101 protein-coding genes, 1 tRNA gene and 1 riboswitch (1 of these 103 running past the window's edge) are annotated in these 113,200 nt (G+C 67.0%); of the genes, 50 read left to right on the top strand and 52 right to left on the bottom strand.

All coding sequences use genetic code 11. The annotated features are described in order from the left end of the window. Positions 1-264: 264 nt before the first annotated feature. Both KK141_RS13855 and KK141_RS13850 read right to left on the bottom strand, forming a co-directional pair. On the bottom strand, positions 265-984 hold the full coding sequence (locus KK141_RS13855; protein ID WP_214569950.1) for an RES domain-containing protein: 720 nt from the start codon (positions 982-984) through the stop codon (positions 265-267). Further along, positions 971-2,068 (bottom strand): hypothetical protein, encoded by a 1,098-nt coding sequence (locus KK141_RS13850; protein WP_214569951.1) that lies wholly within the window; start codon positions 2,066-2,068, stop codon positions 971-973. Before KK141_RS13850 ends, KK141_RS13855 begins: the two co-directional genes overlap by 14 nt. A gap of 196 nt (positions 2,069-2,264) precedes the next feature. On the opposite strand from KK141_RS13850, the gene KK141_RS13845 reads away from it, so the two are divergent. From KK141_RS13845 to KK141_RS13835, 3 genes are read left to right on the top strand one after another with little or no spacing between them, the layout of a single operon-like run. Further along, complete coding sequence (locus tag KK141_RS13845; protein ID WP_214569952.1) at positions 2,265-2,900, top strand: TMEM175 family protein; 636 nt, start codon at positions 2,265-2,267, stop codon at positions 2,898-2,900. A 17-nt stretch (positions 2,901-2,917) separates the two neighbouring features. Continuing rightward, complete coding sequence (locus KK141_RS13840) at positions 2,918-3,577, top strand: Pr6Pr family membrane protein (protein ID WP_214569953.1); 660 nt, start codon at positions 2,918-2,920, stop codon at positions 3,575-3,577. A 58-nt stretch (positions 3,578-3,635) separates the two neighbouring features. Then, on the top strand, positions 3,636-4,178 hold the full coding sequence (locus KK141_RS13835) for a hypothetical protein (RefSeq protein WP_214569954.1): 543 nt from the start codon (positions 3,636-3,638) through the stop codon (positions 4,176-4,178). 5 nt (positions 4,179-4,183) lie between these two features. Here KK141_RS13835 and KK141_RS13830 read toward each other — a convergent pair whose 3' ends face one another. Then, positions 4,184-4,870 (bottom strand): glutathione S-transferase family protein, encoded by a 687-nt coding sequence (locus KK141_RS13830; protein WP_214569955.1) that lies wholly within the window; start codon positions 4,868-4,870, stop codon positions 4,184-4,186. Between the two features lie 198 nt (positions 4,871-5,068). On the opposite strand from KK141_RS13830, the gene KK141_RS13825 reads away from it, so the two are divergent. Both KK141_RS13825 and KK141_RS13820 read left to right on the top strand, forming a co-directional pair. Further along, entirely contained in the window at positions 5,069-5,245 is a 177-nt protein-coding gene (locus KK141_RS13825; RefSeq protein ID WP_214569956.1) for a type II toxin-antitoxin system HicA family toxin, read from the top strand. A 26-nt stretch (positions 5,246-5,271) separates the two neighbouring features. Continuing rightward, the gene (locus KK141_RS13820) at positions 5,272-5,709 is read left to right on the top strand and encodes a type II toxin-antitoxin system HicB family antitoxin (RefSeq protein ID WP_214569957.1); all 438 of its coding nucleotides are present in this window, start codon (positions 5,272-5,274) and stop codon (positions 5,707-5,709) included. Between the two features lie 39 nt (positions 5,710-5,748). Here the strand turns inward: KK141_RS13820 and KK141_RS13815 are convergent, their stop codons facing one another. Continuing rightward, positions 5,749-6,045, bottom strand: a complete 297-nt coding sequence (locus KK141_RS13815; protein WP_214569958.1) for a cupin domain-containing protein — start codon at positions 6,043-6,045, stop codon at positions 5,749-5,751. A gap of 7 nt (positions 6,046-6,052) precedes the next feature. After that, on the bottom strand, positions 6,053-6,982 hold the full coding sequence (locus KK141_RS13810) for a DMT family transporter (protein ID WP_214569959.1): 930 nt from the start codon (positions 6,980-6,982) through the stop codon (positions 6,053-6,055). 111 nt (positions 6,983-7,093) lie between these two features. Between KK141_RS13810 and KK141_RS13805 the strand changes: the two genes are divergently transcribed. The 4 genes from KK141_RS13805 (at position 7,094) to KK141_RS13790 (ending at position 9,264) form a co-directional block, all read left to right on the top strand. Next, positions 7,094-7,600, top strand: a complete 507-nt coding sequence (locus tag KK141_RS13805; RefSeq protein ID WP_214569960.1) for an Lrp/AsnC family transcriptional regulator — start codon at positions 7,094-7,096, stop codon at positions 7,598-7,600. Between the two features lie 53 nt (positions 7,601-7,653). After that, on the top strand, positions 7,654-8,610 hold the full coding sequence (gene pip / locus KK141_RS13800) for a prolyl aminopeptidase (protein WP_214569961.1): 957 nt from the start codon (positions 7,654-7,656) through the stop codon (positions 8,608-8,610). 80 nt (positions 8,611-8,690) lie between these two features. Next, positions 8,691-8,987 carry a type II toxin-antitoxin system RelB/DinJ family antitoxin gene (locus KK141_RS13795; RefSeq protein WP_168648911.1) on the top strand — a complete coding sequence of 99 codons (297 nt, stop codon included), beginning with the start codon at positions 8,691-8,693 and terminating at the stop codon, positions 8,985-8,987. Beyond that, positions 8,974-9,264, top strand: a complete 291-nt coding sequence (locus KK141_RS13790) for a type II toxin-antitoxin system RelE/ParE family toxin (RefSeq protein WP_168648912.1) — start codon at positions 8,974-8,976, stop codon at positions 9,262-9,264. The genes KK141_RS13795 and KK141_RS13790 overlap by 14 nt, the downstream gene beginning before the upstream one ends. 26 nt (positions 9,265-9,290) lie before the next feature. Here KK141_RS13790 and KK141_RS13785 read toward each other — a convergent pair whose 3' ends face one another. Continuing rightward, on the bottom strand, positions 9,291-10,052 hold the full coding sequence (locus KK141_RS13785) for a hypothetical protein (RefSeq protein ID WP_214569962.1): 762 nt from the start codon (positions 10,050-10,052) through the stop codon (positions 9,291-9,293). Positions 10,053-10,206: 154 nt separating this feature from the next. Here KK141_RS13785 and KK141_RS13780 point away from each other — a divergent pair, with 154 nt between their 5' ends. From KK141_RS13780 to KK141_RS13760, 5 genes are all read left to right on the top strand, one after another. After that, a complete protein-coding gene (locus KK141_RS13780; RefSeq protein ID WP_214569963.1) occupies positions 10,207-10,839 on the top strand; it encodes a glutathione S-transferase family protein in 633 nt (210 codons plus the stop codon). Positions 10,840-11,006: 167 nt separating this feature from the next. Then, entirely contained in the window at positions 11,007-12,878 is a 1,872-nt protein-coding gene (locus tag KK141_RS13775; protein WP_214569964.1) for a M1 family metallopeptidase, read from the top strand. An 82-nt stretch (positions 12,879-12,960) separates the two neighbouring features. Further along, positions 12,961-13,980, top strand: coding sequence for an alpha/beta fold hydrolase (locus tag KK141_RS13770; RefSeq protein ID WP_250901748.1), 1,020 nt, complete (start codon positions 12,961-12,963; stop codon positions 13,978-13,980). Between the two features lie 22 nt (positions 13,981-14,002). Continuing rightward, entirely contained in the window at positions 14,003-14,434 is a 432-nt protein-coding gene (locus KK141_RS13765; RefSeq protein ID WP_214569965.1) for a hypothetical protein, read from the top strand. A 95-nt stretch (positions 14,435-14,529) separates the two neighbouring features. Beyond that, entirely contained in the window at positions 14,530-15,726 is a 1,197-nt protein-coding gene (locus tag KK141_RS13760) for an MFS transporter (protein WP_214569966.1), read from the top strand. Positions 15,727-15,816: 90 nt separating this feature from the next. Here the strand turns inward: KK141_RS13760 and KK141_RS13755 are convergent, their stop codons facing one another. Next, positions 15,817-16,587, bottom strand: a complete 771-nt coding sequence (locus tag KK141_RS13755; RefSeq protein WP_214569967.1) for a YgjP-like metallopeptidase domain-containing protein — start codon at positions 16,585-16,587, stop codon at positions 15,817-15,819. 259 nt (positions 16,588-16,846) lie between these two features. Continuing rightward, a complete protein-coding gene (locus KK141_RS13750) occupies positions 16,847-17,764 on the bottom strand; it encodes a recombination-associated protein RdgC (RefSeq protein WP_214569968.1) in 918 nt (305 codons plus the stop codon). Between the two features lie 446 nt (positions 17,765-18,210). Here KK141_RS13750 and KK141_RS13745 point away from each other — a divergent pair, with 446 nt between their 5' ends. Further along, complete coding sequence (locus KK141_RS13745) at positions 18,211-21,261, top strand: TonB-dependent receptor (protein WP_214569969.1); 3,051 nt, start codon at positions 18,211-18,213, stop codon at positions 21,259-21,261. Here KK141_RS13745 and KK141_RS13740 read toward each other — a convergent pair. From KK141_RS13740 to ttcA, 5 genes are all read right to left on the bottom strand, one after another. After that, positions 21,238-22,140 carry a helix-turn-helix transcriptional regulator gene (locus tag KK141_RS13740; protein ID WP_214569970.1) on the bottom strand — a complete coding sequence of 301 codons (903 nt, stop codon included), beginning with the start codon at positions 22,138-22,140 and terminating at the stop codon, positions 21,238-21,240. The genes KK141_RS13745 and KK141_RS13740 overlap by 24 nt on opposite strands. Before the next feature lie 47 nt (positions 22,141-22,187). Further along, the gene (locus KK141_RS13735; RefSeq protein ID WP_214569971.1) at positions 22,188-22,745 is read right to left on the bottom strand and encodes a hypothetical protein; all 558 of its coding nucleotides are present in this window, start codon (positions 22,743-22,745) and stop codon (positions 22,188-22,190) included. A 108-nt stretch (positions 22,746-22,853) separates the two neighbouring features. Next, positions 22,854-24,215: a DUF2252 family protein gene (locus tag KK141_RS13730; protein ID WP_214569972.1), complete on the bottom strand. Its 1,362-nt coding sequence runs from the start codon at positions 24,213-24,215 to the stop codon at positions 22,854-22,856. Positions 24,216-24,324: 109 nt separating this feature from the next. Beyond that, positions 24,325-25,527 (bottom strand): amino acid aminotransferase, encoded by a 1,203-nt coding sequence (locus KK141_RS13725; protein ID WP_214569973.1) that lies wholly within the window; start codon positions 25,525-25,527, stop codon positions 24,325-24,327. A 28-nt stretch (positions 25,528-25,555) separates the two neighbouring features. After that, positions 25,556-26,428, bottom strand: coding sequence for a tRNA 2-thiocytidine(32) synthetase TtcA (ttcA, locus tag KK141_RS13720; protein ID WP_214569974.1), 873 nt, complete (start codon positions 26,426-26,428; stop codon positions 25,556-25,558). Between the two features lie 140 nt (positions 26,429-26,568). On the opposite strand from ttcA, the gene KK141_RS13715 reads away from it, so the two are divergent. Continuing rightward, positions 26,569-26,775 (top strand): DUF465 domain-containing protein, encoded by a 207-nt coding sequence (locus KK141_RS13715; RefSeq protein ID WP_214569975.1) that lies wholly within the window; start codon positions 26,569-26,571, stop codon positions 26,773-26,775. A gap of 118 nt (positions 26,776-26,893) precedes the next feature. Here the strand turns inward: KK141_RS13715 and KK141_RS13710 are convergent, their stop codons facing one another. The 6 genes from KK141_RS13710 to KK141_RS13685 are packed head-to-tail and all read right to left on the bottom strand — an operon-like array spanning position 26,894 to position 33,022. Then, on the bottom strand, positions 26,894-28,594 hold the full coding sequence (locus KK141_RS13710; protein WP_214569976.1) for a Zn-dependent hydrolase: 1,701 nt from the start codon (positions 28,592-28,594) through the stop codon (positions 26,894-26,896). Between the two features lie 43 nt (positions 28,595-28,637). Continuing rightward, positions 28,638-29,843, bottom strand: coding sequence for an ABC transporter permease (locus KK141_RS13705; protein WP_214569977.1), 1,206 nt, complete (start codon positions 29,841-29,843; stop codon positions 28,638-28,640). Next, positions 29,840-30,574: an ATP-binding cassette domain-containing protein gene (locus KK141_RS13700; protein ID WP_214569978.1), complete on the bottom strand. Its 735-nt coding sequence runs from the start codon at positions 30,572-30,574 to the stop codon at positions 29,840-29,842. The genes KK141_RS13705 and KK141_RS13700 overlap by 4 nt, the downstream gene beginning before the upstream one ends. Further along, positions 30,571-32,148 (bottom strand): alpha/beta hydrolase, encoded by a 1,578-nt coding sequence (locus tag KK141_RS13695; protein WP_214569979.1) that lies wholly within the window; start codon positions 32,146-32,148, stop codon positions 30,571-30,573. Before KK141_RS13695 ends, KK141_RS13700 begins: the two co-directional genes overlap by 4 nt. A gap of 54 nt (positions 32,149-32,202) precedes the next feature. Then, the gene (locus KK141_RS13690; RefSeq protein WP_214569980.1) at positions 32,203-32,409 is read right to left on the bottom strand and encodes a helix-turn-helix transcriptional regulator; all 207 of its coding nucleotides are present in this window, start codon (positions 32,407-32,409) and stop codon (positions 32,203-32,205) included. 4 nt (positions 32,410-32,413) lie between these two features. After that, entirely contained in the window at positions 32,414-33,022 is a 609-nt protein-coding gene (locus KK141_RS13685; RefSeq protein ID WP_214569981.1) for a hypothetical protein, read from the bottom strand. A gap of 442 nt (positions 33,023-33,464) precedes the next feature. Between KK141_RS13685 and KK141_RS13680 the strand changes: the two genes are divergently transcribed. From KK141_RS13680 to KK141_RS13660, 5 genes are all read left to right on the top strand, one after another. Then, complete coding sequence (locus KK141_RS13680) at positions 33,465-33,998, top strand: fimbrial protein (protein ID WP_167255022.1); 534 nt, start codon at positions 33,465-33,467, stop codon at positions 33,996-33,998. Positions 33,999-34,131: 133 nt separating this feature from the next. Beyond that, positions 34,132-34,869 (top strand): molecular chaperone, encoded by a 738-nt coding sequence (locus KK141_RS13675; RefSeq protein WP_214569982.1) that lies wholly within the window; start codon positions 34,132-34,134, stop codon positions 34,867-34,869. Further along, positions 34,866-37,637, top strand: a complete 2,772-nt coding sequence (locus KK141_RS13670) for a fimbria/pilus outer membrane usher protein (protein ID WP_214569983.1) — start codon at positions 34,866-34,868, stop codon at positions 37,635-37,637. Before KK141_RS13675 ends, KK141_RS13670 begins: the two co-directional genes overlap by 4 nt. Then, a complete protein-coding gene (locus KK141_RS13665; RefSeq protein WP_214569984.1) occupies positions 37,637-38,665 on the top strand; it encodes a fimbrial protein in 1,029 nt (342 codons plus the stop codon). Before KK141_RS13670 ends, KK141_RS13665 begins: the two co-directional genes overlap by 1 nt. A gap of 95 nt (positions 38,666-38,760) precedes the next feature. Further along, entirely contained in the window at positions 38,761-39,696 is a 936-nt protein-coding gene (locus KK141_RS13660; RefSeq protein ID WP_214569985.1) for a fimbrial protein, read from the top strand. Positions 39,697-39,700: 4 nt separating this feature from the next. Here the strand turns inward: KK141_RS13660 and KK141_RS13655 are convergent, their stop codons facing one another. Both KK141_RS13655 and KK141_RS13650 read right to left on the bottom strand, forming a co-directional pair. Continuing rightward, entirely contained in the window at positions 39,701-40,045 is a 345-nt protein-coding gene (locus tag KK141_RS13655; RefSeq protein WP_214569986.1) for a hypothetical protein, read from the bottom strand. 301 nt (positions 40,046-40,346) lie between these two features. Beyond that, a complete protein-coding gene (locus KK141_RS13650) occupies positions 40,347-41,093 on the bottom strand; it encodes an FAD-binding oxidoreductase (protein WP_214569987.1) in 747 nt (248 codons plus the stop codon). Positions 41,094-41,183: 90 nt separating this feature from the next. Between KK141_RS13650 and KK141_RS13645 the strand changes: the two genes are divergently transcribed. From KK141_RS13645 to KK141_RS13625, 5 genes are all read left to right on the top strand, one after another. Next, positions 41,184-42,152, top strand: a complete 969-nt coding sequence (locus KK141_RS13645) for an ABC transporter ATP-binding protein (protein WP_214569988.1) — start codon at positions 41,184-41,186, stop codon at positions 42,150-42,152. Continuing rightward, complete coding sequence (locus tag KK141_RS13640; RefSeq protein ID WP_214569989.1) at positions 42,149-42,925, top strand: ABC transporter permease; 777 nt, start codon at positions 42,149-42,151, stop codon at positions 42,923-42,925. The genes KK141_RS13645 and KK141_RS13640 overlap by 4 nt, the downstream gene beginning before the upstream one ends. 5 nt (positions 42,926-42,930) lie before the next feature. Beyond that, a complete protein-coding gene (locus KK141_RS13635; RefSeq protein ID WP_214569990.1) occupies positions 42,931-43,650 on the top strand; it encodes a pseudouridine synthase in 720 nt (239 codons plus the stop codon). Positions 43,651-43,749: 99 nt separating this feature from the next. Further along, complete coding sequence (locus tag KK141_RS13630; RefSeq protein WP_167255002.1) at positions 43,750-44,064, top strand: metalloregulator ArsR/SmtB family transcription factor; 315 nt, start codon at positions 43,750-43,752, stop codon at positions 44,062-44,064. 98 nt (positions 44,065-44,162) lie between these two features. Then, entirely contained in the window at positions 44,163-45,566 is a 1,404-nt protein-coding gene (locus KK141_RS13625) for a DUF2867 domain-containing protein (protein WP_214569991.1), read from the top strand. On the opposite strand, the gene KK141_RS13620 is transcribed toward KK141_RS13625, so the two are convergent. From KK141_RS13620 to KK141_RS13610, 3 genes are read right to left on the bottom strand one after another with little or no spacing between them, the layout of a single operon-like run. Next, a complete protein-coding gene (locus KK141_RS13620; RefSeq protein ID WP_214569992.1) occupies positions 45,561-46,265 on the bottom strand; it encodes a c-type cytochrome in 705 nt (234 codons plus the stop codon). The two genes, KK141_RS13625 and KK141_RS13620, sit on opposite strands and share 6 nt — an antisense overlap. Before the next feature lie 10 nt (positions 46,266-46,275). Then, positions 46,276-48,888, bottom strand: a complete 2,613-nt coding sequence (locus KK141_RS13615; RefSeq protein ID WP_214569993.1) for an MtrB/PioB family outer membrane beta-barrel protein — start codon at positions 48,886-48,888, stop codon at positions 46,276-46,278. Positions 48,889-48,900: 12 nt separating this feature from the next. Next, the gene (locus KK141_RS13610) at positions 48,901-50,007 is read right to left on the bottom strand and encodes a DmsE family decaheme c-type cytochrome (RefSeq protein WP_214569994.1); all 1,107 of its coding nucleotides are present in this window, start codon (positions 50,005-50,007) and stop codon (positions 48,901-48,903) included. Between the two features lie 227 nt (positions 50,008-50,234). On the opposite strand from KK141_RS13610, the gene KK141_RS13605 reads away from it, so the two are divergent. Further along, a complete protein-coding gene (locus KK141_RS13605) occupies positions 50,235-51,188 on the top strand; it encodes a LysR substrate-binding domain-containing protein (protein ID WP_214569995.1) in 954 nt (317 codons plus the stop codon). Positions 51,189-51,319: 131 nt separating this feature from the next. Then, a complete protein-coding gene (locus KK141_RS13600) occupies positions 51,320-52,246 on the top strand; it encodes a DUF2167 domain-containing protein (protein WP_214569996.1) in 927 nt (308 codons plus the stop codon). A 98-nt stretch (positions 52,247-52,344) separates the two neighbouring features. Here the strand turns inward: KK141_RS13600 and KK141_RS13595 are convergent, their stop codons facing one another. After that, complete coding sequence (locus KK141_RS13595) at positions 52,345-53,046, bottom strand: helix-turn-helix transcriptional regulator (RefSeq protein ID WP_214569997.1); 702 nt, start codon at positions 53,044-53,046, stop codon at positions 52,345-52,347. 146 nt (positions 53,047-53,192) lie between these two features. Between KK141_RS13595 and KK141_RS13590 the strand changes: the two genes are divergently transcribed. After that, positions 53,193-54,740 (top strand): serine hydrolase, encoded by a 1,548-nt coding sequence (locus KK141_RS13590; RefSeq protein ID WP_214569998.1) that lies wholly within the window; start codon positions 53,193-53,195, stop codon positions 54,738-54,740. Positions 54,741-54,900: 160 nt separating this feature from the next. On the opposite strand, the gene KK141_RS13585 is transcribed toward KK141_RS13590, so the two are convergent. Continuing rightward, complete coding sequence (locus tag KK141_RS13585; RefSeq protein WP_214569999.1) at positions 54,901-55,809, bottom strand: LysR family transcriptional regulator; 909 nt, start codon at positions 55,807-55,809, stop codon at positions 54,901-54,903. 85 nt (positions 55,810-55,894) lie between these two features. On the opposite strand from KK141_RS13585, the gene KK141_RS13580 reads away from it, so the two are divergent. Both KK141_RS13580 and KK141_RS13575 read left to right on the top strand, forming a co-directional pair. Beyond that, a complete protein-coding gene (locus KK141_RS13580; RefSeq protein WP_214570000.1) occupies positions 55,895-56,968 on the top strand; it encodes a zinc-binding dehydrogenase in 1,074 nt (357 codons plus the stop codon). A gap of 208 nt (positions 56,969-57,176) precedes the next feature. Then, positions 57,177-58,526 (top strand): Fic family protein, encoded by a 1,350-nt coding sequence (locus KK141_RS13575; RefSeq protein ID WP_214570001.1) that lies wholly within the window; start codon positions 57,177-57,179, stop codon positions 58,524-58,526. 58 nt (positions 58,527-58,584) lie between these two features. Here KK141_RS13575 and KK141_RS13570 read toward each other — a convergent pair whose 3' ends face one another. Further along, on the bottom strand, positions 58,585-60,816 hold the full coding sequence (locus KK141_RS13570) for an NADP-dependent isocitrate dehydrogenase (RefSeq protein ID WP_214570002.1): 2,232 nt from the start codon (positions 60,814-60,816) through the stop codon (positions 58,585-58,587). A gap of 259 nt (positions 60,817-61,075) precedes the next feature. On the opposite strand from KK141_RS13570, the gene KK141_RS13565 reads away from it, so the two are divergent. Next, positions 61,076-61,558 carry a cupin domain-containing protein gene (locus tag KK141_RS13565; RefSeq protein WP_214570003.1) on the top strand — a complete coding sequence of 161 codons (483 nt, stop codon included), beginning with the start codon at positions 61,076-61,078 and terminating at the stop codon, positions 61,556-61,558. Positions 61,559-61,625: 67 nt separating this feature from the next. Here KK141_RS13565 and KK141_RS13560 read toward each other — a convergent pair whose 3' ends face one another. The 5 genes from KK141_RS13560 to KK141_RS13540 form a co-directional block, all read right to left on the bottom strand. Beyond that, entirely contained in the window at positions 61,626-62,129 is a 504-nt protein-coding gene (locus KK141_RS13560) for a hypothetical protein (protein ID WP_214570004.1), read from the bottom strand. Between the two features lie 14 nt (positions 62,130-62,143). Beyond that, positions 62,144-62,437, bottom strand: coding sequence for a LysM peptidoglycan-binding domain-containing protein (locus KK141_RS13555; RefSeq protein WP_167254982.1), 294 nt, complete (start codon positions 62,435-62,437; stop codon positions 62,144-62,146). Between the two features lie 107 nt (positions 62,438-62,544). Then, positions 62,545-65,676 (bottom strand): efflux RND transporter permease subunit, encoded by a 3,132-nt coding sequence (locus KK141_RS13550; protein WP_214570005.1) that lies wholly within the window; start codon positions 65,674-65,676, stop codon positions 62,545-62,547. A gap of 217 nt (positions 65,677-65,893) precedes the next feature. Continuing rightward, positions 65,894-69,124: an efflux RND transporter permease subunit gene (locus KK141_RS13545; RefSeq protein ID WP_214570006.1), complete on the bottom strand. Its 3,231-nt coding sequence runs from the start codon at positions 69,122-69,124 to the stop codon at positions 65,894-65,896. Between the two features lie 105 nt (positions 69,125-69,229). Then, entirely contained in the window at positions 69,230-70,492 is a 1,263-nt protein-coding gene (locus KK141_RS13540; RefSeq protein ID WP_214570007.1) for an efflux RND transporter periplasmic adaptor subunit, read from the bottom strand. Positions 70,493-70,860: 368 nt separating this feature from the next. Between KK141_RS13540 and KK141_RS13535 the strand changes: the two genes are divergently transcribed. After that, the gene (locus tag KK141_RS13535; RefSeq protein WP_214570008.1) at positions 70,861-71,382 is read left to right on the top strand and encodes a c-type cytochrome; all 522 of its coding nucleotides are present in this window, start codon (positions 70,861-70,863) and stop codon (positions 71,380-71,382) included. A gap of 132 nt (positions 71,383-71,514) precedes the next feature. On the opposite strand, the gene KK141_RS13530 is transcribed toward KK141_RS13535, so the two are convergent. From KK141_RS13530 to KK141_RS13520, 3 genes are read right to left on the bottom strand one after another with little or no spacing between them, the layout of a single operon-like run. Continuing rightward, on the bottom strand, positions 71,515-71,811 hold the full coding sequence (locus KK141_RS13530) for a type II toxin-antitoxin system RelE/ParE family toxin (RefSeq protein WP_214570009.1): 297 nt from the start codon (positions 71,809-71,811) through the stop codon (positions 71,515-71,517). Further along, on the bottom strand, positions 71,808-72,083 hold the full coding sequence (locus KK141_RS13525) for a YlcI/YnfO family protein (RefSeq protein WP_214570010.1): 276 nt from the start codon (positions 72,081-72,083) through the stop codon (positions 71,808-71,810). Before KK141_RS13525 ends, KK141_RS13530 begins: the two co-directional genes overlap by 4 nt. A 49-nt stretch (positions 72,084-72,132) precedes the next feature. Continuing rightward, positions 72,133-72,738, bottom strand: a complete 606-nt coding sequence (locus KK141_RS13520; RefSeq protein ID WP_214570011.1) for an ACP phosphodiesterase — start codon at positions 72,736-72,738, stop codon at positions 72,133-72,135. Positions 72,739-72,795: 57 nt separating this feature from the next. On the opposite strand from KK141_RS13520, the gene KK141_RS13515 reads away from it, so the two are divergent. Next, positions 72,796-73,488: an alpha/beta fold hydrolase gene (locus KK141_RS13515; RefSeq protein ID WP_214570012.1), complete on the top strand. Its 693-nt coding sequence runs from the start codon at positions 72,796-72,798 to the stop codon at positions 73,486-73,488. 23 nt (positions 73,489-73,511) lie between these two features. Beyond that, on the top strand, positions 73,512-74,627 hold the full coding sequence (gene zapE / locus KK141_RS13510) for a cell division protein ZapE (protein WP_214570013.1): 1,116 nt from the start codon (positions 73,512-73,514) through the stop codon (positions 74,625-74,627). Positions 74,628-74,787: 160 nt separating this feature from the next. Here the strand turns inward: zapE and KK141_RS13505 are convergent, their stop codons facing one another. Then, positions 74,788-75,660, bottom strand: a complete 873-nt coding sequence (locus tag KK141_RS13505) for a serine protease (protein WP_214570014.1) — start codon at positions 75,658-75,660, stop codon at positions 74,788-74,790. Positions 75,661-75,925: 265 nt separating this feature from the next. Here KK141_RS13505 and KK141_RS13500 point away from each other — a divergent pair, with 265 nt between their 5' ends. Next, a complete protein-coding gene (locus tag KK141_RS13500) occupies positions 75,926-77,251 on the top strand; it encodes an amidohydrolase (RefSeq protein ID WP_214570130.1) in 1,326 nt (441 codons plus the stop codon). Positions 77,252-77,273: 22 nt separating this feature from the next. Here the strand turns inward: KK141_RS13500 and KK141_RS13495 are convergent, their stop codons facing one another. After that, the gene (locus KK141_RS13495) at positions 77,274-78,131 is read right to left on the bottom strand and encodes an alpha/beta hydrolase (RefSeq protein ID WP_214570015.1); all 858 of its coding nucleotides are present in this window, start codon (positions 78,129-78,131) and stop codon (positions 77,274-77,276) included. A 67-nt stretch (positions 78,132-78,198) separates the two neighbouring features. Here KK141_RS13495 and KK141_RS13490 point away from each other — a divergent pair, with 67 nt between their 5' ends. The 3 genes from KK141_RS13490 (at position 78,199) to KK141_RS13480 (ending at position 82,777) form a co-directional block, all read left to right on the top strand. Continuing rightward, positions 78,199-78,579, top strand: a complete 381-nt coding sequence (locus KK141_RS13490) for a peptidase C13 (protein ID WP_214570016.1) — start codon at positions 78,199-78,201, stop codon at positions 78,577-78,579. Between the two features lie 126 nt (positions 78,580-78,705). After that, positions 78,706-78,930: riboswitch (cobalamin riboswitch) on the top strand. Positions 78,931-79,082: 152 nt separating this feature from the next. Further along, on the top strand, positions 79,083-81,596 hold the full coding sequence (locus KK141_RS13485; protein ID WP_214570017.1) for a ribonucleoside-diphosphate reductase subunit alpha: 2,514 nt from the start codon (positions 79,083-79,085) through the stop codon (positions 81,594-81,596). A gap of 155 nt (positions 81,597-81,751) precedes the next feature. Continuing rightward, positions 81,752-82,777 carry a ribonucleotide-diphosphate reductase subunit beta gene (locus tag KK141_RS13480; RefSeq protein WP_214570018.1) on the top strand — a complete coding sequence of 342 codons (1,026 nt, stop codon included), beginning with the start codon at positions 81,752-81,754 and terminating at the stop codon, positions 82,775-82,777. 176 nt (positions 82,778-82,953) lie between these two features. Here KK141_RS13480 and KK141_RS13475 read toward each other — a convergent pair whose 3' ends face one another. From KK141_RS13475 to KK141_RS13465, 3 genes are all read right to left on the bottom strand, one after another. Continuing rightward, complete coding sequence (locus KK141_RS13475; RefSeq protein WP_214570019.1) at positions 82,954-83,631, bottom strand: DUF2076 family protein; 678 nt, start codon at positions 83,629-83,631, stop codon at positions 82,954-82,956. Positions 83,632-83,808: 177 nt separating this feature from the next. After that, positions 83,809-84,690, bottom strand: coding sequence for a prohibitin family protein (locus KK141_RS13470; protein WP_250901746.1), 882 nt, complete (start codon positions 84,688-84,690; stop codon positions 83,809-83,811). A 6-nt stretch (positions 84,691-84,696) separates the two neighbouring features. Further along, entirely contained in the window at positions 84,697-84,894 is a 198-nt protein-coding gene (locus tag KK141_RS13465; protein WP_214570020.1) for a hypothetical protein, read from the bottom strand. A gap of 390 nt (positions 84,895-85,284) precedes the next feature. Here KK141_RS13465 and KK141_RS13460 point away from each other — a divergent pair, with 390 nt between their 5' ends. Genes KK141_RS13460 through KK141_RS13450 form a run of 3 tightly spaced genes read left to right on the top strand, consistent with a single transcriptional unit; the run spans position 85,285 to position 88,714 of the window. Further along, on the top strand, positions 85,285-85,671 hold the full coding sequence (locus tag KK141_RS13460; RefSeq protein ID WP_167254946.1) for a BlaI/MecI/CopY family transcriptional regulator: 387 nt from the start codon (positions 85,285-85,287) through the stop codon (positions 85,669-85,671). Between the two features lies 1 nt (position 85,672). After that, the gene (locus tag KK141_RS13455) at positions 85,673-87,775 is read left to right on the top strand and encodes a M56 family metallopeptidase (RefSeq protein ID WP_214570021.1); all 2,103 of its coding nucleotides are present in this window, start codon (positions 85,673-85,675) and stop codon (positions 87,773-87,775) included. Between the two features lie 30 nt (positions 87,776-87,805). Then, the gene (locus KK141_RS13450) at positions 87,806-88,714 is read left to right on the top strand and encodes a hypothetical protein (protein ID WP_214570022.1); all 909 of its coding nucleotides are present in this window, start codon (positions 87,806-87,808) and stop codon (positions 88,712-88,714) included. Positions 88,715-88,844: 130 nt separating this feature from the next. Here KK141_RS13450 and KK141_RS13445 read toward each other — a convergent pair whose 3' ends face one another. Beyond that, positions 88,845-91,178, bottom strand: a complete 2,334-nt coding sequence (locus KK141_RS13445; protein WP_214570023.1) for a S9 family peptidase — start codon at positions 91,176-91,178, stop codon at positions 88,845-88,847. A 178-nt stretch (positions 91,179-91,356) separates the two neighbouring features. Here KK141_RS13445 and KK141_RS13440 point away from each other — a divergent pair, with 178 nt between their 5' ends. Then, complete coding sequence (locus KK141_RS13440; RefSeq protein WP_214570024.1) at positions 91,357-91,746, top strand: acyl-CoA thioesterase; 390 nt, start codon at positions 91,357-91,359, stop codon at positions 91,744-91,746. 89 nt (positions 91,747-91,835) lie between these two features. Here KK141_RS13440 and KK141_RS13435 read toward each other — a convergent pair whose 3' ends face one another. Then, positions 91,836-92,735, bottom strand: coding sequence for a LysR family transcriptional regulator (locus KK141_RS13435; protein WP_214570025.1), 900 nt, complete (start codon positions 92,733-92,735; stop codon positions 91,836-91,838). A gap of 122 nt (positions 92,736-92,857) precedes the next feature. Here KK141_RS13435 and KK141_RS13430 point away from each other — a divergent pair, with 122 nt between their 5' ends. The 3 genes from KK141_RS13430 (at position 92,858) to KK141_RS13420 (ending at position 95,449) form a co-directional block, all read left to right on the top strand. After that, positions 92,858-93,850, top strand: coding sequence for an aldo/keto reductase (locus tag KK141_RS13430; RefSeq protein WP_214570026.1), 993 nt, complete (start codon positions 92,858-92,860; stop codon positions 93,848-93,850). Positions 93,851-93,891: 41 nt separating this feature from the next. Continuing rightward, positions 93,892-94,713, top strand: a complete 822-nt coding sequence (queF, locus tag KK141_RS13425; protein ID WP_214570027.1) for an NADPH-dependent 7-cyano-7-deazaguanine reductase QueF — start codon at positions 93,892-93,894, stop codon at positions 94,711-94,713. A 160-nt stretch (positions 94,714-94,873) separates the two neighbouring features. Then, entirely contained in the window at positions 94,874-95,449 is a 576-nt protein-coding gene (locus KK141_RS13420) for a hypothetical protein (RefSeq protein ID WP_214570028.1), read from the top strand. A gap of 112 nt (positions 95,450-95,561) precedes the next feature. Here the strand turns inward: KK141_RS13420 and KK141_RS13415 are convergent, their stop codons facing one another. Then, positions 95,562-96,572 carry an NAD-dependent epimerase gene (locus KK141_RS13415; protein ID WP_214570029.1) on the bottom strand — a complete coding sequence of 337 codons (1,011 nt, stop codon included), beginning with the start codon at positions 96,570-96,572 and terminating at the stop codon, positions 95,562-95,564. Beyond that, positions 96,572-97,849 carry a Vi polysaccharide biosynthesis UDP-N-acetylglucosamine C-6 dehydrogenase TviB gene (tviB, locus tag KK141_RS13410; protein ID WP_214570030.1) on the bottom strand — a complete coding sequence of 426 codons (1,278 nt, stop codon included), beginning with the start codon at positions 97,847-97,849 and terminating at the stop codon, positions 96,572-96,574. Before tviB ends, KK141_RS13415 begins: the two co-directional genes overlap by 1 nt. A 442-nt stretch (positions 97,850-98,291) precedes the next feature. Between tviB and KK141_RS13405 the strand changes: the two genes are divergently transcribed. From KK141_RS13405 to KK141_RS13395, 3 genes are all read left to right on the top strand, one after another. Then, complete coding sequence (locus tag KK141_RS13405) at positions 98,292-98,537, top strand: hypothetical protein (RefSeq protein WP_214570031.1); 246 nt, start codon at positions 98,292-98,294, stop codon at positions 98,535-98,537. Between the two features lie 323 nt (positions 98,538-98,860). Continuing rightward, on the top strand, positions 98,861-99,151 hold the full coding sequence (locus KK141_RS13400) for a hypothetical protein (RefSeq protein WP_214570032.1): 291 nt from the start codon (positions 98,861-98,863) through the stop codon (positions 99,149-99,151). Positions 99,152-99,165: 14 nt separating this feature from the next. Beyond that, positions 99,166-100,947 (top strand): GGDEF domain-containing protein, encoded by a 1,782-nt coding sequence (locus KK141_RS13395; protein WP_214570033.1) that lies wholly within the window; start codon positions 99,166-99,168, stop codon positions 100,945-100,947. Between the two features lie 43 nt (positions 100,948-100,990). On the opposite strand, the gene KK141_RS13390 is transcribed toward KK141_RS13395, so the two are convergent. From KK141_RS13390 to KK141_RS13380, 3 genes are all read right to left on the bottom strand, one after another. Then, positions 100,991-102,118, bottom strand: a complete 1,128-nt coding sequence (locus KK141_RS13390; RefSeq protein WP_214570034.1) for a Fic family protein — start codon at positions 102,116-102,118, stop codon at positions 100,991-100,993. Between the two features lie 154 nt (positions 102,119-102,272). Next, a tRNA-Arg gene (locus KK141_RS13385) sits at positions 102,273-102,349 on the bottom strand. A 147-nt stretch (positions 102,350-102,496) separates the two neighbouring features. Beyond that, positions 102,497-104,395 carry a M61 family peptidase gene (locus KK141_RS13380; RefSeq protein WP_214570035.1) on the bottom strand — a complete coding sequence of 633 codons (1,899 nt, stop codon included), beginning with the start codon at positions 104,393-104,395 and terminating at the stop codon, positions 102,497-102,499. A gap of 270 nt (positions 104,396-104,665) precedes the next feature. Between KK141_RS13380 and KK141_RS13375 the strand changes: the two genes are divergently transcribed. Then, positions 104,666-105,262, top strand: a complete 597-nt coding sequence (locus tag KK141_RS13375; protein WP_214570036.1) for an outer membrane beta-barrel protein — start codon at positions 104,666-104,668, stop codon at positions 105,260-105,262. A gap of 75 nt (positions 105,263-105,337) precedes the next feature. Here KK141_RS13375 and KK141_RS13370 read toward each other — a convergent pair whose 3' ends face one another. The 5 genes from KK141_RS13370 to KK141_RS13350 form a co-directional block, all read right to left on the bottom strand. Beyond that, positions 105,338-107,242: a M61 family peptidase gene (locus KK141_RS13370; protein ID WP_214570037.1), complete on the bottom strand. Its 1,905-nt coding sequence runs from the start codon at positions 107,240-107,242 to the stop codon at positions 105,338-105,340. 496 nt (positions 107,243-107,738) lie between these two features. After that, the gene (locus KK141_RS13365; protein WP_214570038.1) at positions 107,739-109,172 is read right to left on the bottom strand and encodes an amino acid permease; all 1,434 of its coding nucleotides are present in this window, start codon (positions 109,170-109,172) and stop codon (positions 107,739-107,741) included. A gap of 76 nt (positions 109,173-109,248) precedes the next feature. Continuing rightward, on the bottom strand, positions 109,249-110,493 hold the full coding sequence (locus tag KK141_RS13360; RefSeq protein WP_214570039.1) for a sterol desaturase family protein: 1,245 nt from the start codon (positions 110,491-110,493) through the stop codon (positions 109,249-109,251). Continuing rightward, entirely contained in the window at positions 110,490-111,182 is a 693-nt protein-coding gene (locus tag KK141_RS13355) for a lysoplasmalogenase (protein WP_250901745.1), read from the bottom strand. The genes KK141_RS13360 and KK141_RS13355 overlap by 4 nt, the downstream gene beginning before the upstream one ends. A 293-nt stretch (positions 111,183-111,475) precedes the next feature. Beyond that, on the bottom strand, positions 111,476-113,200 hold the 3' portion of the coding sequence (locus tag KK141_RS13350) for a TonB-dependent receptor (RefSeq protein ID WP_214570041.1). The gene runs 555 nt beyond the window's last position; the window shows 1,725 of its 2,280 coding nt (coding positions 556-2,280); its start codon lies off the right edge, out of view — the gene reads right to left on this strand; its stop codon occupies positions 111,476-111,478.

Below are 113,200 nucleotides of genomic sequence, written 5' to 3'. Positions count from 1 at the left end.
GCAGTGGCGGTGGATCTGAAGATTTCCCCTTGGCTCTCCGGCCCTGCCAGCGATAGCGCTACAGCCGGGTGGAGACATGCAACTTCACCATGCGCCGTGACGGCCTACAAGAGAAGCCTGGTGCCTTGCGCGAAGCATTCGCTTCAGGCCGTCCGCCGCATCGGTGATGGTGCGTATCTCATCATGCCGGCACGAAGCTCACCAATCGCCGGCGTCATCGCGGCGATATGACAGGCGTCAGGACGCAGGATCGTGCGCGCGGTTTCAGATCGCACCGGGTTCCGGTTCGTAGTCGCCGCCGGCCGGATCGGCCAGCCACGCGTATCCCGCCTTGGCCAGTGCATCGGCAATGAACGCCTCGCCTTGCTGCGTATCGAGTTCGACGGTCTGGATAAGCGACCAGTCGTCGCGCTGGAACGGCGGCTGGTAAAGCAGATAGACCACGGCATGCGGTGCCTGGATCGATGGCCAGCTCAAGCCGTGATGCTCGAAACCCGCTGCCTGCACCTGTTCGTAGACGGCCAGCGCCGCCGCGTGGGTGTCGCGATGGTCGGCGGTGCTGATCAGCTCGCGCCAGCGCGCCTCGCGCCACGAGTTCTCATCTGGCACCACGATGCGCCGGTCCGGCAGCCCAAGCGGAATGATGTCCAGCGGACGGCGCAGCTCCACCAGCGCCAGGCGCTGCCCCTTCAGCGTGTGCCGCGGGAGATAGACCTGGCGCTTCGGATAGATGCTCGCATTGCGCAGCAGCGCCTCGAACAGCGCGCCCGCCGACGTCGTCGCCGCGTAGAACATGCCCAGCGCCGGGGCCCTGGCCACCAGCGCCGGTTGAATGGCCATGCGCGCGGTGGAGCGCGGATTCGCGCTCAGCGGATCGACCGGACTGCCATCCTGCAGCCGCGCGGGATGCACGCGAGCGTAGATCGTCGCGGGCATCGCGTCGAAAGCGATCCGCTCGAGCAGTGCGTCCTCACCATGCGTCATGCGTGTCCGCCTCCGTCATGGCGCGGGCGGCCTCGATCACCGCGGCCGGCTCGGTGGCGAAGACGTCCGCCGGCGCACGCGCCGCGCCATTCGCGCCGGCGAGCGCCAGCGTCGGGCCGTGCAGCCAGAAGGCGCGCCGCCAGCCGCCCTTGTCCGTTTCGGGCGTGAAGTCCGGATTCTGCGACAAGGCCAACATCAGCTCCTTGACGAGGGGCCGGATGGCGCCGGTCTCGTCGAACTGGAAGGCCGGGTGGCGGAAGGTGCGCTCGTTGGCGGACCAGACGCCGAACAGCTCGCCGCGGTCGCGCCGGTCCTTCGCCCACTGGCCCTTGTTGCCGGCCTTGCTGCCATGGCTCTCGCCGACCTCGGCCGAGGTCGGCCAGCCCAGGCCGAGCAGTTCATCGCGCAGTGCGGCCGAAGCCTGCGCCGGTGTCCGCGCCGGTGCAGCGATCACGACGGGCCCGATGTCGACTTCGGTGGCTATCGCCGCACGGAAGCTTCGGCTGAAACCTTCGAACAGCGAATCCAGCGTGGCGCCGGGGTCGTACTGCTCGATCTCGAACAGCACGCCGGATGACGAGCCGGCCTGATCCGCGCGCTTCAGCATGCGGCTCGCCCGCTCCGCGAGCTCCGTGGCGCGCACCTCCTGCACGGCATGGTCCGCGAACAGCTCGAAGTAGCGGACGGCCTGCGGGCTCTTGTCCTGGCGAAGCCTGGGCAACGTGCGTGCAGGCGCCAGCTGATCGAACGCGCCCATGCGGCGGGTCGCTTCCAGCAGCTTTCTGGCCAGGCTCTCCAGCTCGGCGATCTCGGTCCTGGTCAGCCAGTCGGCATCGCTGTCGGGACGGAACACGCGGAGCACGCCCTTGTAGCCAAGCTTGGCGATGCCGGCCGACGCGACACCCGGAGAGCGGATGAAAGAAGTCAGCGGCCGGCTACCGAAACGAACGTCGCCGTCAGCGGGAATTTCCATGATCGCCACGTGGCCATGGATGCTCATGTCGCCTCTCCTTCCAGCCACGGGGTACATGGCCGCATAGGCATGGTGCCCCATCTTATCCTCCTTATCAAGCTTATCCTGCATGAATCCCTCGATGCCCATCTTAGGGCGGCCGGGGATGGTGAGGAACCGCGAACGCTCCTAAATATCGATAAAATTCATTGAGATAGATCGCGCCGATTCGTGCACCTCTGAGCCATGGCGGCGCGAAGCCCCGCTTCGCTAGACAACGCCCTCGCTCTCCCGCAGCATCCCGGCCGATCCAGGGGAACCGCATCGCATGAGCAACAACACCTCGCAGCTCGAACGCCTCACTTTCTTTTCCGACGCCGTCTTCGCCATCGCCATCACCCTGCTGATCATCGAGGTGCACGTGCCGCACGTCAGTGCCATCGACGATGCGTCGTACTGGCAGGCGCTGGGCGAACTGCGCGGGAGCCTGCTGGGTTTCATGCTGAGCTTTCTGGTGATCGGCGCCTTGTGGATGTCGCATCACCGCGTATTCGGCTTGCTGCACGATTACAGCCCCAGGCTGATGTGGCCGAACCTGCTGTTGCTCATGTCCGTGGCCTTCATGCCGTTCGCCACTGCATTGATGAGCTCCAACCCGCGGGCGCGCGTGCCGGAGCTGGTCTATTCCGGCACCTTGCTGCTGGCCGGCCTGTTGCAGAACCGGCTTTTCAACATGGCGCTGCAGGCGCCGTACGTCCGCGCCGATGCGCCGGCCGAGGAAGTCGAAGCCGCGCGCTGGCGCTCCTGGGGCCTGCCGACGACCGCCGCCCTGTCGCTGATCGCCGCGTGGTTCGCACCGGGCTGGAACAATTTCCTGCTGCTCGGGATTCCTGTCATGGTGCGGCTGTATGCTGCCGCTGGCCGGCGCCGCGCACTGCGCCAAGAGGCGGTGGCCGGCGCCTGATCGTTTCCGGAGCCGGCATGTCCACACGTTTTCGCCTGTTCGCCGCCGCGGCCGCCGCGCTGGGGTGGTTCGCGCTGATCCTGCAGTGGCTGTTGTCGATCCAGTTGACGATGGCGAACGGACAGGGCGCGCTGGCCGGCACGTGGATCTACTTCGGCTTCTACACGATCCTGACCAATATCCTGGTGGCGCTGGCCTTCACCGCCGGCGCGCTCGGACCGCGCGGAACGTTCACCCGCTTCTTCCATCGCCCCGGCACCTGCACGGCGGTGGCGATGAGCATCGTGGTGGTGAGCGCGGTCTACAACGTGATGCTGCGGCAGCTGTGGCATCCGCAGGGTTGGCAGCTGTTCGCCGACGCCACGCTGCACGACGCCATGCCGCTGGCCTTCCTTGCGTATTGGTGGTTCGCGGTGCCGAAGGCCTCGCTGGCCTGGCGGCAGATCGTCACGTGGCAGGGTTATCCGGTCGCCTATTTCGCCTATGCATTGGCACGTGGCGCCATCAACGGCTGGTATCCCTACCCGTTCCTCGACGTGACCCGCCTGGGCTACGGGCAAGTCGTCGTGAATGCGCTGCTGGTGCTGCTGTTCTTCATCGCCGTGGCGCTGCTGTTGGTGGCATTGGCTCGCTGGCAGGCACGCCGCACGGCACAGACGGCCACCCAGCCCGCCTGACGCTTCCGTCACGCGCTTGCGGCAGAATGCGCGCACGCGCCAACCACCCCGGACCGCCATGCGCATCCTGTCGATCGGTTTCGCCCTACTGCTCGTTACCGCGCCCGCGCTCGCCCAGGACGGTGATGCGGCGGCTTTTTTCGTCAAGCTCTACGCGGAAAAGTGCATGAAGCACTACAGCAAGCCCGACACGCTGAAGGCGGAATTCGAGGCCGCCAAGACGCCGGAACTGCCCGCCTCCACCGCAGGGTTCTTCCTCGGCGGCATGCCTGGCAAGGCCTGGCCGCAACGCGGACCGGGCCAGGGGCGTTTTGTGGTGTCGCTGCGTGATGACGGCATCTGTGCGGTGTTCGCGCAGCACGCGGACGACGTGGCCGTGGAAAAGGGCTTCAGGAATCTGGTATCGACGAGCCCGCCGCCACTCACCGCCGCCGCGGACAAGGACGAACACGAGATGTCGCCAACCGGTCCGATCCACACGCTGAGCTATACGTGGTCGCGCCCCGGCGACAGCAGCGAGTTGCTGTTCACTCTGACTACGGCCGTCTCGCCGGATGCCCCGGTGCAGGCCATGGCCTCGCTTGGGCTCACCAGGAAATAAGCGAATCAACTACGGGTTCGAAGGTCTTCCAGCCACTCGCCGGCGAGATGGGTGTGGTCTTCGTGATCGGTATCGCGCCATGGCTCGCGCAGCGCTTCTTCGTACCAGCGGCGGCAGGAAGGCAGCGCGCGCAAACGTTCCGCATAAGCGGCTGTTGCTGCGGACACCGGCAGGTCGTAGGTCTGGATGCGATATGCCACCGGCGCGTAGAACGCATCGACAGCGCTGAAGCGCGCACCGGCAAGGAACGGCCCGCCGAAACGCTGCAACCCTTCCGCCCATAGCTCATCCAGCCGCGCCAGATCCGCCTTCAGCGCGTCCGGCTGATGGAACAGCCGCACACGGATACCGCAGCTCATCGAGGCGTTCTCGCGCAGCGCGCCGAAACCGGCATGCATCTCCGCCGCCCCACAGCGCGCCCAGGCGCGCGCGGCGGGATCCTCCGGCCACACGCCCGGATGCCGCTCGGCCAGGTATTCGGCGATGCCCATCGAATCCCACAGCACCGTGTCGTCATCGTGCAGGCATGGCACCTTGCCGTTCGGCGCGAAGCGGCGGAAGTTCGCCCAGTTATGGTTGCCTTCGAAGCGCACCAGCTGCTCCTCGAAAGGAATACCCAGCTCGTGCAGCAGCACCCAGGGGCGCATCGACCAGGACGAGTAGTTCTTGTTGGCGATGTAGAGGGTGTACATGCCGGCCTCTCCCCATGCGGCGTGGGCTTGAGCGCCAAGCCTAAGCCGGAAGGCTGGGGAATGGCAGCTGCAAGGGTCGGAAAGCGCCTACATGCCGCGCAGCAACTCTCGGCACGCACTTTCGGAATCGTTCGATTTCCCCTCTGGCGAAAAACAACAAAAATGTTGTAACTTGATCCAGACACGGCGGGCAAGCCGATGAAGTACAGCGAGTTCATTCGCTGGCTCAAAGCCAAGGGAGTGCTGTTCGAACGCCAGCGGGGCAGCCACGTCTTCGTAAGGCATGGCGGAAAATCATCCGTCGTCCCTGATCACGGCGCCAAGGAGATTCCGGAGCCGCTGCGAAGGAAAATCCTGAAAGACCTTGGCCTTTGATCTGCCGGCGAGTACGGGAGCCAGTCATGCAATACCCGATCAAACTCAAGCTCGCGGACGGCGCTTATGTCGCCTCATGCCGCGATCTCCCGGCGTTCAACAGTGTCGGCGATACTCAAGCCGAGGCATTGCGCGAATCCGTGGATGCCCTGGCGCTTGCGCTGCAGGGATATATCGACGATCGCCGTCCGATCCCGCAGCCCTCGGAGAAAAAAAGGGGCGAGCACTGGGTAGCTCTTCCCGCGCTGGACGTCGCGAAAATCGGTCTTTACGAAGCCATGCGCGCCAAAGGCATGCGCAAGTCCGACCTCACTCGCCTTCTCCACGTACATGCCCCTCAGGTAGACCGCCTGCTGAGCCTTGCCCATCAATCCAAACTCGAACAGGTCGAGGACGCGCTGGCGTGCCTGGGCTATCGAGTGGATGTGCTCGTGACGCCGATGGACAGCCGCCGGATGGCCTAAGGGCTCTGAGTCAGATCGGTCCGATCATCGGCCGCCAACTCAGGTATCGAGGATCACCAAGGTGCCATGGCTCCCCGCCGCCACCGCATGCGGCACGCCCGCCGGCACCACGTACAGCTCGCCGGCGCCGACGCGCACGACGGCGCCATCGATCTCCAGCAGCATCTGCCCGTCGAGCACCAGCAGGCCTTCCGGATAGTCGTGGCATTCGTCCGGATACGCCGACGCGTCCATCCGCAGCACTTTCAGATGGGCGCCGCCGAAGCGCGCCAGCACCTGCGACGTCCATGCCTGCGGCAGGCTGGCGGCGGCTTCGGCCAGGGCGATCCGTGTCATGCGCGCCTCAGCACTGCTTGGCCGGCGTGGCCGCGATCGACGCGGTGGACGCCGGCGCTGCGGGGCGCTTGCGCGCATTGGCCAGGATCACGCCGCCGACGGTGATCGCACCGCCCACCACGGTGAGCAGTGCCGGGCGCTCGCCCAGCCAGACCCAGCCGATCAGCACCGCGATCGGCGGCGAGAAGTAGATGAAGCTGCTCACCTGCGAAGCGGAAGCGCGTTGCAGCGCCGCGTTCCACGCGATATAGCCGATGAAGGTGGGCGCGATGCCCAGCCACAGCAGCGAGCCGATATGCGCCATCGGCGCATGCGCCAGCGCGTGCGGCAGGCCCAGGCCCAGCGGCAGCGCGGCCAGCGCGCCGGCGAAGAAAGTGAAGCCGGTGACGCCGAGCATGCTGTTGCGCGCGAACAGCGGCTTCTGGCCCACGAACAGCACCGCCGAACAGACCACGCTGACCAGCACCAGCGCCGCCATCGGCTCGAACTTCACGCCCTTGCCGCTGGCCAGCACCACCACCACCACGCCGACCAGGGCTATCCCCAAGCCGGTGAGCGTGCGCGCCGACAGCCGCTCGCGCAGCCATACCGCGGACAGCGCCGCCGTGGCGGCCGGGATCAGCGAGATGATGATCGCCGCCGTACCGCTGGCGACGCGGGTTTCGGCGGTGTTGAGGCAGAAGTGGTAGGCCGTCAGGCCCAGCACGCCGAGCGCCGCCAGCTGCGGCCAGTCCTTGCGGGCCGGCAGCGGCACGCGCTTGAACAGCAGCAACACGGCGAAGCACAGCGCGCCGATGCCTAGGCGCGCGAAAGCCACTTCGCCCGGGGTGAACGAGCCCAGCGCGTGGGCGATCGCGGCATAGGCCGAGGACCAGGTAAGCAGGGCGATGCCGATATAGGTCAGGGCGCGCCCGTCGAGGCGTTCCGGGGTGCTCATGGGGATGGTTCCTGGGGCGGAAACAAGGGGAAATCGTAGATCGGCGCCGGCCGCCCCGGAATGATGAATCAGCGTAGGATGGGCATGTTTCGCCAACGATCGAACCATTCCATGAACGCTCTTACCTTCGAATCGAAACCCACCTGGGACACCAAGGATTGGCAGATCCTGGAAGCCCTGCAGCAGGACGCCCGCCTGGGCTACGCCGAGCTGGGCCGCAAGGTGCGGCTCTCCGCGCCGGCCGTGGCCGAGCGGGTCAAGCGCCTGGAGGAAGCCGGCGTGATCACCGGCTATCGCGCCCAGGTCGATCCGCGCCGGCTCGGCTACGACATGGAGGCGATGATCCGCCTGCGCTGCGACGGCGGCACCTGCGCACGCGTCGGCGCCCTGGTCGCCGGCATCCCCGAGGTACTCGACTGCCGCCGCCTGGCCGGCGAGGACTCCGCGCTGCTGCGCGTGGTGGCGATGTCGGTGCCGCACCTGGAAAACGTGCTGGACCGGTTGCTGAAGATCCATCCGAGCATCAACACCACCACCCTGGTAGTGCTGCAGACCTCCCATGCCAACCGGCCGATCACGCAGGCCATGCGCAACGCGGCCAACGCCACGCTGGGTTGAATGCCCGGCGATCGCGCGGGTTATGCTCGCGCGGTTGCCAAGGAGCCAAGCGCATGCGCGAGCTGTATCCCCAGATCGAGCCGTACAAGACCCAGCGCATCGCGGTGGACGGCCTGCACACCTTGTTCGTGGAGGAATGCGGCAACCCCGACGGCTTGCCGGTGATCTTCCTGCACGGCGGCCCGGGCGCCGGCGTGTCGCCGTATCACCGCCGCTTCTTCGATCCGCGGCGCTACCGCATCGTGCTGTTCGACCAGCGCGGCGCCGGCCGCTCCACGCCGTTCGCGGAGCTGCGCGACAACACCACCTGGCACCTGGTGGCCGACATCGAAACCATCCGCGAGGCGCTGGGCATCGAGCGCTGGGTGGTGTTCGGCGGCTCCTGGGGTTCGACGCTGGCGCTGGCCTATGCGCAGGCGCATCCGGAACGCGCGCTGGGCCTGGTGCTGCGCGGCATCTGGCTGGTGCGCGACGAGGAAATCCGCTGGTTCAACGAACTGGGCGGCGGCGCGGCCTTCGTGCGTCCGGTGGAGTGGAACCGCTATCTCGCCCACATCCCCGAAGCCGAACGCGGCGACATGGTGGAAGCGTACTGGCGCCGCCTGGACGACGCCGATCCGCAGGTGCGCCTCAGCGCCGCGCTGGCCTGGGATGCCTGGGAAAGCAGCTGCATCGCGCTGGCCGACACGCCCTACGATCCGGCCGACGCGGGCACACAGGAATCGGCGATCAGCAAGGCGCGCGCCGAAGTGCATTACTTCCGCCACCGCGCGTTCCTGGAGCCGGGGCAATTGCTGCGCGACGTGGACAAGATCCGCCGCATTCCGTCGACCATCGTGCATGGCCGCTACGACCTGATCTGCCCGGTGAAGAACGCATACGACCTGGCCGAAGCATGGCCGGAGGCGGATTTCCACGTGGTGACCGCGGGGCATGCGGCGTATGAGACGGAGATCGTGGATGTGCTGGTGCGAGCTACCGACGGATTGGCGGATCGGTACGCTGCGTAAGCGCATCGAAGCGAGAGGGGCTTGTTCGTATCTCAAATGAGATACAAAATGGACCTACCCGGTCCCTCAAAGCTAATCCCATGGCTCACACTTCGATGCTCCACGTCCGCGTTGATGACGAACTCAAGGCCATCGCCACGGAGAAGCTCGCCGACATCGGGCTCACCGTTTCCGACGCCGTACGCATCCTGCTGACTCGTATCGTCAAGGAAGGTGGCCTCCCGGCTGCCCTAACAGTCGACTCGAATGCCTATGACGCATGGTTCCGCGCCAAGGTGCACGAAGCTCTCGAAGACAAGCGACCACCCTCGTCGCACCAGCAAGTCATGGATGATGCTCAAGCGCTGATCGAGAGGAAAAGGCGTGCCCGACGTTGAATGGCGACAGACAGCGCGAGCCGATTTGCTCGCCATCATTGACTACATCTCCGACGACAACCCAGATGCCGCGCAACGGCTCAAGGATGATATCGAGACCCGGGTAGCCGGGCTCCCTGCGCAACCGAGGCTCTATCGCACGGGCCGTGTGCCAGGCACGCGAGAGATGGTCGTACACCCGAACTACGTTGTGGTTTATGCGGAGCTCGGCAAAGTCATCGCGATCCTTCGCGTCTTGCATGCTGCGCAACAATGGCCGCCGGCTGGCTTGCCATGACGTCAGCACGCCTGGGTTGATACGCGCTAAGGCAAGCCAACGTAGCTCCGCTTGAAATTCACCGCCTGCGCCATCCCCGGCACCCTCCACTCGCCCAGCACGGTGAGCTGCTTGCCGTCCGGCGCGAGCTGCCAGCGTTGTTCGAGCTGAGAGCCGTCGGCGTACTGAATCGACACACGCAGGCCGCCGGCTTCGCGGAAGCCGGCGACCATCGCGTTGCCGGACAGCGATTGGCGGCGTTGCCCATCGAGGCGTACGTCCATGTTCTGGCCGTTGGCGAAACGGACCTGCACCGATTGCGCGTCCTGCTGCACCAGCAGCACGTTGTCCTGTTCGAGCGTGGGCGGCAGCGCGTAGTCGCCGCGGAAATCCTGGGCCTTGTCGTCCTTGCTGCTGTCGCTGGAAGCGCTCTTGCCGCCGCGGCCGCCATGGCCGCCACCCATATGGCCGCCTCCGCCCATGCCGCCGCCCCCCATACCTCCACCGCCCATGCCGCGCCCCATGCCACCACCACGGCGGCCACCGCCGCTGCGCGCGCCTTGCGCCGGCGCGCCGCTCGACGAAGCCGCCGCGGGCGCGGCCGTGGCACGGGCCGCTTCGCGCAGCAGGCCTTGCACGGTGTCGGGGGTATCGCTGTTGCGGTCATCGAGGCGCCAGGCGCCGGCGTAGCTGGCGGTCTGCGTCTGGTCGGCATGCAGGTCGCTGGCAATCAGCGCGACCGCGCCGAGAATCGTGAGCTGCAAAAGCAGCAAGAGAAAGCCGTGGCGGCGGCGAAAGCTCCGGGCCATACATGCAACCGTCAGTCACCCCTGGATGGGCATACGGATGGATGACGCGCGAATCGGGCTGCGGTTGACATGGCGCTGACACATCGCAAGAAACGGAGGGGCCGGACTTCGCGTTCGCGCCATAGTGCGCGCAACCCAAACGTGGAATGCCCCGATGCTCACCCTGTACGACTACCTGCCCTCGCAGAACGGCTGGAAAGTGCGCCAGCTGCTGCAGCATCTAGACCTGCCCTATCGCACCGTGCCGGTGAGCATCTTCGAAGGCGAAGGCCGCCAGCCCGACTTCCTGCGCATCAACCCCACCGGCACCGTGCCGGCGCTGCAGCTGGACGACGGCCGCAGCCTGGCCGAGTCGAACGCCATCCTCGCCTACCTCGCCGAAGGCACGCCCTATCTGCCAGGCGACGCCTATGGCCGCGCCAAGGTGCTGCAGTGGCTCAACTTCGAGCAGGAACGGGTGGAGTCGGTGATCGGCTCGCTGCGCTACTGGACGCTGACGGGGCAGCTGGCCAAGCGTGGGCCGGCTCTGGTGGCCTTGAAGCGCGAAGCCGGGCTGCGCGCACTGGCCATCCTCGATGCCGAGCTGGCCGCCCGCCCCTTCATCACGGGCGAGCGCTACACCATCGCCGATATCTCGCTCTTCGCGTATACCAGGCTGGCAGGCGATGCGGGATTCGAGCTCCAGCCTTATGCGCATCTGCGCGCATGGATGGCGCGCGTGGAAGCGCAGCCCGCGCACCTGAGCGAGCGGTTCCCGTACACGGTCGATCCGCACGCACCGGCTTGAGCGCAAGCCGCCCTCCCTCCGTCGACCCGTGGGCAGAAGGATCTCAAGGCGCGGGTCTGTACGAGGCTGCTGCCCCGGTTTATACCCGGCGTCTCTCAGTACCCCCGGTACGGGCCGCCCCGCCGAGGCAATGGCATACTCGGCGCTCCCGTTGACCGGAGCATCCCATGCGCCTTCTTAGCGCCCTTGCCATCGGCGCCTTCAGCCTGCCGCTGGCCGCCTACGCCGCCGATCCTCATTCCTACGCCCAGCCCGACCAGGTGCGCGTCACCCACCTGGACCTGGACCTGAAGATCGACTTCCCGCACAAGCAGCTCGACGGCGTGGCCACGCTGAAGCTGGACTGGAAAGACGCCAAGGCGCAGGCGCTGGTGCTGGATACGCGTGACCTGAAGATCGCCAAGGTGGAAGCGGTGGATGCCGCCGGCAAGGCCAGCGCGCTGAAGTACGCGCTGGCGCCGGCCGACAAGCAGCTCGGCAGCAAGCTCACCATCCAGGCGCCGCAGCATCCGGCGCAAGTGCGCATCGCCTACGTCACCGCGCCCACCGCCTCGGGCCTGCAGTGGCTGACGCCGGAGCAGACGGCCGACAAGAAAGCGCCCTTCATGTTCTCGCAGTCCGAGTCCATCCACGCGCGCTCGTGGGTGCCGCTGCAGGATTCGCCGGCGATCCGCTTCACCTACAGCGCGCATGTCAGCGCGCCGAAGAACGTGCGCGTGGCAATGAGCGCGCTCAACGACGCCAGGCACGCGCTGGACGGCGATTTCCGCTTCGACCAGCCGCATCCGATCCCGTCCTACCTGCTGGCCGTCGCCGCCGGCGATATCGACGTGAAGGAAACCGGCCCGCGCTCGGCCGTGTATGCCGAACCCAGCGTGGTCGGCAAGGCCGCGAAGGAATTCGAGGACACCGAAAAACTGATCAAGGCCACCGAGCAGCTCTACGGCCCCTACGCGTGGGGCCGCTACGACCTGCTGGTGCTGCCGCCGTCCTTCCCGTTCGGCGGCATGGAAAACCCGAACATGACCTTCGCCACGCCGACCGTGCTGGTGGGCGACAAGAGCCTGGTCTCGCTGGTCTCGCATGAGCTGGCGCATTCCTGGTCGGGCAACCTGGTGACCAGCGCCGCGTGGCGCGACATCTGGCTCAACGAAGGTTTCACCACCTACGTGCAGGGCCGCATCACCGAAGCGGTGTACGGCAAGACGCTGGCCGACGAGGAAGCGCTGCTGTCCGCGCGCGACCTGCAGAAGCATATCGGCGAGATGCCGGAGAACTCGCAGAAGCTGGCGCCGGAACCGCACGGCGTCGACGCGGACGACACGCTGTCCGACGTGGCCTACACCAAGGGTTCGTGGTTCCTGCGCACGCTGGAACAGCGCTTCGGCCGCAGCACCTTCGATGCGTACCTCAAGGGCTATTTCGCCCACTTCGCGTTCCAGAGCATCGACACCGAACAGATGCTGGAGTACCTGAAAGCCAATCTGTTCGACAAGAACCCGGGCAAGATGGACTGGGCCGAAGTGAAGGAGTGGGTGTACGAGCCGGGCATTCCGAAGAACGCGCCGCTGCCCGTTTCGCCGCGCTTCGACGCGATCGACAAGGAACGCGCCGGCTTCCTCGCCGGCTCGCTGGCGGCCGACAAGCTCGACGCCAAGGGCTGGAACACGCAGGAATGGATGTACTTCCTCGACGGCCTGCCGGACGTCGCGCCGCTGGACAAGCTGCAGCAGCTCGATGCCGCCTGGCATCTCACCGGCACGCCGAACGCCGAGATCGGCATGCGCTGGTACAGCCACGCCATCGCCGCAGGCGACAAGGCCGTGTGGAGCGCCGCCGCCGAGCACATGACGCGCATCGGCCGCCTGTACCTGACCACGCCGCTGTACCGCGCCTTCGTCAAGACGCCCGAAGGCCTGGCCTATGCCGAGCAGGTGTATGCGAAGGCCAAGTCCGGCTATCACCCGATGACCCAGGACGCCGTCCAGCGGATCATCGACAAGGCCAGGCACCCGGCGGCGAAGAAGCCGGCCAAGTGATCGACGCCGCACGGCGCGCCGGGCTTGATCGGCGCGCCGTGCGACCCGACATGCTCTCCTTTCTCCTGCGCGGATCGTCACGATGACCAAGTCCACCCTTCCCGCCGCCGGCCAGGGCAGCCAGCGCCCCTTGTGGCAGCGGCTGCTGATCCGCCGCCTGAAATTCCTCGCCATCGTGGCGCTCGTGCTGGGCCTGGGCCTGGGCGGCTGCTATCTGTTCGCGCCGCAATGGCTGCTGCGCGCGGAAGTGGCGCGCAAGGCGATGGCCGCGCACGTGGAAACACACTCGGTGCAGGTGGGCGACACCAAGTGGGTCTATTACGAAGGCGGCAAGGGTCCGACCCTGCTGCTGCTGCACGGCTTCGGCGCCGACAAGAACGTGTGGCTGGAACAGCTGCGCCTGCTCACCCCGAATTTCCATGTGATCGCGCCGGACCTGCCGGGCTGGGGCGATTCCACCCGCGTCGACGGCGCCAGCTACAACATCGACGCGCAAGCCGCGCGCCTGCAGGGCTTCGTCGCGGCGCTGCGGCTGCAGCAGGTGATCCTGGTCGGCCATTCGATGGGCGGCGCCATCGCCGGCACCTACGCGGCCGATCATCCGGAGCACGTGGCCGCGCTGGCGCTGATCGACGCGTTCGGCCTGAAGACCAAGGAGAACGAGTTCGAGCGCCAGTCGCTGGCCGGCAAGAACCTGTTCAACTACGACGACCGCGCCGGCTTCGAACGCGCCACCTTGCTGGCGTTCGAGAAGATGCCCAGCATCCCCGGCCGCTTCGTCGACGTGCTGATCGAGAAGAATCAGCGCGAGCGTCCCTTTGTCGACCGCACCTTCCACGAGCTGCTCGATCCTTCGCAGTACCTGTCGGTGCAGAACCGCCTGGACCGCCTGACCATGCCGGTGCTGGGGCTGTGGTGCCACGACGACAAGATCATCGACATCTCCGGGCTCGACAGCCTGCGCAACGGCCTGACGCATTCCAGCGCGATCAGCTCCTCGGTGCTCAGCGGCTGCAATCACATGCCGGTGCTGGAGAAGCCGGAGGAGACCGCGCGGATCCTCGGCGCCTTTGCCGTGCAGCACATGCCGCTGGGCGGCTGATGTTCAACGAAGGGAGTCCGGCATGCTGATCGAAGGACGCTGCCACTGCGGCAATATCGCGTTCGTGCTGGACTGGCAGCCCGACCCCGAGAGCATCCCTGCGCGCGCGTGCACCTGCACTTTCTGCACGCGCCATGGCGGCGTGTGGACCTCGAACCCCGATGGCAAATTGCAGGTGCGCGTGGCCGATCCCGCGCGCGTCTCGCGCTACGCCTTCGGTACCGAAACCGCCGCGTTCCAGATCTGCATGACTTGCGGCGTACCGACGGTGGTCACCAGCCGCATCGACGGGCGGCTGTATGCAGTGGTCAACGTCAACTGCTTCGAGAACGTCGACCCGGCGCTGCTCAAGCACAGTTCCGGCTCGCTGGACGGCGAAAGCGTCGGCGACCGCCTGGCGCGCCGCCAGCGCAACTGGATCGGCCAGGTGGATTTCCCCGCGGCCGACGGCTGAATTTAAAACTTTCTTTAGTCGCCGCAGCCATGCTGCTCTGCGACAATAGGCGACGCCGCGCCCCGCCTGCTTCGCGGCCTGCCTGAAAGAAATCCATGACTACCGCTATCCACGACGAGCCCCAGGGCTTGCGGCTGACCTGGCGCATCGTCCAGATCGTCAGCTTCACCTTCCTGGCCTATCTGGTGATCGGCCTGCAGCTGGCCGTGCTGCCTCCGTTCGTGCACAACGACCTGGGCTACGGCGCGGTGCTCGCCGGCCTGGTGGTGAGCACGCAGTACATCGCTACCTTCCTTAGCCGCGGCTTCGCCGGGCGCACTTCCGACACCGCAGGTCCGAAGCGCGCCGCGATGATCGGCATGGCCGCCTGCGGCGTCAGCGCCGTGCTGATGATCGTCGCCGCCCTGCTGCGGCCCTGGCCGCTGGCCTCGTTCGCGCTGCTGCTGGCGGGACGCCTCGCGCTGGGCGTGGGCGAGAGCTGCGTGGGCACGGGCTGCATCATGTGGGGCATCGGGCGCGTGGGGCCCGCGCATACGGCCAAGGTGATTTCGTGGAATGGCGTGGCGACGTACGGCGCGCTCGCCGCGGGCGCGCCGCTGGGCGTGCAGCTCACCAGCGCCTTCGGTTTTATCGGCATCGGCATTGCGGGTGCACTGCTGATGGTGCTCGGCCTGCTGCTGGGATGGCGCCGGCCGGCGGCGAAAGTGGAATCCGGCGAACGGCTGCCGATGCATCACGTGTTCGGCCGCGTGTTCCCCTACGGCATGGGCCTGGCCCTGGGCGCGGTCGGTTTCGGCGCGCTCGCCACCTTCGTCACCCTGTACTACGCGGCGATGGGCTGGAGCGGCGCGGCGGCCACGCTGAGCGTGTTCGGTGCGTGCTTCGTCGGCGTGCGGCTGGTGCTGGGCGGGGCGATCTCGCGCTTCGGCGGCTATCGCGTGGCGCTGGTGTCGTTCACGGTGGAATGCGCGGGGCTGATCGTGCTCGCGTCGGCGGGCAGCGCGGCGATGGCGATGTTCGGCGGCGCGCTGACGGGCCTGGGTTTCTCGCTGATTTTCCCGGCGCTGGGCGTCGAAGCGGTGCAGCGGGTGACGCTGAGCAATCGCGGTTCCGCCCTGGGCGCGTACTCGGTGTTTACCGACCTGGCGCTGGGCGTGGCCGGACCGCTGGGCGGATGGCTGGTGTCGGGCGGGCGCTATGGGCCGCTGTTCGCCACCGCGGCGGTGTTCTCGGTGGTCGCGATCGCGCTCACCGCATGGCTCTATCTGCGCTACGGCCGCCGCATTGCGTAGGTTGGGGTGAGCGCAGCGAACCCCAACGGTGCAAGCCTCGTGCGCACCGCACTGTTGGGGTTCGCTGCGCTCACCCCAACCTACCGCGGGTCAATCCGCGACGTCGGCCACCAGCCGGTCGAGCTCCGCCTTCAGGATCGCCCCGTTCTGCCGCAGCCAGTCGCGCTGCTCACGCCATTCGGGGAAGAGGTGCTCCACCTGCGCCCAGAAGCGCGGCGAATGGCTGCGCACTTTCAGATGGCACAGCTCGTGCGCCAGCACGTAGCGCAAGGCCGCGGGCGGCGCGAGCGCCAACGCGAGATCGAGGTTGATGCGATCGCGCGTGTCGAGGCTGCCCCACAGGCTTTTCATCGCACGGATGCGCAGCGCGGTGGGCGCCAGCCCCAGCTGCGGCACGTAGCCGGCCATCCAGCGCGCGACGTCGCGGCGCATCAGCGTTTCGAAATACGAGGCGAGCAGGCCACGCGCCACCGGCAGCGCGCGCGTATGCGGACGCGGCAGCACCAGGGTAAGGCCGCCTTCGTAGGGTTCGACTTTCGGATACGGGCCTTCGGCCCAGTCCAGCAAGGTGATTTCGCCGCGCAGCGGGAATTCGGTGGCATAGCCCAGGCGCAACGGCGGCAGCGGCTTGGTCACCAGGTTCAATTCGTCGAGCTTCTTCTCCAGCCAGTCGACATGGCTGCGCAGGAAGGCGCTGACCTGGGCCGGATGCGTGCCGTGCGGATAGGAAACGCGTGCGCCTTTCGGCGTGACGGTGAGACGCAGGCGACGCGCGCGCGGATGCGCGGACTTGAGCACGCGGATGGTCCCGCCGCTCGTCGTCGACAATTCCAGCCAATCGCCTTCCAGATGCTGCGTCATCGGTACTACCCCGTCGTGCCTTCTATGCTGCTCCCGGCCGCCCTGTCCCGCCATTGTCCGCCCGCCACTGTGGGGAGAGCATGCAGGCTATGCAAGACGGCTGGGTGACGCCCGGCGCGGGGGCGCCGGGAACGAGCTTAGATGGGGTTTGGCGGGAAAAATTCCAGCCGTGACGGGGGTTTCGGAGCATGGGCCGCATAACCGCGCGGCCTGGCGGGCGGCAGCTCGACGCTTTCGAGCTGCCGTTCAGCCTGGGGGCTCAGCTGTCGGCCGGGCGGGGCAGGCCGAACCACTCCTCCAGCTTGCCCAACAGGCGCTCCAGCTCCAGGGTCAACAGGGCGAAGCTGGCGTCCATCTCGGCCGCGGCGTCCTGGTGGCTGTCGCCCATCTCATCCATGACGACGTCCAGGAACTTGAGCTTGCGCACCACCAGGTCCTCGCCCAGCACGAAGCTCATGCGGTCGTCGAACACCAGGCCCAGCTGGAACACCTGCTTGCCGTTGCGCAGGTGCTCCTTCATCTCCTCGCTGTCCAGCTCCTGGCGGCGGCAGCGGGCGATGGCGCCGGTGGCGGTGGCCGGGTCGCGCAGCTCGCATTCGTCGCCCAGGGCCAGGCCGGCCGGCAGGTTGCCGGTGGCCAGCCAGTCGGTCATCAGCACGCGCGGGCCTTCCTCCGGCGCCAGCGGCACCGCGGGGAAGCTGCCCAGGGCCTCGCGCATCTGGGTCAGCGCGTTTTCGGCGGACTTGCGGCTGGAGGTGTCCAGCACCAGCCAGCCGTTGCGCTTGTCCACATAGGCCGACAGGCGCGAGCTGCGCACGAAGGCGCGCGGCAGCAGTTCGGTGAGCAGGTCTTCCTTGAGGCGCTTGCGCTCGCGGCCGCCGACCTTGCGGCCTTCTTCCTCGGCGATCTTCTGCACCTTGCGCTGCAGCTCGTCGTTGACCACGGCGGCCGGCAGCAGCTTGTCCTCGCTGCCTACGGTGACCAGCGTGCAGGCCTTCACCGCATGGGTGAGCGCCGCCTCCTCGCCCCGCCCCACCGGCGGCACGAAGCCCTTGGTGCCCATTTCCAGTGGCCCGCAGGGGCGCAGGCGGTGCTCGGCCAGGACTTCGTCGAGTCGGTTGAGGTCTTCGGCCACGGCGGGGGAAAAGCGGAACAGCGTGAGATTGCGGAAGAACATGACTGGGCTGGGTATCCGGGCGGTCTGGCGGCCCCGGACCGGGGCGCACGAAACGACCATCATACCGGATGAGGCCGCCCCGGCCCTCGCTCATGCCGTCCGGGGCATGTCGATATGCCCACCCTGGATGGATCGCCGCGGCCTCGGATATGCGGCCTAGGAAAAAGTACGAAGCCGCGCACGGATTCGTTTAGCCATCTATACATCCAAAAAACTTTTCGCTATAACGGACTCGCATGCCGCATCGCAACATTCTGGGAGAAGTTGCGCGGTCATGTCTCGAGCGAAAAGCGTCGGCCGCGTCAGCGGCTTCCGACAGCGTCGCTTTCGACCATCCATCGGATTGAACAGCACCATCCAGGCACTGCGGGCACCGCAGGCTTAGCCGCGGCATGCCATGTCCGCGGGGAGCTTGCGCGCCCGCTCAATGGGGAGAGCACGACGCAATGACGAACTCGGCGACGAACGGCAACTCGGGCGGCAAACGATTCCTGGCGCTGGCCATCGGCCTGTGCATCAGCGGCGGCGCGCTCGCGCAGGCCACCACCGGCGGCATCTTCGGCCAGGTCGCGGCGGGCCAGGGCGACAGCGTCTTGATCAAGAGCGGCACGGGCCTGAGCCGCGAGGTGCCGCTGGACGACAAGGGCCGCTACAGCGTCGCGCAGCTGCCGCTGGGCACGTATACGGTGACCTTGCAGCGGCAAGGCCAGGCGGTGGAAACGCGCGACAACATCGCGATCCGCGTGGGCGCGGGCACCGAGGTCTCGTTCGCCGGCGCGGTGTCGGCGCAGAACCTCGGCGGCGTCAGCGTCACCGCGAATGCCTTGCCGGCGATCGACGTGTCCAGCGTCGACTCGCGCACCGTGGTCACGTCCGACCAGCTCGCCAAGGTGCCGCTGGGCCGCAGCTCCGAAGCCATCGCCTTGCTGGCGCCCGGCGTGGTGAACAACGGCGGCAGCTTCAGCGGGCCCACCGGGCAGTCGCTGGTGAGCTTCGGCGGTTCCTCGGCCAGCGAGAACGCGTACTACGTCAACGGCTTCAACACCACCGACCCGCTGCGCGGCTTCGGCGGACTCACCCTGCCCTACGGCGCGATCGACCAGCAGGAGGTCTACACCGGCGGCTACAGCGCAATGTACGGCCGCTCCGACGGCGGCGTCATCAACGTGGTGGGCAAGCGCGGTACCAACCAATGGCACTTCGGCACGCAGGTGCTGTGGGAGCCGGCGTTTGCACGCGCGCGCCAGCGCGACCGCTTCTACGAAAGCGGCCTGCCGGCCACGCCGGTCGCCGGCGATCTCTACGCACCGGACAGCGCCGACCGCAGCTGGACCACCACGGTCAGCGCTTACGCCGGCGGCCCGCTGGTGAAGGACAAGCTGTTCCTGTTCGTCGCCGGCGAATACGAGCGGCAGGAAGGCAACACGGTGAACCCGGTCAGCGGTTTTCTCTCCGGCAAGCCCTATGTGGACTATCGCCAGAACGACCCGCGCTGGTACGCCAAGCTGGACTGGAACATCACCGACAACCACATCCTCGAAGTCACCGGCGCCTCCGACAAGTACGACAGCTCGGGCACCATCTACCGCTACGACTACGTCAACCGCGTGCAGGGCGCGCGCATCGGCGCGGACGACAACATCAAGAGCGGCGGCGACGTGTACACGGCCAAGTACACCGGCTATCTCACCGACGCGCTCACGCTCACCGCGCAGTACGGCCGCATGAAAACCTCCGACTACGACGTGCCGGGCGGCTACGACCCGTCGCTCACTTACGTCGACGGCGTGACCAACCAGAACCCCGCGCTCAACGGCGGCGTCGGCCGCGGCAACAGCCAGACCATCGTCTCGCTGTTCGATCCGGGCCGCGGCAATCGCACCACCAATACGCGCATCGACCTGACCTACAAGCTCGGCGACCATACTTTAAGCGCGGGCATCGACAACCAGACCGCGAAGGCGCTCAACCAGGGCTCCAACACCTCCGGCCCCGGCTATTACTGGGCCTACGACCAGGCCGATCCGAACACGCCGCTGTCCACCGGCCTGGGCGTGCCGGCCACGGGCGGCTTCCCGAACGGCGCGCAGGGCTACTACGTGGTCAAGACCGTGGCCAACAGCCTGGCCACCGTGCGCTCCAGCCAGCGCGCGCAATACATCGAAGACAAATGGCAGCTCACCGAGCGCTGGCTGCTCTCCATCGGCGTGCGCAACGACCAGTTCCGCAACTACAACGCCGACGGCCAGGCCTATATCACCCAGCACAAGCCGCAGTGGGCGCCGCGCCTGGGCTTCGCCTGGGACGTCTACGGCGATTCCAGCTTCAAGATCTACGGCAATGCGGGCCGCTACTACCTCGGCCTGCCGCTGAATCCTTCGCTCAATGCCGCGGGCGCCTACGTCAGCACCTCGCAGTACTACACCTACAGCGGCATCGCCGCCGACGGCACGCCCACCGGGCTGACCGCGATGTCGGGTCCGGTGTCGGCCAACAATGCGTTCGGCATCCTGCCCGACCCGAAGACGGTGAGCACGCAGGATCTGAGGCCCGAGTACCAGGACGAGTTCATCCTCGGCTTCACCAAGACCGCCGGCACCGACTGGGTCTACGGCGCCAAGCTCACCCAGCGCGTGCTGCGCAGCGCGATCGACGACTACTGCGATATCGACCGCGTGCTGGCCAAGGCGCAGTCGCTGGGCTACGACGTCACCACGTCCAGCAATCCGGTGAGCTGCTGGCTGTTCAATCCCGGCAAGGCCAATACCTTCACCCTGGTCGACACGTCCGGGCGCTATGTCAGCGTGCCGCTCAGCAATGCGGAATTCGGCTTCCCCACGCTCAAGCGCAAGTACTACGGGCTGGAAACCTTCCTGGAACATCCGTTCGACGGACGCTGGTACGGCAAGCTCACCTACGTGTTCTCGCGCAGCTACGGCAATACCGAGGGCCAGCTGCGCTCGGACCTGTACCGCGAATCGCGCGGCACCGGCCAGACCGCGGTGTCGACCACGCAGGACTGGGATAACTCCTGGATCATGGCCTACAGCAACGGCGCGCAGAACAACGATCACAAGCACCAGCTGAAGTTCTTCGGCTACTACCAGCTCACGCCGGAATGGCTGGTCTCGGCCAACCTCAGCCTGATCGCCGGCGCGCCCAAGCCCTGCCTGGGCTATTACGGTCCGGATCGCGCCGACCCGGCCGGCTATGGCAACAGCTATCACTTCTGCTTCGGCGAAGCCTCGCCGCCCGGCAGCCAGGGCCGGCTGCCGTGGATCCGCCAGCTGGATCTGGGCGTGAGCTACCGGCCTGCCTTCGCGGCCAGCCGGCTGGCTTTCAGCGCCAACGTGTTCAACGCGCTGAACGAGCAGCGCGTGCTGGCGATCTTCCCGAACGGGGAGTCCTCGCCGAACAAGGCCAATCCGCTGTACGGCACACCGACGTCGCGGCAGCTGCCGCGCTATGTGCGCTTAAGCGTGAGCTACGACTACTGAGGTCGCGGGCGCCGGCTCCGCGGTGGCTCGGCTACCGCGGGCCGGCGTGATCGCAGGAAACGCGCTGGCATGGAACGCCTCCGTTTCCTCGTCCGCGGGAAACATCGATTCGATGCGCAACTCCTGCGCGGCTACGCTTTGCGGCGTACCCACCGTGGTGACCATCGAAAAGTAGTGCAGCACCTTGCCGTCCTTCGCGAAGCCCATCGGAATCATCGGCAGATCCGGGGCGGAGGCGAGCGATCCGCGCAACCGCCACGACGCATCGACCCCGGGATAAGCAAACAGCGCGTCCAGCAAGGCCTCGCTCCGCTCGTCCAGCACGCCGCCGATGGCTTCGCGGTAGACGCGCTGGATCAGGCTGCCGGCCACCGTTTCCCAGTTCACCACGAAGGGCCGCATGCCGGCGGGGTCGAACAGCAGGTGCAGCATATTGCGCGGCCCCGTGCGCGCCGCCATGTCGACAAACGAACCGAAGAAGCGCGGCGACGACGCATTGGCGGTGAGCACGTTCCAATAGCGGTCCATCACTACCGCCGGATAAGGATCGTGCTGGCGAAGCATGCGGTCGAGCGCGCGCGTAATGCCCTGCATCTCCGCGGCATCCCAGGACGCCTCCGAATAGACCGGCGCATAGCCGGCCGCGAGGAATACCGCGTTGCGCTCGCGCAACGGCACATCCAGCGCCTGGACGATGCTGGTCAAGGCCTGCCGGCTCGGCATGCTGCGGCCGCTTTCGATAAAGCTCACATGCCGCTGTGACATGCCGGCATCGAGCGCCAGCTGCAGCTGGCTGGCGCCGCGCACGTCGCGCCAGTGGCGGAGCAGACGCCCAAGATCGTGGGATGAACCGGCCTGATCGGTGCGAACCGTAGCCATGTCGCTCTCCGCAGCACGCATGCCGGCGATAGTAGCGACAGTCGCCATCAGGCAGGCGAGCCGTCCCAGCGCCAGGCCTCGAAAGCGTGCTCCAGCGGCGGCCGCGTGACATTGCCGGTGTAGTTGGTGATGGCCGACGCGGCCACGATGGCGATCACTTCCAGCAGATGGTCCCTGCCAAAGCCCGCCTGCAGGAACGCGGACATGTCGTGATCGTCCAGATGGCCTCGCTTTTCGATAAGCGTGCCGGCCAGAACGGAAAGCGCGGCATGGCCCGGATCCCGCGGCATCCGGCGCGCGCGGATGGCATCGACCTCGGCCACGTCGATGCCTTCTGTCACCGCCAGGAAGGAATGGAAGGCTACGGCCCAGGAGCAGGCATTGGCCACCGCATTGGTAAGCAGCACCACTTGAATCTGCCGCTCGGAAAAGCTTCCACCGTGCACCTTGCCGAACAGCCCCACCAGGCTGCCGATCAGTACGGGCGAGGTGGACATCGCAGCGGCGATATTCGGAATCATGCCGAAGGTGTCTTGCAACGCTTCCAGCGACGGCCTGGACGGCTCCGGTGCGGAGGCGATCGTATGGATGGGAAAGGCTGGCATAGCGGGTCCTCTTCAAGACACCCCGCCGGAGCTGACGGGGTGGAGGCTCAATCTATGCGCGCAGCCGCGGCGCGCCAATTACTTCGCAGGTAATCGGCGCGCCTGCCATCAGTACAGCGGCGTGCCGGCGTTGTACGCGCCGACGAAGGACTGCCAGTCCAGATTTACCTGGTCGGCATAGCCGAACGCGAAGGTGGCGATTTCCGACTCCAGGCCGCTCTTGCTGCTCACCGCGTTGGTGACCTGCTTGTCGATGCTGTACGGCACGATGCTGCTGTCGTAGTCCTGGTCGGAGATGGCGTGCGCGGAGGCCAGCGCCTGGCCCAGATAGGTGGCGGCCGTGTTCAACTTGCCGGCGCTGCTCAGCTTGGTCGGATCGAAGTCTTCCGCGTAGGGCGACTTCTCGTGCACGTAGAAGGTCATGCCGTTGATCGTCGCGTAGCCCACCAGCACGTCGGCGTTCAAGGTCTGCGCCTTGGCGGTCATCGCCACGCGGTCGCCTTCGTGGTGGTTGTAGTCGGCGGCCGGCAGCTGGCCGTTGTCGACTTCGGCGACGGCGCTGGACACTTCCTGCTTCACTTCCAGGATCACGTCGTCCGAGCTGGACGTGGACGGCCCTTCGACCAGCACGTAATAGCGCAACCGGCCCAGGCTGCCGATGCCGGAGCCGAGCTTCTGGCGGATGTCCTTCACCTGGTAGTAGCTGGCGGCGTAGCGCTTGGACGAGGCGATGGTGCTGACGTAGCCGCCGACCGCCGCGGCGATGTTGCTGTAAGTGGTGCTGTCGACGGTGGCCAGCGTGCCGGCGATCGTCTGGAACTGGCGCGTGCTTCCGCTCACCTGTGTGTACTTCGCCAGCAGATCGGAACGCGCATCGCCCTTGGACTTGGCGATGGTGTCGTTCACCGCGCCGGAGGTATTGCCGTTCTTGAGCTGGAAGCTCAACTCGGCGCTGCTGCCCATGAAGTCGTCCATCTTGTCGGCGTAGGCGCCAACCATGGTGTTGATCGCGGTCTTGATGTCGCTGTCGGCCAGGCCGTTGGCGCGGCCGGCCAGCACCATGCTGGTGGCGAGGCGGCGCAGGTCCCACACGTACTGGCCGAGATACCCCTCGTCGAAATCGTCCACCGAGAACACGGTGTTGCCGCCGCTGTCCTGCCAGGCGCCGAAGTTGCCGATGTGCGCGTCGCCGCCGATCCAGGTGTAGCCGGTCTGCGTGGTGGCGTAGCTGGACGCCGGCAGGGTCTGCATGTCCTGGTAGAAGATATGCGCGGTACCGCGATAGAAATTGAACGCGCTGGCCGCCATGGTCGACATCTTGGTGCCGAGCTCCGCGCTGTCGGTGGCGGCGAACGGATGGTTGTAGCCATACACCTGCGACACCACCCAGCTGGTGCGCGTACTGGCGGCATGCGCGGCCGAAGCGCACAGCAGGGCGGCGGTGGACAGGACGATCCATGCTCTCTTCATCGCGACTTTCCTCCAGGCAAGAAAAAGGCGCGGCCGTAAAGCCGCGCCTCGGGTCGAAGCGGAATTGAAACTGTCGCCAGTGACGCCGATGTGACGTGCGTTCTTGCGCTTAAGTTTTGCTGACCGCCGCCACCGCCGCGGCCACCGTGTCCAGGTTGGAACGGTTCAGCGCCGCCACGCAGATGCGGCCGGTGCCGATCGCATAGATGGCGTACTCGTCGCGCAGGCGATCCACCTGGGCCTTGCTCAGGCCCGAGTAGGAGAACATGCCGGCCTGCTGCTGGATAAAGCCGAACTGCGGTGCGCCGTGCGCCGCCAGCTTCTCCACCATGCCGGCACGCATCGCGTGGATGCGCTCGCGCATCTCGCCCAGCTCCTGCTCCCACATCGCCCGCAGCTCGGGGCTGTTGAGCACGCCGGCCACCAGGGCGCCGCCGTGGGTGGACGGGCTGGAATAGATCGAGCGGATGGTGCGCTTGACCAGCGACTGCACGCGCAGGGCTTCGTCGCGGTCCGCGGCGACGAAGGTGAGCGCGCCGGCGCGTTCGCCGTACAGCGAGAACGACTTGGCATACGAGCTGGTGACCACGAAGGACTCCAGGCCCGATGCGGCGAACAGGCGCACCGCGGTGGCGTCGGCGTCGATGCCCTGGTCGAAGCCCTGGTAGGCCATGTCGATGAAGGGCAGCAGCTGGCGCTCCTTCACCACCTCGACCACCTGCTGCCATTGTTCGGCGTTGAGGTCCACGCCGGTGGGGTTGTGGCAGCAGGCGTGCAGCAGCACCACGGTGCCCGGTTCCAGCTTGCCGAGGTCCGCCAGCATGCCGGCGAAATTCAGGCCGTGGGTCTGCGGGTCGTAGTAGGTGTATTCGACCACCTCGAAGCCGGCGGCGAGGAACACCACGCGATGGTTTTCCCAGCTCGGGTTGCTGATGGCGATCTTGGCCTTCGGCAGCGCCTTCTTCAGCACGTCCGCGCCCACGCGCAACGCGCCGCTGCCGCCGATGGTCTGCGAGGTGGCAACGCGGCCGGCGGCCAGCAGCGGCGATTCGGCGCCGAACACCAGCTTCTGCGTGCCCTGGGTGTAGGCCGGCAGGCCGTCGATCGGCAGGTAGCCGCGCGGCTTCGCTTCCTGCGCCAGGCGCTGTTCCACTTGGTGCACCGCACGCAGCAGCGGGATCCGTCCCTGTTCGTCGTAGTAGATGCCCACGCCAAGGTTGACCTTGCCCGGGCGCGCATCGGCCAGGTAGGCCTCGGTGAGTCCCAGGATCGGATCGCCCGGAGTCATTTCAACGGATGCAAAGTGCGACACGGCGTTACTCGCAAGTGAGGGGGAGGGATCAGGCTTCGGCTGGTTCTTCGGGCGCACCGGCCAGCCACCGGTGCGCGTCCGCGCGGGACGCGCCTTCGCGCGCGCCGAGCGAGGCGAAATCGAACAGGTTGCGGTCGGCCAGCTGCGAGGGAACGACCGCGCCCAGCGCGCGGAACATGGTCTCGCTGCGGCCGGGGTATTGCTTCTCCCAATCCTCCAGCATGCGCCTGACCACCTTGCGCTGCAGGTTCTCCTGCGAGCCGCACAGGTTGCACGGGATGATCGGAAACTGCTGCAGCTGCGCGTACTCGGCGATGTCGCTTTCCTTGCAGTACGCCAGCGGGCGGATCACCACGTGGCGGCCGTCGTCCGAGCGCAGCTTCGGCGGCATCGCCTTGAGGCTGGCCTGGTGAAAAAGATTTAGGAAAAACGTGCCGAGGATGTCGTCGCGATGGTGGCCCAGCGCGATCTTGGTGATGCCGTTGGCCGCGGCCCAGGCGTACAGCGCGCCGCGCCGCAGGCGCGAGCACAGGCTGCACATGGTCTTGCCCTGCGGGATCACGCGGGTCACCGTGCTGTAGGTGTCCTGCTCGATGATGTGGAACGGCACGCCGCGCGCGGTGAGGTAGTCCGGCAGCACGTGCTCGGGAAAGTCCGGCTGCTTCTGGTCGAGGTTCACCGCGATCAACTCGAAGCGCACCGGCGCCTTGGCCTGCAGGGACAGCAGGATGTCCAGCAAGGTGTAGGAGTCCTTGCCGCCGGACAGGCACACCATCACCTTGTCGCCGTCCTCGATCATGTTGAAGTCGGCGACGGCCTGGCCAACCTGGTGGCGCAGGCGCTTGGCCAGCTTGGCGGCCTCGTACTGCTGCTTGCGGGTGGCTTCGGGCGGGGCGGACATGGAATGGCATCGGCGAGCGAGTGGCCGCCCATTGTAGCGGCCCTGCCCCGCCCCCGCCCTGCCTTCCGGCAACTCCACCGGCCCCGGCCCGGCGGAGTACACTCGGGTTTCGTCCTTTCGCCAGCCGCCAGCCGCCGCCCATGCAGGTCCAGGATCCCGCCGAGATTGCCCATCTGCTGGCCGAGCTGCGCGTCGAGCACCGCGATCTGGATATCGCCATCGACGCCCTGGCCGTGGCCATGGGCCGCGACGAACTGCAGCTGACGCGGATGAAGAAGCGGAAATTGCTGCTTAAGGATGCGATCGCCAGGCTGGAAAGCCGGCTGATTCCCGATCTCGACGCCTGACGCCCCCTGCCAGCTGGCGCAGGTTGGGGTGAGCCGCAGGCGAACCCCAACGTTACGGTCCCTGCCGTGCCGCGATGCTGGGGTTCGCCTGCGGCTCACCCCAACCTACGGCGATGCTTCAACGCAGGCCCAGCACGTCCAGGCCCTGCTCGAACACGATATCCACCGGGATCTTCGCCCCGTCCAGCTTCTTCAGGTCGCCGGCCAGCTCGGCATCGACATTGCCCATGCTGTCGGTGAGCTTCTTGGCGGTGTCGTAGTCGCCGTCGCCCTGGATGGTCAGCAGCTTCGCCGACAGCGCGTTCATCGCCGCGGTCATCTTGTCGAAGTCCACGTGGTAGCGGCCTGTCGCCGGATCGCGGCTGAAGGCGCCCTGCTGCTTGAAGAAGTTGAAGCGCACCATGTTCGCCTTCGCATGCGCGTCGCTGGCGCCGAAGCGCACCGAGCGCAGGATGCCGGCCAGGAAGGTGACGTAGTTGTCCATCAGCTTGGCTTTGTCCAGCTCGCCCTTCTCGGCCAGCTTGCTGATCATGTACAGGCCCAGGATATCGGCCTTGCCTTCCTCGAAGCTCGAGGCCTGATCCTTCAGCGCGGCACGCACCAGGCCCTTGTCGGTCAAGGTGTTCTTGATGCCGAGGCCGTGCGCCACCTCGTGGAACATGGTGTTCTCGAAGAACGCGTCGAAGGTGAGGTGCGACTGCTGGTCGTCGGCGATCAGCTCCCTGGCGATCGGCAGCATGATCTTGTCGAACTTCGCCTGCATCACGTTTTCCAGCTGCAGGCGGCGCGTGCCCTTCTTCAGCTGCACTTCCTCGTCGTTGGGCAGGTTGATCGCGATGGTCTTGGCGCCGACGTTGGCGTCGCCGGCGTAGTACACGGCGAAGTAGGCGTTGAGGTCGGCGTCGGAGCCGGGCTTTTCGGCCTTGTATTTCGCCTCCACCGGCAGCTCGCGCTGCAGTTCCGGCAGGTATTTGACGAAGCGCGAAAGCTTCTCGCTCCAGGCCTGGTCCTTCACCAGCACATAGCTTTCGTAGCTGGCCTTGTAGCCGAACAGCTGGTCTTCGTAGGTTTCGATCGGGCCGATCACGATGTCGACCGGGTTCTTCTTCATCGCCATCCAGGCGAAGTCGCTCTTGCGGTATTCGTCGCTGAGCAGCGCGTCGGCGCGCAGCTTGAGGTAATTGGCGAAGTCCTTGTCGGCCGAAAGCTCCGCCGCCTGGCGCAGCAGGCCGGCGGCCTTTTCCAGGTCCGCCTTGTAGGCTTCGTGGAAGGGCACGGTCATCAGCTTGCCCTGCGCATCGCGGCGCAGCAGGGTGTAGAGCGAGGCCTTGTCCTTCAGGTCCGCCTTTTCGAATTCGTCCTTGCCCATGTCGGCGGGATAGAACTGCACGCCGGCCGGGCGCGGGCCGATGCCGGCGACGAAGGGCTGGTCGTCATGCAGGCGGTCCCAGGGGCCATAGTTGATTTCGGCATAGCGGCGCGTGTCCTCGTCGGGAATGCGCTGCATCAGCGCCGCCTTGTCGCCCCAGGACTGCTGCCAGTACAGGCTGTTGGTGACGTCGGCCGCCTGCACCAGCAGGGCCAGCATCTGCTTCTGCTTGTCGTCGAAGCCGGAGAGATCGGCGCTCAGCTTCACCGTGGCGTAGTCGCCCATGCGCTGCTTGGCCAGGTCCGCGTCGGTGGACGGCGGCGCCGGCTGGGCCGGGGCGGTGGCGGCCGGGGCGGGCTTGGGTTCCGCCGGAGCGGCGGCGTCCTGGTGGGACGAGCTGCAGCCGGCCAGGGCGGCGGCGAGGCTCACGGCGAGCAGGCGGTAACGCATGGGGGCTTCCTCAAGTCCGGGAAACCCCCATGGTACCCGCAGCTCAGGAGGAGATCGCCAGGCGCTCCGAGCGGTACAGCTGCATCGTCACCAGCAACAGCAGCAGCGCCGCGGCCAGGGTGCCCAGCACGCAGGTGGCCAGCTGCTGCATGTCGACCGCGTCGCCGCGCAGCAGGCGCATCACGCCCAGGTGCTGGCCCAGCACCGGCACCGCGTACATCCAGCTCTGCGCCTTGATCGGCATGAAGGTCAGCAGCAGGCTCGGCAGCGCCGGCACGAACATCAGCAGCGACACGTAGGTCTGCGCCTCGCGGTAGCTCTTGGCGAAGGCGGCCACCAGCGACTGCAGCACCGCCAGCAGCAACAGCAGCGGCAGCATCAGCAGGAACACGTGCGAGCCGAAATGCACGCCCAGGTCCAGCTCCATGCCCAGCTTCTCGGTCGGCACCAGCCGGCCGACCAGGGCGAACGCCACCAGGCTGATCACCAGGCTCACGCCGGAGAACGCGCAGATCGCCGCCAGCTTGCCGGTGAGGATCTTCCAGCGCGCCACCGGATTGGCGAACAGCGGCTCCAGCGACTGCCGCTCGCGCTCGCCCGCGGTGAGGTCGATCGCCAGATACATGCCGCCCATGAACATGGTGATGATGAAGAAGTACGGCAGCATGCCGAACATCAGCACGCCGCGCGCCTGCGCCGTGGCCTGGTCGCGCTTCGCCACGGCGATCGGCCAGGCGGTGCCGGGCGACAGGCCGCGCGCCACCAGCCGCATCGCGCCCTGCTGCCGCGCATAACCTTCCACCAGCTTGCTGACGCGCTCCACCGGCGTATTGGTGTCGCTGCGCGAGGAGTCGAACAGCACTTCCACCTGCACCGGCTCGCCCTTGCGCCACGCCGCGGGGTAATCCGGACTGATGCGCACCACCACGTCGGCATCCTGCTTGCGCACGGCCTGCTCGGGGTTGCCGATGCCCGGCTGCGGCACGACGCCGCCGGCCTTCAGCGCATTGACCAGGTTGGGCGCGTACTCGGCGCCGATCACCGGCACCTTCAGCGGCTGCTCGGCTTTCTCCAGCTCGCGGTTGAGCGAGGCCTTCACCAGCATCACGAAGATTAGCGGCCCCAGCAGCGGACCGGTCAGCAAGGCGCTGATCAGGGTGCGGCGGTCGCGCAGGTTTTCGCGCACTTCTTTCAGGAACACGGTAAGGAAAGCGTTGGCGCGGCGCGCCTTGTAGGCAACGGTGTTCATGCGGCGAGGCCCTCCTCGCTGCCGATGATCTTCACGAAGGCATCCTCCAGGTTCGCCGCGCCGGTCTGCTCGCGCAGCGCCTGCGGGGATTCGTCAGCCACCACGCGGCCGTGCGCGATCACCACGATGCGATCGCACAGCGCACCCACCTCCTGCATGATGTGGCTGGAAAACAGCACACAGCGGCCTTCCGCCTTCAGTTTCTGCATGAACTGGCGCAGCGCGCGGGTAGCCATCACGTCCAGGCCGTTGGTCGGTTCGTCCAGGATCACGTTGCGCGGGTCGTGGATCAGCGCGCGGGCGATCGCGGTCTTCACACGCTGGCCCTGCGAGAAGCCCTCGGTGCGGCGGTCCGCGATCTCTTCCATCTCCAGCGCCTTGATCAGCGCCTCGCGGCGCGTGGCCAGTTCGTCTTCGGGCAGGCCTTGCAGGCGCGCGAAGTAGTCGATGTTCTCGCGCACGGTCAGGCGCTTGTACAGGCCGCGCGCGTCGGGCAGCACGCCGAGCTGGCGGCGCACCGCCAGCGGATCGGCGGTGGCGTCGATGCCGTCGACCAGGATCTGGCCGCGGTCCGGCTTCATCAGCGTGTACAGCATGCGCAGCGTGGTGGTCTTGCCGGCGCCGTTGGGGCCGAGCAGGCCGGTGATCTCGCCGTCGCGCGCGGTGAAGCCCACGCCGTCGACGGCTTTGACCGTGCCGAATGCCTTGTGCAGGTCCTTCACCTCGATCATGGCGCGGCTCCGTTGAAATCGATGAATTGCGGGGTGGCTTGCAGGCGCTCCAGGCACTTCGCATCCAGCTTGGCCGGCGCCAGGTCTTCCACGAAATGCTTGAGCAGTTCCGGCGCGCAGCCGGCCGTCACCACGTTGTGGCCCTGCCCCTTCAGCACGAAATGGCGGCCATTGGCGAAACCCTTCAGCACGGTGTCGCCATAGGCCGGCGGCGTCACCGGGTCGTATTCGCCGGAGAACAGCAGGGCGGGCTTGTCGCTCTTCACCGGCTGGTGGAAGTCGGCCGGGCGCGTGCCCTTGGGCCATACCGAGCACACCGCCTGCAAGGTGTCGAGCACGCGGGTGCCGAGCATGGAGTGCGCGTCCTGCGGGCGCGGCGTGAACAGGTCGGCGTCCTCGCTGCAGATCACCGAGGACTGCATGCCGCCGTTCATGGTGTCCGACAGATCGCCCGACAGGAGCTTGGCCTGGCCCAGCAGCGGGCCGACGTCGCCGTGCGCGGCGGCGTCGATCGACACCGGCAGCAGCGCGGCAGTGATCGGCGAGTAGGCGAACATGCGCACCACGCTGGCCAGCGAGTATTCGCTCAGCACGCGCTGCACGCTCTGGTAGTTCTGCGGATCGCGGAAGCTGACCTGGTGCGGATTGGCGCGCAGCGCGTCGCGCAGCTGGTACAGCGTCTGGTAGGGGTCGCCGAAGCGCTCGTGGCAGGCCTTGTCCGCCGTGCAGCGCGCGAACTGCGCCTTGAGCGCGCTTTCCAGGTTCTGCGCGAAGTCTTCGCCCAGCACCAGTTCGTTCGGCACCACGCCGTCGAGCACCACTGCGCGCACCGCATCCGGATGGCGCATCAGGTACTGCTGGGCCATGCGGGTGCCGTAGGAGACGCCGACCAGGTCGAAGCGCGGCGAACCCAGCGCATGGCGCAGGTCTTCCAGATCCTGCGTGGCCACCGTGGTGGTGTAGTAGCGCGGGTCGGCCTTGCCTTCGAGCTGCTTGAGGCAGGCCGCGGTTTCGGCGCGCAGCTTGGCGGGGTCGAAGGCGAGCTCTTCGTCGCTGCCCGGCTTCGCTTCCGCTGGCTTGCAGGTCAGCGGATTGGAACCGCCGGTGCCGCGCTGGTCGAGCAGCAGCACGTGGCGGTGCGCCAGCAGCGGCCGCAGCGCGGGCGCCACGCCGGGCCAGGTTTCGGTGGCCGCCTGGCCGGGGCCGCCGGCCAGCAGCACCACCATGTCGTCGGTGGCGATCTGGGCGCTGCTGCGGATCACGCCGAACTTCAGCTTGATCTTGCGGCTATGCGGGTCGTCGCGGTTCTCCGGCACCTCGAACGGCGCGCACCACGCCGCGGTGGTCATGCCGCTGTTGGGCTGGCCCAGCTCGCACGGCGTCAGCGTGAGCGAACCGAGCTGCCAGGTTTCCGGCTTGGCCGGCGCCGCAGATGCCGCGGCAGCCGGCGTGCTGTCGTCCGCGGCGGCAGCGTCGTTGCCGCCGCCGCGCGCATGGAACTGGTTCCAGGCCAGCGCGCCCAACCCCAGCGCGACGGCGGCGATGCGCACCATGGTGCGTCCCTTGATGGCCATTGCTTGTCTTCCCCTCGCTCATGCGGCCGTGCGGCCGCTGTCATCCCCAATGATTCAGTGCCCCGCCTCGCCGCCCGGCTGGAAGATCGCTTCGATCGGCTGCTCGAACAGCCGCGCGATCTTGAACGCCAGCGGCAGGCTGGGGTCGTACTTGCCGGTTTCCACGGCGTTGACGGTCTGCCGCGACACGTCCAGCCGCGTGGCCAGGTCGGCCTGCGACCAGCCGCGCTCGGCGCGCAGTTCGCGTACCCGGTTCTCCATCGCGTCAGTCGCGGTAGCGGCGCTTGGCCCAGGCCAAGGTCGGGCCGTAGACCAGCATCAGCCCGGGGAACACCAGCAGCAGCACGCCGCCGTCCAGGTTCACCACCTTGGCCGCGGCAAGAAAACCGACCGCGACGCTGACCACCGCCACCACGCCGGCGGCAATCGCCAGCGCCTGCACATGCAGGCGCTGCATGAATTCGTCGCTGCCGGTGACGTAGCGAAACAGCGACAGCGCCATGGCCGCCACCGGCAGGGCCGGCGACACCGCCACCAGCGCCTTCAGCCAGATGGTGTCGATGGTCTTGTGCTGCGGCCAGACGAACAGCATCAGCGCGAAGTACACCGCCATGGCGGGCATGAATTCGGCGAAGTAGCGGCGGTCTTCGCGGCGCATGTCGCCGCCCGCTTCCGCACAGTGGGTGGCGCGCGATACGTAGACCACCAGCCAGGTCAGGCCCACCAGCAGGGCCAGCACCAGCAATCGCTCGCCGGTGCCGTGCAGCCACTTCATCAGCGCCACCACGCCGAAATACCCGGCGAAAAGCACCCCGTGCAGGAGACGCCGGCTCCATGCCGGCCACGCTGCCATGCGCTTGGTCAGACCTTCCATCGTCCCCTCCATAAGCCCCGTTCCCCTGCGTATTGAACGCCAGTCATGTCAAGCAAGCTTGACAAGATGCTAGGCAAGGTCCGAATCCATGTCAAGCACGCTTGACACGAGAACTGTAAACACGCGGGTTTGTACGATTTTTTGCGTATGGGCAAGGACTTGGCCCACTGAGGTCACTTTTTGACCTTCAATGACCTCGACAAAATTTTGACGTTCCTTAATAAGAGGTAGGAAAATTCTGAGAGACTGTTCTCAGAATTAAGTGTCAACTAGGTCACGTTTTTTTGGCATGGCTTCTGCATAGGCCCATCGCCAACGAGGGAAGCGCCGGCAGCGCCCGCCCCTCGGAGAAAGACGCAGGGGGACGAGAAACCAAGCCCGCGTCCGGAGCGCAATCACTGCCGTACTCAACCAAAAACCCGTTAAGGACAAAGGCATACCCATGAAGAACGTTCTCGCCACCGCCCTGATCGCCGCCCTGGGCTTTGCCGCCCTGGCCCCGAACCAGGCCTCGGCCGCCGACGGCACCATCAACATCACCGGCTCCGTCAACGCCTCCACCTGCAAGATCAACGGCGCCAACAGCCCGGCCACGGTCAACGTGACCCTGCCGACCGTGTCGACCACCTCGCTGAGCGCCGCCGGCACGACCGCCGGCCGCACCGCCTTCGCGCTGGCCCTGAGCAACTGCGGCTCGCTGACCAAGGCCCAGACCTTCTTCGAGCCGGGTCCGACCATCATGGCCGACGGCAACCTGAAGAACGGCGGCAGCGCCACCGGCGTGGAAGTGCAGCTGCTCAACAGCGACTTCAGCGCGATCAACCTGGCCGGCACGGCCTCGACCCAGAACTCGCAGCAGGTCGCCCTGACCAGCGGCGCCGGCAACCTGAACTACTACGCGCAGTACTTCGCGACCGCCGCCGCTGGCGCCGGCAACGTGACGACCTCCGTGCAGTTCACGATGCTTTACCAGTAAGTCCCGCCCGGCTAGGCGGTTAGTTGCAAGAGGCAAGTCCGCGCCGGAACCCATGGGGTTCGACCCCATGCGGTTCCGGCGCCCACTCCGCCGCCACCGGCGGAGCATCTCAAGTTCGCAGCGAGGGAAATCCATGAGGAAGTTTGTCTGCGCCCTGGGCGCGGGCCTGCTGGCCCTGTGTCTCGGCGCTCCGGCCGCGCACGCCAATGTATTGATCGGCGGCACCCGCGTGGTCTTCCCCGCGAAGGATGGCGAAGTGACCGTGCGCCTGACCAACGACAACGACCACCCCGTGCTGGTCGAGTCGTGGATCGACCGCGGCGATGTGCATTCCACCCCCGAATCCGTCGATGTGCCGTTCCTGATCACTCCTCCGCTGTTCCGCATGGAGCAGAAGAAGGAGCAGAGCCTGCGCATCGTCTACACGCACGAGCAGCTGCCGGCCGACCGCGAGTCGCTGTTCTGGCTCAACGTGCTGGAAGTGCCGCCCAAGCCCACCGGCCCGCAGGCCGAGGGCCAGAACATGCTGCAGCTGGCGCTGCGTTCGCGCCTGAAGCTGTTCTACCGCCCGGCCGGCCTGCAGGGCGATCCGCTGAAGGCGCCGTCGCAGCTGACCTGGAAGGTCGACGCCGACGGCAAGGCGCTGGTGGCGCACAACCCCACGCCATTCCACGTCACCATTTCCGAGCTCAGCGTGAGCGTCGGCGGCAAGGCCGTCGCCGCGGAGCTGGGCATGGTCGCGCCGCTGTCGGACCTGCGCCTGCTGCTGCATGACGGCGCGCCGAAGCCCGCTGCCGGCAGCGTGGTGAAGTTCACCGCGATCAACGATTTCGGCGCCGCCGACAGCTACACGGGCGCCGTCGCCCCGTGAGCTTCCTGCGCGCCAGCCACGGCAGCGACCGCAGCGGCGGCCACTGTGGCCGGCGCGCGCTGCTGTGCCTGGCGATCGCTGGCGCGCTGGGCGGCTGGAGCCTGGGCGCGCTCGCCGCGGCACCGGCGGCGGCGAATGGCGCGGCCGCTTCCGGCGCCGACGCCTCGGCGCCGGTGGAAGCGAGCTTCGACCGCAACTTGCTTTCGGGCGCCGGACGCAACACCGGCGACCTCTCGCGCTTCGAGCGCGGCACCATCGTGGTGCCCGGCGTCTACCGCACCGACATCTTTCTCAACGGCGCCTGGGTGGCGCGCGGCGACGTGCGCTTCGCCTCGCCCAAGCCCGATGCCAACGCCATCCCCTGCCTGTCGAAGGAACTGTTCGACCGCCTCGGCCTGCCGCTGCAGAAGCTGTCCGCCGAGCAGCAGGCGAAGCTCAACGACGCGCAGGGCTGCGTCGACATCGGCAGCCTGATCGACGCGGCCAGCATGAACTTCGACCAGCCGAACCTGCGCCTGGACGTGAGCGTGCCGCAGGCCTGGCTGGGCACCCGCGCGCGCGGCTACGTGAGCCCGGAGAACTGGGACCGCGGCGTCAACGCCGCCCTGCTCAACTACAGCTTCAACAGCTACCGCACGCGCAACGGCGGCGTCAGCCAGACTTCGTCGTTCCTCGGCCTCAACACCGGCATCAACCTCGGCGGCTGGCAGCTTCGCCACGATTCGACGCTGATGATGCAGTCCGGCGCCGCCGGCGCACCGTCGCGCCGCCATTGGGAAAACATCGACACTTATCTGCGCCGCGACCTGCCTTCGCTGCGCGCGCAGATGACCATCGGCGATTCGTACACCGGCGGCGAGCTGTTCGACAGCGTCAGCATCCGCGGCGTGCAGATCGCCACCGACGACCGCATGCTGCCCGATTCGCTGCGCGGCTACGCGCCGACCGTGCGCGGCGTGGCCGAGTCCAACGCCAAGGTGACGGTGCGCCAGAACGGCATCGTGCTGTACGAAACCACGGTGGCGCCGGGCCCGTTCGTGATCTCGGATCTTTATTCCACCGGCTACGGCGGCGACCTCAATGTCACCGTTACCGAAGCCGACGGCCGCATCCGCAACTTCACCGTGCCGTATGCCTCGGTGCCGCAGCTGCTGCGCCCGGGCGTCACGCGCTTCTCGGTGGTGGCCGGCGAGCTGCACGACACCTCGATCCACGCCAAGCCGGCGATCGCGCAGGCCACCGTGCAGCACGGTTTCAGCAATCTGCTCACCGGCTATGCCGGCATCGTCGGCACCTCCGGCTACGGCGCGGTGCAGGTGGGCGGCGCGTTCAACACGCACTACGGCGCGATCGCGCTGGACGTCACCGCGGCGCGCACCGAGATCCCCGGCCAGTCCAGCCAGGACGGCCAGAGCGTGCGGCTGAGCTACAGCAAGATCATCCCGGAGAGCAACACGTCCTTCAGCGTGGCCACCTACCGCTATTCCACCAGCGGCTACCTGGGCCTGCGCGACGCGCTGCTGACCCGCGACATCGCGCGCGGCTACCGCTACGTCGACCCGACCACGCTCACCACCATCAACGGCGTGAGCACGCCGGACCTGCTCACGCCGGAGCAGCGCCAGGCGCTGCAGGGCGCGTCCAACAGCTTCACCAGCTTCACCCGCCAGCTCGACCGCCAGCGCAGCCGCTTCGACATCAACGTCAACCAGCGCCTGGGCCAGAGCGGCGGCACCGTCTACGTCACCGGCTCCGCGGTGGACTACTGGAGCCGCAGCGGCACCGACGTGCAGTTCCAGGTGGGCTACAACAACGTGTTCCGCCGCCTGAGCTACAACCTGTCGGCGACCCGCGTGCGCGACGTCAACGGCCGCTTCAGCAACCAGTTCTTCGCCAGCATCTCGCTGCCGCTGGGCGACAGCGTGCACGCGCCGACCTTCGGCGCCACGGTCAGCCACGACAGTAGCGGCCATTCGCTGGCCCAGGGCACCTTGAGCGGCACCGCCGGCGTCGACAACGAATACAGCTACGGCGCCACCGCCACGCACGACAACGGCGGCAACGGCACGGATTCCAGCAACGCCGGCACCGTGTACGGCGGCTACCGCAGCCCGTTCGCGCAGTTCAACGCCAGCTACGGCAAGGGCAGCGGCTACTCGCAGGCCTCGGTCACCGTGGCCGGCTCCGTGGTGGCGCATCCGGGCGGCGTGACCTTCGGCCAGCCGATGGGCGACACCGTGGCGATCGTCTCCGCGCCGGACGCCAAGGGCGCGCGCGTGCTCAATGCCGCCGGCGTGCGCATCAACGGCGCCGGCTACGCGCTGGTGCCCTATCTCACGCCGTACAACCGCAACACCGTGCAGATCGACCCGAAGGGCCTGCCGCTGTCGGTGCAGATGGAAAGCACCAGCGCCGAAACGGCGCCGCATGCCGGCGCAGTGGTGATGCTGCGCTACAAGACCGAAAGCGGCCGCTCGATGATCGTGCGCGTGAAGCAGGCCGACGGCCGCGTGGTGCCGTTCGGCGCCGAAGTGGTGGACGAGAACGGCAAGAACGTGGGCGTGGTCGGCCAGGCCGGGCGTATCCTGGCCCGCGTCGCGGGCGACCGCGGCGTGCTGAGCGTGCAGTGGCAGGATGCCGACGAAAACGCGCTGCGCTGCCAGTTCCCCTATCAATTGCCCGCTGCCGCCAAGGGCGCGGCGGACAGCTACCAGAAGTTCGACGCCACCTGCACCGCGGCGGTGTCGGGCAACGGGAGTCACCAGTGATGCGTGCCTTGCGCCTTTCGCGCCGCATCGGCGGCCTGTGCCTGCTGGCGCTGCTGCTGTGCCTGCTGCCGCTGGGCGCCAGCGCGGCGGTGAACTGCAGCATCAGCAACAACACGTTGACCATCGGCGACGTCAGCGTGTCGCCAAGCGCGCCGCTGGGCACGGTGCTGGGCACGTCCGGCAATGCCGGCATCACCATCAGCTGCACCGGCATGCCCTACGACAACACCACGCAGGGCAAGGTGGTGACGATGCAGGCGGGCAACCTCGCGCCGCGCGACGCGTCGGATTCGACCACCAGCGCCGGCATCTCCTTCGCCACCAACGTGCCTGGCGTGGCACTGGTGGTCACCGCGTCGCCGGTGCAGGCCGACGCCCAGTCCTGCCTGCGCTGCGGCCCCGGCAGCACCGCCGGCTTCGAGCCGGTGACGGTCAACTATCCGCCCAGCAGCAACAGCGCGACCTCGACCTTCACCGCCAAGCTGGTCAAGACCGGCCCGATCACACCCGGTGCGCTGGGTTCGATCCAGCTCATGCAGTTCTACTGGTACATCTACGGCAAGACCTCCAGCGTCGGCCCGCTGTCCAGCCTCACCTTCAGCGGCGGCAATGTCAGCGTGATCGCCTGCTCGGTAAATACCGATTCGCAGACGCTCAACGTGGCCCTGCCGCCAGTGAGCACCAGCGCGCTGACGGCCGTCGGCGCCACCGCCGCGACCACGGCGTTCAAGATCAACCTCAGCTGCCAGTCCGGCTCGAACGTGTCCATCACGCTGACCACGTCCACGCCGGGCACCGGCGCCGGCGTGATCGCGCCGGCCACCGGCACCGGCAAGGCGGCGAACGTGGGCGTGCGCCTGCTCGATGGCAGCCGCAATCCGGTGACGTTCAACACGGCCAAGTCGCTGGGCGCCACGCCCAACGGCACGCTGAGCATTCCGTACTACGCGCAGTACTACCTGACCGCCACGCCGGCCGGCAGCGGCCAGGTGACGGCGACGGCTACTTACACGCTGACCTACCAGTAGCGCCGCGGGCGCCAGTCAGCACGGCCAGCCGCGGCTGGCCGCCATCCGTCGCCGCTGCCGGGGAAGGCACGGCGGCATGCAGGGGGAACAACGTGATGCGTCGGATTCTGCTGCTGCTCGCGGCAACCATGCTCTTGCTGCCGCTGGGCGCACAGGCCAGCTGCAATTTCACTAGCGGCAATACCGCCAACGTCAACATCTCGTTCGGCAGCACCACCATCACCATCGACCCGAACCTGCCGGTGGGCGCGACGCTGGCCACGTCGGGCCAGTTCTCGCCGACGCCGATCTCGCAGATCTCCTGCAACAGCACCACCACCGTGGGCGTGGTGAACGTGGCCGGCAGCCAGCCCGCCTCGGGCGCCACCATCTTTCCCACCGGCGTGGCCGGCATCGGTTACCGCGTGACGCATCCGGATACGTCCAGCTATCTGCGCGCCTATCCCGGCGATTCGATCGGCAGCGGCAGCTATGAGATGTCGGTGACGTCCGGCCTGGAGTTCGTCAAGACCGGCACCATAGCCAACGGCGCCACGGTGGGCAGCGGCACGATGGGCTACTGGCGCTACGACAACAACCGGCGCATGGAGAACTTCAACCTCAGCACCACGCTGACCTTCGTCTATCCCTCGTGCTCGGTGAATACCACCACGATCAGTATCGTGCTGCCCACGGTATCGAACACCGCCTTCAACGGCGTGGGCACGGTGGCGGGCGCGACGGTGGTGCCGATCGCGCTGCAGTGCGCGGCGGGCAGCCAGCTGTACATCCAGTTCGATACGGCCAACGCGGCCAGCGGCGCCACTGGCGTGATCGCGCCGGCAACCGGCACCGGGCGGGCGAAGAATGTCGGCGTGCAGCTGATCGACAAGACCTTCGTGCCGATCACCTTCGGCACGGCTGCGCTCGTCGGCGCCACGCCGAACGGGCCGCTGACCCTCACTTACTACGCGCGCTACTACCAGACCGCCACGCCGGTCGCGGCGGGCTCGGTGAGCGCGACGGCGACCTTTACCCTGTCGTACCAGTGACGCTTCAGTCGTAGGTCTGCGTGACCAATTTCGGCTGCGCGCTCAAGTATTGGCCGAAATAGACGATTAAGGGGTCTGAGGCGAGCGGCGTACCGACAGTGTCGCTCACCGACAGCGCATAGGACTGCGCCAGCTGCCCGGGCGTGGGGTTCGCCCCCTCCGAACAGCGATAGCGATGTGGCGCCTGCGCGACTTGCGCATCGCCGATGCGCTGAGAGCTCGCCGAACAGGTCGGTTCGACGATCCTTCCCGAGAAGACGATCGTCCCGCCATCGGCCATCGCCGCCGCTGGCGCGAAGGCCATCGCGACCAGACCAGCCACCAGCGTCTTGCGTATCCAGATCCGCATCCCGACCTCCCTGCGCCCCTCAATCGGATGAGCGCTTTTCCGGTCTGTCGGCTGCCCGGGACCGGGCTTTAATCCGAAAACTGTTGCGAATTCGGATTTGTGATGTGCATCACAATGCGTCGGCGTATGTCGAACGGCCTATGGCCGAAAGCTCGATGTAAATCAAAGCTTTGTGATTAATTCGTTCGGGCCGGATGCGGAATTGCGGCTAGCTTGCGGCGGGCGCAGGAGATTTTCAGGGCGGGTATTCGAGCCCACCCGATCGGGTACCAGGAGGATGTCGGCCCGCCGGCCGGAAACTTCAGCGCGAGGAGACGTATTTCTCGCGGCGGATCTGCGGCACCGGCAGGCCGTATTCCTTCAGCGCATTGAAGGCGCCATCGACCATGTTCGGATTACCGCACAGGTAGGCGATATCGCGGTCGGCGCTGGGCGAGAGCTCGGCCAGCACGCCCTGCACGTGGCCGCTGCGGTCGTTCGGACGCGGCTCGGCGCGGGCCTGGCGGCTCAGGCAGGCGTGGAAGGAGAAACCCGGGTTCTCGCGCTCGAAGGCTTCGAACTCGGCGCCGTACAGCAGCTCGGTCTCGTTGCGCGCGCCATACAGCAGGGCCACTTCGCGCCCGCCCTGGGCCAGCAGCTCGCGCAGCAGCGGCAGCATGGCGCGGTACGGAGTGACGCCGGTGCCGGTGGCCAGCAGCAGATAGCGCGGATGCGCGTCGCCCGGCTGCAGGCAGAAACGGCCGTAGGGGCCGCTGGCTTCGACGGTCTGGCCCGCTTCCAGGCTGCCCAGCAGCTTGGTGGCGGCACCGCCTTCCACGTAGCTCACGGCGATTTCGATGCGCTGCGCCGGCGAGCGGCCGTCGCCGACGGTGGCCACGGAATAGCTGCGCTTGGTCGGCGTGCCGTCGTCGTACTGGAAGTGCACCTGCAGGAACTGCCCGGGCACAAACGCGAGCACCTGCCCGTCGGCGCGCTCGAACACCAGGTGGCGCACGGTGGGGGCCAGCATGTAGCTGTCGACGAGGCGGAGGGTGAAATGATCGGCCATGGGAATCCGGAAACAGTGAGTGCGCCCCGCGGAACCGGCCGGCGGGAACCAGCCCGCTATAATAGGAGGCTGGCCCCTTCGGTGCAGCCCATGCCCACCCCGCCATCCTCATCCGCCCCCGCCCTCGTCGTCGACAACCTGCGCAAGACCTACGCCAACGGGGTGGAAGCCCTCAAGGGCGTCAGCCTGACCGTGGAACCCGGCGACTTCTTTGCCCTGCTCGGCCCCAACGGCGCCGGCAAGTCCACCCTGATCGGCATCCTGTCCTCCCTGGTCAACGCCAGCGGCGGCGACGCCCGCGTGTTCGGCGTGTCGGTCAACCAGCAGCGCGGCAAGGCCATGCAGCTGATCGGCCTGGTGCCGCAGGAAATCAACTTCAACGTCTTCGAGAAGCCGTTCGACATCTGCGTGAACGAGGCCGGCTTCTACGGCATTCCCCGGCGCATCGCCACCGAGCGCGCGGAGAAATACCTGCGCGAGCTGCGCCTGTGGGACAAGAACCAGGAACCGGCGCGCACGCTCTCCGGCGGCATGAAGCGCCGCCTGATGATCGCCCGCGCCATGATGAACGAGCCCAAGCTGCTGATCCTCGACGAGCCCACCGCCGGCGTCGACATCGAGATCCGCCGCTCGATGTGGCAGTTCGTCAGCGGCATCAATGCGGCCGGCACCACGGTGATCCTCACCACGCATTACCTGGAGGAAGCCGAGCAGCTGTGCCGCAACATCGCCATCATCGACCGCGGCACCATCGTGGAGAACACCACCATGAAACGCCTGCTGTCGACGCTGGACTCGGAAACCTTCGTGCTCGACGTGTCCGGCGTGCCGGGCGAACTGCCCGCCCTGCCCGGCGTCAACCTGCGCCGCCTGGACGACCACACGCTGGAAGCGGAAATGTCCCGCGCCCACGATCTCAATTCCATGTTCACCGCGCTGTCCTCGCACGGCGTCACCGTCACTTCGATGCGCAACAAGACCAACCGCCTGGAAGAACTGTTCGTGCGCCTGGTGGAACAGGGCCGCAACGCCAAGTCCGCGCAGGAGCAGGCCGCATGAATGCCACCGGCAACCTCGTCGCGCTGGGCACCATTGTCCGCCGCGAAATCGTGCGCATCCTGCGCATCTGGACGCAGACGCTGATCCCGCCGGCCATCACGATGACGCTGTACTTCGTCATCTTCGGCAAGCTGATCGGCAGCCGCATCGGCACCATCGAAGGCGGCTTCAGCTACATGCAGTACATCGTGCCGGGCCTGGTGATGATGAGCATCATCACCAACAGCTACGGCAACATCTCCAGCTCCTTCTTCGGCGCCAAGTTCAGCCGCGCGGTGGAGGAGATGCTGGTGTCGCCGATGCCGAACTGGGTGATCCTGCTGGGCTACGTCACCGGCGCGGTCACGCGCGGCATGATCGTCGGCGCGCTGGTGCTGGTGATCGCGCTGTTCTTCACCCACCTGCAGGTGGTGCATCCGCTGATCACCTTCGTCTCGGTGCTGCTGGGCGCGACCATCTTCTCGCTGGCCGGCTTCGTCAATGCGGTGTACGCGAAGAAGTTCGACGACATCGCCCTGGTGCCGACCTTCGTGCTCACGCCGCTTACGTATCTGGGCGGCGTGTTCTATTCGGTCAACATGCTGTCCGAGCCGTGGCAGAGCATCTCGCGCGTCAATCCCATCCTGTACATGGTCAACGCCTTCCGCTTCGGCGTGCTGGGCGTGAGCGACGTGAACATCGGCGTGGCCCTGGTGGTGATGCTGCTGTTCGTCGGCGGCCTCTCGGCGCTGGCGCTGTACCTGCTCAAGCGCGGCGTGGGCCTGCGTTCGTAACCGGCATGCGCGTCAACAAGTACATCAGCGAGGCCGGCATCTGCTCCCGCCGCGAGGCGGACGAGCTGCTGCTGGCCGGGCGCGTCACCATCAACGGCGAAGTCGTGAGCACCGGCGCCAAGGCGCTGGAAGGCGACGAGGTGCGCGTGGACGGCGAGATCGTCAAGGCGCGCATCCTGGCGGCGACGCCGGCGGCGAAGCGTGCGGTCTACATCGCCTTGAACAAGCCGGTGGGCGTCACCTGCACCACCGACCAGGGCGTGTCCGGCAATATCGTCGACTTCGTCGACCACCAGCAGCGCGTGTTTCCGATCGGCCGCCTGGACAAGGATTCGGAAGGCCTGATCCTGCTCACCAGCAACGGCGACATCGTCAACGAGATCCTGCGTTCGGAAAACAACCACGAGAAGGAATACCTGGTGGCGGTGAACAAGCCCGTCACCGACGCTTTCCTCGCCGGCATGGCCAAGGGCGTGCGCATCCACGGCCAGCTGACCAAGCCCTGCCGCACGCGCAAGATCGCCAAGTTCGGCTTCGCCATCGTGCTGACCCAGGGCCTGAACCGGCAGATCCGCCTGATGGCCGCCGAGTTCGGCTACCGCGTCACCCAGCTGCGCCGCGTGCGTATCGTCAACGTGAAGCTGGGGCACCTGAAGCCGGGCCAGTGGCGCAACCTCACCGAGGCGGAACTGAAAGGGCTGCTGCCCCACCGCACGCAGTGGTGAGTTTTCTTTTTTGCACTCGACCTTCTTGAACCGGGCCGCTTGACGCGGCCGGACTCCGCGGCTATATATTTAGCAACTTCGTTAATTGCTTAAGAGCTGATGGCCGTCGACCTGTTCTTCGAAGCCCTGGCATCCCGCCCCCGCCGCGAAATCCTGGCCTATCTGTCGGCCCAGGAACTGACCGCGGGCGAGATCGCCAGCCGTTTCTCGATGAGCGCGCCGGCCATTTCGCGCCACCTGTCCGTGCTGGAAGGCGCGGGGCTGGTGAGCAGCGAGCGGCGCGGCCAGTACGTGGTGTACCGGCTCAACAAGGACAACCTGGTCAATACGCTGACCGGATTCGCCTTCGAGATCTGTCCCAAGGCCGGGCCGCTCAAGCGCGAATCGCGCCGGCTGGCGCGCAAAGAAAGCTGACAGGACAAAGCTGACGCGGCGAACGCGCCAGCCCAAGGGGATTCAATCCAGCTGTTCGTAGCGGTGGTGCCAGCGGCGCCGCCACGGAGAAGTGCGTCATGGCGATACAGACACGCAGCACCGGCAGTTTTCCCACGGCGACGATCGCCTCCCCGCACGGCGGGCTGCCGGTGGAAGTCACGCTGATCGCGCAGCTCGGGCATGGCGTGGGCGACCAGATGCACGCCGGCGCCTCGGCGCTGCAGCGCGCGCATCCGGCCTTTGTCGACGAGCTGGACGAGCCTTCGACCAAGCTGGGCGGCACCGATTTCGCCAAGGGCGATGCCACCGCGCTGTACACGTTCGCGGTGGGCACGAAGGGGCATCCGTTCCATCGCCATGCGGGGCACCGCGTGTTTACCGCCGTCTCCGGCAGCGGCGGCGCGCAGTTGCGCTTCTCCACGGCGACCAGCGCGGAACTGGCCGAAGATCCCGCGCACTTCGCGCGCACCCTTCACCACATCGATATTCCGCCGGACTGCATGTTCACCGTGCGCTTCAACGGTGCGACCTGGCACCAGTTCGCTCCGCTGGACGCCGCGCACCCCGCGCTGTTCGCCATCTCCTGCCACACCAACGAACTGGGCGGCGAGCTGAGCGAAGCCGCGCGCCAGCAGGTGCTTGCGGGCGCCGCTTCGATTCCCTCGCTCACCGAAACCCTGCCCGAAGCGGTGATGCACTGGCTCGCCGCCAACCCGCCGGCACCCGAAGACATTCCCACCATCGCACTCGCGCTGGAGGCCGCGCCGGGTTCGCTGCAGAGCCGCCTGTGCGGCGTCGCGCGCGGCATGCTCGGCCGCCTGCGCGGCCTGTGCGCCACCTGCCGCAAGGCCGGCGGTTTCCTGTGGGAGTCGCAGGGGCGCCTGCCGGTGCAGGCCATCGAGCCGCCGAAGGATTCGCTGCTGCGCGGACAGCTCGAACACTGCCACCAGCACGAGGACATGGTGCGCATCCGCCTGCACGATCCGGCGCTGGCACGCGCCGGCGCACCGCGCCTGCTGGCCGAACTGCTGGACGGCTTCCTGCGCAATCCGCCCTCGAGCGTGTCGCGCATGATGGCGGTGCGCAACACGCTGGTGCGTCCGCTCGGCCTGCGCACTTCGCCCCTGGGCTGCCCGGTGTCCTCGCTGCTCTCGCGCCAGGCCGGCGAGACCTTCGACGGTCGCTTCCCGGTGCTCGCGCAAGCCGTGGATGCGCGGCATGCGCAGGTCATCCTGGGCGCGGACGACAAGCACCTGCGCTTCCGCTCCTGCGTGGCGGTGCGCATCGTCGACGACACGCACGTCGACCTCACGCTCGGCACGCGCGTGCACTGCAAGAACCTGTTCGGCGATATCTATATCGGGCTGATCGAACGCGTGCACCGCCACCACGTCAGCCCGGCGATGCTGCGGCTGGCCGCCGAGCATGCCTTCATGCGCAAGGCCGTGCGCAGCTCGCCGCTGCGCGTGCTGCCGCTATAGGGACTGGATGTAAGCGGCCAGCGCCTGGATATCTTCATCGTCCAGATGTTGCGCTACGCCTTCCATGATCCTGCCGTTGCTGACGCCGACGCGCTTGCCGTGGCGGTAATCGCCCAGCTCCTGCCCGACATAGAACGCCGACTGCCCCGCCAGGCGCGGGAAGGTATGCCACGCAGTATTCGGCGCGCCTGACCACGGACTGGCCGGCCCCTGCCCCGCCGGACCATGGCAAGCCTGGCATGGCGGTACGCCTTTGGCCGGATCGCCCGCAAGGAACAGCTGCGCGCCGCGCGACGCGGCATCGGGCTTGCCCGCCGGCTTGGCCGGCAGCGCGGCAAAGTGCGCCGCGAGATTGCGCATGTCCTGGTCGCTGAGCGTCGCGGCCTGGCCGGTCATGATCGGATCGCTGCGTTGGCCGCCCTTGAACGCCTTCAGCTGCAGATAGAGATACGTCGCCGACTGGCCGGCCAGGTTCGGGAAGTTCGGCGCTATGGCGACGCCTTGCGGACCGTGGCAGGCGCCGCAGACGGCCGCCTTGGCCGCGCCCGCATTCGCATCGCCATGGATCGGCGGCTGCGCACGCACGTCGAGCATCGCCACCGGCTTCGCGGCTGCGCTGGCCGCGGGTGCCGGCGCGTCCTGCGCAGCCGCGCACGACGCCACCACCATCAGGACCGCGAGCGAAAGTTGGCGGATCATCGCGGCCTCCTCACAGCTTCACGTTGAACAGGGCGCCCAACATGGTCACGCCGTAATGATGCTGCGGTCCCTTGTCGGTATAGATGCGCTGGCCATAGCTCAGCGTCTGGTCGAAACCCAGGTAATGCCAGTCGGTGAAGCTGCCGGTCTCGCGGCGGCCGAACAGGCGCATGCCGAAGCGGCGGGTGAAGTCGAAGTTGAAGCCCAGGTCCAGCGTATTGCTGCGGTACTTGTTATCCGGGAAGGCATTGCCCGCTGCCGTAGCCGCATCCGGCGCGCGGTAGGCGAGCGCGCCGATGGTGGCGTAGCTGTAGCCGACATGGCCGAACGAGCCGCTGTAGTTGTAGCTGAGGTCGGCGCGCACGCGGCCGAAATCGTGGGTGAGAGTGAAGCCGGCATTGCTGTTGCGCTCGCGATCGAATTCCCACCATTGGTTGCCGTACGGATACAGCGGCCCGCCGAGATTCGGGTTGGTCTGCCCCGGCGTGCCCAGCGCCGCGCCGGCCGCGCCGCCGTCGGAGTCGCCTACATTGGCGATGCCCATATGCGAAGTCTCGATGCCCAGATACGCACTGGCGGTGGTGCGCGCGCTGGGCTGCCAATCCCACTGCAAGGTGGCGCCGGTGCTGCGCGTGTCCTGGCGGCCGATCGGCGTGGCGTACTGGTCGCGGTTGCCGTAGAAGGTGGCGGATACCGTGGTGGCGTCGCCGAACGGATAGGTGACGATCAGCCGTGCCTTGCTTTCGTTGCGGTCGGAGAGATCGTACTTGCGCATGTCGGCGACCGTATGCGCGGGCAGGCCGTTGGCGGGATCGACGAAGCCCGGCAGCGATTCGGAGAAGAACTGCGCATAGGGATCGTAGTTGTACGGCCCGCCGCGCCGGCGTGCGTATTCGTAACTGGCACGCAAGGTGGCATCGCCGAACGAGCGCGACATCCATGAGATCTTGATGCGGTGCTCGTCCACCCGCTTGCGTTCGCGATACTTCGGCTCGTTGTGGTCGAAGGTATAGACCACGCCCAGGCTGTTGCGCCGCCCGAACTGCCAGTCGCCGCCCAGCTCGAACAGCGTGTCGTCGTAGCCATACGGCACGTTGCGCACCGTGACATTCGACGACCAGTACAGCGGATTGCGCGGATCGAAAATGCCCACTTCGCCCGGCACGATGCTGCCCTGCGAGCCGTTCTCCGAGATATAGCCGTACTGCCCCGTCTGCGGGTTGTAGGCGAGATAGCGCGTCTTGTTGTCTTCGCGATACCAGCGCAAGCCGGCATGCCAGCCGAAGCTGGACGACGGATGGAAATTCACCCGCGCGTCGAACAGGCCGGTATCGATCCGCGCATTGGCATTGCGCTGCGACAGCGCGGCCGGCGTGTTCCAGTCGGCGCAGGGCAAGGTGTAGTTGGGGCCGCCGATCGGCGTCATGTCGACACCCAGCACGCCGGTGCAGGTCGCCGGTGGCCGCAACGCTGCGTTCTGGCGCATGGTGCCCCACGCGGCGGCAACGCTGAATTGACCATTGCCCTTCAGCTCGCGCGACAGGTCCAGGCGCAGGTTGTGGTAGTCGTTGTCCGGCTCCAGCGAGAACTCGCCCTGGTAGATATTCGCCACCTGCGGCACGCCCACCACGTTCTGCAACTGGAACGGACTTTGGTAGTCCAGATAATCCTTGTGATTGCGGAAGAACGAGCCGGTATACGTGCCGACGAAGCGCCACACCTTGCCCACCTTGCGCAGCGACAGGTTGACGTCGGTGGTGGAGAAGTCGACCGGCCGCACGGTCTCGTTGATGCCGCCCTGCAGATCGTTGAAGGCGAAGAACATCGGCCCGCCCCACAGGCGCGTGCCCTTGCGCTCCTCGTTGCTGATCGCCGCCGTACCGATCCAGCCGCGGTACAACTCGCCTTCCAGCGACAGGCCGCTGCGGGTGCGGGTCAGTCCGATGGTGCGCCTTGGCGCCGCCGCCGAAGCCGCGGCGATCTGTGCAGGCGTGCTGCCGCCGGGCGTGAGCGAAGCGGGCAAGGTGAGGTTGCTGCTGCCGATGCCGTTCCAGATCGGGAAGGCGTTGGTCGATACCGTATGCGGCATATCGCGGTAGAACGCTTCGATCCGGTAGCTGCCGTATTTGCCGGCGCGCAAGCGGTAGTACTGGTCGTCGGCGCCCAATCGGCTTGCGCGGAACTCCACGTACTCGCCAGTGCGCCGGTTGTCGAACATCAATCCCAGATAACCCAGCGCGAAGCCGTTCTTCCAATCGCTGTACTGGCGAAAGAATTCCGCGTTGCGGTCGCCGTTGAGGTGGATGTAGCCGAGTTGCAGCAGCCCGCGATAGGTCCAGTCGCTGCCCGGCGCGATAGGCGTTCCGTCATCGGTCTGCGGCGGATACGGGTATGGCACACCGGTGGGCGTGCGCTTCATGCCCGCATGCAACCACGACATGCCGTTTGAGAGCAGTCCATCCTGGATCCCCGCCATCATCGGCGTCCACCCGCGCGGATCCAGCGCATTGCCGTACTGCATGTCGCCCACGCGCATGGTGTCGCTGCCGTCCGCCACCTGCGCGGAAGCGGCGCCCACCGCCAGGCCCGGCAGCGCGAGGAGAAGGAGCTGGAGCTTGCGCATCGTCCGCCTCCCTCACTTGTGGAACTTCGGTCCGGACGGGTTGTTGGACCCGTGGATATTGGTGTGGCAGGTCAGGCAGCCGCGGCCCATGATCCGCTCGTCCGGCGACACGCCATTGCCCAGGCCTGCGGCGCTCTGCAGGTCGTTCGGATGCTGCGTCATGGTGTGGCATTGCTGGCACAGCATCGGGATCGGCGCCACCAGCAGGGTCTGCTGGTTGGAGCCATGCACGTCGTGGCAGTTGAGGCAGTTCTGCCGCACCGGCGCGTGCTCGAACAGGAAGGGGCCGCGCTTCTCGGCGTGGCAGCTGTAGCAGGTCTCGTTGACCGTGTCGGTCTTCAGCAGCGGCTTGGTGATGGTGCCGTGCGGGTTGTGGCAATCGGTGCAGGCAATCTGCCCTTCCGGCAGCGGCATGTGCGAGCGGCGGTTGAACTTGGCGCGGATGTCCTGGTGGCAGCCGCTGCACACTTCGTTGATCGACGGCTTGGCCAGCACGCCTTCGGGCGACAGCCGCGCCATCGGGTTGTGGCAATCGCTGCAGGAAAGGCCGCGGTTCTCGTGCACCGACCCCAGCCAGTGCTGCCGCGCGCCGCCGGCATGGCAACCGAGGCAGACCTGCGTCTGCGCCTGCACCGGCATGCCGCCGTCGTGGGTGAAAGCGATGATCGAGCCTTTCGCCGCGGGGTTCTTCGCATGCAGCGAGCCCGGCCCGTGGCAGGTTTCGCAGGCCGCCTGCGGTCCGCTGTGGGCAGCGCCGACGCGGAACGAAGCGACATGCAGCGAATGCGAGGCCTGCACGTTTTCCAGCGCATGGCAGGCAATGCAGGTCTTGGCGCCGACGGCATCGGCGTCGGGTGCCAGGGGGTTCTTCGGGATAGGCGCCGCATCGAAGGGCGTGGCGGGTGAGTCGCTGACGGGGCGCAGATGCGGGTCGCGGTTGCGCGCATCGTTGGCGCCCATATCGGTGGCCGGCAACATCCGCGCGATATCGCTCTGGCTGAGGCCGGACGACCCGGCCGGGGCCGCCTGCTGCGCCCGCGCACCCGGTGCCGGCAGCGCGGCCAGCAGTCCGATGGCCGCGCAAAGCAACGTCCCTGGCAGAAACGGGAACACACGCATGGCGTAACCCCATTGGCTAGCGTGATGCGCCGACGGCTCGTCCCCGAAGCGGGCCTTGGCCGGCGCGGAGCAGTATTCACCGTCGCCAGAACGGGAATAAGCCCTCGCGTCGAAAATGATTGTCCAAGGCGCGAGAACAATCGCAGCTTGTGGCGACGCAACATCGCGCCGCCAAAGCTTGCGGTAGCCTGAAAAGCGGGGGCTCATCCCGCGACGGGAGCCGGGACATGCAGGATCTCAACGACATCCTCTATTTCGTGCAGGTCGTCGAACACGGCAGCTTCACCGCCGCGAGCCGCGCGATGGGCATGGCCAAATCGCAACTGAGCTTCCGCATCGCGCGGCTCGAGGAACATCTCGGCGTGCGCCTGATCCAGCGCACCACGCGGCGTTCGCACGTCACCGATATCGGCCGGCGCTACTACGACCAGTGCTGCCTGATGCTGGCCGCCGCCGAACGCGCGCAGGAAGTGATTGACGATGCACAGGCCATCCCGCGCGGACGCCTGCGCGTGGCCTGCCCCGTAATGTTCGCGCAACTGCTGCTGGCACCGGTGCTGGTGGGCTTCCTGCGCAGGCACCCGGATGTGCAGGTGGATCTGGATATCTGCCATCACCAGGTCGACGTGGTGGCGAACGGCTACGACATCGCTTTCCGCGTGCGTGCGTCGGTGCAGGATTCCAGCCTGGTGGTACGCAGCTTCGGCATGGATCCGCAGATCCTGGTGGCCAGCCCCGAACTGCTGCAGCGCGCCGAGCCGCCGCAGCAGCCTGCCGACCTGCGCCATCTGCCGAGCGTCAGCGTGCTGTCCTGCGAAGGCCGCCATTTCTGGACCCTGCTCGATGCCGCCGGCCACGCGCAGCGCGTCGAGCATCACCCTGCTCTGGTGAGCGACGACCTGCAGGTGCTGTATCAGGCGGTGACCGGCGGGCTCGGCATCGCGCAGCTGCCGCGCTTCATCTGCCGCGAACCGATCGCACGCGGACAACTGGTGCCGGTGCTGCCGGCATGGAGCCTGCCGCCGGGCAACGTGCATGCGGTATACCCGTCACGCCACGGTCATACGCCGGCGATGCGCTGCTTTATCGATTACATCGCCGAGCACCTGCCGGATGCGCTGGCGCGCGTGCAGCGCGGCGTGCCGGGCGGCGACGTGAAACCGCTGCTCGCGGTGGCCTGAGCCGGCCCAGGGCTGGCAAAGTCCCGCCCCTCCCTGCAAGAATTCACGAACCGTCGCGCCACAGGGGGAGCGATGGACGCGCGCCGGCACCGGACGCACCTACATCAACGGACGATATCCAGGGACTACACATGCAAAGCAAATTCCTGCCGGCACTCGGCCTGCTGGCCGCCTTCGCTTGGACCTCGCCGCTGCTCGCCGCGCCGGCCGACACGCCGGCCGCCGAAGACAGCGTGCCTGCCCAGACGCAGGGCTTCCTCAACTCGCTGCATCCGGCCACCGGCGACGTGGTGGTGCCGGGCGCGCAGGCCACGCTGAAACTGGACAAGGGCTACAGCTTCCTGCAGGCCAAAGAAGCGCAGGACGTACTCACCCGGCTGTGGAACAACCCGCCGGACCAGGACGTGCTGGGCATGATCCTGCCCAGCGAGAACATGAACGTGCTGCTCGACGACAAGGCCTGGGCGGTGGTGGTGACCTTCGTCGACGAAGGCTATGTGTCCGACGAGGACGCGGCCAAGCTCGACTACAACCAGATGCTCAAGGACATGCAGGAGGCCAGCAAGGACGAGAACACCGAGCGCCTCAAGCAGGGTTATCCGGCGATCGAGCTGGTCGGCTGGGCCGAACAGCCGCATTACGACGCGGCTTCGCACAAGCTGTACTGGGCGCGCAATCTCAAGTTCAAGAAGGCCGACGGCTCTTCCGACGGCGCCTCGCTGAACTACGCGATCCGCGTGCTCGGCCGCCGCGGCTATCTCTCGCTCAATGCGGTGGCGCCGATCGACCAGCTGGCTCAGGTGCGCGCGGACATGCCCAAGGTGCTGGAGATGACCGAGTTCAACGACGGCGAGCGCTACACCGACTACAACTCCAAGACCGACAAGGTCGCCGCCTACGGCATCGGCGCGCTGGTGGCCGGCGGCATCGCGGCGAAGGCCGGTTTGTTCGCCAAGCTTGGCGTGATCCTGCTGGGCTTCAAGAAGTTGATCATGGTGGGCGTGGTGGCGATCGGCGGTTTCTTCGCCAGGCTGTTCGGGCGCAAGAAGGCGCAGTAAACCGCGGCATGTAGGTTGGGGCGAGCCATAGGCGAACCCCAACACCGCCAGCTCCAAGCGCAGCGCAACGTTGGGGTTCGCCTGCGGCTCACCCCAACCTACAACGGGGTGTCCAGCCGCACGCCCAGCCTGGCCAGGCGATGCAGGCCATCGACGCTGGGCACCAATGCACGGCCCTGCGCCGCGCGGCGCAGCCAGCCCGCATCGAGCATGGCCGAAGTCATCGCCACGCCGAGCGGGCCCCCCACGTGCAGGCGGCGCTCGGTCCAGTCCAGACAGCCGCGGCCGTGCAGGCGCAGCAGCTGGCCGGTCGCTTCGAGTTCAAGACCGGCTTCCGCCAGCGCCTGCGCACCGGCAGGCAGCAGGCGCAGGCCTTCGCTGGCCGCTTCCAGGTAATCGCGCGCCAGCAGGCTTTCGCACAGCGCCACGCCGAGCTGGCCGGCGAGATGGCGATAGCAGGTGCGCGCGCGGCGCACCGCCGCATCAGCGGACGTCTTCGGCAGCGCGCTGCGCGTGCGCGGCATGGCGAGTGCTTCGAGCATCGCCGAGACTTCGTCGTCGGCAAGGCGGTAATAGCGATGACGGCCCTGCACGTGCAGCGCCAGCAGGCCGCCGTCGAGCAGACGCTTCAGATGTGCGCTCGCAGTGGCCGCGCCCACGCCAGCCACGCGCGCCAGTTCGCCCGCCGGGCGTGCGGTGCCATCGGACAGCGCCAGCAGCATCGCCGCGCGCGCGGGCTCGGCCAGCAGTGCGCCGACTTCGGCGAGCTGGTAGCGGTTCATGGCGGGAGCGTCGGTCATGCCATGCAGTCTAGTCGGCGGCGGCGCGGCGATGGTTCGTGCGGCATCGAAGCATGCACGGCATGGCCTCTGGCCCATTTCCGCCGCGGTAGCGCTCGCTAGACTCGGGCGGTCATCTGGCTGGTTTCCTTACGGAGTTAGGCCGCATGCGTCCCACCGCCCCCCTGCTTCTGGTCGCCCTTCTCGCGCTGCAACTGGCCGGCGCGCACGCCGCTTCCGCGCCGGACCGCACCGCCGCCGCCGAGCTCACGCCCGACACGGTGATCCTCGAACTCCCGCTCGCCGACGGCCAGCCGCCGCTGCGCGCCACGCTGCGGCAGACCATGGCCGCGTTGAAGGTGCCCGGCTTCAGCGTTGCGCTGATCGACGACTACAAGATCGCCTGGGCGCGCGGCTACGGCGTCACCGCTCCCGGCGGCGAGCGCCCGGTGACGCCAGCCACGCTGTTCCAGGCCGCTTCGATCAGCAAGCCCGTTACGGCGGCCGGCGGGTTGTGGCTGGTCGGGCAAGGCAAGTTGAGCCTGGACGCTGACGTCAACGCCAGGCTCACCAACTGGAAAGTGCCGGAGAACGAATTCACGCGCAGCGAGAAGGTCACGCTGCGCCGCCTGATGAGCCACAACGCTGGCCTGAATATCCATGGCTTCGCCGGCTACGAGAAAGGCACACCGATTCCCACCCTGGTGCAGTCGCTCGACGGCGTGAGGCCGGCCAACCATCCGCCGATCCGCGTCGACACCGTGCCCGGTACGCGCTGCATGTATTCCGGCGGCGGCGTCACCATCGAAGGCCTGCTGATCCAGGACGTCGCCGGCGAGCCGTTCGAGGATTTCATGCGCGACCGCGTGCTGCTTCCTTCCGGCATGCGCGACAGCACCTTCCGCCAGGACCTGCCGCCGGCGCAGGCCGCACGCGCGGCGACCGGCGCCGGTATCGACGGCAAGGCCGTGCCCGGCGGCTGGCATATCTATCCGGAACTGGCGCCCGACGGCTTGTGGACCACGCCCAGCGACCTGGCGAAATTCGCCATCGAGATCGCACTGTCCGAGCAGGGCAAGGCCAACCATGTGCTGTCGCGCGCGCTGACCCGCGAAATGCTCGCGGTGCAATGCGAGGACGACAACGACCGCGTGGGCCTGGGCTTCGGCGTGGGCTATCCCGGCTATCCGGACCTGTTCCGGCACACCGGCGGCAACGAAGGCTTCGGCTCGATCCTGCTGATGTTCGCCGACCACGGCTATGGACTGGCCGCCACCGGCAATTCCGATGCCTTCATGACCGTGGCGAACCTGGCCATCGGCAAGCTCGCCAAAGACCACGGCTGGAACTACGAGCCGCCCATGGACCTGGAGGACATGCTGGTCCTGGTGCGCACGCTGAAGGACACCCGCACCGCGCTGGATACCTATGCACGCATCAAGGCCTCCGGCTTCGCCGGCTACCACCACGGCAGCGGCAGCCTGAATACCTTCGGCTACAGCCTGCTGCGCGACAGGCGCTATGCGGAAGCGATCCAGGTGATGCAGCTGAACGTGACCGAGTACCCGCAGGACTTCAACACCTACGACAGCCTCGCCGAGGCCTACCGGGACGCGGGCGAGAAGGCGCTGGCGATCCGCAATTACGAGACTTCGCTGCGGATGAATCCGCAGAACGCCAATGCCAAGGAGCAGCTGAAGAAGCTGCGGGAGTAGGTCGTCTGTCCAAGATTTTATCTGTCCACGCGGCATGGACGGATAAAATGTATGGACAACAACATTCGACGCCGATCGCGCGTTGCGCCTGCTCGACGCCTTCTACGCCGGGCTTTCCGGCGAACGCTCGCCTTTCGCCCATCGCTAGCCCGGCGACTACTCAGCTCACGACAGCGCTCAGCCGATCGAGCAGCCAGCGCAAGCCTGGGTCGGCGTGATTGCGTGGATGCCACGCGGCGGACAAGGTGAAACCGCCCGCCTTGAACGGCAGCCGGAAGCTGTCCAGGCGGTCTGCGTGAAGTGCGGCGAGGCGGCTGGGCAAGGTGGAGACGTCATCGGTCGCGCACAGCAGCTCCACCGCCATGGCGAAGCTCTGCACCGAAGCGACCACGTCGCGCCGGCGGCCCAGCGCTTCCAGATGCTCGTCCATGAAACCGTGGAAGCTGCCGCCGCTGGTCGATACCAGCACGTGGCGCAGTGCGCAGTAACCCGCGAGCGTGGGCGGGCGCGTGCCGCGCGGATGGCCCTTGCGCTGTGCCAGCACGAAGCGTTCCTCGTACAGCTTCCGTGCCTTCATCGATGCGGGGACCATGCGCTCGGAACCGAGCAATAGATCGACTTCGCCGCTTTCCAGCTGCGCGGCGATGCGCGGCAGATCCGGCACCACGAAGGCCACGCCAACACCGGGACCGGCTTCGTGCGACAGCAGCGCCAGCAGACGCAGGCCGAGTACCGACGTGGCGTTGTCATTGGCGGCGATGACGAAACGGCGTTTCGCCCCGCGCGGCTCGAACGCGGCGCGGTAGCGCAGCACCGACTCGAGGTCTTTCAGCGCGGCGCGCAAAGGTTCGGCCAGGGCCAGGGCATGCGCGCTCGGCACCATGCCGCGGCCGGTTTCGGCGGGAATCAGCAGCGGGTCGTCGAACACGCGGCGCAGGCGCGACAGCTGGGTGGACACCGCCGGCTGGGTCAGGTGCAGGCGCTCGGCGGCGCGGGTGACGTTGCGTTCGGCCAGCAGCACGTCGAGGGTGAGCAGCAGGTTGAGATCCAGGCCACGCAGATCAATCACGTTGATGGGTCCTATCCCGACTATTCATTTCAAAGATAGGTCGGCGCTCCCTAAGGTGGCAAGCCATCACCCACGGAGATCCACCATGAAAGCCTGGTTCCTCGATCAGCCCGGACAGCCGCTTGCCCTGCGCGGAACCGCCACGCCCGCGGTGCGCACCAACGCGGTACTGGTGAAAATGGAAGCCGTGCCCCTGCTGAGCTACACCCGCGCCTACGTGCGCGGCGAGCTGCCTTACGCTTATCCGCAAGGTCCGTTCACGCCGGGCACCAACGGCATCGGCACGGTGCTGGCGGTGGGCGATGGCGTGCAGCACCTGCGCGTCGGTCAGCGTGTGGCGCTCAATCCTTATTGGATCGCCGACGAGGCGGCCGCCGAGCCCGCGCAGGTCTTGCTGGGGCTGACCGGCATCAGCGCGGACAGCGCCGGCATGCTGGCCGTCTTCCCGCACGGCACGCTGCGCGAAGAAGCCGAGATGCCGGCGTCGACGGCGATTCCGCTGGATGGCCTCGATCATCTGCCGGCCGAGCGGCTGGCCGTACTCGCGAAGTTCGCCGTGCCATTCGGCGGCCTGCGCCGCGGGCGCCTCGCCGCCGGCGAGACCGTGGCGGTGAACGGCGCCGGCGGCTACTTCGGTTCCGGCGCCGTGCTGGCCGCACTGGCGATGGGCGCCGCGAAGGTGATCGCGATGGCGCGCCGCGCCGAAGCCCTGCAGGCGCTGGTCGAACTCGGCCACGGGCGGGTGTTGCCGGTGGTATTGACCGGCGACGCCGCCACGGATGCGGCCGCGATCCGCGCTGCGGCAGAGGGCGGCGTCGACCTCGCGTTCGACATGGTCGGCCAGGCCCGCGATCCCCACAGCACTTTGGCCGCTCTGCACAGCCTTCGCCGCGGCGGCCGCCTGGTGCTGATGGGCAGCATGCAGGACGAACTGCCGCTGCCGTACGGGCAGATGCTGCTCAACAACTGGGAGCTGATCGGGCATTTCATGTACACCCGCGCGGACTACCTCGCGCTGGTGTCGCTGGCGCGCTCCGGCCTGCTGGCGCTGGATGCAGTGGAAATCCGCCGCTTCGGCTTCGGCGAACTGGAAGCGGCCATCGACGATGCACAGACGTTGCAGGGCTTGCAGTCGACGGTGGTGGAATTTCCGGCTTAGCCAACGGCATGGCCGTGCCTGGAGCTGATCGCGTCATCGTGACGGGATTTACCGAAATCCCATCAAATCCAGTCAAATTGGAGTTTGTATGACGCGATTATCTTGAATCACATCATATTGACGGAATTTGATCTAGAATTTCGTCAATCTGACGGGATTAGCCCCTCGGATTCCATCACAAGCCTCACCACCTGAGGAATCCCGGCAAATGGCAACCAGTGGAGTCCTTGTCCTTCAAGCTATGCATGCCCTGGCGGCCACAGGCCACGCCTGGGCATCTGTCGCCGAGGTCGCAACGCTAGCGAACGTTTCCGAATCCACGGCGCTACGCCAGCTCAGCCGGCTGGTGGACGATGGAGAAGTCATCGTCGAAGGCCGGGCACGCGCCACTCGCTACTCGCTCGCCGTCGCACCACCTCTTGCCCCTCCTGGCCAGGTCAAAGATCAACCGGATGCTGGCGATATTCCGTGGTCACCGGCTGCCATCGCCTTGCTGCAAAAGCTGGCGGCGCCCATGACAGCGCGCGATCCAGTGTCCTATCGGCGCCACCTGCTCGACGACTACATACCCGGCGTCAGCTCGCTGCTGCCGCACAAGCTCGCCGCCGAGCTCCTCGCCGAGGGCCGCTGGCCCGATCAGCAACCCGCCGGAACGTATGCCCGAAAGGTGCTCGAGCAACTGCTCGTGGAACTCTCGTGGTCGTCGTCCAGGCTGGAGGGAAACACCTATTCGCTGCTCGATACGGAGCGCTTGTTCCAGCAAGGAGCGCATGGCACCGACCAGGACGCCGTCATGCTCCTGAACCACAAGCGCGCCATCGAGTTTCTCGTCGACGATGGCCCGATGCGCGGACTTACGACGTCCATGGTGCGCAACATCCACGCGCTCCTGATGGACGGCCTCATGCCGGAAGCGCAGCTCGGAGCGATCCGCACGACACCCGTGTACATCACGGGAACCACCTTTATTCCTCTGCAGGTGCCACAGGCGCTTGGCGAGTTGCTTGAGCACATCCTGGCGACATCGCGTGCGATCCCCAACCCGATCGAAGCGGCTTATTTCCTGTGGGTGCAGATCGCCTATCTGCAGCCCTTCATCGATGGCAACAAGCGCACGAGCCGCATTGCCGCGAACATTCCCCTGACGCTCTACAACTGCTCGCCGCTGGCCTTCATGGATATCAATCGCCATGACTACGCACAGGCCATGCTGGGCATTTACGAGTTCAACGACTTCAGCGCGGCTACCGATCTGTTCACCTGGACCTATCGCCGCTCCATCAAGCGATACCGCACCGTCATCGAATCCATGGGTTCGCCGGACCAGCTCGCCGTGCGATACCGGATGGCATTGACGTCCGCCGTGGGCATGATCGTCGGCGAAGGCGCAATGATGGAACGCGCCATCGAGGCTCAGCACCTGGGCCATGAAGACACGGCTGCGTTCCGCGCATTGCTCGAACAGCGACTGGATGCCATGCAGCCGTACAACAGCGCAAGGTATCGGATCTCCGAGGAACGGACGAAGCAGTGGATCGACGCGGGCCGGCCCAGGTAATCGCCAAACAAAAAAAGGGCGCCATCAAGGCGCCCTTTTTCATCCACACGACTGGCGCTTACTTCGCCAACCCATCCACCGCCGCATTGAACGTCGCGCTCGGGCGCATCGCCTTGCCGAGCAGCGCGATGTCCGGGTGGTAGTAGCCGTGGATGTCCACCGCCTTGCCCTGCGCGCCATTGAGTTCGCCGATGATCTTGTCTTCGTTCTCGGTCAGCGCCTTGGCCACCGGCGCGAACTTCGCCTTCAGCTCCGCGTCGTCGTTCTGCTCGGCCAGGGCCTGCGCCCAGTACATGGCCAGGTAGAAGTGGCTGCCGCGGTTGTCCAGTTCGCCGACCTTGCGCGCGGGCGACTTGTTGTTGTCGAGGATCTTGCCGTTGGCCTGGTCCAGCGCCTTGGCCAGCACGCCGGCCTTGGCGTTGTTATAGCGGTTGCCCAGGTGCTCGAACGAGGCGGCCAGGGCCAGGAATTCGCCCAGCGAATCCCAGCGCAGGTAGTCCTCTTCCAGGAACTGCTGCACGTGCTTGGGCGCCGAGCCGCCGGCGCCGGTCTCGAACAGGCCGCCACCGGCCATCAGCGGCACGATCGACAACATCTTGGCGCTGGTGCCCAGTTCCATGATCGGGAACAGGTCGGTGAGGTAGTCGCGCAGCACGTTGCCGGTGACCGAGATGGTGTCCTGGCCCTTGCGGATGCGCTCCAGCGAGAAGCGGGTGGCGTCGACCGGCGACAGCAGGCGGATGTCCAGGCCGCTGGTGTCGTGGTCCTTGAGGTAACGCTCGACCTTGGCGATCAGCTGCGCATCGTGCGCGCGCTGCGGATCCAGCCAGAACACGGCCGGCGTATGGCTGAGGCGCGCGCGCGTGACGGCCAGCTTGACCCAGTCCTGGATCGGCGCGTCCTTGGTCTGGCACATGCGCCAGATGTCGCCGGCTTCCACCGCGTGCTCCAGCAGCACCTTGCCGGCGTCGTCGATCACGCGCACCACGCCGTCGGCGGCGATCTGGAAGGTCTTGTTGTGCGAGCCGTATTCCTCGGCCGCCTGCGCCATCAGGCCCACGTTCGGCACGCTGCCCATGGTGGCGGGGTCGAAGGCGCCGTGCGCCTTGCAGTCCTCGATCACCACCTGGTACACGCCGGCGTAGCTGCGGTCGGGGATCACCGCCTTGGTGTCCTGCAGCTTGCCTTCGGTGTTCCACATCTTGCCGGAGTCGCGGATCATCGCCGGCATCGAAGCGTCGACGATCACGTCGCTGGGCACGTGCAGGTTGGTGATGCCCTTGTCGGAATTGACCATCGCCAGCGCCGGGCGGCGCGCGTACTCGGCCTTGATGTCGGCGGTGATTTCCGCCTGCTTGTCGGTCGGCAGCGCGTTGAGGCGCGCGTAAAGATCGCCGATGCCGTTATTCGGATCGAAGCCGATCTGCTTGAGCGTGTCGGCGTGCTTGGCCAGCACGTCCTTGTAGAACTCGCCGACCACGATGCCGAACATGATCGGGTCGGAGACCTTCATCATGGTCGCCTTCAGATGCAGCGAGAACAGCACGCCCTGCTGCTTGGCGTCGGCCACCTGGGCGTCGACGAAGGCGGCCAGCGCCTTGCGGCTCATCACGGCGGCGTCGATGATCTCGCCCGCGCTGATCGCGGTCTTGTCCTTCAGCACCGTGCTCTTGCCGTCCTTGCCGGTCCACTCGATCTTCACCGAGGTGGCCTGGGCGACGGTGGTGGACTTCTCGCTGCCGTAGAAATCGCCGCCGTCCATGTGCGCGACGTGCGACTGCGAATCCTTGCTCCACGCGCCCATCTTGTGCGGATGCTTGCGCGCGTAGTTCTTCACCGAGAGCGGCGCGCGGCGGTCGGAATTGCCTTCGCGCAGCACCGGATTCACCGCGCTGCCCTTGGTGCGGTCGTAGCGCGCCTTGGCGTCCTTCTCCTGCTCGTTCTTCGGCTCATCCGGGTAGTCCGGCAGCGCGTAGCCCTGCTGCTGCAGTTCCTTGATCGCGGCTTTGAGCTGCGGCACCGAGGCGCTGATGTTCGGCAGCTTGATGATGTTGGCTTCCGGCGTGGTGGCCAGCTGGCCCAGCTCGGCGAGATCGTCGGCAATCTTCTGCTCGGGCTTCAGCAGGTCGGGGAACTGCGCCAGGATGCGGCCGGCCAGCGAGATGTCGCGCGTTTCCACGGCGATGCCGGCGGAACCGGCGAAGGCTTTGACGATCGGCAGCAGCGACTGCGTTGCAAGGAACGGCGCTTCGTCCGTGAGGGTGTAGATGATCTTCGGGGTGTTGGACATGTCTGGCCTCTTGCAACGACGTTGACAGGAAGGGGGCGCCACTGGACGGCGGGCGGAACCGGTCACATGGCGACGGCATCCGCGAAAGCCAAGCATTGTCGCGTTTTCGCCGGGGGGACGGAACCGCTGCGGCGCGCGTTTGCCCAATACTCCGAACAGGACGTACGGCGCGGTATGGGATCGGGCAAGCGACCGGCGCATGGATACGCCCTGTGAAACATCGGACCATGGCCCGACCCCCGACCCGCAAGGACACGCCATGCCCCGCCTCGCCCAGGCCCTCCTCGCCCTGCTCGCGCTGACGGCCGCCACCAGCCCGGCCCTGGCCGCCGAAAGCACCACCCTGCTCAAGACCACGCGCTCCTGGGATGGCACGCCCTATCCGGCCTACGCGTCCGGGCAGCCGCAGATCACCGTGCTGCGCATCGTGATTCCCGCGCACAGCACGCTGGCCTGGCATCACCATCCGGTCATCAATGCGGCGTATGTGCTCAAGGGCGCGCTCACGGTGGAGAAGCGCGCCGAAGGCGCGAACGCCACCTGTTCGCTCGCCGAGGGCGAGGTCTTGCCCGAGCTGGTCGGCCAGGTGCATCGCGGCTACACCGGCGAGCAAGCGGCGACACTGATCGTCTTCTATGCCGGCACCGAAGGCGCGGACATCACGGTGCCGGATGTGCTGCCCGCGCGGGACACGCCCGCGCGCCCCGCGCCAGCCTGCCATGAGCTGGCCATCCGCGGCTGAGACCCGTCTGAAACGACGAAGGGCGCGGTCTCCCGCGCCCTTCGTGACGATTGCATGGCGAGCTCGGTTACTTCACCGAGAAATCCTTGGTCCCCGCCGGCTGCCCGTTCAAGGTGACATCCACCTTGTAGTTGCCGGCCGGCCAGCCGTCCGGCTTGCTGATCTCGAACGAAGTGGTGGCCGGGCCGGTGGGAGCGATGGTCTTGCTGTCTTCCTTCACCGTCTGGCCGTCCTGGTAGGTCCACTTCACCGCGATGGTGGCATTGCCGCTGCCGCTGGTGCTCACGGCGGCGTAGATGCTGTCCTTCGGCGTGAAGGTGGTAGTGGCGGTGGTGACCTTCTGGTCGGCGCCGACGGCGCTGCCCAGGTCGATCGAGGCCAGGCTCACGGCCGGCGCGGGCGCCGGGGCGGCCGCGGGCGGCGTGGCCGGCTGCGCGGCGGTGGCCGCGGCTGCGGCGGTCGGCGTGGCAGCGTCTTCTTTCTTGCCGCAGGCGGCCAGGCTCAGGGTGGCGGCGAGCGCGAAGGCGATCAGGTATGGGGTCTTGCTGATCTTATTGGCGGTGATCTTCATGCGTGTCTCCTCTCTCAGTCCTTGGCGGGGATCTTCAGCACCTGGCCCGGCTTGATCAGGTCAGGATTGCTCAGCTGGTCGCGGTTGGCGTCGAAGATGCGTTTCCAGTCGGCGTTGCCGTAGAAATGCTTGGCGATCTTCGAAAGGTTGTCGCCGGCGACGACCGTATAGGTCTGGTCTCCATCCGGCGCGGTCGAAACGACCTTGCTCTCCACGTTGCTGAAGTCCGCCTTGGGCGCGTCGGGCGCCGTCGACTGGACATCGCTTTGCACGTTGGAGAAATCGGGTTTTCCTGTTTCATTGCCCATCGAACACTCCTCCTTCCCGAAAGGAGCGGGCAGTGTTCCGAGTTGGGGGTTAACGCGCCGTTATTGTCGAGCCGGCTTGATTCAGCTCACCGGCAAGGGCGCGGGCCTCAGGAGGCCCGCACCACGGCCTGCCGCGAGCGCTCCCGCCGACGTGCGCGCGCCGCCTTCCAGCGATCGGCCAGGCAGGTGAAGATCACATACAGCGCAGGCGTGCTGAGCAGGGTCAGGCTCTGCGAAATGATCAGGCCGCCGATCAGCGCGATACCCAGCGGCCGGCGCAGCTCCGAGCCTTCGCCCAGGCCGATGGCGATCGGCAGCGCGGCGAGGATCGCCACCATGGTGGTCATCATGATCGGGCGGAAACGCACCACGCAGGCTTCGCGCGCCGCTTCCAGCGGCGACTTGCCGTGCTCGCGCTGCGCCACCAGGGCGAAGTCGATCATCATGATCGCGTTCTTTTTCACGATGCCGATCAAGAGCACCAGGGCGATCTGCGCGACGATCGACAGCTCCGTATCGGTCAGCCACAGCGCCAGCAGCGCACCCATGCCCGCCGCCGGCAGCGTGGAGAGAATGGTCACCGGATGGATCAGGCTCTCGTAGAGCATGCCCAGCACGATGTACACGGTGACTACCGCCGCCAGCAGCAACAGCAGCATGCCGCCCTGCGACTGCTGGAAGCGGCGGAAATCGCCGCCCACGTTGAGGCGGATGTCGCCCGGCATGCGCATATTGGTGACGGTGGCCTGCACGATCTGCATCGCCTCGCCCATGCTTACGCCGGGGGCGAGGTTGAAGCTCAGGTCCATCGTTGAATACTGGTTCTCGTGCGAGATGGTGGACGGCGCCACGCCCGGCTGCTGCCGCGCGAAGGCGGTGAGCGGCACCATCTCGCCCTTGGTATTGGCCACGTACAGGCGATTGATCGCTTCCGGCGTGGCCGTCTCGTTCGGCAGCGCGTTGAGCACCACCTTGTACTGGTTGATGTCCGAGTAGATGGTGGAGATCTGGCGCTGGCCGAAAGCGTTATACAGCGCGCTGTCGATGGTGCCGATGCCCACGCCCAGGCGCGCGGCCTTGTCGCGGTCGACCACGATGTTCTGGCGCAGGCCGGCATCGTCGATATCCGAGCCCACGTCCTTCAGCTTGGGATTCTTCTTCAGCTCATTGACCAGCTTGGGCAGCCACTCCTGCAGCTCGTCGATATCGTTGCCCTGCAGCGAAATCTGATACTGCGCGCCCTGCCCGCTGCCGCCGAAGCCGCCGCTGGGCAAGTCCTGCAGCGGGCGCAGGCGCAGGTTGAGGTCGGGGAACTTGGCCGCCTTCGCGCTGAGGCGGTCCAGCACCTGGAAGGTGGTTTCACGGCGGCCTTCGGCGCGGGTCTTCAGCTCGATGCTGAAGGAGCCGCTGGTGCCGGTACGGCTGGTGCCCAGGCGCGAACTCACCGACTTCACCGCCGGGTCGCCTTGCAGCATCGCGGTGATGCGCTCCTGCCGCTTGATGGTCTCGCCGAAGGACACCGTGGCACTGGACGTGGAACGGCCCCAGATCAGGCCGGTGTCCTGCTGCGGGAACAAGCCAGTGCGCACCGAGCCGGCCAGGAACACGGTGGCGACGATCAGCGCCAGCGGCGTCAGCGCGAACAGCAAGGTGTGGCGCAGCGAGAAATTCAGCGCCGTGGTGTAGATCGCCAGCATGCCTTCGTGGAACTTGTCCAGGGCGCGGTCGAGGCGCGATGGCTCCTTGCGCTTCTTGTCGTCGTGCGCACGCAGGAAGCGGCCGCACAGCGAGGGCGTCAAGGTCAGCGACACCAGCATCGACATCACGATGGCCGCCACCAGGGTCAGCGTGAACTCGTGCATGAACAGGCCGGTGAACCCGCTGGCGAACAGCAGCGGAATGAACACGGCCACCAGCGAGGCGGTGATCGAGACGATGGTGAAGCCGATCTCGCGCGCACCCAGCAAGGTGGCCTCGAAGCGCGACAGGCCTTCGTCCATGTGCCGGATGATGTTCTCGATCACCACGATCGCGTCGTCCACCACGAAGCCGATCGCGATCACCAGCGCCAGCAAGGTGAGGTTGTTGAGCGTGTAGCCCATCAAATACATGCACACGAAGGCGCCAGCCAGCGACAGCGGCACCGCCACCGCGGCGATCAGGGTGGGCGCGAGGCGGCGCAGGAACAGCGCCATGGTCAGCACCACCATGGCCAGGCTGATCAGCAGGGTCGCCTGCACCTCGTGCAGCGAGGCGCGGATGGTCGGCGTGCCGTCGAAGTACGGCATCAGCTTGGTGCCGGGCGACAGGAACGAGCGCAGGGTCGGGATCAGCGCACGCACCGCGTCGACGGTGGCGATCACGTTGGCATCCGACTTCTTGTACACGTACATCAGCACCGCCGGCTTGCCCTGGTACCAGGCGGCCTGGAAGGCGTCCTGCTGGCCGGAATAGACCTTGGCCACGTCCGACAGCCGCACCGGCGTGCCGTTGCGCGTGGCGATCACCAGGTCGGCGAATTCCTCGGCCGTGTGCAGGTTGTCGTTGGCGGTGATCGCCATCAGGGTCTGGCCGTTGTCCAGGAAGCCCTGCGGCGAGGTGACGTTGGCGGCGATCAGCGCATTGCGGATCTGGTCGGGCGACAGGCCCATCGCATTGACCGCGCGCAGGTTGAGGTCGACGCGGATGGCCGGCGTCGCCGCGCCGGCGATATCCACCGAGGACACGCCTTCGAGCTGGCGCAGGCGCTGGGCCAGCAGCGAGTCGGCCACGTTGTAGAGCGCGGCGGCCGATTGCGTGTCCGAGGTGAGCGCGAAGGCGATGATCGGATCGTCGTTCGGGTTGGCCTTCTGGTAGCTCGGCTGGCTGGTGAGGCCGGTGGGCAGGTCCGGCTGGGCGGCATTGATCGCCGCCTGCACGTCGCGCGCGGCCGAATCCAGGTTGCGCCCGCTCTGGAACATCAGGAACACCGAAGCGCTGCCTTCGGAGCTGCGCGAACGCATGGTGTCGATGCCCGGCACCTGGCCGAGATGGCGCTCCAGCGGCGCGGCCACGGTGGAGGCCATATTGCTGGCGTCCGCGCCGGACTGCGCGGCCTGCACGAAGATCACCGGGAACTGGATATCCGGCAGGGCGGCTACGCCCAGCAGCGAATAACAGATCACGCCGAGCACGAACACGCCGATGGCGAGCAGCGAAGTGCCGATGGGACGGCGGATGAACGGGCCGGAGATGTTCATGCGGTAAGCGTAGCGGGGGAATGGCCGGCGCGGCGTGGGCGTCGGGCGAAGCGGGGTTTCATGAACTGAACGCACCGGCCGGGTATCGGTTGAACATGCGGGCCGGGGCCTTCTGGCACTGGTGCGGATCGCCGGGCCCAGGACGCCGAAAGGGGCGGAGCCTTCCGGCTCCACCCCTTGGTCGCGTCACCGCGTCGTTTATCCGGCCCTGGCGGCCTCACGCCGCCGCGCTTCCGCCGGTGGCCGCGCGTTCGAGCGCGCGGCGTTCGCGGCGCACCCGGAGCCAGTCGGAGAAACGCTCCATGTACAGGTAGATCACCGGCGTGGTGTACAGCGTGACCAGCTGCGACAGCAGCAGGCCGCCGACGATCGACACGCCCAGCGGGCGGCGCAGTTCCGCGCCGATGCCGTTGCCCAGCGCCAGCGGCAGGGCGCCGAGCATGGCCGCCGCGGTGGTCATCATGATCGGACGGAAGCGCAGCAGGCAGGCGCGGCGGATCGCTTCGGGCGGACTCATGCCGGTGCGCTGCGCCTCGATGGCGAAGTCGATCATCATGATCGCGTTCTTCTTCACGATGCCGATCAGCAGCACGATGCCAACGATGCCGTCCACCGACAGGCTCATGCCGCACAGGATCAGCGCCAGCAGCGCGCCCACGCCGGCCGGCGGCAGGGTGGAGATGATGGTCAGCGGGTGGATGTAGCTCTCGTACAGCACGCCCAGCACGATGTAGATGACCACGATCGCGGCGAGCAGCAGCAGCACTTCGTCGCCCAGCGAGGAGGAGAACTCCGCCGCCTTGCCGATGAACTGGCCGCGCACCTGCGGCGGGAAATTCTGCTGCTGTTCGATCTCGTGGATCGCCTTGACCGCGTCGGACAGCGAATAGCCCTGCGCCACGTTGAACGACAGCGTCACCGCCGGCAGCTGCTGCTGGTGGCTGACCACCAGCGGCGCGCTGGTCACTTGGGCATTGGCCAGCGAAGCGATCGGAATGGTGCCGCCGGCGCCGACCTGGAAGCCGACGTTGCCGGTATTGCCGATACCCGCCGGCGTGGCCGAGTTGCTCGACGCCACCTGGCCGAAGGTGGTGGCGTTGCTGCCGGTGAGCGCGCCGTTGCCGTTGCCGCGCACGGTGAGCTTGTTGAGCAGGTCCTGGCTGGTGCGGAATTCCGGCGCGACTTCCATCACCACGCGGTACTGGTTGAGCTGGGTGAAGATGGTCGAGATCTGGCGCTGGCCGAACGAGTCGTACAGCGTGTCGTCGATGGTCTGCACCGGCACGCCCAGGCGGCTGGCCTTTTCGCGGTCGATGGTGAGCTTGAGCGCGTTGCCGCTGTCGGCCAGGTTGTTGTCCACGTCCGAGAGTTCCGGACGCTGGCGCATGGCCTGGGTCATCTGGTTGGCATAGCCGGCCAGTTCCGCCGAGTTCACCGCAGACATCGAGTACTGGTACTCGGTGGCGGCCACGCGGCTGTCCAGGGTCACGTCCTGTACGGGCTTCAGGTACAGCGCCACGCCGGGGATACCGGCCACGGTCTTCTGCAGGCGCGGCAGGATGTCGTCCAGGCCGCCGCGGTCGCCGCGGTCCTTCAGCACGATGCTGAGCTGGCCCTGGTTGAGCGTGGGGTTGATCGAGCCGGCACCGATAAAGGCCGCCACGCCGCTCACGGCCGGGTCCTTGCGCAGCGCCTCGGCCACGGCCTGGGTGCGCTGCTCCATCTGCGGGAAGGCCACGTTCTGGTCGGCCTGCACCACGCCGGTGATCAGGCCGGTGTCCTGCTCGGGCAGCAGGCCCTTCGGAATCACCACGTACAGGAACACGGTGACCACCACGGTGACCAGCGCCACGAACATGGTGAAGCGCTGGTGGTCCAGCACCCAGCCCAGGGTGCGGTCGTACAGGTCGACCGTGCGCTTGCCGGCGGCGGCATGGCGCTCGTGCGCGTCGTCGCCTTCCGGCAGCGCGTCGGGCTTGAGCAGGTAGGCGCACATCATCGGCGTCAGGGTCAGCGACACCAGCATCGAGATGGCGACCGCGATGGTCAGCACCCAGGCGAATTCGTGGAACAGGCGGCCGGTGACGCCGGGCATCAGCAGCAGCGGCAGGAACACCGCGATCAGCGACACGGTCAGCGACAGCACGGTGAAGCCGATTTCCTTGGCGCCGATCTCGGCCGCCTCCTTGCCGCTCTTGCCCTGCTCGATGTAGCGGACGATGTTCTCGATCATCACGATCGCGTCGTCCACCACGAAGCCGGTGGCCACGGTGAGCGCCATCAGCGAGAGGTTGTCCAGCGACATGCCGGCGAAGGCCATCACGCCGAAGGTGCCCATCAGCGACAGCGGCACCGCCACCGACGGGATGATGGTGGCCCACAGGCGGCGCAGGAACACGAAGATCACCGCCACCACCAGGAACACGGTGAGGATCAGCGTGAACTGCACGTCCTCCACCGAGGCGCGGATGGTCACGGTACGGTCGGCGAACACGTCCAGGTGCACGTCGGCCGGCAGCACGCTGCGCAGCTCCGGCATGATCCCGCGGATGTGCTCCACCGTCTGCACGATGTTGGCGCCGGGCTGGCGGCGCACGTCCAGCAGCACCGCCGGCTTGCCGTTGGCCCAGGCCGCGAGCTGGTCGTTCTCGACGCCGTCGATCACGCGCGCCACGTCGGACAGGCGCACCGGTGCGCCGTTCTTGTAGCTGATGATGGTGTTCTTGTATTCGGCCGCGTCGATCAGCTGGTCGTTGGTGCCGATGCTGTAGCTCTGCGTCTTGCCGTTGAGCGTGCCCTTGGGCGCATTCACGTTGGCCTGGGTGAGCGCGCTGCGCACGTCCTCCATCGTCAGGCCGAGGTTGGACAGCTGCGCCGGGTTGACCTGGATGCGCACGGCCGGACGCACGTTGCCGGCGATCGAGACCAGGCCCACGCCCTGCACCTGCGACAGCTTCTGCGCCAGGATCGAGTCGGCGATGTCGTTGATATTGCGCAGCGGCAGCGTGTCGGAGGTGAGCTTCAGCGTGAGGATCGGCGCATCGGCCGGATTCACGCGGTTGTACACCGGCGGATACGGCAGGTTGTTCGGCAGCGTGCCCTTGGCCTGGTTGATCGCGGCCTGCACATCCTGCGCGGCGATGTCGATGTCGCGGTCCATGGCGAACTGCAGCACGATGGTCGACAGGCCCGCGGAGGAGTCCGAAGTCATCATCGCCAGGCCGGAGATCTGGCCAAAGTTGCGTTCCAGCGGCGTGGTGATCAGCGCCGCCATGGTGGACGCGCTGGCGCCCGGATACTGGGTGGTGACCACCAGGCTGGGCGCGTCGATTTCAGGCAGCGCGGAGACCGGCAGCTGGCGATAGCCCAGGATGCCGAGCAGCATCACCGCCACCATCAGCAGCGAGGTGGCGATCGGCCGGCGGATGAAGAGCGTCGAGAATCCCATGGTTACCTGGATGGCCGTCCGTTGTGGACTTCAAGGCGCGGCGCGTCTATACGCCGCGCGTGGCGCCGGGCGTCGCGCTGCAAGCGCGCGCCCGGCCGGTGTGGCTTAGCCGCCGCGGCGGCCGCCGCCGTTGCGCTGACCCTTCTTGCCCTGCTGCTGCAGCTCTTCGGCGGTGGGCGCGGCCGGCACTTCGCCCGGCTTGAGCCCCTTCACCTTGCTGCCCGGCTTCAGGCGGAACTGGCCTTCGGTGACCACCTGGTCGCCTTCCTTCAGGCCCGTGCCGATCATCACGTGGCTGTCGCCGACTTCACCGGCAACCTTCACCGGCTGCATCTTGACCGTGTTGTCGGCCTGCATCTGATAGACGTAATCGCCGTCCGGACCGCGCTGCACCGCCTGCGAGGGGATCACCAGGCCGCCGGCCACGGTGCGCACCTGCAGCCGCACGTTGACGAACTGGCCGGGCCACAAGTCGTTCTTCTCGTTGGCGAACTGCGAGCGCAGGCGGAAGGTGCCGGTGGTGGTGTCGATCTGGTTGTCGATCACCTTCAGCTCGCCGCCTTCGGCGATCGGATGCGCGTCGACGCGGTCCAGCGCGGTCACCGCGAGCGGCGCGCTGCTGTCGCGCACGGCGTTGCGCACCATCTCCAGGTTCTGCTCCGGCAGCGTGAACATCACGTAGATCGGATGCAGCTGGGTGATGGTGACGATGGTGCTGGTGGTGGTGACCAGGTTGCCCGGGTCGACACCGCGGATGCCGGTGACGCCGTCGATCGGCGAGATCACCTTGGTGAAGCCCAGCTGCACCTGCGCGCTGGCGATCGCCGCCACGTCGGCCTCGACCGCGGCCTGGTACTGCGATACCTGGTTGCGCTGGGTGTCCAGGTCCTGCTTGGAGATATAGCCCTGCGGCGCCAGGTTCTGGCTGCGCGCCAGGTTGGCGCGCGCGGTGGCGAGCAGCGCCTCGTCCTGCGCCTTCTTGCCCACGGCCTGCTGGTAATTGGCCTGGAAGGTGCGCGGGTCGATCTCGGCGAGCACGTCGCCCTGCTTCACTTCCTGGCCTTCCTTGAACTTCAGGCTCATCAGCTGGCCGGACACCTGCGGATTGATCGTCACGGTGTTGAGCGCCTGCACGGTGCCCAGCGCGGTCAGGTAAACCGGCACGTCACGCTTGACCACCGGCTCGACCGTCACCGGCACCGGGGCTTCCTTGTCCTTGCCTTCGCCGCCCTTGCCCGGGCCGCCCTGGCCGTTGCCGGCCGCCTGTCCACCCTGGCCTTCGCCCGGCTTGTGCAGCAGACGGAAACCGACTCCTCCGACGATGATCACGGCGATCACGATCAGCGCGATCTTCCAAAAACGCGACATGAAAAAAGCTCCTGGATGATAGGCGGGCCCCTACCCGACCCCGCCGCGCGCGGCTGCGCGCCTGTTTTGATACGACGGCGAAAGGATAGGGGCAGTTCAACGAAAAGGGACAATGCCAGTTGACAGGGGGGGCGCATGACCGATGGCAGGGATGAGCCGCGCCACTATGCGGTCCGACGATGTCCGTCCGGTGTCGGCATGAGGGACCGGACCGGCCCGCATCCGGTTCCCTCGCCGCCCATGGTGCCATGGCTGGAAGACAGGCCGGTCCGTTCGTCTATAATCCGGGACTTCATTGCCTGAACCCGCGGTCCGGCCAGGCCCGATGGTTCGCCCACCGAAAACGGGAGTATTGCGTGAGCGGTTCCATGACCAAATCCGACCAGAGCTTCATGCGCAGCTTCTCGTTGCTGATCGCTGGCCTGGGTGTGCTGACGCTGCTGCTGATCGGCGGCGCGTGGATGATCTACGACGCCGAACCCAAGGAAATCAATCCGGACGCGGCCAAGAAGGTCGCCGAGCGCATCGCTCCGGCGGGCGCCGTCTACGCCGGCGACACCGGCCGCGCCGCCATGCAGGCCGCGGCGGATGCCGCCGCCAAGGCCGCCGCCTCGCAGGTCGCCTACGGCGGCAGCACCGACGGCAAGACCATCTACGACAACCTCTGCCACAGCTGCCACACCGCTGGCGTGGCCGGTGCGCCGAAGCTGGGCGACAAGGGCGCCTGGGGTCCGCGCATCGCCGAAGGCCTGGACACCCTGGTCAAGCACGCCATCGAGGGCTACCACGGCCCGGACGGCAACTTCATGCCGGCCAAGGGCGGCAACCCGGCGCTCACCGACGAACAGGTGAAGAACGCCGTGCATTGGATTGTGGATCAGGCGAAGTAAGCCAGCTTCAATCCGATCAAAGCAAAACGCCGCCCATAGGGCGGCGTTTTTCGTTCGCCCCTTCTCCCCGCCGGGGAGAAGGTTGGGATGCGGGGCCGGGGCTCGCGGCGACGCCACATCAGCTCTTTCGTCTCAATAATAGTCATCCTCATGCTGATGCCTCACCGCGAGCACGTGCACCTCGCTCCCGTGGATCTCGAACAGCGCCACATAGCCCGCCTCGCCGAAGCCGATCAGCAGCTCGCGCAGGAACGGGTCGGATTCATCCGCCTTGCGGCAGGCGTAGGGAAAATCCTTGAGCAGCTCGGTCGCCTTGGCGACAGCGGCAAGCGCGCGCTCGGCCGCGCTGCGGTCGCGGCCGAGCAGGGCGTCGAAGCAGCGCAGCAGGTCTTCGCGGGCTTCTTCCGTGAAGCGGACGCGATAAGTCACTCATCGCCCTCGCGCCGCGGCGCTGCCCCGAGCCGGGCAGCGAGCTGGCCCAGCATGTCGTCGGCCTCGACATAACGGCCACTGCGCTGCGCCTTCTCCGCGGACGCCCGCCCGCGCTCGATGAACTCGCGCTGCGCCGTGCGCCGGTGGATCTCGGCACGCAGGGAAGCTTCGGTGAAGGCCGACAGGCTTTCGCCCTGGCGGAGCACGCCCAGCACCTGTTCGCGGAATTCGGGGTCGACGCGCAAGGGAGGAATGACCGCAGTCTTCATGGAAGGAGCGCCATGTATAGCAATTGCTATGCAGCTTAGCACAGCCTTTTCAGCGCAATTCGGAGACTTCCCCATCGGCGATCCAGTCCGCCGCAAAGGCCCGCAGCTGCGGGAAGAAGGCCTCGAAGCGCTCGCGGAGCTGCGGTTCCAGCTCCACCAGTACGGGCATCGCCTCGCCCACCGGGTTGGCCCGGCTCAGGCGTGCGGACACACCGTGCAGCGCGCGCTCGATCTCGGCGCGTTCGGCATAGCCGGCGGGGAGATCGTGGGCTTCCATGTAAATAAGGAAGCGCTTCAGTCCGTCTGGCAGCAGGCTGTGGTGCCGGTGCAGCAGGGCGCGCAGCCCTGCGGAATACGCATCCAGCGGCTGGTCGCTCCAGCGCGCGAAATCCCGCGCCAGCTCATGGTCGAACCACATGTCCAGCAGGATCCCGCCGAAGCGGCGGTACGGCGAGGGCAGCAGGCGCCGTGCGTCCGCCACTTCCGGATGGGCATCGGTATACACGTCGATGGCGCGGTGCAGGCGGATGCCGTCGATCACCCGCGCCGGAAACCGTTGCGGGTCGGGCGTCCCATGCACGAAGTCGCCCAGCATGCCGCCCAGGCGCAGCTGGTCGTCATCGCCCGCCAGCAGGGCATGCGCAAGATGGTTCATGCCCGAGCTTTCCGCACGAGCGGGCGGCGGACCGGCCCGGCGGTTATCATTCTGCGCATGACTCCCATCGCCTTCCCCAACGATCCGGATCAGTTCCCCGGTGAAGAAGCCAGCTTCGCGCTGAGCGGCCCGGCCGGCAAGCTCGAAACGATCAGCAATGTTGCCGAGCCCGCGGACGCACGCCGCGGCGTGGCCGTGATCTGCCACCCCAACCCCGTAGAAGGGGGCACCATGCACAACAAGGTGGTGACCATGGTGGAGCGCAGCCTGCGCGAGCGCGGGCTGGACACGGTGCGCTTCAACTTCCGCGGCACCGGCGAATCCGAAGGGCAGCACGACTACGGCAACGGCGAACGCGACGACCTGGCCGCCGTGGTGCGCTGGGTGCGCACGCGGCGCCCCGGCGACGCGCTGTGGCTGGCCGGTTTCTCGTTCGGCAGCTACGTGACCCTGCGCAGCGCGGTCGAGCTGGATGCCGACGCGCTCATCAGCATCGCGCCGCCGGTCGCGCGCCGCCATTACGAGTTCGACGCCATTCCGCTGCCGTCCTGTCCCTGGCTGGTGGTGATGGGCGAGACCGATGAAGTGGTCGACCCGCAGGCCGTGTTCGACTGGATCGACAGCCTGCACAAGAAGCCCGAGCTGGTGCGCATGCCCGACACCGGGCATTTCTTCCACCGCCGCCTGATGGACCTGCGCGGTGCGATCAAGCACGTGGTGCAGGACTGGCTGCCGCCCCCGCGCGGCTGACGCGCCCTTCCGCGATTTCTCCCATGAGCGAAACACCCTCGATCGCGCCGAGCGCGCGCTACCAAGAAGGCGTCGCCGCGCACCGCTGGGAAAGCGACCCGGCCCAGCTCGCGGTGCTGCCCGAGTTCGACCGCATGCATGCGGTGCTCACCGCCGCGCGCGAAGAGAACGGCGGCCTGTTCGGACGGCTGAAGTCGCTGCTCGGCGGCGAGCCGCGCGAAGCCGTGCCGGGCCTGTATCTGTGGGGCAGCGTGGGCCGCGGCAAGACCTTTCTGATGGACCTGTTCGTGGCCAGCCTGCCGCAAGGCATTGCGCTGCGCCGGCACTACCACCGCTTCATGGGCGAAGTGCACGAGCGCCTGCGCGAGCTGGGCAACCGCCAGGATCCGCTGCCGGAAGTGGCCGAGGGCATTGCCGCGCGTTGCCGCGTGCTGTGCCTGGATGAGTTCCTGGTCAACGACATCGGCGACGCGATGATACTGGGCACCCTGCTGGAGGCGCTGTTCGCCCGCGGCGTGAGCCTCATCACCACCTCCAACACCCAGCCGAAGAATCTCTACAAGGACGGCCTGCAGCGTGCACGCTTCCTGCCCGCGATCGCCCTGCTGGAACAGCAGTGCCACGTGGTGGAGATGATCTCCTCGCGCGACTGGCGCCTGCGCGCGCTGACCCAGGCGCCGGTGTACTTCACCCCGCCCAGTGCCGAGGCGGAGCGCTCGCTGGCGCGCATCTTCAGCACCCAGGCGCAGGGCGAGGCGACGGAAGGCGGCGACATCGTCGTCAACGACCGCGCCATCCCTGTGCGCAAGCGTGCCGAAAACATCCTGTGGTTCGACTTCGACGCGCTGTGCGAAGGCCCGCGTGCCGTGGCCGACTACATCGCCATCGCCAAGGCGGGACCTGCGGTGATCGTTTCCAACGTGCCGCAGTTCAGCATCTACAGCGAGGACGCCGCGCGGCGCTTCGTGCTGCTGGTGGATGAGTTCTACGACCGCCATGTGAAGCTGATCCTTTCTGCTGCAGCGCCGATCACCGAGCTGTACGACGGCGAGCGGCTGCGTGCGGAGTTCGGGCGCACGGAGTCGAGGTTGATCGAGATGCAGAGCGAGGAGTACCTGGCGTCGCCGCATCTGCCCTGACCGGCCGATGGCGGCTCTGCGGCATGACTGTTCGCTCTGGCGGCCATGCTTCCTCAGGCCGATGGCCTTGCTCGCGTCTACCGCCGCACCATCGGTCCACATGGCCGCCAGAGCCATGGCTTTATCGTCATTCCGCCACGAACAGCATGGCAAACGAGGCTCAGCGTCGGTTTGATCCGGCGACATGTCGCCGTTCGTCACCGGTCGACTGGATCCAGGTAAACCGCAGGCTGCTCCACAAATCGCCCGAGCTGAGATTGACGTACACCCCGGGCGCCCCCTGCTCCGCACATCCTTCGCCGAACGAGACGACACCGATCTGGTAAACGCGGCCACCGATGCTGCGAATGACCGGGCCGCCGCTATCTCCCTGGCACGAATCCTTGCCTCGGACGCCTGCGCAAAAATAAGTGCTCAGCTTGCCTTCCTCATAGCTGGCTGCGCACTCCTCCGATGCAAGGACGGGCACATCCACTTCCCGAAGCCGGTTCGGGAAGAACGGCAGGTCCGCGTCGGTGTTGCCCCACCCCATGACCGTTGCCATCTGGCCAGGCCGATACAAGGCGTCGCTGCCCAGCGTGGGCAAGCTGACCGGAACGACGCCGCTGACAGCCCTGTCGAGAAATACCAGGGCCAGATCGGAGTCTGGAATCGTACTGATCGCCACCGCCCGGATGCCTCGCCGCTGTGCCCCGATGTCGTCCGAAAGCAGGGTTTGCCCGATGGTAACCGTGTGCTCTTCCGCGTTGTCGTCGGTTACATCGTCGACACAGTGGGCAGCGGTAATCACCACATTCCGACGATAAAGCGATCCCCCGCAGAAATGCTGTCCGTCGAATTGCAACGAAGCCATGAACGGGTACTTTCCCCTGGACACTTCATTGCCGCCGATGATGCGCGCATCGATGCGTGGGTCGTTTTCCACGGATGCCCGCGGCGTGGCGAAAGCGAAACTCGCGGCGGTGACTGCGAGCATGCCCGCCATCCACGCCACGATCCTGGCGACCGTCTTCTTTCTCGAACGCATTTGCATGGAACTTCTCCGGTTCATGGAAGAGGATTAGCAACTGCATGGCGATAAGCGTGCAGGGCGCCGGCGCTTACGCGACTACGAGTAGACGCTCAGTCGCGCTTTTCAGATATCGCAGAAATACGAAAGTTGTCCCCGACATGTCAGCTTCGCGGCGCGCAACACACCGCATATCCGGAATACTCCCAATTGCTTCCCTCAAAGCCTCCACCGATGCAGCGCTGCGCATACGCTACGCAGCGGACATCCACGCCGGAGAATGCTCATGATGCGCAGCGCCTTGCTCATGCTGTCCCTTGCCGTCGCATCGACCGTACCTGTCCATGCCACCGATGTGGCGCAAAACATTCAGGGCGAACTGCCCCAGGTCGTCGCATGGCGCCACGACATCCACCAGCATCCCGAACTGAGCAACCGCGAGACGCGCACTGCCGCACTGGTTGCCGCGCAGCTGAAGAAGCTCGGCCTGGACGTGCATACCGGCATCGCGCACCACGGCGTGGTGGGCATTCTCAAAGGCAGCAAGCCCGGGCCGAGGCTGGCGATCCGCGCCGACATGGACGCGCTGCCGGTCACCGAAGAAACCGGTCTGCCGTTTGCCTCAAAAGCGCTGGGCGAATACCGCGGCAAGTCCACCGGCGTAATGCACGCCTGCGGCCACGACGCACATACCGCCATGCTGCTTGGCGTGGCCACCGTGCTCGCCGGCATGAAGCAGGAGCTGCCGGGCGAGGTGATGTTCGTCTTCCAGCCGGCCGAGGAAGGGGCGCCGGCAGGCGAACAGGGCGGCGCCGCGCTCATGCTGAAAGAAGGCGTCTTCCGCGACTTCGCACCGGATGCCGTATTCGCCATGCATGTGATCAGCACGCTCAACGTCGGCACGGTGGCGCTGCGGCCGGGGCCGGCGCTGTCCGGGGCGGATGGCTTCAAGCTGGTGGTCCATGGACGCCAGACGCACGGCGCCATGCCGTGGAACGGCGTCGACCCCATCGTCACCGCGGCGCAGATCGTCGAGCAGGCGCAGACCATCGTCAGCCGCCGGCTGGATATCGGCATGCTGCCGGCCGTGCTCAGTTTCGGCATCGTCGAGGGCGGCGCGCGCCACAACATCGTGCCGGACAAAGTGGAACTGCAGGGAACCCTGCGCAGCTTCGATCCCGCCATGCGCCAGCAGGCCATCGACGGCCTGCGCGGCATCGCCCAGCACGTGGCCGCCGCGAACGGCGCCACGGTGCAGACGCAGATTCCGATGGGCGACAGCGTACCGGTGACGGTCAACGACGCAGCGCTGACGGCTCGCGTGCGCGCCAGCCTCGGCAAGGCGATCGGCAGCGAACATGTGATCGAGGCGCCGCCCGCCATGCCTTCGGAAGATTTCGCCTACTTCGCCAAAGAGGTGCCGGGCGTGTACTTCTTCGTCGGCGCCACGCCAGCCGGCCAGGATGCGGCGAAGGCGCCAGCCAATCACTCCCCGCGGTTCTTCATGGACGAGGGCGCACTGAAGGTAGGCATGACCTCGATGCTGCAGGCGACGCTGGACTATCTGCAGGCCCCGGCCACCGAAGCGGCGCACTCGGAGCAAGCCGCAGGCTGAGCAGGCCGCAACGGGAAACCCGCTACTCGTCCGGCTTCTGGCGAACCGACACGCCCGCCAAGGCCGGTGGCGTACCGCAGCGGCCGGAGCGCAACGCATCCAGATAAGCCGACACCAGCGTCGTCGTACTCTTCTGGGCCCCTGCGGCGAACTGTCCGCCACCGAAGTTCATATGGGTGGCACCATCCACCACGGCCAGCCAGCGGCAGCCCGGCCCGAGTCCATCGAAAGCCTGCATGCGCCAGCGGTAGTCGCCGCCCAGCCCCTGGTCCCGCGTGCCGGTGACCAGCAGCGTGGGTGCAGCGATCGGTGCCCATGCGCCTTCGGGAAACACCGGTCCCGGCCCTTCCGGCGACAAGGCCACATAGGCGTCGAAGACACCCTTCGGCGCCAGTCCCAGCTTGTTGTGCGCGCCGGCTTCCAGCATCACCGTGATCGCGCCCATCGAATGGCCGAGCAGCGCCTTGAATGGCGCATGGCAGCGCTGTTCGGACCACGCCAGCGCCGCATCGATGTCGAGAAAGCGCGCGCGATAAGCCGGCGCATCGGTGACCAGGGCGGTGATGCCGCCCTTGAAGCCATCGCTGCGCAAGTCCTGCTTCAGCACCGGCAGGCCGCTTTCGCGATGCCCCATCACCACCACGCGCCAACCGTCGGCGCTCAAGGCCTCGCCCACATAGCGCAGGCCCTGCTCGCTGCCGCCTGCGCCGTGCGACACCAGCAGCAGGGGCGGGCAGGTCTTCGCCGAGGCCGGTTCGTACACCATCAGCGGCGTGCTCGCTCCATCGGAACGTGGCACTTCGATGCGTTCCGCGGCCCAGGCCTGCGCGGTGACGGCCAGCGCCAGCAGCGCGGCCACGATCTTCGGCGACGTCGACATGCTTCCCCTCCCCTTCGATGGCTTGCACTGCGGTAACGTGGTGGCCTTTCCTGCACGGAGCCCCGCCATGACCAGCCTGCTCTTCCTCGCCCTGCTGTCCGCACCCGGCATGCCGGCGGACGATTTCTCAACGCGGGTGCAGCAGGCCAAGTTGACCGAGGGCGCCAAGGACGGGCCGGACTACCAGAAGAAGATGTGGGCCGCGATCGGCGACCGCACCACCGACGTGCTCAAGAGCTGCATCGCCTCCCTGCCCAAGCCCGACAAGTCCCCTTTCGTGCTGGTCGCCGACGTGCACGCCGACGGCAGCCTGGGCCGGGTCGAAGTCCGCGCCCCCACCGACGTAGCCACCTGCCTGCTCAGCCGCTTCGCCAGCTGGAAGCTGCCGGCCCCGCCGGCCAGCCCGGCGCCGTATCCGATCGAAGTGGATTTCAGCATCGCGCCCTGAGCGCCCGGGCAGAACCGATCGCCAAGTTTTTTCGCATGGCCGCCAGGCCGCGCCAGGCCTTGAATTACCCCACTTATCCACCGATATATGCACAACGGATTGGGTTGACCCGCCCCACCCCACCCCTATATGTTGTGCCCCGTCGGTGCCTTTCTCAGACCCACGGTCGGATTGGCTTAATAGGGAATCCGGTGCAAATCCGGAACTGCCCCGCAGCGGTAAGCGGAAACGAAAGCTCCCATCGCACTGGTCCTCGAGGGCTGGGAAGCGGGGGCGAGTAGGTCGGATCGGTCGCCAGCGAACGATCCATGTCTGCGAGTCCGAAGACCTGCCGGCACATCGTGGCCTTCAGGGCCGCGGTGAGTGATGGCGGCTTCCGCGGGGAAGCGCGTCGTGGCGCGGAGCCCCGGGCTCCGCCGCACGGCCGTCCCCGCCTACACCGCCTTCGTCTCAGCCCTGCGCGCGGGAGCAGGTCGTTGAAGCCTTTGGCCTGGAGCGATGCCATGCAACCTATCGACACCGACTCGCGCGAGCGCACCGACGACCGCGCGGACGCATCCGCCTTCCCTGCCGCCGACGCAGCTGCCGCCGCGCCGGAGCCCGTTCGCATGGAAGCCGTGGCGGAGACCCCCTTCGCCCTCACCCCGCCGCACAACCCCGGCCAGATGCGCGTGACCAAGCGCAACGGCAGCCAGGAGATCGTCGACGTCAACAAGATCGTGCGCGCGGTGACCCGCAGCGGCGAAGGCCTGCATGCGGTCGATCCGCTGCGCGTGGCGCTGAAGACGATCGGCGGCCTGTACGACGGCGCCACCACGCGCGAGCTGGACGAGCTGTCGATCCGCACCGCCGCGGCGCTCACCGCCGAGGAACCGGAATACGGCCAACTCGCCGCGCGCCTGCTCGGCGCCTACGTCGACAAGGAAGTGAGCGGCCAGGAAATCCAGAGCTTCTCCCAGTCGATCGCGCGCGGCGCGGAGCTGGGCATCCTCAACGCGCGCCTGCGCGACTTCGTCGCCGCCAATGCGCGCAAGCTCAACGACGCCATCGATCCGCTGGCCACGCGCCGCTTCGAATACTTCGGCCTGCGCACCGTGTACGACCGCTACCTGCTGCGCCACCCGCAGCTGCGCAAGGTGATCGAGACGCCGCAGTACTTCTTCATGCGCATCGCCTGCGCGCTGGGCGGCAGCGAGATCGGCGAGACGCTGGAGTTGTACCGCCTGCTGTCCTCGCTGGAATACATGGCCAGCTCGCCCACCCTGTTCAACGCCGGCACCGCGCACGAGCAGCTCAGCTCCTGCTTCCTGCTCGACTCGCCGACCGACTCGCTGGAGTCGATCTACGAGAAATACGGCGACGTCGCGAAGCTCAGCAAGTTCGCCGGCGGCATCGGCCTGGCCTACTCGCGCGTGCGTTCGCGCGGTTCGCTGATCCGCGGCACCAACGGCCATTCCAACGGCCTGGTGCCGTGGCTGAAGACGCTGGACGCCTCGGTCGCCGCGGTGAACCAGGGCGGCAAGCGCAAGGGCGCGGCCTGCGTGTACCTGGAGCCGTGGCACGCCGACATCGAGGAATTCCTCGAGCTGCGCGACAACACCGGCGACGAGGCGCGCCGCACGCACAACCTCAACCTGGCCAACTGGATTCCCGACGAATTCATGCGCCGCGTGGAGAGCGACGGCGACTGGTCGCTGTTCGATCCGAAGATCGTGCCGCACTTCGTCGACAGCTGGGGCGAGACCTTCGAGCGCGCCTACCGCGAAGCGGAAGCCGCCGGCATCGCGGTGAAGAAGGTGAAGGCGCGCGAGCTGTACGCGCGCATGCTGCGCACCCTGGCCCAGACCGGCAACGGCTGGATGACCTTCAAGGACCGCAGCAACGCCACCAGCAACCAGACGGCCAAGGCCGAGAACGTCATCCACCTGTCCAACCTGTGCACTGAGATCCTCGAGGTGACCAACGCGGGCGAGACCGCGGTGTGCAACCTGGGTTCGGTGAACCTGGCGCGCCACGTGGTCGATGGCGTGTTCGACTTCGACAAGCTCGCCGCCACCGTGCGCACCGCGGTGCGCCAGCTGGACCGCGTGATCGACCTGAACTTCTATCCGATCGACACCGCGCGCACCGCCAACCAGAAGTGGCGCCCGGTGGGCCTGGGCGTGATGGGCCTGCAGGACGTGTTCTTCAAGCTGCGCCTGCCGTTCGATTCGGCCGACGCGCTGGCGCTGTCCACGCGCATCGCCGAGGAGATCTACTTCCACGCGCTGACCATGTCCAACGAGCTGGCGCGCGAGCACGGCGCACATCCGGGCTTCGCCGAAAGCCGCGCCGCCAACGGCGAGCTGCAGTTCGACTACTGGCCGCAGGCCAGGCCAAACGATGCCCCGCGCTGGGAATCGCTGCGTGCGAGCGTGCAGGAACATGGCCTGCGCAACTCGCTGCTGATCGCGATCGCGCCGACCGCCACCATCGCCTCGATCTCCGGCTGCTACGAGTGCATCGAGCCGCAGGTGAGCAACCTGTTCAAGCGCGAGACGCTGTCCGGCGACTTCCTGGTGGTGAACCGCTACCTGGTCGAAGAGCTCAAGACGCTGGGCCTGTGGACGCCGGAAGTCCGCGACGCCATCAAGCTGGCCGAAGGCTCGATCCAGGGCATCGCCAACATCCCCGAGCGCCTGCGCCAGATCTACCGCACGGTATGGGAGCTGCCGCAGAAGGCCCTGATCGACCTGGGCGCCGCGCGCGGTGCGTACATCGACCAGAGCCAGTCGCTGAACCTGTTCATGGAGAACCCGAACATCGGGCAGCTGAGCTCCATGTACATGTACGCGTGGAAGTCCGGCATCAAGACCACGTATTACCTGCGTTCGAGGCCGGCGACCAAGATCGCCAAGACCACGGTATCCGCCACCGCACCGGCAGCGAAGCCGGCGCCGGAAGCCGAGCAGGAACAGGCGAACGCCGCGGTGTTCTGCTCGCTGGAAAACCCCGAGTACTGCGAGGCCTGCCAGTAAGTACATGCGTAGCCCCTCTCGCATCGAGAGAGGGGCTGGGATGAGGGTGCGGGCGCAGTGATGCTCATCACTGCGCCCGCACCCTCATCCGCCTGCCGGCACCTTCTCCCGACGGGAGAAGGGTTGCTCGCCCCACGTTGTCGCAAGGATCAACCATGTCCACCGAAACCACCCGCCGCCAGCACATCCTCGACCCCGGCTTCGAACTCACCCTGCGCCCGATGCGCTATCCCGAGTTCTACGAGATGTACCGCAACGCCATCAAGAACACCTGGACGGTGGAGGAAGTGGACTTCTCGCTGGACGTGACGGACCTCAAGTCCAAGATGAGCGACGCGGACCGTCATCTGATCCATCGCCTGGTGGCCTTCTTCGCCACCGGCGACACCATCGTGGCGAACAACCTGGTGCTGAACCTGTACCAGCACATCAATGCGCCGGAAGCGCGCATGTACCTGTCGCGCCAGCTGTACGAGGAAGCGCTGCACGTGCAGTTCTACCTCACCCTGCTGGACACCTATATTCCCGACCCGGCCGAGCGCAACAAGGCCTTCGGCGCGATCCAGAACATCCCTTCGATCCGCCAGAAGGGCGAGTTCTGCTTCAAGTGGATCGACTCGATCCAGAACCTGCAGCGCCTGGAGACGCGCGAACAGCGCCGCCAGTTCCTGCTCAACCTGATCTGCTTCGCCGCCTGCATCGAAGGCCTGTTCTTCTTCGCGGCGTTCGCCTACGTGTACTTCCTGCGTTCGCGCGGCCTGCTGCACGGCCTGGCCTCCGGCACCAACTGGGTGTTCCGCGACGAATCCGGCCACATGGGCTTCGCCTTCGAAGTGGTGCGCACGGTGCGCGCGGAAGAGCCGGACCTGTTCGACGAAGCCATGCGCACGCAAGTGGAAGAGATGCTGGAAGACGCCATCGCCTGCGAAACGCAGTTCGCCGAGGACGTGCTGTCCGGCGGCGTGGCCGGCCTGTCGGTGAAGGATATGCGCCAGTACCTGGAGTACTGCGCCGACCAGCGCCTGGTGCAGCTGGACCTGCCGAAGAAGTACGGCGCGAAGAACCCGTTCGACTTCATGGACCTGCAGGACGTGCAGGAAGTGACCAACTTCTTCGAACGCCGCGTGTCGGCGTATCAGGTCGGCGTCGAGGGTGAAGTGGCGTTCGACATGGCGTTCTGAGCACCGCGCTCCCTCTCCCCTGCGGGGAGAGGGTTGGGGTGAGGGGGGCCTACGGAGCTTAGAAGCGGGAGCACAGAACGAGCGACGCTTCGTTTACCCTCGGTCGCGAGCACCCGCCCCTCATCCGGCTGCCGCCACCTTCTCCCCGGCGGGGAGAAGGATTCCACTTCTAGGCGTTACACCCAGCTGTTGTCGTTGTCGCTGTCGTCGAAGCCCACGTCGCCGACGTCGCTCAGGTCGCCGTTGAAATCGTTGTTGTCCTGCGCGAACGCGTGATCGTTCTGCAACGCGTTGCCGCTGTTGTTGTCGTCGTAGAAATTGTTCTGCGTGATGTTCTCCACCACGGTCTCCTGCCCACCGCCGCCGAAGAAACCGCCGCTGTGGTGTCCGCCCAGCAGGCTTTCGATGCCGTTGAACAGGAACATGCCGCCGGCCACGCCCGCGGCCGTGGTCGCGGCGCTGGCGAGAAAGCTCGGCGCGGCTGCGGGCTGCTGAGGCGCCGGTGCGGCGCCGCCGAACAGGCGCTCGCGCCAGCCCGGCGCAGCCTGCTGCTGCGGCATCGGCGGAGGCGTCGAGGGCTGCTGCGGCTGGCTCCAGCCGCCGGCCTGGCCGCCGAGGAAGCTGCCGCCGCCCTGCCCGCTCACCTGCGCCTGCAACTGCGCGATCTGCGCCTTGGCATTCTCCAGCGCCTGCTGCTGCAGCAGGCTGCGCTGCACCAGCAGATAGAGCGCGTCGGGGTGGCCGGCCAGGCGCTGCTGGATCAGCGCGTCGGCTTGCATGTCCTTGGCCACGCCGCCGGCGGCGGCCAGGCGCTGCAGGAAATCGTCGAGAAGTTGCTGTTCCTGGGGAGTCATGGGGTGCTACCTCGTGGTGGTGGGCGACGGCTTGGTCCGCGCGCGTAAGTGCCGAAGTATGCGTGCGGCGGATGACATCAAGGCCACCCTGCCATCGGTTGGGCTGCGCGCGTTCAGCTCGACAAGAACTTGCGCCCGTTGAAACGAAGGCGGAGCCCGCAGGCTCCGCCGTTTGCCTTACTTCGACGCCTCGCGCGCCTGCAGGTTCACGAAGGGCAGCATGCCGCCGCCGTTGTAGGTGGGCAGGTGGCCGTCCCATTTCTCGATGGCCGACATCTGCACCACGTTCGGGTTCTGCCGCAGCGCGTCGCCCTTCAGCGCGATCGCCTTGGCCTCCGCTTCGGCGATGGTCACCGCTGCCTTGGCCCGGCCCTCGGCTTCCGCTTCCACCTTCTGCGCCTCGGCCTGCGCCTGCGCCACTTCGTTCTGGCGCTGCTCGGCCATCTGGGTGGCCTGGATCTTGGCGTTGATCGACTGCACCACGTTGTCCGGCAGGCGCAGTTCGCCGATCCAGTAGATCTTCTCGATCACGATGCCCACCGGCGCCACATCCGCGGCCACGTCGTTCTGCACCGCGTCGATCAGATGCGCCTTACCCTTGCCGTAGACCGATTCGATATCCAGGTTCGCGGCCTCCTTCACCAGCGCGTCGCGCACCATGTTGCGCAGGTAGACGTCGGTGATCTCGTCGATGCCCTTGCGGTATTTCTGGAAGATCAAGGTCACCTTGGTCGGATCGATGTGATAGGTCATGCCCACGTCGGCGTTGACGATCAGGCCTTGCGCGGTCTGGAAGCTCAGCGACTCGTCGATCGGGCGGCCTTCGTTCGAGGAACGGCTGAACGTGTAGGTCTGCGTAAACGTGGGGAAGGTGTACAGCTCATAGCCCCAGCCCACCCAGTAGCGGCCCGGCGGCAATTCCTGCAGCGCGCCCTTGCCGTCGCCATAGAGCTGGAACTTCACGCCCACGTTGCCGGCCGGCACCTTGTCGCAGGCCGCCAGCAGCAGCGCGCACAGCGCGACGGCAGCCATCGAGAGACGTTTGATCGTGCGATTCATAAACAGTCATTCCTTGTGACGAAGAAGGCGGCTGAGCAGGCAATAGCTCCAGGCCGCAAGCAGACCCAGCAGGACCAGGCCAGCGATCACGGCGAACGTGCTCGTGGCGGAGATCAGCTGCGGGCCGACGAAACCCACGTACAGCAGCAGGCACAGCGCAAGCAGCCAGGGGCTGGCCAGCACCTGCGCGAACAGCGCTTTCATGGCGGCGACTCCTTGATGGAAGTTCATGGCGGATGCGAAGCGATCCGCGCATCGCCACCCGGCGCGTGCGCGCACGCGGGCAGCAGGCGATGCGCCGATGGTTTCGGCGTGGGCCTTAAGGGAGGGTTGGCGGTCTCAGGTCCGGCGGACGGAGATGGCGGCGCGATGGGGAGAGGAAGCCAGGCGACGAGCGTCGAAAGTCTTCATATGCGCACTCCAGTGCGCGGGGTCGGGTGGTGATGGCGGCGCATCTTACTCCTGCTTTTTCGCGCCGGAGCGAAAACGCTACATCGTTACAGCGGGGGCGATCCGGGCGTTCCGGCCTATTGACTACACCTGTAGTCAAGGGGTAGCGTGCCTACATCTGTAGTCAACCCCGGATGACCTGCCATGTCCAAGCCTTCGATCGGCGACCAGGAACTCGCCCTGCTGCATTACCTGGCCGAACACGAGCCGGCCTCGGTCGGCGAAGTGGCCACCGGCTTCGGCGAGGCGCGCGGCCTGGCGCGCTCCACCGTGCTGACCATGATGGAACGCCTGCGCGGCAAGGGTTATCTGCGCCGCCGCCAGGGCGGCGGCGTGTACCGCTACAGCACCGCCACCGGTCCCGGCGAAGCGATGCGGCAGGCGGTGGATCAGTTCGTGGAGAAGACCCTGGCCGGTTCGGTGTCGCCGTTCGTGGCGTGGATGTCCGAGAAGGCCGAAGTCAGCGACAACGAGCTGGCGGAACTCGAAGCCCTGGTCAATCAACTGCAGTCGCGGCGCAAGGAGAAATGATATGGACGGCTATTTCCGTTTCGCCGACCTGCTGCTCGACCGCCTCGTCTGGACGTCCATTCAAGCTGGCGCGCTGATCGGCGCGGTCTGGCTGCTGTGCCGCTGGCTGCCGCGCTGGTCGCCGGCCATGCGCTGCCTGCTGTGGTGGCTGGTGGGCCTGCAGCTGATGCTTGGCCTCATGCTGGGCCGTCCGCTGGAACTGCCACTGCTGACGCCGTCGGTGGAAACCACCGCGCTGTCCGGCGAGCAGGCGCAGGAACATGGCATTGCCATCCATACCGCGGTCACCGGCGACCCGCTGGCCTCGATCCCCGTGCCGCTCGCCGCGGCGGCTAAAGCGGCCGACGCGCCGCCGGCCAAGCCCTGGCCGTGGCGCGAAACGCTGGCCAGCCTGTGGCTGATCGCGATGGCGCTGCAGCTGGTCGCCGCGCTGCGCGAATGGCGCGAGACGCGCGCGGTGATGCGCAGCGCCGAACCGGTGCGCGATACCCGGCTGCTCGCGCAGTGCGCCGAACAGGCCCGCGCGCTCGGCCTGCGCCATTGCCCGGAACTGCGCCGCTCTGACGTGATCGTGTCGCCCCAGGTCGCCGGCCTGTGGCGCCCGGTGGTGCTGCTGCCGACCGAGCACACGCTGGATGCGGATGACTGCGCCATGGCGCTGGCGCACGAACTGGCGCACCTGCGCCGCGGCGATCTGTGGCTGGGCTGGATTCCGGCGCTCGCGCAGCGTGCGTTCTTCTTCCATCCGCTGGCCCGCTGGGCGATGCGCGAGTACGCGTTCCACCGCGAGGCCGCCTGCGACGCGCAGGTGCTGGACCGCTCCAGCGCCGAGCCGCAGGACTACGGCCGCCTGCTGCTGCGCCTGGGCGTGGCTTTCCCGGTGTCTTCCGGCCTGGCGGGCGCCTCGCCCACCTTCCAGAACCTCAAGCGCCGCCTCACCCTGCTGCAGCAGACCGACCGCGTGCCGCCGCGCCTGGGTGCCTGGCTGCTGGTGGCGCTGGTGGCACTGGCCGGTGCGCTGCCTTATCGCGTCACCGCGCGCGGCATGGACATGACCGTGCATGCCGGCGGCGGCGCGACCATGGACGAACAGCAGGCAACATCGCCCGCGCCGGCAGCGGATGCCGTGCCTGCGGTCGCACCGCAAGCCGCACCCGCGGCGCTGGTTTCGCCCACGGGTGTCGTCGCCGCGCATCCGCTGCCCGCGGTCGCCGCGGCACCTGCGCCGGTCGCGCCCATGGCGACGACGGCAACGCCCGCTCCCGCCGCGAAGCCCGCCGCGCGCGCCATGGTCGCTCTCGGCCCGATCCCCACGCCGCCGCCCGCGCCAATGGCCCCGATGGCTCCGATGGAGCCAATGAGCGCGCTGCCGCCACCGCCGGTGGCGCCGGTGCCGCCGCCCCCTCCGCCGGCACCGCCGTCGCCGGTGCGCGTGGGCAAGGCTTCGCATGTCGACATCGACCTCGATAACGGCGCGCCCCGCGGCTTCGCCATCGTCGAGCCGGATTTCCTCACCGTGCAGGGCAGCGAGAACGATCTGGCCAATGCGCGCGCCCTGCAGAACGGCAACGCGCCGGTGCTGTGGATCCGCCGCGGCGACAAGGCCTACGTGGTGCGCGACCGCGCGCTGCTGCAGCAGGCCAAGGACGCTTATGCGCCGATGCGCGATCTCGCACGCCAGCAAGGCGAGTTCGCCGGCAAGCAGGGCGAGCTGGCCGGCCGCCAGGGCGGCCTGGCCGCGGAAGTGGGGGCGCTGTCGGTGCGCCGCTCCGAGCTGGACAGCGAACGCGTCGCCCTGACGCGGGAACTCCAGCAGCAACGCATGCAAACCCAGGCCAACAGCGCGGAGGCCGAAGGCCTCGCCGCCTCGTTCGAAGGACGCCTCAGCGGCATCGAGGCGCAGCGCGCCGACCTGCAGCGCCAGCAGGCCGATATCGACCGGCGGCAGGCCGACTTCAGCCGCAACCAGGCCGAGCTCTCGCGCCAGCAGGCAGAACTGTCCAAACGCGAGCGCGAAGTCTCGCGGCAGGTCTACAGCCAGCTCGACCGCTTGATGGACCAGGCCGTCGCCGACGGTCTGGCCCAACCCAGCACGCGCCTTTGATCGCCCCTTCTCTCTGACGAGGCCTTATCGATGAAGCTGCATCCGCCCGCTCTCCGACTGCCGCGCCGCGCCGAATGGCGGGTGGCGATCTTCTCCGCACTGCTGTTCGCCGCCCCGCTCACCTTGCTGGCCGCGCAGTACACGCCGCCGCCAACGCCGCCGGCCGCGCCGCCACCGCCCCCGCCGCCCTCTCCTCCGCCCCCGCCGCCGGTACCACCTGTTCCGCCGTCGCCGCCCCCGCCGCCGCCGCCCGACCTGGGTGGCTTCGGCGCCCGCCACGTATCCATCCACACGCGTGGCGAGGCCGCCGAAGGGCTGGCGCTGATCGATGGCGACTCGGTGATGTTCGACGGCACCGACCGCGACGTGGAAGCGGTGCGCCGCCTGCAGGACGGCAAGGGTTCGCTGCTGTGGTTCCGCCGCGGCGGGCAGGCCTGGGTGATCCGCGACCAGGCGTATCTGGATCGCGCCAAGGCCGCTTACGCCGAGGTGGAAGCGATCGGCAAGGAACAAGGCAAGCTCGGCGGCGAACAAGGCAAGCTCGGCGCGCAGCAGGGCAGCCTGGGCCAGCGTCAGGGCATGCTCGGTTCGCGCCAGGGCAGCCTGGCCAGCAAGGACGCGGAGCTGTCCGGCCGCGAAGCGCAACTCGCGGGGATGGAAGCGCAGGGCAAACCCGCCGCCGATCTCGCCGCCGGGCGCCAGAAGATCGCCGCCGCGCGCGCCGACCTGGAGACGCAGCAGAAAGCGCTGGAACGCGAGCAGGAAGCGCTGGCGGACGACCAGGATGCGCTCGGCAAGCAGCAGGAAGCCCTGGGCGAGAAGCAGGGTGCGCTGGGCAAGCGGCAGGAACTCGCCAACCAGAAGGCGCATGCGCAGCTCGATGCCTTGATCAAGGAAGCGCTGGCGAAGGGTGTGGCCAAGCCGGTGGAAGCGCTCTGAGCAGAGACGTAGGTTGGGGTGAGCACAGCGAACCCCAACGTTGCGATGCGCTGCAAGGTTTGTTGGGGTTCGCCTGCGGCTCACCCCAACCTACGCAGAAAAAAACGGGCCCTGATGGGCCCGTTTTTTTTCAATCCTTCGGCATCTTCAACTCATATTCCTTCGGCGGCGTCGCTTCCATCAGGTACCGCACGAAGTAATCCCAGCGCTTGCGCGTCATGTACAGGCTAGCCGCGCCATAGCCATGGTGCGCGTTCGGGATCAGCAGCAGATCGAAGTCCTTGTTGGCCTTGATCAGCGCATCCACCACCAGCAGCGTCTGGTACGGCGGCACGTTGTCGTCCATGGTGCCGTGCGCCAGCAGCAGATGGCCCTTGAGCTTGTCGGCATAGACCTGGTTGGCCTGCTTGTCGTAGTTGCTCTTGCCGTCCTTGTCCTTCACCAGCAGGCCCTGCCACTTCTCCGCCCAGTCGTCTTCGTAGTTGCGGTTGTCGTGGTTGCCGCTCTCGGCGATGCCGACCTTGAAGAAGTCCGGATACATGAACATCGCGCCCACGGTGGCGTTGCCGCCGCCGGAATGGCCCCACATGCCGATGCGGTCCATGTCGATCCACGCGTAGCGCTTGCCCAGCTCCTTCAGGCCCGCCACCTGGTCCGGCAAGGTGTTGTCGATGATGTTGCCGAAGTAGGCGTCGTGGAACGCCTTGGAGCGCCACGGCGTACCCATGCCGTCGATCGCCACCACGATGAAGCCCAGCTCCGCCAGCGACTGGTGATCGCGGCCGACGGTGAAGCTGCGCGTGCCGACCGAACCGGTCTGCGGGCCGGGGTAGACGTAGTCGATGATCGGGTACTTCTTGTTCGGGTCGAAGTTCGTCGGCTTGTACATCAGGCCGTACAGGTCGGTCTTGCCGTCGCGGCCCTTCACGGTGAACGGCTCCGGCGCCTTCCAGCCGCTGGCGAGCAGGCGGCTGATATCGGCCTTGGCCACCTGGGCCACGGTGCGGCCGTCGTCGCTGGAACGCAACACCGTCACCGGCGGCGTGGTGCTGGTGGAATAGGCGTCGACGAACAGCTTGCCGTCGGGCGACGGCGCGACGGTGTGGTCGGCGGCTTCCGGCGTGAGCAGGGTCGGCTTGCCGCCGTCGATGCTCACCTTCCAGTACTGCTGGTAATACGGATCGACGCCGGCGGTGCGGCCCACGCCGCGGAACCACAGCGTGCGCGACTTCGCGTCCACCCGCAGCACCTGGGTGACGTTGCCCTCGCCGGTGGTGATGGCGCGCTTGAGCTTGCCGGTGTTGAGGTCGTACAGGTACAGGTTGCCCCAGTTGTTGCGCTCGCTGAACCAGATCGCCTCGTGCGTTTCCGGCAGGTAGCTCCAGTTGACCTTGTCGTTGCCGCTCTCGTAGTAGGTCTTCACCTTTTCGTCGAACACCGTGCGCACTTCGCCGCTCTTGGTGTCGGCGATGCGGAACCAGGACTGCTTGTGGTCGCGCGAGGTGGACACGAAGGCCAGCGTCTTGCCGTCCGCCGCCCACTGCACGTCGTCCCAGCCGCCGTCGCGGCCGCAGCTGATGTCGTCGCACAGGGTGGAGCGGTGCTGGTCCGGCTGCATCTTCAGGCGCAGCACCTTTTTGGCCGGCACGTCGATGATCACGCGCTCGATCATGGTGATGTGCTCGTCGCCGACCAGCGGGTACTTCCACTTCTCCAGCTTCGGATGGCCCACATTGGTGGTGACCAGGTACATGTCGCCGGTCTTGCGCTGGTCCTGCTGGAACGTGGCGATCTGCTTCGAATCCGGCGACCACACCAGGATGGCGCTGTCGGTGTGCTTCCAGCCGGCGTTGTCGGTGGCGTAGCCGTAGTCTTCGACGCCGTCGGTGGTGAGCTGGGTTTCCTTGCCCGTGGCGACGTCGCGCAGCCACAGGTTCCAGTGGCGGATAAAGGCTTCGGTCTTCTTGTCGGGCGAGAGCACGCCCGGCTCCTCGCCGGCGTCGCCGTGCTTGGGCTGCGCGCATACGCCTTCGCCCTTGAGGTCGCACAGGTAGTGCTTGCCGCGCAGGCTGACGTCGAGCTGGCCGTCGGCGGCCACGTCGAATTCGGTGATGCCGAGCTTGTTGGCATCCACCGGCTTGCCGGCGGCCTTGGTCAGCGCGGCGGCGAGTTTGGCCTGGTCGAAGGCCGGTTCGGCCTTGCCGGTGGCGGCGTCCATGCGCAGGTAGTGGTCGCCCTGGGCGTCGTGGTCGCGGTACCAGAAATGGCCGTCGTCCAGCCAGCTGGCGCTGGTCACCGCGTGGTCGATCAGCGGCCCGGCACGGTAGTACATGAAGCTTTCGGCGCGGGCGTAATCGTCCGCCGTCAGCGTCCTGGCCGGTGCCGCCTGTGCGGCCACGCCGGACGACAGCGCGCTCACTACCAGCGCGCCGAGCAGGCGCGAACCATCCATCTTCAAACCCATTGTCGACTCCCCTTGAGGATTGGCGTGATACGAAGCCCGCCATGGCTTGCCGGAAGCTGTAGCCGGCGATCCAAAGTCATGGATCGTAGTCCGGAGGTCATGCCCCGACCCCTGCCAGAAGTCCCTGGGGGGAAACATGCGTCAAAATACGCGTTCCCCCCGCCCAAGACCGCACGCCATGACCAAGCACGCCGCCGCCCTGCCCGAAGCCACCTTGCTGGAGATGGTGTTTCCCGACCACACCAATCATCTCGGCACCCTGTTCGGCGGCCAGGCGCTGGCGTGGATGGACAAGGCCGCATTTATCGTCGCCTCGCGCCATGCGCGCCGTATCGTGGTCACCGCGCGCTCGGAAGAAGTGAGCTTCCGCGTGCCGGTGCGCAAGGGCCAGCTGGTGGAACTGCTGGCGCGCATCGTGGAGGTGGGCAAAAGCTCCATGCACGTGGAAGTGACCATGACCGCCGAGGATCCGCTCACCGGCGACCGCCGCGTCTGCACCACCGGCCGCTTCGTGATGGTGGCGCTGGATTCCAACGGCACGCCGACGGATGTGCCGCCGCTGGCCTGAGCGCCCGGCGTAGGTTGGGGTGAGCGCAAGCGAACCCCAACATCCACGGTCGCCCCGCAGCGTTGGGGTTCGCTGGCGCTCACCCCAACCTAGGCCAGCGTCGACACCAACCCCGCCACCCAATCGATGAACACCCGCAGCCGCAGTGGCAACTGCCGCTGGCGCAGATACGCCACGTGCAGCGGCATCGGCGGTGGCGGCGTATCGGTCAGCAGGGCCACCAGCTGGCCGCTGGCCAGCGCGTCGCCGAAGCGGTAGCGCGGGAACTGCGCGATGCCCAGGCCGGCTTCGCAGCAGGCGGCGTAGGCGTCGGAGCCGTTGACGGTGATCATCGAAGGCAGGGTCACCTCGCGCAGGCTGCGCCCCACCATGAATTCCAGCGGCACCGCGCGGCGCGTGTTCGGCGAGGCCCAGTTCACCGCCAGGTGGCCCTTGTGCAGGTCGGCCAGGCTGGCCGGCATGCCGTGGCGCCGCACGTAGTCGGCGCTGGCCATGGTCACCTGCTGCATCGTGGCGATGCGGCGCGCCACCAGTTCGGAATCGGGCAGCTCGCCCGAACGCACCACGCAATCCACGCCTTCGCGCACCAGGTCGACGTAGCGGTCGCTGGTGCCCATCTCCAGTTCCACCTGCGGATAGCGCTTGAAGAAATCCGGCAGCGCCGGCGCGATCAGGTGCCGCGCCAGCGTGGCCGGCATGTCCACGCGCAGCCGCCCCTTGGGCTGAGTGGCGGCGTCGCGGAAGCCGGCTTCCACTTCGTCCACGTCGGCCAGCAGGCGCACGCAATGGCCGTAGTAGGTCTCGCCGTCGCGGGTGGGGCTGACGCTGCGCGTGGTCCGCTGCAGCAGGTGCGCGCCCAGCCGCGCCTCCAGCCGCTTGATGGTGTGGGTGAGCGTGGCGCGCGGCAGGTTCAGGTCGTCGGCGGCGCGGGTGAAGCTGCCCAGCTCGACGATGCGGGCGAACACGCGCATGGCTTGCAGCTGGTCCATGGCCGGGGCGTCCTATTGTTGATATGAATGAAACAGACCTGGCGATTATTGAGCATTTATCCATCAACGATGCAAGCGCAGCATGTGCCCACCTTTTCTCCCACCTGAAAGAGAGCGCTGCGATGCAAACACGACTGCTTGGCCGCAATGGCCCCAAGGTTTCCGCCCTCGGCCTGGGCTGCATGGGCATGAGCGAGTTCTACGGCGCGCGCGACGACGCCGAGTCCATCGCCACCATCCACCACGCGCTGGACCGCGGCCTCACCCTGCTCGACACCGCCGACGTCTATGGCCCGCATACCAACGAGGAACTGGTCGGCAAGGCCATCCGCAGCCGCCGCGAAAAGGTGTTCCTGGCCACCAAGTTCGGCATCGTGCGCGACCCGGCCAATCCGCAGATGCGTGGCGTCAACGGCCGGCCGGAATACGTGCGCGAGTCCGTCGACGGCAGCCTCAAGCGCCTGGGCGTCGAACAGATCGACCTGTACTACCAGCACCGGCTGGATCCGCGCACGCCGATCGAGGACACCGTCGGCGCCATGGCCGAGCTGGTGCAGGCCGGCAAGGTGCGCTACCTGGGCCTGAGCGAGGTTTCGGCCGAAACGCTGGAACGCGCGCACAAGGTGCACCCCATCGCGGCGGTGCAGAGTGAGTTCTCGCTGTGGACGCGCGACCCGCAGGAAAACGGCGTGCTGGCCATGTGCCGCCAGCTCGGCGTGGCCCTGGTGGCTTACTCGCCGCTGGGCCGCGGCTTCCTCACCGGCGCCTACAAGAGCCCCGAGGACTTCGACGCCGACGACTACCGCCGCAGCAGCCCGCGCTTCCTGGGCGAGAACTTCACCCGCAACCTGCAGCTGGTGGACAAGGTGCAGGAGCTGGCGAAGGACAAGGGCTGCACGCCCGCGCAGCTGGCCCTGGCCTGGGTGCTGGCCCAGGGCGAGGACGTGATCGGCATCCCCGGCACCAAGCGCCGCGACCGCCTGGACGAGAACCTGGGCGCGCTGGATGTGACCCTCAGCGCCGCCGAGCTTGCGGCTATCGACGCGGTCTTCCCGCCCGATGCCGTCGCCGGCCCGCGCTACACGGAAGCGATGCTGAAGTTCCTCAACGCCTGACCGGCACGGCAACACGGCTCATGGCGGGTAAAATGCCCGCCATGAGCACTCCCGAACATTCCCCCCTCGGCAAGACCACCGTCTACGCCGACCGCTACGACCCCTCCCTGCTGTTCCCCATCCCCCGCCAGGCCAAGCGCGACGAGATCGGCGTGAGCGCGCCGCTGCCGTTCCATGGCGTGGATATCTGGAACGCTTACGAACTCTCCTGGCTGGATGCGCGCGGCAAGCCGCGCGTGGCGCTGGCCGAATTCCGCGTGCCGGCGGCCTCGCCGAACATCATCGAATCGAAGTCGTTCAAGCTGTACCTCAACGGCTTTGCGCAGGAACGCATCGATGATGCGCAAGCCCTTGCGGCGACCTTGCGCCGCGACCTGTCCGCCGCGGCCGGCGCCGAGGTGGAAGTACATCTGAGCGAGCCCAGCGCGAGAGCGCATGCGGTGGTGGATCTGGAAGGCGCCTCGATCGATGCGCTGGACCTCGACATCGACGACTACGGCCCTCCCAAGTCCGACTACCTGCATGCCGATGCGGGCGAGGTGGTGGAAGAAGCCCTGGTCTCCGACCTGCTGCGCTCCAACTGCCCCGTCACCGGCCAGCCCGACTGGGGCAGCGTGCAGATCCGCTACCGCGGGCCGCGCATCGACCGCGCGGGCCTGCTGCGCTACCTGGTCTCGTTCCGCAACCACAACGAGTTCCACGAGCAGTGCGTGGAGCGCATCTTCGTGGACGTGAGCCGGCATTGCGCGCCGCAAAGCCTGAGCGTCTATGCGCGCTATACGCGGCGCGGTGGCCTGGACATCAATCCGTTCCGTGCCAGCGTCGCGTCAACGCCCGGCAATCCGCGCGGCGCGCGCCAATAGCATGGCGTGCGGAGGCGGCGCGAAACGTTCGTAAAAAACCTGTCGCGCCGCGTTCGCCGCTAATGGCGGCTTCATCGCGGCGGGCCTAGCTTGGCGCTGCGGGAACGCCATGCGTTTACTCCGTTCATCCATGGATCGACGACCGGAAAGGGGGATTGCCATGCATCGCTTTCAACGCCACGCCGCCGGCGGCTGTTGCCTGATCGCCGCGCTCGCGCTGGGCGCCTGCGGCAAGCACGAAGCAGCACCGCCCGCCGCCGCGCCGGCAGCGGCGGCCAGCGTACCGGCCAAGGCACCCGCCACGGCACCGGCCGCCGTTCCGGACATCACGCTGCCGAAGGCGTCCTCCGCATCCACCGCCAAGGCCGCCGTCCCGGCGGCGCCGGTGGACCGGACCTTCCGCGTGGCCAGCGTCACCATCGGCGACGATGTCTCGCCGGACCATCGCGTCACCGAAGCGAAGACGCGTTTTGCGCCGGGCGCGAAGACCATCTATGCCGCGGTGGAAACGCAAGGGCTGACCGACAGCGCCACGCTGAGCGCGACGTGGAGCTATCTGGAAGGAAGCTCGCGGCAGATCGTCAGCACCAGCCAGTCGATCGCCACCGACGGGCCGGCGGTAACCACGTTCGAGGTGCGCAATCCGAACCAGTGGCCGCTGGGGAAGTACCAGGTGGTGATTGCGGTGGATGGGAAGGTGGTGTCGACGCAGGATTTCGAAGTCGCAAAAACCTGAGCCTTGAAGCCGGCGTAGGTTGGGGTGAGCCGCAGGCGAACCCCAACATCGCGGCCCCGGACGCTGCGCACCGTTGGGGTTCGCCTGCGGCTCACCCCAACCTACGAGGTCGTCAGACCTTGTAGTACTCGCGATACCACGCCACAAACGCCGCGATGCCCTGCTCCACCGAGACCTTCGGCCGATAACCCACGGCCTCCACCAGGCTCGATACATCTGCCTCGGTCTCCGGCACGTCGCCGGCCTGCAGTGGCAGCATTTCCATCGTGGCCTTGCGCCCCAGGCACTCCTCCAGCACCTCGATATAGCGCAGCAGCTCCACCGGATGCTCGTTGCCGATGTTGTAGAGGCGGTACGGCGCCACGCCGCTGGTCGCCGGGTCCGGATGCATGGCATCCCAGGCCGGATCCTTGCCCGGCACCGTATCCAGCGCGCGCACCACGCCTTCGACGATGTCGTCGATGTAGGTGAAGCTGCGCTTGTGCCGGCCTTCGTTGAACACGCGGATCGGCTCGCCCGCGAGGATGGCCTTGGTAAACAGGAACAGCGCCATGTCCGGCCGGCCCCACGGGCCGTACACGGTGAAGAAGCGCAAGCCGGTGGCGGGCACGCCGTACAGATGCGCATAACTGTGTGCCATCTGCTCGTTCGCCTTCTTCGTCGCCGCGTACAGCGTCAACGGATGCTCGGCCGGGCGATGCTCGGAAAACGGCAGGTCGCGATTGGCGCCATACACCGAACTGGTGGAAGCAAACACCAGATGCTGCACGCCATGCTGGCGGCAACCCTCCAGCACGTGCAGGAAACCGGTGACGTTGCTGCTCACGTACACATGCGGATTGGTCGCCGCATACCGCACGCCGGCCTGCGCTGCCAGATTCACCACGCGCTCGGGCTTGTGCGTTGCGAACGCCTTCTCGATCGCCGCGCGGTCGGCCAGGTCCGCATGCACATGCGTGTAGCCCGGATAGGCCTGCACCCGCGCCAGCCGCGCCCGCTTCAAACCCACGTCGTAGTAATCGTTGAGGTTGTCCACACCAATCACTTCATCGCCGCGCGCCAGCAGCTTGCGCGCCACGTGCGAACCGACGAAACCGGCCGTGCCGGTCACCAGCACTTTCATCACAACCTCCCGTCCACCGCTTCGCGCGGCAGCACGTATTTCACGTCGTAGACCACCGACTCCGGCTTGCCGAACGCACGGATGCCCGCGGCGCCCAGCGCCTTGAACTGGCGATGGCCCACGGCAACGATCACTGCATCGTAGTGGCCTTGCACCGGCTCGCCGATCGTCGCCAGGCCGTATTCGTGTTCGCATTCGGCTGCATCTACCCACGGATCGTGCACGTCGACCTGCGCGTTGTAGCTGCGCAGCGCCTGCACGATGTCGATCACGCGGGTATTGCGCAGGTCCGGGCAGTTCTCCTTGAAGGCCAGGCCCAGCACCAGCACCTTGGCGCGCACCGGGTTGATGCCCTTGCGCACCATCAGGCGCACCACCTCGCCGGCCACGTAAGGACCCATGCCGTCGTTGGTGCGGCGGCCCGCGAGAATCACGTCGGGGTGATGGCCGACCTCCTGCGCCTTGTGCGTCAGGTAGTACGGATCGACGCTGATGCAGTGGCCACCGACCAGGCCGGGACGGAACGGCAGGAAATTCCACTTCGTCCCCGCCGCTTCGAGCACTTCCAGCGTGTCGATCCCGAGCTTGTTGAACAACATCGCCAGATCGTTCACCAGTGCGATATTGAGGTCGCGCTGGGTGTTCTCGATCACCTTCGCCGCCTCGGCCACCTTGATGCTGCTGGCCTTGTGCGTGCCGGCGGTGATGATGCTGGAGTACAGCGCATCGACGTAGCCGGCTGCTTCCGGCGTGGAGCCGGAGGTCACTTTCAGAATGCTGGTGACGCGATGCTGCTTGTCGCCCGGATTGATGCGCTCGGGGCTATAGCCGGCGAAGAAGTCCTGGTTGAACTTCAGGCCCGAGCCGGCTTCCAGCAGCGGCACGCACACTTCTTCGGTGCAGCCTGGGTAGACCGTGGACTCGTACACCACCACATCGCCGCGCTTGAGCACCGTCGCCAGCATCTGGCTGGCCCGGGTCAGCGGGCCCAGGTCCGGCCGCTTGGCGGCGTCGATCGGCGTGGGCACCGTCACGATGTAGACGTTGCGGTCGCGCAGATCCTCCAGCGCATCGCTGTAGCGCAGGCGCGTTGACGAACCCAGCTCCTGTGCATCGACTTCCAGCGTCGAATCCTTGCCGGCGCGCAGTTCCTCCACCCGCGCCGCGCGGATATCGAAGCCCACCGTGTCGTACGTCTTGCCGAATTCCACGGCCAGCGGCAGGCCGACATAGCCCAGGCCGACGATGGCGATCCGGGCCTCTTCCAGGTTCCGCATGCAGGGCGCCTTCCACAAAGAACGGCCTTGGCGGCCGCAACGACACAGGCTAACAGGAGCGGAGCGTATCGCGGCTGTGACGGCCGGCCGGCGGGTCGCTTTCGGCCGAGCCGCGGCCCGCCTTAAGTGACATCGACACGCCCCCGGGCCGCGCCTAACCTGCGTTTCCGCCTACGCTTTCCAGGAGCGAAAGGCGAGTAACGAGGGCACAAGCCTGTGCGCGTACGTCCCCTGTCACGCGCGGCTAGGCTCTGTCGGTGAACCGGCCGGGCGTGTACGTGACGGCGCCCTCGCTACTCGCCTTTCGCTCCTGGCTTGGCTATCGGTGGAAAGCCATAGGCCAGGCATAGCCGGCACGAGGTAGAGGATTTCCCCGCGCGCCCGCGCAGAATCGGCGCCGAAGCTCACGCGAAGGTCCATCACGCAAGGGGAGGTGGACATCATGCGCACCACGCCGGTAGCACTTATCGAATTCCTCGGCCTGGCGCCCGCCGGCCGCGAAGCCGCCGCGCCGAAACGCCGCCCGCCGGGCGCCCTCGATTACCAGCTGCCGGGCCGCGACTGGGCCGCGCTGTTCGACGGCATCGCCTGCCTGGGCGCCCTGCGGCCCATCGTGTTCCTGCACCTGGCTGCCGTAGCCGACGCCGAGCCCGAAGCCGAAGCGGTCATCTGGCACCGCATCCACTGAAGCCTCCGCGCCCTGCCGGAAGCCACCCCGACCCCTGGCATACAAGCTGCTTTAGCGGTTTTTCCATCACACGCCGCGCAAAAAGCCGGGCTATGATGCCGGGGACCGTCCGCGTGGAGGCTCCATCGGTGCCGCACGGACCCAGGGTCGGGGGACATCGCAACGCTCCATGTTTCGCGCCGGCGCCGCGCGGCGGCTTTCCCGTTCCCTGCGCCCAGGTCGTGTCAGTTGTTCGCTCAAGCCGATAAAAAGCGGTCTCCATAAATGATGGCGCCGTACGCGGGCCATCGCACAAGCTGAAGAACGGATCACAGGGGGAGTACATGTCCGACATCATCGAGTTCCTGGAGCGCATGGGCGAAGACGCCCGCCTGCGCGATGCGCCCGCCGCCGAGCTGGAACTGGCCCTGGCCGGGGCGCGCCTGGAACCTGCGCACCAAGCGGTTCTGCTGGCCCGCGACAGCGCCGGCCTGCAGGCCCTGCTGGGCCTGGGTGCGCTGATGGCCGTGCAGTTGCCGGCCGAAGAGGAAGAAGAAGAACAGGAAGACGAAGGCGAGGGCGACGAACCGTCGCCGGCCGAAGACAGCCTGCGGCGCGAGGCCGCCGTCGCGTGAACGGGCGCTCCGGCATGCGGCGCCTTTACGGGTTCCTCCTTGCCGGGGCTTGCCTGCTGTGCCCACTGGCCGCGTCCGCCGCGGAAGCCGGCGCGGCCGACGCTCCGCCCGCCCTGCTGGACGTGGCCGACAGCATCAAGACGTCCGACCACGGCACCTTCGCCAAGCTGCTGCTGCAGATGGAGCCGGAGGCTTCGAAGCTGTCGCCGCAGCAGCAATGGCATCTGCGCTACCTGAAAGCCTGGGACGTGGCCTACTACGGCGACTACGAGCGCGCCGGCCCGCTGCTGGACGAAGTGATCGCGCAGGATGTCGACCCCACCCTGCGCTTCCGCGCCACCGCCACCTCGATCAACATCCTCGGCATCGGCCACCGCTACGAAGAAGCCTTCACCCGGCTGGACAAGCTCACCAGCCAGCTGCCGCAGATCACCGACAAGCGCGCCCGCCTGCAAGGCCTGGGCGAAGCTGCGCAATTGCTGGTCGCGGCCGGCCAGTACGATCTCGCCGCGCAGTACGCGGACGAGATGCTGAAGAACCTGCCGCCCGGCGAAGGCCCCTGCAAAGGCCTGTTCTTCAAGGCCGAGTCGGCCTACCGCAGCGAGAAGCCGAACGCGCGCGAGCAGCTGGACCAGGCCATCGACCGCTGCGTCTCCGTCGGCGAAACCGTCTACGCCAACACGCTGCGCGCCGAACTGGCCGTGGCCGACCTCGAACGCGGCGAAGCCACCCAGGCCATCGCCGTGCTCACGCGCAACTACGCCGACGTGCAGCACGACGGCTACCAGACCCTGATCGCGCAGTTCGACGCGGCCCTGGCCAAGGCGCACCTGAGCCTGGGCAACCTGGCCGAAGCGCGCAAGCACGCGCTGGCCGCGGTGCAGAACAGCATCAAGGGCGAATACACCGCGCCGCTGGGCATGGCCTACCAGGTGCTGTACCGGGTGGCGCGCAAGCAGGGCGACCTTGCTGCGGCGCTGGCCTATCTCGAGCAGTACATGGCAGCCGACAAGGGCTATCTCGACGACGTCTCCGCCAAGGCGCTGGCCTACCAGGTGGTGAAGCAGCAGGTGCTGTCTGGCCGGCTGCAGCTGGACACGCTCAACAAGCAGAACCAGATCCTGCAGCTGCAGCAGGCGCTGGACCGCAAGGCGGTGGAAGCCAGCCGCCTGTACATCGTGCTGCTGCTGATGGCGCTGGGCTTCATCACGCTGTGGATCTACCGCCTCAAGCGCTCGCAGCTGCGCTTCATGTGGCTGTCTCGGCTGGACAGCCTCACCGGCATCTGCAACCGCAAGCATTTCATCGAAGAAGCCGAAATGGCCCTGCAGGCGGCGGCGAAGACGCGCCAGCCGGCCGCGCTGTTGATCCTGGACCTGGATCATTTCAAGTCGATCAACGACACCTTCGGCCACGCCGTGGGCGACCACACGCTCAAGCACATCGTGGAAGCCTGCCGCCCGCTGCTCAGCTCGCGCGAAGTGTTCGGCCGCCTGGGCGGCGAGGAATTCGCCGTGCTGCTGCCGGACTGCACGCCCGAGCAGGCCCTGGCCCGCGCCGAACAAGTGCGCGCGGCGATCGGCGCGCTGTCGCCGCTGGAAAGCGGCGAACTCTCCGTCTCCGCCAGCCTGGGCGTGGCCGACACGCACAGCGCCGGCTACGACGTCAGCGAACTGCTGGTGCGCGCCGACCATGCGCTGTACCGCGCCAAGAGCGAAGGACGCAACCGGGTGGTGGCCACGTGGATGGGTGCGGCGGCAACGCGTGTGGTGGCGGGTGCGTCGGCGAGCGTTTAGCACGCTGCGTTGAGAGGCTCCCGCCGACGCTTGCCGGCGAAGCTCAGTGCTTCACGTGATAGCGCGTACTGCGGCCGCCGCCCGGCAGGCGCTCCAGGTAGCCCTTCTCGACCAGGTCGGCCAGATGGCGCGTGGCGGTGGCCTTGGACACCTTGGCTACGGCCTGGTACTTCGATGCGCTGATGCCCTGCTCGAAGCCGCGCTCGCCGCCATCGAGCAGGCGATTGAGCACCTTGATCTGTTCCGGCAACAGGCCCTGGTACGAGTGCTGCAGCCAGAAGCGCGCCTTGTCCAGCACACGGTCGATGCGCTGCAGAGCCTCGTTCAAGCTGTGCTGCAAGGTGGCGAGAAACCATCGCAGCCACGGCGTGACGTCCAGCGTGGCCTTCTGGCTGGTTTCGAGCACGTGGTAGTAGCCGGCGCGGTCGGCCAGGATGCTGGCCGACATAGTGTAGAAGCGGATCGCCTGATGTTCGGCCTGCGCCAGGGCCAGGTCGGTGATGGCACGGGTCAGGCGGCCGTTGCCGTCGTCGAACGGATGCAGGGTGACGAACCAGAAGTGCGCCAGCCCGGCGCGCAGCAGGGGATCGAGCGCGGCGTCGCCGTGGCTGCTGTTGAACCAGGCCAGGAAGGCATCGAGTTGCACCTCCAGACCGGCGCGAGGCGGCGCTTCGAAATGCACGGTGGGGCGGTCGAGGCGGCCGGACACCACCTGCATCGGCTCGTTGCCGCGCAGACTGCCGACGCGGATGGGCCGTGCGAGCAGCGAATCCTGCTGCGCGAACAGCCAGGCATGCCAGTCGAACAGGCGCTGCGCGGTCAATGGCTCTCCGTAGCGCTGCGTCGCGTCGAGCATCAGTTCGGCCAGGCCTTCGCTGCGCGGGTTGGTGGCCGCCCTCTCGTCCTGCGCCACGCCCAGCCGCCGCGCCAGCGAGGAGCGAACGGAGGCCACGTTGAGGCGCTCACCCTCGATCGCCGAGGACGTGATGATGTTCTGCAGCAGGGTGTCGAGCTCCCCTTCGACCTGTTCGTCACCCGCGATCGCACCGGCCATGCCGAGCAGGCGGCCCTGCAGCTGCTGGCAGGAGCGCAGCAGGGGCGCCAGCGTCTTGGCATGCCAGCGGAAGGTGGGCCAATCCGGCTGTTGCCAGATCCAGCGGGGGTGATCCATGCGGCGGACTCCCAAGGGGGTGAGCCGATTACGCGACTTATTCGGCTCACGGAATGAGCCGATTATGGTCGATATTCGGCTCACGCGCCAACGGGCACCCATGGCCACGGCACATGCGGCGCGACGGTATCGCGCTGTTCTTCAATCAAGGAAATGGCGCGCCCGGAGGGATTCGAACCCCCGACCAATGGCTTCGGAAGCCACTACTCTATCCGGCTGAGCTACGGGCGCGTGGTGCGGCGAGGCCGCCGGCGGCCTGTCGGACGGCGGCGGAGCGCGGAGTATAGCGGCTTGGGGCCATGCGTGCGACGAGGGCCGCCGATAACGAAAAGGCCCGCCTTGCGGCGGGCCTTTCGCGGCGTGAGCCCGATGGATCGCTCAGCGCGCCTTGAGCAGCTCCGAGAGCTGGTCCGGCTTGCCTTCGACGCGCTCCAGGTGCGGGTACTTCAGGCCATCGTGATAGTCGATGCGCAGGGTCTGGTACTGGTCGAAGTTCTTCACCAGCAGCTCGACCGGCTTGCTCTTGTCCTTGGCCGAAGCGGTGACCGCGTCCTTGATGGCGTCGCTGGAGAATTCCTTGCCGTCGACCGCCACGATCTTCATGCCCGGCGACAGGCCGGCCTTGAAGGCGGGGCCGTCCCACAGCACGTCCATGATGTCGCCGCCCTTGCCCAGCGACACGCCCAGCGAATACACCAGGTTGGCGCCGCCGAAGCGGGCCTCGGCCGCCTTCACCACCGGCGAGGGCTTGTCGTTGTAGACCAGCTTCCAGCCGTGCGCCTCGATGCCGCCGATCAGCGGACCGTGGCCGTCAAGGCGCTCGCGCAGGTAGCTGGCCCAGTCGAACGGCTGGATGTCGTTGAGCGTCTTCACCACATCCTCGAAGGTGTAGGTGTTGACCGCCCACTCGCCATTGTTCATGCCGAAGAAGGCCTTGCCGAAATCGTCGATCGACTTCTTGTTGCCCGACAGCGAACGCAGCTTGCCGTCCACTTCCAGCCAGATCATCTGGCCGCCGGAGTAATAGTCCTCGCTCATCTGGTAGTTGCGGTAAGGCAACGGCCGGCGCTGGGCGATGATCGGATCGTTGGTGGTGTCCTGGATGTTGCGCCACTGCTGCAGGCCCGGGCGGCCCTTGTCGTAGTTGGCGGCGACGTTGGCGAGCATGTCGCGCGCCTCTTCCGGCTTCCACAGGCCCGAGCGCGCGGCCATCACATAGCCCCAGAACTGGGTCTGGCCTTCGTACACCCACAGCAGGCTGTCCTGCATCGGCACGTTGAAGTTCGGCGTGGACAGATCCGCGCCGCGGCGGTACTTGCCGTCCCAGGAGTGGTTGAACTCGTGCGGCAGCAGGTCGCGCGCCAGCACGTTCTTGTCCCACTCGGTGAAGTAGCCGGGGCCCACGCCGTTCTCGCTGGAGCGGTGGTGCTCCAGGCCGTTGCCGCTCATCTTGTCGCTGAGCGAGAACAGGAAGTCGTAGTGGTTGTAGTGGTGCGCGCCGTACATCTTGTACATCTGCTGCACCAGGTTCTGGTGCGCCTTCAGCTGTTCCGGCTTGATTTCCAGGTACTTCGGGTCATCGGCCACGATGTTGAGGAACACCGGCGTCTTGGCACCCGGGTCCAGGTCCACGCGCTTGAAGTACTTGCCAGCGTAGATCGGCGAATCGACCAGGTCGTCGAACTTGATCGGCTTGAAGGTCACCGTGTCGCCGTCGCGCGAAGCCTGCTCCAGCGCGCTGCCGAACTGCCAGCCGGCCGGGAACTTCACGCTGGCCTCGGCCTGGATGCGGGCGGCGACATAGCCGGCCGGATACAGCGTGACCGTATTCCACTGCACGTTGAGCATTTCCGGCGTCATCACCACGCGGCCCTGGCGGGTGTCCTGCGGGGAGAGGAACTGGAAGTCCACGTCCACGCTGCTGGCGCCCTGCGGCACGTCGACGTGGAAGGCGTAGACGTTGAGCGGATCGCGCGTCCACTTCAGTTCCTTGCCGTTGGCCGACACCTTCAGGCCCGCGAGTTTGTCGATCGGGCCGGACGGCGAGTGGTTGCCCGGCAGCCACTGCGGGTACAGCAGAGTCAGCGGACCGGGCTGCGCCGGCACCGATTCGTGCACGCGGAAGATGCGGCGGGCGATGTCGGTGGCATCCACGCTCACCTTGAGCGTGCCGTTGAACGGCACGTCCTGCGGCGCCGGGACGTCGGCATGGACGGCGAAACCGCACAGGCCGAAGCCCGCGGCGAGGATAGCGGAAGCGAGGCGCGAAGCTTTCAAAACAGTCTCCTGGTGGCAGACGCGCAACGCCCTGGGCGGACGTTGAACGAAACATGACTGTCCGATGCTAGACCGCGGCGGCGTGCCGCACCCCCTGCCAGAGGTCATGCGGCAGGCTGAACCATGCCTTGCTTCAAATCCCGCCGGGGGTTTGGAAATGTAAAAACGCCCTTATCCTTCGTGGCCCGCGCTACCCCACGCGGACCGCAGCGACGATTTCCCCCTCAGATCGCGCCGCGGAAAACCCCAAAAAGAAAAATGGAGTTCTCCATGAACAAGCTTCTGCTCTCGGCCGTGCTGGCCGCTGCTGCCCTGTCCCCGTTCGCTGCCCAGGCCGATGACGCCGCCGCCAGCAGCAACCAGCTCAACAACTTCTTCGTGACCGGCAACCTCGGTCAGAGCAACTACCGCGTGGGCGGCCTGTCCGACAAGTCGGACGTGTTCCAGAGCGTTCGCTTCGGCTGGCGCTGGAACAACATCGTCGGCGCCGAAGTCGGCTACACCTCGCTGGGCCAGGCCAAGCAGTACATCGGCCCGGTCACCGTCGGCTTCCAGCCGAAGGCCGTGATCCTCGGCGTGAACGCCAAGTACGGCTTCTACGGCAACTGGTTCGTCACCGGCCACGGCGGCTACCTGCGTTCGCGCACCACGGCCGAGACCACCTACGGCAACCTGCACGCCAGCGAGAAGAGCTGGAACAACGGCTGGTACGCCGGCGTGGGCGTGGGCTACAACGTGACCGACAACGTCGCGCTGGCGCTCAACTACGACAACTACCGCGTGAAGTACGGCCGCGCCGGCGCCAGCCAGTCGCAGGCCAACGTCAACGTGGCGGCCTACTCGGCTTCGATCGAGTACCGCTTCTAAGCGCAGCTTTTCGCGCAAGCAACAAAAAAAAGGGCGCCCCAGCGGGCGCCCTTTTTCTTTTCATCAGGCAGCGGCTTATTTCAGCGGCGCGGCAATCTGCCCCAGCCGATCCGCGCCGGTGGCGCGGGTCAGGTGCGGATAACGCAGCCCATCGCGGTAGTCGATCGACACGGTCTGGAAGAACTCGTTGTTCTTCACCAGCAGCTGGATCGGCGTGCCCTTGTCCTTGGCTGCCTTGATCGCGTCCTTCAGCCCGTCGGCCGAGTAATCGCGCCCGTTCACCGCCACCAGCTTCAGCCCCGGCACAAGGCCCGCCTTGAACGCCGGCCCGCCCCACTGCACGTCGGTCACCTTGCCTTCGCGGTTGAGCGCCAGGCCCATGCCGTAGAGCAGGTTGACCGAATGGCGCACGCTCTCCATCGCCTTCTGCATGGACGAGGGCTGGTCGTTGTATTCCAGCTTCCAGCCCGCCTGCTCCACGCCCTGTTCCGGCAGCTTGTCGCCGGTGTAGTCCAGGCGCTCGTGCAGGAACTTGGCCCAGTCGTAGGGCTGCACCTTGTTCAAGGTGGCCACCACGTCGTCGAAGGTGTAGGTGAGCGGCACCTGGCTGCCGTCCTGCACGCCGTGGAAGGCACGCACGAAATCGTCCAGCGAACGCTTGCCGCCGCTGAGCTCGCGGATGCGGCTGTCCGCCTCCAGCCACAGCAGGGTGCCTTCCGGATAGTAGTCGACGCCGCGCATGCGGTTGGCCCAGCGCGAACCCTGCGAGGAAGTGAGCTGCACCGCATCGGCGGTGTCCTGCAACGAACGCCACTCGCGGCCGGTGCGATTGACCATCGCCGCCTGCGTCTCGGCGATCCAGTCGCGGTACTGCTCCGCCGTCCACATGCCCGAGCGCGCGGTCAGCACCTCGCCGTAGTAATTGGTGAGGCCTTCATAGACCCACAGCAGATCGCCCTGCATCGGCACGTTGTAGTTCGGCGTCCACAGGTCGTGCGGGCGGCGGAACTTGCCGTTCCACGAATGCACGAACTCGTGCGGCAGCACGAAGGCCGCCGCCAGGTACATGTTGTCGTCGGTCAGGAAGGCCGGCGGCAACCGGTCATCGCTGGACTGCTGGTGTTCCAGGCCGAACGAGCCGTTGTGATCGGACAGCGTCAGCAGAAAATCGTAATGCGCGTAATGCCGCGCCCCGAACAGCTTCACCGCCTGCACCGCCAGCGCCTTGTGCTGCGCTTCTTGTTTGTCGCTGAGCTTCAGATTGCCCGGATCGTCGGCGACGATGTCCAGGTACACCGGCCCCTTGGCATCCGTGCTCAGCTGCACGCGCTTGAAGTATTCGCCCGCCACCAGCGGCGAATCCACCAGCTTCTCCAGGCTCACCGGCTTGAACGCCACCTGCGCGCCGCTCTGCTCGCTCACTTCCAGCGCGCTGGCGAACTTCCAGTCGCGCGGCAGGGTCACCGTGGGCTGCACCTCGATGCGGCTGGCGTAATAACCGGCCGGATAGAACAGCACCTGATTGAATTCGATATCCACCAGCTTCGGCGTGGCCGAACCGGTCGCGCCATACAAGCCGCCGCCCTCTTCCCCCGGCGCCAGAAACTGGAAATCCAGCTGCAGGCTGCTGGTGCCTTCGGGCACGTCCAGGTTCAACGAGAACATGTCGCGCAGATCGCGCCGCCACGGCAACTGCTTGCCGTTGGCCGTAATCACCAGGCCACTGACGTTGTTGATCGGCCCCGACGGAATGTGCTCGCCCGGAATCCACTTCGGGTAATACAAGGTGAGCGGCCCCGGCTTGACCGGAATGGTCTGCGCGACCCGGTAGATGCGCTTAGGCGCATCGGTGACATCCACCTTGAGCGTCAAGGTCCCCGGATAAGCCTGATCCACCGGATCCACCGCCTGCGCCCGCGCCAACGGCACCGCCCCCAAAGCCAACGCAACCGACCACCCCAGCAACGTCCTGGCGAACATACGGCATCTCCCCTTCGGTGAGTGATGCCCCCGGATGCTAGGCCGATGCGACCGCCACACCGCATGCCAGAGGTCATGTGAAAAGTGACCTCACACGCCCCGCTCCGCCCGCCCCCTCACCCTGCCCTCTCCCCGGAGGGGAGAGGGGTGAAAGAGTGAGGCAAGCAGGAACAAAGAGCCAAAGCTGGCCCCGTTCCTTGAACATCCTCTCGGCCACGGCACGTTGAAGCGCGCGTTACGTAAACGCACTGTGGCTTCGTGTCGACTCTGGTTAATCCGTTGCCGCGGCCGTCACTGCTCGTTCTAGTCGCGTCGCGAGCCTTGGCTCTCAGGCCATTTCTTTTGGGTTACTTTTTCTTTGGGCCAGCAAAGAAAAAGTGACTCGGGCGCCGGCAGGCGTCCGAAATGCCCGCTGCATAAGCGGCCCATTCGCGTCACCGCGAAAACCAAGCGAGACAGTCACTGGATCCCAGCTTCCGCTGGGATGACGAGCAGGTCACGCCTTCTCCAGCTTGCTGTGATGCATGCCATAGAAAAAATAAACAGCCAGACCAATGGTCACCCAAATCAGGAACACCTCCCAGGTAACCAACGGCAACTCCGCCAACAACCAAATCGAAAACGCGATCCCCACCACCGGCACCACCGGCACCCACGGCGTCCGAAACGACCGATGCAAATCCGGCTTCCGCTTCCGCAAAATCAACACAGAAGAACAAATCACAATAAACGCCGACAGCACGCCAATATTGACTAACTTGGCGACCTCCTCAATCGGCAGCAGCCCCGCCACCAAGGCGGTGAACACACCGAGCACCACCGTCGGCCGATGCGGCGTCCCATACCGCGGATGCGGCTTCGCAAACCACCCCGGCAGCAAGCCATCGCGAGCCAGCGCAAACCAGATCCGCGTCGCCCCCAGCATGAAGGCGAACAGCACGCTGATCAGGCCGAACACCGCCGACACCGACACCGTCAACGCCACCCAATGCAGCCCCAGCCCCTTGAACGCATCCGCCACCGGCGCATCCGTCTTCAAAGTGGTGTAGTGCGCGATGCCGGTCAGCACCATCGATACCGCCAGGTACATGGTCATCGAGATACCCAGCGACAGCAGCACCGCGCGCGGCAGGTCGCGCTGCGGGTTCTTCGATTCCTCCGCCGCGGTGGTCAGCGTGTCGTAACCGAACACCGCGAAGAACACCACCGCCGCCGCGGTCGCCACGCCCTGGAAACCGAAATGGCCGACGCCATCGGGGCCGACGATACGCTGCGGAATAAACGGCACCCAGTTCTCCGGCTTCACGTAGAAGGCGCCGATACCGATCACCAGCGCCACTGCCGCGACCTTGATCGCCACCACCAGGGTGTTGAAGCGCGCGCCCCATTCGGTGCGGAAGATCAGCAGCGCCGACACGCCCAGCGTCACCAGCGCCGCCACCACGTTGAACACATGGCCTTCGCCGGTGCCGATGGCGCCCTTGGCCCATACCGGCAAGTCCACGCCGACACTGGCCAGCGCCGATTGCACGTAGCCGGACCAGCCGATCGCCACCACCGCGACGATGAGCGCGTACTCCAGCAGCAGGTCCCAGCCGATCAGCCAGGCAGCCAGCTCGCCCAGCACCGCATAGCCATAGGTGTAGGCGCTGCCGGTGACGGGGATCAGGCCGGCGAATTCCGCGTAGCACAGCGCCGCCGCGGCGCTGGCGATGCCGGCGATCAGGAAGGAGATCGCCACCGCGGGGCCGGCGTTGAGCGCGGCCTGCTGGCCGGCCAGCACGAACACGCCGACGCCGATGATGCCGCCGATGCCGATCGCGGTGAGCTGCCACAGCCCGAGCACGCGGCGGAAGTCGCCGCGCTTGCCGACGTCCGCCTGCAACTGCTCGACCGACTTGTGGCGGATTAGCTTGCTGACCACGCTCATCGCTGGATATCCCACGCAAAGGAAGCGGCGATGATAGCGAATGCCCCCTGCCCCGCCATGCTGCGGGTGCGCGCGGTCAGGCGGGCTGGCGCGTACGCAGGCGGATGGTGGCGAGCGTGGCGGCGCTGCCCAGGCACAGCGCCACGATGGCCGGCGCCAGCGCCGGCGGTGCGGCGGCGGCGCCGAACCAGCCGCCGGTGATCACCGCGGCCAGCGCCGTCGCGGCCAGCCGCGCCGCTTCCAGCCAGCTGCCGGCGCGCCGGCCTTCCAGCAGCACGCCCAGCGCGGTGAGGCTGAAGAGCAGGAAGGCCGCATAGGCCAGCAGCGCGGAGGCCGGCATGCGCTTGGCCATGTCCAGGAACCACACGCCCATCAGCAGCAGCAGCGCGAACTGCGCGATCCCGTAGGCGGTGAGGCTGCGCGGCAAGGCGGGCGCATAGCGCGGGCGGGCCATGTCGAAGGCCGGCTTGGGAAACCGCTCGGCGACGTCGGCCGGCCGCCAGCCCGGGGGCTTGAGCCACACCAGCAGCTTGTCGCGCCAGCGCCGCGCATGCCAGGCGTCCTTGGCCGTGGCCCAGTACACCTCGGCATTCGCCCACAGCGGATTCCAGCTGCGCAGCGGCGCGCGCGTGCCGTACACCGGCGGGTCGGTGTCGTCTTCCTCGATAAAGGTGCCGAACAGGCGGTCCCACAGAATCAGGATGCCGCCGTAGTTGCGGTCGAGGTAGCGCTCGTTCACCGCGTGGTGCGCGCGATGGTTCGATGGCGAGCAGAACACGCGGTCGAACCAGCCCAGCCGCCCCACCAGCTCGGTGTGCACCCAGAACTGGTACAGCAGGTCGATCAGCGCCACCACCGCGAACACTTCCAGCGGATAGCCCAGCAGCGCCATCGGCAGATAGAACAGCCAGCCCAGCAGCACGCCGCTGCCGGTCTGGCGCAGCGCGGTGCTGAGGTTGTAGTCCTCGCTCTGGTGATGCACCACGTGCGCGGCCCACAGGATGTTCACCTCGTGCCCCGCGCGGTGCAGCCAGTAATAGAGGAAGTCGTACAGCAGCAGGCCGCTCACCCACACCCACCAGCGGTCGGCCGGCAGCGCCCAGGGCGCCAGGTGCGCGGCGCACCAGGCATAGATGCCAAGGGCGAGCAGCTTGGAAAACACCGCGACGATCTGCGAGATCACGCCCAGCGACAGGCTGTTGACCGCATCGCTGGCGTGGTACACGCGCCGGCCGCGCCACTTCGCCACCAGCAGCTCCAGCGCGATCAGCGCGAAGAAGGCGGGCGTGGCCCAGCCGATGATGACCTCTTGGGTATTCACGCCAGCGCCGCGTCCTCCGGGGACGCACGCATCACCGAACGCGCCAGCAGCCACAGCGCACCGAAGTAGCTGCCGAGTATCCACAGCGCCGCCAGCGGCAGGCTGATGCGGAAGCGGTTCCAGGCCAGCAAGGTGTCGCTGAGCATGAACAGGATCGAGCCCGCGCCGGCCAGCCAGGCCGGGTTCGCCAAGGCATCGCGGGTCAGCGCGTGGTACCAGGCGCGGCCCACCGCCTGTCCGCCCATCAGGGCCAGCACCAGGGTGTAGATCACGATCGGCAGGTGCAGCTCCACCGGCAGGGTGGGCCACAACGACCACATGCACAGCGCCGCATAGCCCAGGCAGATCAGTAGCGCGATGGGCCGTGCGCCCAGGCGCGCATCGCCGGTCAGCGCCACCAGAAAGCACAGATGCGCGAACAGGAAGGCCACCAGGCCTTCCACGAACAGATCCTGCGGCAGCATCAATAAGACGTCGCCAACCAGCGCCAGGCCCAGGCCGCCGAGCACCCAGGCGCGGTAGCGCGCTGAGATCGGCTCGCGCACGCGCCAGGCCAGGGCGAACACCAGCCCGGTCGCCAGCGGCTTGCAGGCCCAGTGCAGCCACATCCACTGGCTGCCGTCCTCGGTGTCGGCCAGCATCGCGCCGGCAATAGCGCCCAGCGCCGACAACAGGACGCCAAGGGCCATCCAGCGGGGAACGGCTTGGATCGGAACAGCAGAAGAAATGGCGGCCATGCGGGCGGATCGGGCGGAGATACGCCGGCGATCATAAGTGGGGCGAGGCTTTCCCGGAATCGCCACTTTATTTTTCCCGGGTGCAGGTCGCGTTTGGGGGCTGGCGATTAGCCCCTCTCCCCCCGGGAGAGGGGTTGGGGTGAGGGTACGAGCGGAGCGTAACGCTGCGCTCCGCCCGTACCCTCATCCGGCTGCCGCCACCTTCTCCCGGAGGGAGAAGGATTCGGACTTGGAGAACTCGAAGCTTAGAAGCGCAAGGTTGCCGTAAGCATCGCCGCGCGCGGCGCGCCCACCTGCATGGTGGCGAACTGGCCCTGCGGGTCGCTGGCCACGAAGCCGTTGGTGCCGATCGAGCCGAAGTACTTCTTGTCGGCCAGGTTGGTCACGTTGAGCGCCAGCTTCAGGTCCTGCACCACGCCGAGCTTGCCCACGTCGTAGGCGGCCGAAGCGTTGAACAGCCAGTACGAGGGCACTGCACCGTCATTGATATAGGTGTAGTAGCGCTTGCCGGTGTAGTTGGCCGACGCGCGCAGGTCCCACGGACCGGACACCCAGGCCAGCTCGGTGAAGAACAGCTGCTTGGGGCTGTCCACCACGGTCTTGTCCTTGGTCGGCACCACCACGCCGCCGTCGACGTAGTTGTCGTCGTAGCGCGAGCGGTTGTAGGACAGCGAGTTGCGCCAGCGCAGTTCCTGCGTGAGCTTGAAGTTCAATGCCAGTTCCGCGCCGCGGCTGGTCACCGAGCCAACGTTGGCATAGGCGCTGGGGCAGCCCACGATGCCGCTGCAACGCGAGATCGCCAGCAGGCGGTTGTCGAACTTCACGTCGTACAGCGCGAACGAAGCTTCGTAGAAGTCGGACACCGCGCGCAGGCCGCCTTCGAAGGTGCGCGACTGTTCCGGCTTGAGCGAGCGGCCGAAGGTGTCGAACGCCACCTGGGTGGTGGCCAGCGGGCCGGAGATGCCGGCCTGGAACGCGGCGATGTTCTTGGAGTACGAACCGAACAGCTCGTAGCCGCCGCCCAGCTGGTAGGCCGCGCCGACCTGCGGCAGGAAGTTCTTCTTGGCCACCAGGTCGCCGCTGGCATAAGCGGTGCGCGTGCCCGGCAGGTTGGTCGCTTCCACTTCGGTGCGCGGCGCCTTGAAGCCCACGTCCACGCTCAGGCGGTCGTCCAGGAAATGCATGCTGTCCTGCACGTAGAACTGGCGCGTAGTGGTTTCGTAGTGCTGGTAGAACAGGCGCAGGTTCGGGTTCTCGAGGAACTTGCGGTCATCCACCGGGCCGGTGATGAAGTAATAGTTGCGCTGCACGTTGTGATTGCTGTCCTCGTACCACACGCCCGCTTCCAGGTGATGCGCGCCGAACTCCCAGGTCAGTGCCGCGGTGCCGCCGGCGCGGTCGATGCCGTACTCGGTGGTGCGGATCGAGATCGGGGTTTCCTGCGCGGTGCCCGGGAAGGACGCCTGGTACGGCGTGAACCAGTGGCCCTGGCCGCGATCGTAGTGGTAGTAGCCGGTGGTCTTCAGGCGCACGCCCTCGGCCAGCGCGAAGTCGCCGAACAGGCTGGCAATGCGGTCCTTGCGCACGCCGCGGCCGGCGTAATAGGCGTCGTCGGCATTGGTCACGCCGCCGGTGTAGATGCCCTTGGCCGCGTTCACCGCGCGGTTCCAGTCCGGCGCGTAGTTGTCCCAGTTCCAGCCCAGGCGATGCAGCATGTCCAGCGAGAGATCCTGGTAATCGGTCTCGTCGCGGTCGGAGGTGGTCACCAGCGCGCCGATGCGGCTGTCGCCGAAATCGTAGGTGGCTTTGCTGTTGAACTGCATCTGCTCCTGGTCGCCGTCGCCCTTCCACTTGTTGACGTCGGAATAGGCGCCGGAGATGTACATGGCGAAGCCGTCGACATTGCCCGTGTCCAGGCGCACGAAGGTGCGGCGCGCCGCATCCGTGCCGAAGCCCTGCGAGAACTGCAC

It is taken from the genome of Dyella sp. LX-66 (assembly GCF_018599165.1).
Lineage (GTDB): Bacteria > Pseudomonadota > Gammaproteobacteria > Xanthomonadales > Rhodanobacteraceae > Dyella_D > Dyella_D marensis.
The sequence above is the reverse complement of the archived record's forward strand: the minus strand, read 5'-3'. Positions and strand labels throughout refer to the sequence as shown.

Excerpts from the sequence above, each read along its gene's own strand:
- KK141_RS13750 (WP_214569968.1), bottom strand. The coding sequence starts at position 17,764 with ATGTTCTTCCGCAATCTCACGCTGTTCCGCTTTTCCCCCGCCGTGGCC.
- KK141_RS13620 (WP_214569992.1), bottom strand. The coding sequence starts at position 46,265 with ATGATCCGCCAACTTTCGCTCGCGGTCCTGATGGTGGTGGCGTCGTGC.
- KK141_RS13625 (WP_214569991.1), top strand. The coding sequence starts at position 44,163 with ATGGCGATACAGACACGCAGCACCGGCAGTTTTCCCACGGCGACGATC.
- KK141_RS13520 (WP_214570011.1), bottom strand. The coding sequence starts at position 72,738 with ATGAACCATCTTGCGCATGCCCTGCTGGCGGGCGATGACGACCAGCTG.
- KK141_RS13470 (WP_250901746.1), bottom strand. The coding sequence starts at position 84,690 with ATGAATCGCACGATCAAACGTCTCTCGATGGCTGCCGTCGCGCTGTGC.
- KK141_RS13355 (WP_250901745.1), bottom strand. The coding sequence starts at position 111,182 with ATGGCCCTTGGCGTCCTGTTGTCGGCGCTGGGCGCTATTGCCGGCGCG.
- KK141_RS13555 (WP_167254982.1), bottom strand. The coding sequence starts at position 62,437 with ATGGGCAATGAAACAGGAAAACCCGATTTCTCCAACGTGCAAAGCGAT.
- KK141_RS13570 (WP_214570002.1), bottom strand. The coding sequence starts at position 60,816 with ATGTCCAACACCCCGAAGATCATCTACACCCTCACGGACGAAGCGCCG.
- KK141_RS13445 (WP_214570023.1), bottom strand. The coding sequence starts at position 91,178 with ATGGGTTTGAAGATGGATGGTTCGCGCCTGCTCGGCGCGCTGGTAGTG.
- KK141_RS13370 (WP_214570037.1), bottom strand. The coding sequence starts at position 107,242 with ATGTTCGCCAGGACGTTGCTGGGGTGGTCGGTTGCGTTGGCTTTGGGG.
- KK141_RS13440 (WP_214570024.1), top strand. The coding sequence starts at position 91,357 with ATGACCAAGCACGCCGCCGCCCTGCCCGAAGCCACCTTGCTGGAGATG.
- KK141_RS13700 (WP_214569978.1), bottom strand. The coding sequence starts at position 30,574 with ATGATCGAGGTGAAGGACCTGCACAAGGCATTCGGCACGGTCAAAGCC.
- KK141_RS13640 (WP_214569989.1), top strand. The coding sequence starts at position 42,149 with ATGAATGCCACCGGCAACCTCGTCGCGCTGGGCACCATTGTCCGCCGC.
- KK141_RS13395 (WP_214570033.1), top strand. The coding sequence starts at position 99,166 with ATGCGGCGCCTTTACGGGTTCCTCCTTGCCGGGGCTTGCCTGCTGTGC.
- KK141_RS13525 (WP_214570010.1), bottom strand. The coding sequence starts at position 72,083 with ATGAAGACTGCGGTCATTCCTCCCTTGCGCGTCGACCCCGAATTCCGC.
- KK141_RS13740 (WP_214569970.1), bottom strand. The coding sequence starts at position 22,140 with ATGGCTACGGTTCGCACCGATCAGGCCGGTTCATCCCACGATCTTGGG.
- KK141_RS13635 (WP_214569990.1), top strand. The coding sequence starts at position 42,931 with ATGCGCGTCAACAAGTACATCAGCGAGGCCGGCATCTGCTCCCGCCGC.
- KK141_RS13565 (WP_214570003.1), top strand. The coding sequence starts at position 61,076 with ATGCCCCGCCTCGCCCAGGCCCTCCTCGCCCTGCTCGCGCTGACGGCC.
- KK141_RS13595 (WP_214569997.1), bottom strand. The coding sequence starts at position 53,046 with ATGACCGACGCTCCCGCCATGAACCGCTACCAGCTCGCCGAAGTCGGC.
- KK141_RS13685 (WP_214569981.1), bottom strand. The coding sequence starts at position 33,022 with ATGGAAGGTCTGACCAAGCGCATGGCAGCGTGGCCGGCATGGAGCCGG.
- KK141_RS13850 (WP_214569951.1), bottom strand. The coding sequence starts at position 2,068 with ATGCAGGATAAGCTTGATAAGGAGGATAAGATGGGGCACCATGCCTAT.
- KK141_RS13400 (WP_214570032.1), top strand. The coding sequence starts at position 98,861 with ATGTCCGACATCATCGAGTTCCTGGAGCGCATGGGCGAAGACGCCCGC.
- KK141_RS13375 (WP_214570036.1), top strand. The coding sequence starts at position 104,666 with ATGAACAAGCTTCTGCTCTCGGCCGTGCTGGCCGCTGCTGCCCTGTCC.
- KK141_RS13755 (WP_214569967.1), bottom strand. The coding sequence starts at position 16,587 with ATGACGCAGCATCTGGAAGGCGATTGGCTGGAATTGTCGACGACGAGC.
- KK141_RS13495 (WP_214570015.1), bottom strand. The coding sequence starts at position 78,131 with ATGTCGACGTCGCCGAAGATCGTGGCCGCGCTGCTGGCGCTGGCCGTC.
- KK141_RS13645 (WP_214569988.1), top strand. The coding sequence starts at position 41,184 with ATGCCCACCCCGCCATCCTCATCCGCCCCCGCCCTCGTCGTCGACAAC.
- KK141_RS13435 (WP_214570025.1), bottom strand. The coding sequence starts at position 92,735 with ATGGACCAGCTGCAAGCCATGCGCGTGTTCGCCCGCATCGTCGAGCTG.
- KK141_RS13675 (WP_214569982.1), top strand. The coding sequence starts at position 34,132 with ATGAGGAAGTTTGTCTGCGCCCTGGGCGCGGGCCTGCTGGCCCTGTGT.
- KK141_RS13805 (WP_214569960.1), top strand. The coding sequence starts at position 7,094 with ATGAACGCTCTTACCTTCGAATCGAAACCCACCTGGGACACCAAGGAT.
- KK141_RS13455 (WP_214570021.1), top strand. The coding sequence starts at position 85,673 with ATGGACGGCTATTTCCGTTTCGCCGACCTGCTGCTCGACCGCCTCGTC.
- KK141_RS13835 (WP_214569954.1), top strand. The coding sequence starts at position 3,636 with ATGCGCATCCTGTCGATCGGTTTCGCCCTACTGCTCGTTACCGCGCCC.
- KK141_RS13485 (WP_214570017.1), top strand. The coding sequence starts at position 79,083 with ATGCAACCTATCGACACCGACTCGCGCGAGCGCACCGACGACCGCGCG.
- KK141_RS13660 (WP_214569985.1), top strand. The coding sequence starts at position 38,761 with ATGCGTCGGATTCTGCTGCTGCTCGCGGCAACCATGCTCTTGCTGCCG.
- KK141_RS13785 (WP_214569962.1), bottom strand. The coding sequence starts at position 10,052 with ATGGCCCGGAGCTTTCGCCGCCGCCACGGCTTTCTCTTGCTGCTTTTG.
- KK141_RS13855 (WP_214569950.1), bottom strand. The coding sequence starts at position 984 with ATGACGCATGGTGAGGACGCACTGCTCGAGCGGATCGCTTTCGACGCG.
- KK141_RS13450 (WP_214570022.1), top strand. The coding sequence starts at position 87,806 with ATGAAGCTGCATCCGCCCGCTCTCCGACTGCCGCGCCGCGCCGAATGG.
- tviB (WP_214570030.1), bottom strand. The coding sequence starts at position 97,849 with ATGCGGAACCTGGAAGAGGCCCGGATCGCCATCGTCGGCCTGGGCTAT.
- KK141_RS13710 (WP_214569976.1), bottom strand. The coding sequence starts at position 28,594 with ATGCGTTACCGCCTGCTCGCCGTGAGCCTCGCCGCCGCCCTGGCCGGC.
- KK141_RS13780 (WP_214569963.1), top strand. The coding sequence starts at position 10,207 with ATGCTCACCCTGTACGACTACCTGCCCTCGCAGAACGGCTGGAAAGTG.
- KK141_RS13815 (WP_214569958.1), bottom strand. The coding sequence starts at position 6,045 with ATGACACGGATCGCCCTGGCCGAAGCCGCCGCCAGCCTGCCGCAGGCA.
- KK141_RS13505 (WP_214570014.1), bottom strand. The coding sequence starts at position 75,660 with ATGCAAATGCGTTCGAGAAAGAAGACGGTCGCCAGGATCGTGGCGTGG.
- KK141_RS13770 (WP_250901748.1), top strand. The coding sequence starts at position 12,961 with ATGACCAAGTCCACCCTTCCCGCCGCCGGCCAGGGCAGCCAGCGCCCC.
- KK141_RS13405 (WP_214570031.1), top strand. The coding sequence starts at position 98,292 with ATGCGCACCACGCCGGTAGCACTTATCGAATTCCTCGGCCTGGCGCCC.
- KK141_RS13830 (WP_214569955.1), bottom strand. The coding sequence starts at position 4,870 with ATGTACACCCTCTACATCGCCAACAAGAACTACTCGTCCTGGTCGATG.
- KK141_RS13745 (WP_214569969.1), top strand. The coding sequence starts at position 18,211 with ATGACGAACTCGGCGACGAACGGCAACTCGGGCGGCAAACGATTCCTG.
- KK141_RS13760 (WP_214569966.1), top strand. The coding sequence starts at position 14,530 with ATGACTACCGCTATCCACGACGAGCCCCAGGGCTTGCGGCTGACCTGG.
- ttcA (WP_214569974.1), bottom strand. The coding sequence starts at position 26,428 with ATGTCCGCCCCGCCCGAAGCCACCCGCAAGCAGCAGTACGAGGCCGCC.
- KK141_RS13655 (WP_214569986.1), bottom strand. The coding sequence starts at position 40,045 with ATGCGGATCTGGATACGCAAGACGCTGGTGGCTGGTCTGGTCGCGATG.
- KK141_RS13665 (WP_214569984.1), top strand. The coding sequence starts at position 37,637 with ATGCGTGCCTTGCGCCTTTCGCGCCGCATCGGCGGCCTGTGCCTGCTG.
- KK141_RS13490 (WP_214570016.1), top strand. The coding sequence starts at position 78,199 with ATGACCAGCCTGCTCTTCCTCGCCCTGCTGTCCGCACCCGGCATGCCG.
- KK141_RS13630 (WP_167255002.1), top strand. The coding sequence starts at position 43,750 with ATGGCCGTCGACCTGTTCTTCGAAGCCCTGGCATCCCGCCCCCGCCGC.
- KK141_RS13480 (WP_214570018.1), top strand. The coding sequence starts at position 81,752 with ATGTCCACCGAAACCACCCGCCGCCAGCACATCCTCGACCCCGGCTTC.
- KK141_RS13735 (WP_214569971.1), bottom strand. The coding sequence starts at position 22,745 with ATGCCAGCCTTTCCCATCCATACGATCGCCTCCGCACCGGAGCCGTCC.
- KK141_RS13695 (WP_214569979.1), bottom strand. The coding sequence starts at position 32,148 with ATGGCCATCAAGGGACGCACCATGGTGCGCATCGCCGCCGTCGCGCTG.
- KK141_RS13810 (WP_214569959.1), bottom strand. The coding sequence starts at position 6,982 with ATGAGCACCCCGGAACGCCTCGACGGGCGCGCCCTGACCTATATCGGC.
- KK141_RS13825 (WP_214569956.1), top strand. The coding sequence starts at position 5,069 with ATGAAGTACAGCGAGTTCATTCGCTGGCTCAAAGCCAAGGGAGTGCTG.
- KK141_RS13845 (WP_214569952.1), top strand. The coding sequence starts at position 2,265 with ATGAGCAACAACACCTCGCAGCTCGAACGCCTCACTTTCTTTTCCGAC.
- KK141_RS13415 (WP_214570029.1), bottom strand. The coding sequence starts at position 96,572 with ATGAAAGTGCTGGTGACCGGCACGGCCGGTTTCGTCGGTTCGCACGTG.
- KK141_RS13610 (WP_214569994.1), bottom strand. The coding sequence starts at position 50,007 with ATGCGTGTGTTCCCGTTTCTGCCAGGGACGTTGCTTTGCGCGGCCATC.
- pip (WP_214569961.1), top strand. The coding sequence starts at position 7,654 with ATGCGCGAGCTGTATCCCCAGATCGAGCCGTACAAGACCCAGCGCATC.
- KK141_RS13365 (WP_214570038.1), bottom strand. The coding sequence starts at position 109,172 with ATGAGCGTGGTCAGCAAGCTAATCCGCCACAAGTCGGTCGAGCAGTTG.
- KK141_RS13715 (WP_214569975.1), top strand. The coding sequence starts at position 26,569 with ATGCAGGTCCAGGATCCCGCCGAGATTGCCCATCTGCTGGCCGAGCTG.
- KK141_RS13540 (WP_214570007.1), bottom strand. The coding sequence starts at position 70,492 with ATGTCGCGTTTTTGGAAGATCGCGCTGATCGTGATCGCCGTGATCATC.
- KK141_RS13550 (WP_214570005.1), bottom strand. The coding sequence starts at position 65,676 with ATGAACATCTCCGGCCCGTTCATCCGCCGTCCCATCGGCACTTCGCTG.
- KK141_RS13600 (WP_214569996.1), top strand. The coding sequence starts at position 51,320 with ATGCAAAGCAAATTCCTGCCGGCACTCGGCCTGCTGGCCGCCTTCGCT.
- KK141_RS13560 (WP_214570004.1), bottom strand. The coding sequence starts at position 62,129 with ATGAAGATCACCGCCAATAAGATCAGCAAGACCCCATACCTGATCGCC.
- KK141_RS13465 (WP_214570020.1), bottom strand. The coding sequence starts at position 84,894 with ATGAAAGCGCTGTTCGCGCAGGTGCTGGCCAGCCCCTGGCTGCTTGCG.
- KK141_RS13820 (WP_214569957.1), top strand. The coding sequence starts at position 5,272 with ATGCAATACCCGATCAAACTCAAGCTCGCGGACGGCGCTTATGTCGCC.
- KK141_RS13590 (WP_214569998.1), top strand. The coding sequence starts at position 53,193 with ATGCGTCCCACCGCCCCCCTGCTTCTGGTCGCCCTTCTCGCGCTGCAA.
- KK141_RS13390 (WP_214570034.1), bottom strand. The coding sequence starts at position 102,118 with ATGGATCACCCCCGCTGGATCTGGCAACAGCCGGATTGGCCCACCTTC.
- KK141_RS13515 (WP_214570012.1), top strand. The coding sequence starts at position 72,796 with ATGACTCCCATCGCCTTCCCCAACGATCCGGATCAGTTCCCCGGTGAA.
- KK141_RS13535 (WP_214570008.1), top strand. The coding sequence starts at position 70,861 with ATGACCAAATCCGACCAGAGCTTCATGCGCAGCTTCTCGTTGCTGATC.
- queF (WP_214570027.1), top strand. The coding sequence starts at position 93,892 with ATGAGCACTCCCGAACATTCCCCCCTCGGCAAGACCACCGTCTACGCC.
- KK141_RS13650 (WP_214569987.1), bottom strand. The coding sequence starts at position 41,093 with ATGGCCGATCATTTCACCCTCCGCCTCGTCGACAGCTACATGCTGGCC.
- KK141_RS13705 (WP_214569977.1), bottom strand. The coding sequence starts at position 29,843 with ATGAACACCGTTGCCTACAAGGCGCGCCGCGCCAACGCTTTCCTTACC.
- KK141_RS13430 (WP_214570026.1), top strand. The coding sequence starts at position 92,858 with ATGCAAACACGACTGCTTGGCCGCAATGGCCCCAAGGTTTCCGCCCTC.
- KK141_RS13795 (WP_168648911.1), top strand. The coding sequence starts at position 8,691 with ATGGCTCACACTTCGATGCTCCACGTCCGCGTTGATGACGAACTCAAG.
- zapE (WP_214570013.1), top strand. The coding sequence starts at position 73,512 with ATGAGCGAAACACCCTCGATCGCGCCGAGCGCGCGCTACCAAGAAGGC.
- KK141_RS13460 (WP_167254946.1), top strand. The coding sequence starts at position 85,285 with ATGTCCAAGCCTTCGATCGGCGACCAGGAACTCGCCCTGCTGCATTAC.
- KK141_RS13840 (WP_214569953.1), top strand. The coding sequence starts at position 2,918 with ATGTCCACACGTTTTCGCCTGTTCGCCGCCGCGGCCGCCGCGCTGGGG.
- KK141_RS13500 (WP_214570130.1), top strand. The coding sequence starts at position 75,926 with ATGCGCAGCGCCTTGCTCATGCTGTCCCTTGCCGTCGCATCGACCGTA.
- KK141_RS13475 (WP_214570019.1), bottom strand. The coding sequence starts at position 83,631 with ATGACTCCCCAGGAACAGCAACTTCTCGACGATTTCCTGCAGCGCCTG.
- KK141_RS13765 (WP_214569965.1), top strand. The coding sequence starts at position 14,003 with ATGCTGATCGAAGGACGCTGCCACTGCGGCAATATCGCGTTCGTGCTG.
- KK141_RS13580 (WP_214570000.1), top strand. The coding sequence starts at position 55,895 with ATGAAAGCCTGGTTCCTCGATCAGCCCGGACAGCCGCTTGCCCTGCGC.
- KK141_RS13690 (WP_214569980.1), bottom strand. The coding sequence starts at position 32,409 with ATGGAGAACCGGGTACGCGAACTGCGCGCCGAGCGCGGCTGGTCGCAG.
- KK141_RS13680 (WP_167255022.1), top strand. The coding sequence starts at position 33,465 with ATGAAGAACGTTCTCGCCACCGCCCTGATCGCCGCCCTGGGCTTTGCC.
- KK141_RS13575 (WP_214570001.1), top strand. The coding sequence starts at position 57,177 with ATGGCAACCAGTGGAGTCCTTGTCCTTCAAGCTATGCATGCCCTGGCG.
- KK141_RS13615 (WP_214569993.1), bottom strand. The coding sequence starts at position 48,888 with ATGCGCAAGCTCCAGCTCCTTCTCCTCGCGCTGCCGGGCCTGGCGGTG.
- KK141_RS13545 (WP_214570006.1), bottom strand. The coding sequence starts at position 69,124 with ATGGGATTCTCGACGCTCTTCATCCGCCGGCCGATCGCCACCTCGCTG.
- KK141_RS13420 (WP_214570028.1), top strand. The coding sequence starts at position 94,874 with ATGCATCGCTTTCAACGCCACGCCGCCGGCGGCTGTTGCCTGATCGCC.
- KK141_RS13605 (WP_214569995.1), top strand. The coding sequence starts at position 50,235 with ATGCAGGATCTCAACGACATCCTCTATTTCGTGCAGGTCGTCGAACAC.
- KK141_RS13730 (WP_214569972.1), bottom strand. The coding sequence starts at position 24,215 with ATGAAGAGAGCATGGATCGTCCTGTCCACCGCCGCCCTGCTGTGCGCT.
- KK141_RS13775 (WP_214569964.1), top strand. The coding sequence starts at position 11,007 with ATGCGCCTTCTTAGCGCCCTTGCCATCGGCGCCTTCAGCCTGCCGCTG.